General features: G+C 73.4%; 96 protein-coding genes, 1 tRNA gene, 4 pseudogenes and 1 riboswitch (1 of these 102 only partly in view). Of the genes and pseudogenes, 48 read left to right on the plus strand and 53 right to left on the minus strand.

Going from position 1 to position 113,880, the window contains the following annotated elements; translation table 11 throughout:
- From J1792_RS26655 to J1792_RS26685, 7 genes and pseudogenes are all read left to right on the plus strand, one after another.
- On the plus strand, window positions 1-268 hold the 3' portion of the coding sequence (locus J1792_RS26655) for an enoyl-CoA hydratase (protein ID WP_207248358.1). 584 nt of this gene lie to the left of the window's left edge; 268 of the gene's 852 nt are visible here — the last part of the coding sequence; its start codon lies beyond the left edge, outside the window; it ends in the stop codon at window positions 266-268.
- Window positions 268-1,431, plus strand: a pseudogene (locus J1792_RS26660) (acyl-CoA dehydrogenase family protein); the annotation flags it as partial. The gene J1792_RS26655 and the pseudogene J1792_RS26660, both read left to right, overlap by 1 nt.
- 123 nt (window positions 1,432-1,554) lie before the next feature.
- Window positions 1,555-2,523: an acyl-CoA dehydrogenase family protein gene (locus J1792_RS26665; protein ID WP_207248476.1), complete on the plus strand. Its 969-nt coding sequence runs from the start codon at window positions 1,555-1,557 to the stop codon at window positions 2,521-2,523.
- 22 nt (window positions 2,524-2,545) lie between these two features.
- Window positions 2,546-4,165 (plus strand): FUSC family protein, encoded by a 1,620-nt coding sequence (locus tag J1792_RS26670; RefSeq protein WP_207248359.1) that lies wholly within the window; start codon window positions 2,546-2,548, stop codon window positions 4,163-4,165.
- Window positions 4,166-4,201: 36 nt separating this feature from the next.
- Complete coding sequence (locus tag J1792_RS26675) at window positions 4,202-4,708, plus strand: MarR family winged helix-turn-helix transcriptional regulator (RefSeq protein WP_086570672.1); 507 nt, start codon at window positions 4,202-4,204, stop codon at window positions 4,706-4,708.
- 52 nt (window positions 4,709-4,760) lie between these two features.
- A pseudogene (locus tag J1792_RS26680) lies at window positions 4,761-5,258 on the plus strand (HAD-IC family P-type ATPase); the annotation flags it as partial.
- 113 nt (window positions 5,259-5,371) lie between these two features.
- A complete protein-coding gene (locus tag J1792_RS26685) occupies window positions 5,372-5,971 on the plus strand; it encodes a PIG-L deacetylase family protein (protein WP_086572482.1) in 600 nt (199 codons plus the stop codon).
- A 10-nt stretch (window positions 5,972-5,981) separates the two neighbouring features.
- Here J1792_RS26685 and J1792_RS26690 read toward each other — a convergent pair whose 3' ends face one another.
- The 4 genes from J1792_RS26690 to J1792_RS26705 all read right to left on the minus strand — a co-directional run bounded on the left by J1792_RS26690 (window position 5,982) and on the right by J1792_RS26705 (window position 9,649).
- Window positions 5,982-6,533: a hypothetical protein gene (locus J1792_RS26690; RefSeq protein ID WP_086572480.1), complete on the minus strand. Its 552-nt coding sequence runs from the start codon at window positions 6,531-6,533 to the stop codon at window positions 5,982-5,984.
- The gene (locus J1792_RS26695) at window positions 6,530-8,002 is read right to left on the minus strand and encodes an ATP-binding protein (protein ID WP_242646735.1); all 1,473 of its coding nucleotides are present in this window, start codon (window positions 8,000-8,002) and stop codon (window positions 6,530-6,532) included. Before J1792_RS26695 ends, J1792_RS26690 begins: the two co-directional genes overlap by 4 nt.
- Before the next feature lie 70 nt (window positions 8,003-8,072).
- On the minus strand, window positions 8,073-8,780 hold the full coding sequence (locus tag J1792_RS26700) for a response regulator (protein WP_086572478.1): 708 nt from the start codon (window positions 8,778-8,780) through the stop codon (window positions 8,073-8,075).
- Window positions 8,781-8,884: 104 nt separating this feature from the next.
- A complete protein-coding gene (locus J1792_RS26705) occupies window positions 8,885-9,649 on the minus strand; it encodes a PaaX family transcriptional regulator C-terminal domain-containing protein (RefSeq protein WP_086572476.1) in 765 nt (254 codons plus the stop codon).
- 95 nt (window positions 9,650-9,744) lie between these two features.
- Between J1792_RS26705 and J1792_RS26710 the strand changes: the two genes are divergently transcribed.
- A complete protein-coding gene (locus J1792_RS26710; RefSeq protein WP_207248360.1) occupies window positions 9,745-11,400 on the plus strand; it encodes an acyl-CoA dehydrogenase family protein in 1,656 nt (551 codons plus the stop codon).
- Between the two features lie 1,119 nt (window positions 11,401-12,519).
- Window positions 12,520-13,275 carry a bestrophin-like domain gene (locus tag J1792_RS26715; RefSeq protein ID WP_086573388.1) on the plus strand — a complete coding sequence of 252 codons (756 nt, stop codon included), beginning with the start codon at window positions 12,520-12,522 and terminating at the stop codon, window positions 13,273-13,275.
- Here the strand turns inward: J1792_RS26715 and J1792_RS26720 are convergent.
- Window positions 13,253-14,551: a cytochrome P450 gene (locus tag J1792_RS26720; RefSeq protein ID WP_307843103.1), complete on the minus strand. Its 1,299-nt coding sequence runs from the start codon at window positions 14,549-14,551 to the stop codon at window positions 13,253-13,255. The genes J1792_RS26715 and J1792_RS26720 overlap by 23 nt on opposite strands.
- A 210-nt stretch (window positions 14,552-14,761) precedes the next feature.
- Between J1792_RS26720 and egtA the strand changes: the two genes are divergently transcribed.
- From egtA to J1792_RS26755, 7 genes are all read left to right on the plus strand, one after another.
- Window positions 14,762-16,042 carry an ergothioneine biosynthesis glutamate--cysteine ligase EgtA gene (egtA, locus tag J1792_RS26725; RefSeq protein WP_086573385.1) on the plus strand — a complete coding sequence of 427 codons (1,281 nt, stop codon included), beginning with the start codon at window positions 14,762-14,764 and terminating at the stop codon, window positions 16,040-16,042.
- Window positions 16,039-17,373 (plus strand): ergothioneine biosynthesis protein EgtB, encoded by a 1,335-nt coding sequence (egtB, locus tag J1792_RS26730; protein WP_242646614.1) that lies wholly within the window; start codon window positions 16,039-16,041, stop codon window positions 17,371-17,373. Before egtA ends, egtB begins: the two co-directional genes overlap by 4 nt.
- Window positions 17,373-18,197 (plus strand): ergothioneine biosynthesis protein EgtC, encoded by an 825-nt coding sequence (egtC, locus tag J1792_RS26735; RefSeq protein WP_207248362.1) that lies wholly within the window; start codon window positions 17,373-17,375, stop codon window positions 18,195-18,197. The genes egtB and egtC overlap by 1 nt, the downstream gene beginning before the upstream one ends.
- Window positions 18,194-19,180 carry an L-histidine N(alpha)-methyltransferase gene (egtD, locus tag J1792_RS26740; protein ID WP_086569548.1) on the plus strand — a complete coding sequence of 329 codons (987 nt, stop codon included), beginning with the start codon at window positions 18,194-18,196 and terminating at the stop codon, window positions 19,178-19,180. The genes egtC and egtD overlap by 4 nt, the downstream gene beginning before the upstream one ends.
- A 9-nt stretch (window positions 19,181-19,189) precedes the next feature.
- A complete protein-coding gene (locus J1792_RS26745) occupies window positions 19,190-19,666 on the plus strand; it encodes a universal stress protein (RefSeq protein WP_242705297.1) in 477 nt (158 codons plus the stop codon).
- Window positions 19,667-19,722: 56 nt separating this feature from the next.
- Entirely contained in the window at window positions 19,723-19,938 is a 216-nt protein-coding gene (locus tag J1792_RS26750; protein WP_086569550.1) for a dodecin, read from the plus strand.
- Window positions 19,939-20,005: 67 nt separating this feature from the next.
- On the plus strand, window positions 20,006-20,344 hold the full coding sequence (locus J1792_RS26755) for a DUF6191 domain-containing protein (RefSeq protein ID WP_086569552.1): 339 nt from the start codon (window positions 20,006-20,008) through the stop codon (window positions 20,342-20,344).
- A gap of 19 nt (window positions 20,345-20,363) precedes the next feature.
- Here J1792_RS26755 and J1792_RS26760 read toward each other — a convergent pair whose 3' ends face one another.
- The 3 genes from J1792_RS26760 to J1792_RS26770 all read right to left on the minus strand — a co-directional run bounded on the left by J1792_RS26760 (window position 20,364) and on the right by J1792_RS26770 (window position 25,650).
- Entirely contained in the window at window positions 20,364-21,230 is an 867-nt protein-coding gene (locus J1792_RS26760; RefSeq protein WP_207248363.1) for an AraC family transcriptional regulator, read from the minus strand.
- 95 nt (window positions 21,231-21,325) lie between these two features.
- Window positions 21,326-22,339, minus strand: a complete 1,014-nt coding sequence (locus J1792_RS26765) for a phosphatidylinositol-specific phospholipase C domain-containing protein (protein WP_086569556.1) — start codon at window positions 22,337-22,339, stop codon at window positions 21,326-21,328.
- Between the two features lie 116 nt (window positions 22,340-22,455).
- Window positions 22,456-25,650, minus strand: a complete 3,195-nt coding sequence (locus J1792_RS26770) for a bifunctional cytochrome P450/NADPH--P450 reductase (protein WP_086569558.1) — start codon at window positions 25,648-25,650, stop codon at window positions 22,456-22,458.
- Window positions 25,651-25,772: 122 nt separating this feature from the next.
- Between J1792_RS26770 and J1792_RS26775 the strand changes: the two genes are divergently transcribed.
- Complete coding sequence (locus J1792_RS26775; protein ID WP_179198878.1) at window positions 25,773-26,423, plus strand: PAS domain-containing protein; 651 nt, start codon at window positions 25,773-25,775, stop codon at window positions 26,421-26,423.
- On the opposite strand, the gene J1792_RS26780 is transcribed toward J1792_RS26775, so the two are convergent.
- Window positions 26,402-27,142: a (2Fe-2S)-binding protein gene (locus J1792_RS26780; protein WP_207248364.1), complete on the minus strand. Its 741-nt coding sequence runs from the start codon at window positions 27,140-27,142 to the stop codon at window positions 26,402-26,404. The genes J1792_RS26775 and J1792_RS26780 overlap by 22 nt on opposite strands.
- A gap of 218 nt (window positions 27,143-27,360) precedes the next feature.
- Here J1792_RS26780 and J1792_RS26785 point away from each other — a divergent pair, with 218 nt between their 5' ends.
- Window positions 27,361-29,727, plus strand: coding sequence for a GH92 family glycosyl hydrolase (locus J1792_RS26785; protein WP_086569562.1), 2,367 nt, complete (start codon window positions 27,361-27,363; stop codon window positions 29,725-29,727).
- Window positions 29,728-29,848: 121 nt separating this feature from the next.
- Entirely contained in the window at window positions 29,849-31,291 is a 1,443-nt protein-coding gene (locus tag J1792_RS26790) for an amino acid permease (protein WP_086569564.1), read from the plus strand.
- Window positions 31,292-31,300: 9 nt separating this feature from the next.
- Here J1792_RS26790 and J1792_RS26795 read toward each other — a convergent pair whose 3' ends face one another.
- Window positions 31,301-32,020 (minus strand): response regulator transcription factor, encoded by a 720-nt coding sequence (locus tag J1792_RS26795; protein ID WP_242646615.1) that lies wholly within the window; start codon window positions 32,018-32,020, stop codon window positions 31,301-31,303.
- On the minus strand, window positions 32,017-33,282 hold the full coding sequence (locus tag J1792_RS26800) for a sensor histidine kinase (RefSeq protein WP_086569566.1): 1,266 nt from the start codon (window positions 33,280-33,282) through the stop codon (window positions 32,017-32,019). Before J1792_RS26800 ends, J1792_RS26795 begins: the two co-directional genes overlap by 4 nt.
- 161 nt (window positions 33,283-33,443) lie before the next feature.
- On the opposite strand from J1792_RS26800, the gene J1792_RS26805 reads away from it, so the two are divergent.
- Window positions 33,444-34,961 carry an alpha/beta hydrolase gene (locus J1792_RS26805; RefSeq protein WP_086569568.1) on the plus strand — a complete coding sequence of 506 codons (1,518 nt, stop codon included), beginning with the start codon at window positions 33,444-33,446 and terminating at the stop codon, window positions 34,959-34,961.
- Between the two features lie 31 nt (window positions 34,962-34,992).
- Here J1792_RS26805 and J1792_RS26810 read toward each other — a convergent pair whose 3' ends face one another.
- The 3 genes from J1792_RS26810 to J1792_RS26820 form a co-directional block, all read right to left on the minus strand.
- Window positions 34,993-35,856, minus strand: a complete 864-nt coding sequence (locus J1792_RS26810; protein ID WP_207248365.1) for an Fpg/Nei family DNA glycosylase — start codon at window positions 35,854-35,856, stop codon at window positions 34,993-34,995.
- Window positions 35,857-35,891: 35 nt separating this feature from the next.
- Complete coding sequence (locus J1792_RS26815) at window positions 35,892-37,085, minus strand: FAD-dependent monooxygenase (protein ID WP_207248366.1); 1,194 nt, start codon at window positions 37,083-37,085, stop codon at window positions 35,892-35,894.
- 146 nt (window positions 37,086-37,231) lie between these two features.
- On the minus strand, window positions 37,232-39,622 hold the full coding sequence (locus J1792_RS26820) for an excinuclease ABC subunit UvrA (protein WP_086569573.1): 2,391 nt from the start codon (window positions 39,620-39,622) through the stop codon (window positions 37,232-37,234).
- 128 nt (window positions 39,623-39,750) lie between these two features.
- Between J1792_RS26820 and J1792_RS26825 the strand changes: the two genes are divergently transcribed.
- The 3 genes from J1792_RS26825 (at window position 39,751) to J1792_RS26835 (ending at window position 42,341) form a co-directional block, all read left to right on the plus strand.
- On the plus strand, window positions 39,751-39,951 hold the full coding sequence (locus J1792_RS26825) for a hypothetical protein (RefSeq protein ID WP_143587631.1): 201 nt from the start codon (window positions 39,751-39,753) through the stop codon (window positions 39,949-39,951).
- A gap of 181 nt (window positions 39,952-40,132) precedes the next feature.
- Window positions 40,133-41,677 carry an APC family permease gene (locus tag J1792_RS26830; RefSeq protein WP_207248367.1) on the plus strand — a complete coding sequence of 515 codons (1,545 nt, stop codon included), beginning with the start codon at window positions 40,133-40,135 and terminating at the stop codon, window positions 41,675-41,677.
- 73 nt (window positions 41,678-41,750) lie between these two features.
- On the plus strand, window positions 41,751-42,341 hold the full coding sequence (locus J1792_RS26835) for a YIP1 family protein (protein ID WP_086569578.1): 591 nt from the start codon (window positions 41,751-41,753) through the stop codon (window positions 42,339-42,341).
- Window positions 42,342-42,471: 130 nt separating this feature from the next.
- Here the strand turns inward: J1792_RS26835 and J1792_RS26840 are convergent, their stop codons facing one another.
- The 5 genes from J1792_RS26840 to J1792_RS26860 form a co-directional block, all read right to left on the minus strand.
- Window positions 42,472-43,656 (minus strand): cytochrome P450 family protein, encoded by a 1,185-nt coding sequence (locus J1792_RS26840; RefSeq protein ID WP_207248368.1) that lies wholly within the window; start codon window positions 43,654-43,656, stop codon window positions 42,472-42,474.
- A gap of 185 nt (window positions 43,657-43,841) precedes the next feature.
- Window positions 43,842-45,053: an MAB_1171c family putative transporter gene (locus tag J1792_RS26845; RefSeq protein ID WP_086569582.1), complete on the minus strand. Its 1,212-nt coding sequence runs from the start codon at window positions 45,051-45,053 to the stop codon at window positions 43,842-43,844.
- A complete protein-coding gene (locus tag J1792_RS26850; protein WP_086569584.1) occupies window positions 45,046-45,684 on the minus strand; it encodes a hypothetical protein in 639 nt (212 codons plus the stop codon). Before J1792_RS26850 ends, J1792_RS26845 begins: the two co-directional genes overlap by 8 nt.
- Window positions 45,681-46,169 (minus strand): helix-turn-helix domain-containing protein, encoded by a 489-nt coding sequence (locus J1792_RS26855; protein WP_086569586.1) that lies wholly within the window; start codon window positions 46,167-46,169, stop codon window positions 45,681-45,683. Before J1792_RS26855 ends, J1792_RS26850 begins: the two co-directional genes overlap by 4 nt.
- A 191-nt stretch (window positions 46,170-46,360) precedes the next feature.
- Window positions 46,361-46,750: a hypothetical protein gene (locus J1792_RS26860; protein WP_207248369.1), complete on the minus strand. Its 390-nt coding sequence runs from the start codon at window positions 46,748-46,750 to the stop codon at window positions 46,361-46,363.
- Between the two features lie 118 nt (window positions 46,751-46,868).
- On the opposite strand from J1792_RS26860, the gene J1792_RS26865 reads away from it, so the two are divergent.
- Window positions 46,869-47,825: a trypsin-like serine peptidase gene (locus tag J1792_RS26865; RefSeq protein WP_207248370.1), complete on the plus strand. Its 957-nt coding sequence runs from the start codon at window positions 46,869-46,871 to the stop codon at window positions 47,823-47,825.
- An 82-nt stretch (window positions 47,826-47,907) separates the two neighbouring features.
- Here J1792_RS26865 and J1792_RS26870 read toward each other — a convergent pair whose 3' ends face one another.
- From J1792_RS26870 to cobN, 3 genes are all read right to left on the minus strand, one after another.
- Window positions 47,908-48,627 carry a hypothetical protein gene (locus J1792_RS26870; protein ID WP_086574700.1) on the minus strand — a complete coding sequence of 240 codons (720 nt, stop codon included), beginning with the start codon at window positions 48,625-48,627 and terminating at the stop codon, window positions 47,908-47,910.
- Complete coding sequence (locus J1792_RS26875; RefSeq protein WP_086574698.1) at window positions 48,627-49,883, minus strand: VWA domain-containing protein; 1,257 nt, start codon at window positions 49,881-49,883, stop codon at window positions 48,627-48,629. Before J1792_RS26875 ends, J1792_RS26870 begins: the two co-directional genes overlap by 1 nt.
- Before the next feature lie 77 nt (window positions 49,884-49,960).
- Complete coding sequence (cobN, locus tag J1792_RS26880; protein ID WP_086574696.1) at window positions 49,961-53,572, minus strand: cobaltochelatase subunit CobN; 3,612 nt, start codon at window positions 53,570-53,572, stop codon at window positions 49,961-49,963.
- A gap of 118 nt (window positions 53,573-53,690) precedes the next feature.
- Window positions 53,691-53,764: riboswitch (cobalamin riboswitch) on the minus strand.
- Window positions 53,765-53,936: 172 nt separating this feature from the next.
- Here cobN and J1792_RS26885 point away from each other — a divergent pair.
- From J1792_RS26885 to J1792_RS26895, 3 genes are read left to right on the plus strand one after another with little or no spacing between them, the layout of a single operon-like run.
- Window positions 53,937-55,286 carry a ferredoxin-like domain-containing protein gene (locus tag J1792_RS26885; RefSeq protein WP_242646616.1) on the plus strand — a complete coding sequence of 450 codons (1,350 nt, stop codon included), beginning with the start codon at window positions 53,937-53,939 and terminating at the stop codon, window positions 55,284-55,286.
- On the plus strand, window positions 55,283-55,924 hold the full coding sequence (locus J1792_RS26890) for a precorrin-8X methylmutase (protein WP_086574692.1): 642 nt from the start codon (window positions 55,283-55,285) through the stop codon (window positions 55,922-55,924). The genes J1792_RS26885 and J1792_RS26890 overlap by 4 nt, the downstream gene beginning before the upstream one ends.
- The gene (locus J1792_RS26895; RefSeq protein ID WP_207248372.1) at window positions 55,921-57,471 is read left to right on the plus strand and encodes a precorrin-2 C(20)-methyltransferase; all 1,551 of its coding nucleotides are present in this window, start codon (window positions 55,921-55,923) and stop codon (window positions 57,469-57,471) included. The genes J1792_RS26890 and J1792_RS26895 overlap by 4 nt, the downstream gene beginning before the upstream one ends.
- A 148-nt stretch (window positions 57,472-57,619) precedes the next feature.
- On the opposite strand, the gene J1792_RS26900 is transcribed toward J1792_RS26895, so the two are convergent.
- On the minus strand, window positions 57,620-58,141 hold the full coding sequence (locus J1792_RS26900; protein WP_086574247.1) for a GNAT family N-acetyltransferase: 522 nt from the start codon (window positions 58,139-58,141) through the stop codon (window positions 57,620-57,622).
- A 29-nt stretch (window positions 58,142-58,170) separates the two neighbouring features.
- Window positions 58,171-59,448: an NsdA family TPR-like regulatory protein gene (locus J1792_RS26905; protein ID WP_086574249.1), complete on the minus strand. Its 1,278-nt coding sequence runs from the start codon at window positions 59,446-59,448 to the stop codon at window positions 58,171-58,173.
- Between the two features lie 413 nt (window positions 59,449-59,861).
- Here J1792_RS26905 and J1792_RS26910 point away from each other — a divergent pair, with 413 nt between their 5' ends.
- The 3 genes from J1792_RS26910 to J1792_RS26920 are packed head-to-tail and all read left to right on the plus strand — an operon-like array spanning window position 59,862 to window position 60,840.
- A complete protein-coding gene (locus J1792_RS26910) occupies window positions 59,862-60,179 on the plus strand; it encodes a phytanoyl-CoA dioxygenase family protein (protein ID WP_086574250.1) in 318 nt (105 codons plus the stop codon).
- A gap of 19 nt (window positions 60,180-60,198) precedes the next feature.
- Window positions 60,199-60,348: a hypothetical protein gene (locus J1792_RS26915; RefSeq protein WP_179199087.1), complete on the plus strand. Its 150-nt coding sequence runs from the start codon at window positions 60,199-60,201 to the stop codon at window positions 60,346-60,348.
- A 39-nt stretch (window positions 60,349-60,387) separates the two neighbouring features.
- Window positions 60,388-60,840, plus strand: a complete 453-nt coding sequence (locus tag J1792_RS26920) for a hypothetical protein (RefSeq protein WP_242646617.1) — start codon at window positions 60,388-60,390, stop codon at window positions 60,838-60,840.
- A 96-nt stretch (window positions 60,841-60,936) separates the two neighbouring features.
- Here J1792_RS26920 and J1792_RS26925 read toward each other — a convergent pair whose 3' ends face one another.
- Window positions 60,937-62,196 (minus strand): MFS transporter, encoded by a 1,260-nt coding sequence (locus tag J1792_RS26925; RefSeq protein ID WP_086574252.1) that lies wholly within the window; start codon window positions 62,194-62,196, stop codon window positions 60,937-60,939.
- Window positions 62,197-62,527: 331 nt separating this feature from the next.
- On the opposite strand from J1792_RS26925, the gene J1792_RS26930 reads away from it, so the two are divergent.
- Window positions 62,528-63,004 (plus strand): hypothetical protein, encoded by a 477-nt coding sequence (locus J1792_RS26930; protein ID WP_143587843.1) that lies wholly within the window; start codon window positions 62,528-62,530, stop codon window positions 63,002-63,004.
- A 39-nt stretch (window positions 63,005-63,043) separates the two neighbouring features.
- Here the strand turns inward: J1792_RS26930 and J1792_RS26935 are convergent.
- Window positions 63,044-63,801: pseudogene (locus J1792_RS26935) on the minus strand (cobalt-precorrin-6A reductase).
- A 107-nt stretch (window positions 63,802-63,908) separates the two neighbouring features.
- Between J1792_RS26935 and J1792_RS26940 the strand changes: the two are divergent.
- Window positions 63,909-64,982, plus strand: coding sequence for a cobalt-precorrin-5B (C(1))-methyltransferase (locus J1792_RS26940; protein ID WP_086574263.1), 1,074 nt, complete (start codon window positions 63,909-63,911; stop codon window positions 64,980-64,982).
- A 3-nt stretch (window positions 64,983-64,985) separates the two neighbouring features.
- Here the strand turns inward: J1792_RS26940 and J1792_RS26945 are convergent, their stop codons facing one another.
- From J1792_RS26945 to cbiE, 3 genes are all read right to left on the minus strand, one after another.
- Window positions 64,986-66,203 (minus strand): serine hydrolase domain-containing protein, encoded by a 1,218-nt coding sequence (locus J1792_RS26945; RefSeq protein WP_207248373.1) that lies wholly within the window; start codon window positions 66,201-66,203, stop codon window positions 64,986-64,988.
- A gap of 122 nt (window positions 66,204-66,325) precedes the next feature.
- Window positions 66,326-67,093 (minus strand): precorrin-4 C(11)-methyltransferase, encoded by a 768-nt coding sequence (gene cobM, locus J1792_RS26950; RefSeq protein WP_207248374.1) that lies wholly within the window; start codon window positions 67,091-67,093, stop codon window positions 66,326-66,328.
- Between the two features lie 132 nt (window positions 67,094-67,225).
- Window positions 67,226-68,524, minus strand: coding sequence for a precorrin-6y C5,15-methyltransferase (decarboxylating) subunit CbiE (gene cbiE / locus J1792_RS26955; RefSeq protein ID WP_207248375.1), 1,299 nt, complete (start codon window positions 68,522-68,524; stop codon window positions 67,226-67,228).
- Between the two features lie 109 nt (window positions 68,525-68,633).
- Here cbiE and tsaD point away from each other — a divergent pair.
- Window positions 68,634-69,515: pseudogene (tsaD, locus tag J1792_RS35960) on the plus strand (tRNA (adenosine(37)-N6)-threonylcarbamoyltransferase complex transferase subunit TsaD); the annotation flags it as partial.
- A gap of 61 nt (window positions 69,516-69,576) precedes the next feature.
- Here tsaD and J1792_RS26965 read toward each other — a convergent pair.
- Window positions 69,577-69,671, minus strand: a tRNA-OTHER gene (locus J1792_RS26965).
- A gap of 27 nt (window positions 69,672-69,698) precedes the next feature.
- Here J1792_RS26965 and alaS point away from each other — a divergent pair.
- Window positions 69,699-72,344, plus strand: coding sequence for an alanine--tRNA ligase (gene alaS, locus J1792_RS26970; RefSeq protein ID WP_207248376.1), 2,646 nt, complete (start codon window positions 69,699-69,701; stop codon window positions 72,342-72,344).
- Window positions 72,345-72,387: 43 nt separating this feature from the next.
- Here alaS and J1792_RS26975 read toward each other — a convergent pair whose 3' ends face one another.
- Complete coding sequence (locus tag J1792_RS26975) at window positions 72,388-73,887, minus strand: SDR family NAD(P)-dependent oxidoreductase (protein WP_086570265.1); 1,500 nt, start codon at window positions 73,885-73,887, stop codon at window positions 72,388-72,390.
- Between the two features lie 322 nt (window positions 73,888-74,209).
- On the opposite strand from J1792_RS26975, the gene J1792_RS26980 reads away from it, so the two are divergent.
- Window positions 74,210-74,449: a chaplin gene (locus J1792_RS26980; RefSeq protein WP_086570267.1), complete on the plus strand. Its 240-nt coding sequence runs from the start codon at window positions 74,210-74,212 to the stop codon at window positions 74,447-74,449.
- A 67-nt stretch (window positions 74,450-74,516) separates the two neighbouring features.
- Here J1792_RS26980 and J1792_RS26985 read toward each other — a convergent pair whose 3' ends face one another.
- Window positions 74,517-74,717 carry a hypothetical protein gene (locus J1792_RS26985; protein ID WP_086570268.1) on the minus strand — a complete coding sequence of 67 codons (201 nt, stop codon included), beginning with the start codon at window positions 74,715-74,717 and terminating at the stop codon, window positions 74,517-74,519.
- A gap of 64 nt (window positions 74,718-74,781) precedes the next feature.
- On the minus strand, window positions 74,782-75,585 hold the full coding sequence (locus J1792_RS26990; protein ID WP_207248377.1) for a sigma-70 family RNA polymerase sigma factor: 804 nt from the start codon (window positions 75,583-75,585) through the stop codon (window positions 74,782-74,784).
- Window positions 75,586-75,933: 348 nt separating this feature from the next.
- Between J1792_RS26990 and rbsK the strand changes: the two genes are divergently transcribed.
- A complete protein-coding gene (gene rbsK / locus J1792_RS26995) occupies window positions 75,934-76,830 on the plus strand; it encodes a ribokinase (protein WP_207248378.1) in 897 nt (298 codons plus the stop codon).
- Between the two features lie 42 nt (window positions 76,831-76,872).
- Here the strand turns inward: rbsK and J1792_RS27000 are convergent, their stop codons facing one another.
- Window positions 76,873-77,685 (minus strand): AfsR/SARP family transcriptional regulator, encoded by an 813-nt coding sequence (locus J1792_RS27000; protein ID WP_242646748.1) that lies wholly within the window; start codon window positions 77,683-77,685, stop codon window positions 76,873-76,875.
- A 5-nt stretch (window positions 77,686-77,690) separates the two neighbouring features.
- Window positions 77,691-78,713, minus strand: coding sequence for a ParB/RepB/Spo0J family partition protein (locus J1792_RS27005; RefSeq protein ID WP_086575011.1), 1,023 nt, complete (start codon window positions 78,711-78,713; stop codon window positions 77,691-77,693).
- Between the two features lie 245 nt (window positions 78,714-78,958).
- Here J1792_RS27005 and J1792_RS27010 point away from each other — a divergent pair, with 245 nt between their 5' ends.
- From J1792_RS27010 to J1792_RS27025, 4 genes are read left to right on the plus strand one after another with little or no spacing between them, the layout of a single operon-like run.
- A complete protein-coding gene (locus J1792_RS27010) occupies window positions 78,959-79,408 on the plus strand; it encodes a helix-turn-helix domain-containing protein (RefSeq protein ID WP_086575009.1) in 450 nt (149 codons plus the stop codon).
- 16 nt (window positions 79,409-79,424) lie between these two features.
- Window positions 79,425-79,955 carry a M48 family metalloprotease gene (locus tag J1792_RS27015; protein ID WP_086575007.1) on the plus strand — a complete coding sequence of 177 codons (531 nt, stop codon included), beginning with the start codon at window positions 79,425-79,427 and terminating at the stop codon, window positions 79,953-79,955.
- On the plus strand, window positions 79,952-81,223 hold the full coding sequence (locus J1792_RS27020) for an MAB_1171c family putative transporter (protein WP_207248379.1): 1,272 nt from the start codon (window positions 79,952-79,954) through the stop codon (window positions 81,221-81,223). The genes J1792_RS27015 and J1792_RS27020 overlap by 4 nt, the downstream gene beginning before the upstream one ends.
- Before the next feature lie 42 nt (window positions 81,224-81,265).
- Window positions 81,266-82,012, plus strand: a complete 747-nt coding sequence (locus J1792_RS27025) for an alpha/beta hydrolase (protein WP_242646621.1) — start codon at window positions 81,266-81,268, stop codon at window positions 82,010-82,012.
- A gap of 24 nt (window positions 82,013-82,036) precedes the next feature.
- Here the strand turns inward: J1792_RS27025 and panD are convergent, their stop codons facing one another.
- The 6 genes from panD to J1792_RS27055 form a co-directional block, all read right to left on the minus strand.
- On the minus strand, window positions 82,037-82,453 hold the full coding sequence (gene panD / locus J1792_RS27030; protein WP_086575001.1) for an aspartate 1-decarboxylase: 417 nt from the start codon (window positions 82,451-82,453) through the stop codon (window positions 82,037-82,039).
- A gap of 63 nt (window positions 82,454-82,516) precedes the next feature.
- Window positions 82,517-84,595 carry a SpoIIE family protein phosphatase gene (locus tag J1792_RS27035; protein ID WP_207248380.1) on the minus strand — a complete coding sequence of 693 codons (2,079 nt, stop codon included), beginning with the start codon at window positions 84,593-84,595 and terminating at the stop codon, window positions 82,517-82,519.
- A 197-nt stretch (window positions 84,596-84,792) separates the two neighbouring features.
- The gene (locus J1792_RS27040) at window positions 84,793-85,359 is read right to left on the minus strand and encodes an ATP-binding protein (RefSeq protein ID WP_179198972.1); all 567 of its coding nucleotides are present in this window, start codon (window positions 85,357-85,359) and stop codon (window positions 84,793-84,795) included.
- Between the two features lie 324 nt (window positions 85,360-85,683).
- Window positions 85,684-86,334 (minus strand): DUF4360 domain-containing protein, encoded by a 651-nt coding sequence (locus J1792_RS27045; RefSeq protein ID WP_086571887.1) that lies wholly within the window; start codon window positions 86,332-86,334, stop codon window positions 85,684-85,686.
- Window positions 86,335-86,756: 422 nt separating this feature from the next.
- A complete protein-coding gene (locus J1792_RS27050; protein WP_207248381.1) occupies window positions 86,757-87,821 on the minus strand; it encodes a hypothetical protein in 1,065 nt (354 codons plus the stop codon).
- A gap of 19 nt (window positions 87,822-87,840) precedes the next feature.
- Entirely contained in the window at window positions 87,841-89,460 is a 1,620-nt protein-coding gene (locus tag J1792_RS27055; protein WP_207248382.1) for a M48 family metalloprotease, read from the minus strand.
- Between the two features lie 469 nt (window positions 89,461-89,929).
- Between J1792_RS27055 and J1792_RS27060 the strand changes: the two genes are divergently transcribed.
- Entirely contained in the window at window positions 89,930-90,730 is an 801-nt protein-coding gene (locus tag J1792_RS27060) for a trypsin-like serine peptidase (RefSeq protein ID WP_372446183.1), read from the plus strand.
- An 81-nt stretch (window positions 90,731-90,811) separates the two neighbouring features.
- Here the strand turns inward: J1792_RS27060 and J1792_RS27065 are convergent, their stop codons facing one another.
- Together J1792_RS27065 and J1792_RS27070 are read right to left on the minus strand one after the other, a co-directional pair.
- Window positions 90,812-91,966 carry a methyltransferase gene (locus J1792_RS27065; RefSeq protein ID WP_179198971.1) on the minus strand — a complete coding sequence of 385 codons (1,155 nt, stop codon included), beginning with the start codon at window positions 91,964-91,966 and terminating at the stop codon, window positions 90,812-90,814.
- Window positions 91,967-92,024: 58 nt separating this feature from the next.
- Window positions 92,025-92,858 carry an ATP-grasp domain-containing protein gene (locus tag J1792_RS27070; protein WP_207248383.1) on the minus strand — a complete coding sequence of 278 codons (834 nt, stop codon included), beginning with the start codon at window positions 92,856-92,858 and terminating at the stop codon, window positions 92,025-92,027.
- A gap of 137 nt (window positions 92,859-92,995) precedes the next feature.
- On the opposite strand from J1792_RS27070, the gene J1792_RS27075 reads away from it, so the two are divergent.
- Window positions 92,996-93,316, plus strand: a complete 321-nt coding sequence (locus J1792_RS27075) for a hypothetical protein (protein WP_242646622.1) — start codon at window positions 92,996-92,998, stop codon at window positions 93,314-93,316.
- Window positions 93,317-93,443: 127 nt separating this feature from the next.
- Here the strand turns inward: J1792_RS27075 and J1792_RS27080 are convergent, their stop codons facing one another.
- The 3 genes from J1792_RS27080 to J1792_RS27090 form a co-directional block, all read right to left on the minus strand.
- The gene (locus J1792_RS27080) at window positions 93,444-94,064 is read right to left on the minus strand and encodes a DsbA family protein (protein ID WP_086571875.1); all 621 of its coding nucleotides are present in this window, start codon (window positions 94,062-94,064) and stop codon (window positions 93,444-93,446) included.
- A 141-nt stretch (window positions 94,065-94,205) separates the two neighbouring features.
- The gene (locus J1792_RS27085) at window positions 94,206-94,682 is read right to left on the minus strand and encodes a hypothetical protein (protein ID WP_143587733.1); all 477 of its coding nucleotides are present in this window, start codon (window positions 94,680-94,682) and stop codon (window positions 94,206-94,208) included.
- Between the two features lie 184 nt (window positions 94,683-94,866).
- Window positions 94,867-96,519 carry an APC family permease gene (locus J1792_RS27090; protein ID WP_207248384.1) on the minus strand — a complete coding sequence of 551 codons (1,653 nt, stop codon included), beginning with the start codon at window positions 96,517-96,519 and terminating at the stop codon, window positions 94,867-94,869.
- 365 nt (window positions 96,520-96,884) lie between these two features.
- On the opposite strand from J1792_RS27090, the gene J1792_RS27095 reads away from it, so the two are divergent.
- Window positions 96,885-98,351: a flavin-containing monooxygenase gene (locus J1792_RS27095; RefSeq protein ID WP_207248385.1), complete on the plus strand. Its 1,467-nt coding sequence runs from the start codon at window positions 96,885-96,887 to the stop codon at window positions 98,349-98,351.
- 89 nt (window positions 98,352-98,440) lie between these two features.
- Here J1792_RS27095 and J1792_RS27100 read toward each other — a convergent pair whose 3' ends face one another.
- From J1792_RS27100 to J1792_RS27110, 3 genes are all read right to left on the minus strand, one after another.
- Window positions 98,441-100,009 carry a long-chain-fatty-acid--CoA ligase gene (locus tag J1792_RS27100; RefSeq protein ID WP_242646623.1) on the minus strand — a complete coding sequence of 523 codons (1,569 nt, stop codon included), beginning with the start codon at window positions 100,007-100,009 and terminating at the stop codon, window positions 98,441-98,443.
- Window positions 100,010-100,059: 50 nt separating this feature from the next.
- Complete coding sequence (locus J1792_RS27105; protein WP_207248386.1) at window positions 100,060-104,553, minus strand: type I polyketide synthase; 4,494 nt, start codon at window positions 104,551-104,553, stop codon at window positions 100,060-100,062.
- Between the two features lie 151 nt (window positions 104,554-104,704).
- Window positions 104,705-104,995 (minus strand): acyl carrier protein, encoded by a 291-nt coding sequence (locus J1792_RS27110; protein WP_207248387.1) that lies wholly within the window; start codon window positions 104,993-104,995, stop codon window positions 104,705-104,707.
- Window positions 104,996-105,271: 276 nt separating this feature from the next.
- Here J1792_RS27110 and J1792_RS27115 point away from each other — a divergent pair, with 276 nt between their 5' ends.
- Window positions 105,272-106,594, plus strand: coding sequence for a CoA transferase (locus tag J1792_RS27115; protein WP_179198970.1), 1,323 nt, complete (start codon window positions 105,272-105,274; stop codon window positions 106,592-106,594).
- A 61-nt stretch (window positions 106,595-106,655) separates the two neighbouring features.
- On the plus strand, window positions 106,656-107,204 hold the full coding sequence (locus J1792_RS27120) for a carboxymuconolactone decarboxylase family protein (protein WP_086571864.1): 549 nt from the start codon (window positions 106,656-106,658) through the stop codon (window positions 107,202-107,204).
- An 84-nt stretch (window positions 107,205-107,288) separates the two neighbouring features.
- Here J1792_RS27120 and J1792_RS27125 read toward each other — a convergent pair whose 3' ends face one another.
- On the minus strand, window positions 107,289-108,068 hold the full coding sequence (locus J1792_RS27125; RefSeq protein WP_086571862.1) for a thioesterase II family protein: 780 nt from the start codon (window positions 108,066-108,068) through the stop codon (window positions 107,289-107,291).
- A gap of 307 nt (window positions 108,069-108,375) precedes the next feature.
- Here J1792_RS27125 and J1792_RS27130 point away from each other — a divergent pair, with 307 nt between their 5' ends.
- Window positions 108,376-109,275, plus strand: a complete 900-nt coding sequence (locus J1792_RS27130; RefSeq protein ID WP_086571860.1) for an NAD(P)-dependent oxidoreductase — start codon at window positions 108,376-108,378, stop codon at window positions 109,273-109,275.
- A 73-nt stretch (window positions 109,276-109,348) separates the two neighbouring features.
- On the opposite strand, the gene J1792_RS27135 is transcribed toward J1792_RS27130, so the two are convergent.
- Window positions 109,349-109,723 carry a GvpU-like protein gene (locus J1792_RS27135; RefSeq protein WP_086571858.1) on the minus strand — a complete coding sequence of 125 codons (375 nt, stop codon included), beginning with the start codon at window positions 109,721-109,723 and terminating at the stop codon, window positions 109,349-109,351.
- A gap of 166 nt (window positions 109,724-109,889) precedes the next feature.
- On the opposite strand from J1792_RS27135, the gene J1792_RS27140 reads away from it, so the two are divergent.
- Window positions 109,890-110,993 (plus strand): PP2C family protein-serine/threonine phosphatase, encoded by a 1,104-nt coding sequence (locus J1792_RS27140; protein ID WP_086571893.1) that lies wholly within the window; start codon window positions 109,890-109,892, stop codon window positions 110,991-110,993.
- 55 nt (window positions 110,994-111,048) lie between these two features.
- Here J1792_RS27140 and J1792_RS27145 read toward each other — a convergent pair whose 3' ends face one another.
- Together J1792_RS27145 and J1792_RS27150 are read right to left on the minus strand one after the other, a co-directional pair.
- Window positions 111,049-112,101: a methyltransferase gene (locus J1792_RS27145; protein WP_242646624.1), complete on the minus strand. Its 1,053-nt coding sequence runs from the start codon at window positions 112,099-112,101 to the stop codon at window positions 111,049-111,051.
- A 66-nt stretch (window positions 112,102-112,167) separates the two neighbouring features.
- A complete protein-coding gene (locus J1792_RS27150) occupies window positions 112,168-112,851 on the minus strand; it encodes a hypothetical protein (protein ID WP_207248388.1) in 684 nt (227 codons plus the stop codon).
- Window positions 112,852-113,161: 310 nt separating this feature from the next.
- Here J1792_RS27150 and J1792_RS27155 point away from each other — a divergent pair, with 310 nt between their 5' ends.
- Window positions 113,162-113,803 (plus strand): TetR/AcrR family transcriptional regulator, encoded by a 642-nt coding sequence (locus J1792_RS27155; RefSeq protein WP_307843104.1) that lies wholly within the window; start codon window positions 113,162-113,164, stop codon window positions 113,801-113,803.
- Window positions 113,804-113,880 lie beyond the last annotated feature (77 nt).

Consider the following 113,880-nt stretch of genomic DNA (forward strand, 5'->3'; position numbering starts at 1 on the left):
CGCGTACGAGATCGGCATGGTCAACCGCCTGGTGCCGCGCGGCGAACTGGCGGAGCACACCGCCGCGTTGGCCGAGCGGGTGGCGCGCATGACGCGCATGGGTCTGGCCCTGGCGAAGCGGGCCGTGAACCAGGCCGAGGACCTGCAGGGGCTGCACGCCGGGCTGGACTCGGCGTTCGCCCTGCACCACCTGGCGCACGCGCACAACGCGGAGACCGCCGCCGACCCGCTCGGCGGAATGGACGTGCGCGCCATGAAGGACGCCTGATGGACCCCTGCCTCCCCCCGGGCACGGAAGCCTTCCGCGCCGAGGCCCGCGCCTGGCTGGCCGGGCACGTGCCCCGCGCGCCGCTCGCTTCGCTCGAGACGGAGCGGGGCTTCGACGAGCACCGGGAGTGGGAGCGGACACTGCACGCGGGCGGCTGGTCGGTGGTCTCCTGGCCCCGGCGCTTCGGCGGCCGGGACGGCTCGCCGGCGGAGTGGCTGGTCTTCGAGGAGGAGTACTGGGCGGCGGGCGCCCCGGCCCGGGTCTCGCAGAACGGCGTATGCCTCCTCGCCCCCACCCTCTTCGAGCACGGCACGGACGAGCAGCGCGAGCGGATCCTGCCGCCCATGGCGAGCGGGGAGACCGTCTGGGCGCAGGCGTGGTCCGAGCCCGGGGCGGGCTCGGACCTCGCCGCGCTGCGGTCGGCGGCCCGGCGCACCGCGGGCGGCTGGCTGCTGAGCGGGCACAAGACGTGGTCGTCGCGGGCGGCCTTCGCCGATTGGGCGTTCGGGCTGTTCCGCAGCCATCCCGCCGGCCCGCGGCCGCAGGACGGGCTGACGTACGCGATGTTCCCGCTGGACGCCGACGGCGTGACCGTGCGGCCGATCGGCCGCCTCGACGGCAAGCCGGCCTTCGCCGAGATCTTCCTCGACGACGTCTTCGTGCCGGACGCCGACGTGGTCGGCGAGCCGGGCCGGGGCTGGCACGTCGCGATGAGCACGGCGGGCAGCGAGCGCGGCCTGACCCTGCGCGCCCCCGGCCGCTTCGTCGCCGCCGCCCGGCGGCTCGTGGCGCTGTGGCGCACGGCCGCCGACCCCGGGGACACGGCCCTGCGCGACCGCGTCGCGGACGCGGTGATCCGCGCGCGGGCCTACCAGTTGTACGGCTACGCGCTGGCCGCCCGGCCGGCGGCGGGCGCGACCGCGGCGGAGGCGAGCCTGACCAAGGTCTTCTGGTCCGAGCTGGACCTCGCGCTCCACGAGACGGCCCTGGACCTGCTGGGCCCGCACGGGGAGCTCGCGGACACGGCGGACGAGGCCCCGCGGGGCGGCGGCTGGGCGGAGGGCTGGACCTTCGCCCTCGCCGGGCCGGTGTACGCCGGGACGAACGAGATCCAGCGCGACGTCATCGCGGAGCGGCTGCTGGGGCTGCCGAAGGGCCGCCGGGCCGGCACCGGGGACGCGGAAGCCGCCCCCCGGCGACGTGGCGCCCCGGGCGCCGGCTTCCGCGTCCCCGGAGGGTTCCCGCTGGACGCCGGCCAGGCGGACTTCGCGCGCACGCTGGACCGGATGTTCGCGGCGTCCGGCACGGCGGCCGCGGTACGGGCCTGGGCGCGCGGCGAACGGAAGCCGGGGCTCGCGCTGTGGGAACGGGCGGCCGAGGCCGGGGTGTTCGCCCTGACCGCGCCCGAGGCGTACGGCGGCGTCGGGCCGCTGCCGGTGGAACTGGGCGCGGCCTTCGTGGAGTTGGGCCGTCACTGCGTGCCGGGGCCGCTGGTGGAGACGGTCGCGGCCGCCGTCCTGCTGGGCAGGCTCGCGGAGTCGGGCGAGGCGGCGCCGGCGAAGCGGTGGCTGCCGCGCCTGTGCGCGGGCGACGCGATCACCACGCTGACGCCGCCGGGCGGGGGCCCGTACGCGCTGGACCCGGACGCGGCGCGGCTGGTGTTCACCGTCACCGGCGACGGGGACACGCTGCGCCTCGCCGATGGCCACGGCCCCCTGCAGCCCTCCCTCGACCCCGCCCGGCGGCTCGCCCGGCCGCACGGAGGCGGGGAGCTCGTCGCCGTGGGGCCCGCCGTGCGGGAGGCGGTGGAGCACGCCGCCGCGTGGGCGGCGTACGCGACGGCCGCCCAGGCTCTCGGGGTGGGGCTGGCGCTGCTGGAGAAGACGGTCTCCCACGCCGGTGAGCGCCGGCAGTTCGAGGTGGCGATCGGGTCGTTCCAGGCGGTCAAGCACCGGCTGGCGGACACGCTGATCGGCCTGGAGTTCGCGGGGCCGCTGCTGCACGGCGCCGCGCGGGCCCTCGCGGCGGGCGGCGACCGGCACGACGGGCCGTCCGGCACCCCGGCCGACGTGGCGGCCGCCAAGGCCGCCGCCTGTGACGCCGCGTACGCGGCCGCGCGCACCGCGCTGCAGGTCCACGGCGCGATCGGCTACACGAGCGAGCTCGATCTGTCGCTGTGGATCGGCAAGGCCAGGGCACTGAGGACGGCCTGGGGGACGCCGGCGGAGTGCCGGAGCAAACTGTTTCACGCATAAAACACCTGCTAACGTTCTGGGTATGCCGAAGCTGTCGAAGCCCTTGCCCGCCCGGCCCCTGCCCTTGCCCCTGCGCGGCCTCGTGCGCCTGCGGCCGGCCGCCGACATCTGGCACAAGGCGGCCTTCAGCGCGGCCGTGGCGATGGCGGTGCCCGACCTCGTCCTGCTCGCGCTCGGCCGCCTCGACCTGGTGCTCTACACCGCCGCCGGCGCCCTGTGCGCCCTGTACGGGCACGACCGGCCGTACGCCGCGCGCGCCCGTACCGTCGCCTGGGTGGTGCTGGCGACGGTCGCGGGCGTGGGCGCCGCCCTGACCGGCGCCGCGCTCCTCCCCTCCGCCCCGCTGCTGGTCCTGGGCGCCTCGCTGCTGGCCGCCGTGCACAAGGTGGTGTGCGACGCGACCCGGATCGGGCCGCCCGGCAACGTCGTGCTCACCTTCGTCACCTCGAGCGCCTTCTTCGTCCCCCAGCGGATCGGCGAGGTGCCGGGCCATCTCGGCCTCGTCCTGGCGGCCGGGGCGCTCGCCTGGCTGGTCTGCATGGCGCCCGCGCTGGTGCGGCCGTACGGGCCGGAGCGGATCGCCGCCGCCCGCGCGCTGGAGGCGGCGGCCGGCCTGCTGCGCGCGGAGGCCGCCGACACGGCGCCGGCCCGCCACGCCACGGCCGCCGCGGTGAGCGCGGCCCGGCGGGCGCTCGGCGGCGACACCACGTCGCGCGACGCGCTGCGGCGGGCGGTGGCCCGCGCGGACGCCGCCCTGGCCGCCGGCCCGGCCGACCCGGCCGAGGCCGAACGGCTGCTGGCCCACGCGCGCGTGCTGCGCGGCGGGGGCGCCCTCGGCGCCCGGCTGCGCGCCCACGCGCACCTGGCCCCCGCCGGCGTGCGCGTGGCCACGGGCGCGACGCTGGCCGGGTGGGCCTCGCTCGCCCTCGGCAGCCACCACCCCTACTGGGCCGTGGTGACGGCGGCCGCAGTGATCCAGGCGAACACCACCGCGACATGGCAGCGCGCGGTGCAGCGCGCGCTCGGCAACCTGCTCGGCCTGCTGCTCTTCACGGCGGTGCTCCCCCTCGCCCGGTCGGGTGAGGTCGCGCTGGTGTTCCTGACCCTCCTCCTGCAGATCGGCGCTGAGGCGTTCATCGCCCGGAACTACTGGCTGGGCAGCGTGTGCGTCACCCCGATGGCCCTGCTGCTGGGCGAGTTCGGCGGCCCGCACCCGGCCGGGGCGCTGGTCGCCGACCGCTGGACGGACACCCTGGTGGGGGTGGCGCTGGGGCTGACGGTGTGCGCGCTGGTCACCAACCGGCGGGCGGCCGGGCGGGTCCACGAGGCCCTCGGGCGGGCGAGGGCCGCACGGGTGGCCGCCGAGGCCGCGGCCGCCGGCCCGTGTTCCGCCGACGAGGCCCGGGCGACGCGGGACCGGCTGGGCGCCGCGCTGCTCGCACTGCGGGAGGCCGTGGACGTCGCGGCGGGCGAGTGGTGGCAGGCCGCGTGGCCGCGGCGGCGGGCGGCCGAGGAGGAACGGGAGGGCTACCGGGCGCTGGCGGCGCTCGGCGCCGGGGCCCGTCCGGCCGCGGACGACGCCGTGCCCCCGCACGGGCGGGGGGCCCGGCGGCCTCTTCACGCCGCGGACGGCAGAATCTGAGGCGGACCGTCGTACGAACCGGAGAGGACCGACACCGTGGCCGAGGACATCGTCGCGCGCGTGCTGCGCCAGTGGCAGCAGGTCCATCCCGGACTCGACACCGCGCCGATGGCCGTGATCGGCAGGCTCAACCGCTGCGCCGCGCTGCTGCAGCAGGCGGCCGACGCGCCGCTGGTGCGGGAGGGGCTCACACGGGCCGAGTTCGACATCCTGGGGACGCTGCGCCGCACCGGCCGTGAGCTGACGCCCGGCCAGATCGCGCGGGAGACCTTCGCGTCGGGGGCGGCGGTCACCAAACGGCTGCGGGTGCTGGAGGAGCGGGAGCTCGTCACCCGCCGCCCCGACGACCGCGACCGGCGGATGGCCCACCTCTCGCTCACGGACGCCGGCCGCGAAATGATCGACCGCCTCATCCCCGACCAGCTCGCCTACGAGCAGGCACTGCTCTCCGGCCTCGGCCAGGACCGCCAGGACGAGCTCGCGGGCACCCTCGCCGAGCTGCTGGTCCTCCTCGAGGGCCGGCTCGGCGGCCTCCAGCCCTGAGCCGCCCGCCCGTACGGGCACGACCCCGTCCAGAGAGCCGCATACCCCTGCCGGGTATGCGACTCTCGGCCGCCGCAAGCTGCTGGCGGAACAGGGCGTCATCTTTCCCCCCGCGCTCGGGCGCGCCCTGGACGACGCCGAGGCCCTCGGCCGCACCGCCGTCACCGTCGCCTGGGACGGCGGGGCCCGCGCGGTCCTCGAGGTCACCGACGCCGTCAAGCCCACCAGCGCCGAGGCGGTCCGGCGGCTGCGCGCCCTGGGCCTGACGCCCATCCTCCTCACCGGCGACAACGAGACGGTCGCCCGGGCGGTGGCGGCCGAGGTCGGCATCGACGAGGTCATGCCCGAGGACAAGGTCGACGTCGTCAAGCGTCTGCAGGCCGAGGGCCGGTCGGTGGCCATGGTCGGCGACGGCGTCAACGTCGCCGCCCTTCCCCTCGCCGCCGCCGGACTGCTCAACCCGATGATCGCCGGAGCCGCCATGGCGTTCTCCTCCGTCTTCGTCGTCGGCAACAGCCTCCGCCTGCGCCGCTACTCCCCCGCGCACTGAACCCCGCGCGCCCGGCCCGCACACAGCCCGGCCGTCGCTCAAGGGCCGTCGGTGGCACATTCCTGCCACCGACGGCCCTTGAGCGACGGCTTCCGCCGCAAGAGGCTGGGACCATGGATGATCTTCTTCGTACCGCTGTCGTGCTTCCCGCCACGGACCGCCGCCCGCCCCACAGCGTGCTGGTGATCGGCTCCCACCCCGCGGACATCGCCCTGCACGCCGGCGGCACCCTCGCGCGGTGGGTCGAGCGCGGCACCCGCGCGACCTACTGCGTCCTCACCGGCCCGGACGGCGAGGACGGCACGCCCGCGGAGTTCCGCCGGGCCGGGCAGCGCCTGGCCGCGAAGCTCTGCGGCGTCACGGACGTGCGCTTCCTCGGCCGCGGGGAGCTGGCCGCGGTGGTCCAGGACTCACGCCCCGGGCGGGTGCTCGCGCCGGGGACGGATCCGCTGGAGGAGTGGGCGGAGCTCGAGGCCGTCCCGGAGCTGTGGCTGACGGACGCCCCCGAACCCAACCAGTACGTGGACGTCACGGCCGTCCTGGAGCGCAAGCTGGACGCGCTGCGGTCGGACGCCGCGTGGGCCGCGTCCGGCGCGGACCCCGAGGAGCGGCTGCGCGAGCGGCTCGCCGCGCACGCCCGGGCCGGCGGGCTGCCGCAGGGGCGCCTCGCCGAGGCGTTCCAGGTCCTGCGGCCCGTACGGCGCAGGCCCTGACCCGGCGCGGTCAGGGCGCGGAGGTCGGCATGGCCGGGGCCACGGCGGGGGCGTTGTACTTCTTGTCGCACAGCAGGTCCGGGATCTTCTTCCCCGCGCCGACGAGGTCCACCCGGACCTGCTCCGGCCTCAGGCCGCCGGGCCCGGTGTTGTGGGCCGCCGTGCACACCAGCTGGACGCGGGCGACGGGCGAGAGCCGGGTCACATCCAGGGGCAGGGTGACGGTGACCCTGCCCACGGCGGAGACGACCTCGAAGCGGCCGCCGATCCGGGGCAGTTCGGAGTAGAGGCCGCGCATCTTCTCGGCCTCGTTGGGGCCGGCCAGCAGCAGCGGCACCGCCTCCTCGGCGCTGACCTCCGCGTCGGCCGGGCGGTTGACCATCTGGACGCCGCCCGGGAAGCCGAAGTAGAGCCGGACCTCCGGGGTCTTCACGCCCGGCCGCCTGACGCCCTGGGCCGGCTGCCCCACCTCCACGACCTCGGTCGGCTCGATGCCGCAGGCGGCCAGCGGCGCGGCGAGCGACCCCAGCAGCAGCGCGGCGGCCGCGCGTCGTGCCCTCACTTCTCGTCGCCTCCTCGCCGCAGCGGGAGGTCGACGGTGAACACCGCTCCGCCCCCGGCCATGTTGGCCGCCCGCACGGTGCCGTCGTGCAGGCGTACGTTCTCCATGGTGATGGCGAGGCCGAGGCCGCTGCCCTCGGAGCGGACGCGGGCGGCGTCCGCCTTGAAGAACCGTTCGAAGACGTGCGGCAGCACCTCGGGGTCGATGCCCTCGCCCCGGTCCGCGATCTCGATCAGCAGCCGCTCGCCCTCGCCGTGCGGCCTGACCCGGACCGCGACGCTCACCGGCTCCCCGCCGTGGCGCAGCGCGTTGCCGACGAGGTTGGCGACCACGACGTCGATGCGGCGCGGGTCCAGCCGGGCCCGTACGTCCTCGGGCAGGTCGGCCCGCACCTTGTTCTGCCAGCCGCGGGCCTGGAGGGTCTTGCGGACGGTCTCGGCGACGTCGACCTCGTCCAGGTGCAGGGCGGCGGCGCCCGCGTCGAAGCGGGAGATCTCCATCAGGTCCTCGACCATGCGGGCGAGCTTCCCGGTCTCCTGGCTGATGAGGCGGACGGCGTAGGCGGTGTCGGGGTCGAGGGTGGCGGCGTCCTCGTCGAGAACGTCGACGACGGCGGTCATGGCGGCGAGCGGGGTGCGCAGTTCGTGGGAGACGTCGGCGGCGAAGCGCCGGGAGTTGGCCTCCATGCGACGCAGTTCGGCCACGTTCTCCTCCAGGGCGGCCGCCATGTCGTTGAAGGTGCGCGAGAGGTCGGCGAGTTCGTCGCGCCCGGTCACCTTCAGCCGGGTGTCGAGCCGGCCGTCGGTGATCTGCTGGGTGGCGCGGCGCAGCTCGCGAACGGGCCGCAGCACGCCGCGCGCGGCCACCAGGGCGGGCACCACGGCCAGCGCGATGGCCGGCAGGGCCCCGCGCTGGGCGGCCTTCACCAGGGCCGAGACGTTGACCTCGTCCTCGCGCAGCGGCACATGGGCGTAGACCTCGAGGCCGGACATCTGCCCGCCGTCGCCGCTGAAGGCCACGGGCAGGCCGATGACGAGCCACGGCTTGCCGTCGCTGTCGACGCGCTGGAAGGACGCGATGCCGGCGCGCACCTTGGTGCGCACGCCGTCGGGAACGGTCCTGCCGACCGCCCGGGTGCCGGGGACGACGGGCTCGTCGCGGTAGCGGGCCTGGACGACCCAGTGCTGGGCCTGGCCGGCCCGGTCGAGGTTCTGGGTGAACCTGACCAGGTCGCCGGTGCGGGGTGGGAAGGTCAGTTCGGGGGCCTGGGAGTTGACCTGGGCGCGCAGCTGCTGCACGGCCGTGTCCTGGGTGCGCTTGAGGATCGCGGTGCGGGCCTCGCGGAAGGTCAGGGCGGCGGTGGTCAGCGCGCTGAGCGCGGCGACCAGCAGGAACGCCACGACGAGCCGGGCGCGCAGCCCGCGGGCGAGGGTGCGCAGGGCGGGCCGGCGCCAGGTGGGCCGGCGCAGGGCAGGGCGGCGCAGGGCGGGGCGGCGTATCGCCGGGCGGCGCAGGACCGGTCGTCTCACCGTCGTTCCGCTAGCTCTGGACGGGGCCGAAGCGGTAGCCGAAGCCGCGCACGGTCTGGATGTACTTGGGGGAGCGGGTGGACTCCTCGACCTTGGTGCGCAGCCGCATCACGCAGGCGTCGACCAGGCGGGCGTCGCCGTGGTAGCTGTGCTCCCAGACGTGCTCGAGGAGCTGCTGGCGGCTGAAGACCCGGCCGGGGGTGGCGGACAGGTAGAGCAGGAGCTTCATCTCGGAGGGGGCGAGCGCGAGGTCCTGGCCGTGCTTGGAGACGAGCAGGCCGGCGCGGTCGATGGTGAGGTCGCCGTGCGACTCGGCCGCGGCCGGGACGAGCGCCGGGTCCGGGCCGCCGTCGACCGGCGCCGCGCGGCGCAGCACGGCGCGGATGCGGGCCTCGAGGACCTCGCCGCGGGCGGGCTTGACGATGTAGTCGTCGGCCCCGGCCTCCAGGCCGAGGACGACGTCGATGTCGTCGCCGCGGGCGGTGAGCATGATGATCGGGATCTGCTGGGTGGCCCGGATGCGGCGGCAGACCTCGAAGCCGCTCAGGTCGGGCAGCATCAGGTCGAGCAGCACCAGGTCGGGCCGGAAGGCGTCCAGGGCCGCGAGCCCGGCTCCGCCGGTGGGCGCGGCCTCGACTTCGTGGCCGCGGCGGCGCAGGGTGAGGGTGACCCCATCCCGTACGGCCCGGTCGTCCTCGATCAGAAGCACGCGTGACATGCGGACATTATCGGTCGTTCGAACACACGAATGCGCCCTGGAGCGGTCGGACCGGGGGAACTGTCACCGACTTCTCATATTCCCCACCCGCCCCCAACGTTCCCTCAGCCACCGATGTGCCGCAGGAGCAGGGACCGGAAGTCCCGGTCGAAGGCCTCGTAGCGCAGGCGCAGCCGGTCGCCGGGCCAGTCGGCGGGCAGCAGGGCGGCGGGCAGGACGGGGTCGGACAGCAGGTGGCGCAGCACGGCGGCGGAGACGGTGAAGCGCCCCGCCAGGCCGCCGGGCCGGTCCGGCGGCGCCTCGAGCGCCGCCTCCAGGGCCCGGGCCCGGCGGGCCCATCCGGCCAGGTCCCACAGGGCGGCGGCGAGGGCCGCGGGGTCGCCCTCGGGGGCTCCGGCGAGCAGGGTGCACTGCTCGGTGACGACCGCGGGCCGCCCGTCGCGCACCAGGTTCGCGGGCCGCAGCCAGCAGCCCTCGCGCAGCTCGGCCAGGCGCAGCGCCGCCATGGCCTGGCGCAGCGCGGCGCGGTCGGGGGCGGCGCGCCGCTCGGGGGTGACGACGGCGATCTCCCAGGAGCCGTCCCAGGGGCGGGTGCGCGGCGCGCGGCTGTCGTCCTGGCGGGCCTGGCGGGCGAGGAGGCGGTCGGTGAGCCGGTACGCGCCGTCGCGCTGCTCCAGGTCCCCGGCGGCCACCATCCGGGTCAGGGCGGTGCGGACGGTGCCCTCGGCGGTGCCGAACAACTCGCCGACGCGCACGAGCGCACGGGCGGGCAGCGCGGGCGGGTGGTGGCCCAGCAGGGTCGAGAGCACGACCGAGCGCGCGGTCAGCGGCCGCAGGGTGAGCGGTTCGGGCGCTTGTGTGTCATCCATGGCTGACGAAACCCTATCTATTACAGTCTCGCATCACGCATCATGAATCTGTAATACCGACCGCATGCCCGCCGCCGTACCGCCCGGAGGTCGCCGTGAGCCCCACGCACGACGTGTTCAACCAGGCCCCGCCCCTGACCGGCTTCTCCACCGCCGACGACCCCGCCCTGCTCGAGGCCCTGCGGCGCGACGGCGGCGACTGGGGCGAAGCCGAGGTCCGCGAGCTGGGCGCGCTGGCCGGCTCGCCCGAGGTGCAGGACTGGGCCCGCATGGCGGAGGCCAACCCGCCCGTGCTCCACACCCACGACCGGTTCGGCCACCGCCTCGACGAGGTCGAGTTCCACCCGGCCTGGCACCAGCTGATGGCCGCCGCCGTGGAGAGCGGGCAGCACGCGGCCCCCTGGGCCGAGGCCCGCCCGGGCGGACACCTGGTGCGGGCGGCGAAGTTCTACGCCTGGGCGCAGGCGGAGGCCGGCCACGGCTGCCCCGTCTCCATGACCTACGCCGCCGTGCCCGCCCTGCGCGCCCAGCCGGAACTCGCCGCCGCCTACGAGCCGCTGCTGGCCTCCCGCACGTACGACTACGGCCTGCGCCCCCCGCTGGGGAAGCGCGGCCTGATCGCGGGCATGTCGATGACGGAGAAGCAGGGCGGCTCGGACGTACGGGCCAACACCACGACGGCCGTGCCGGCGGGCGACGGCTCGTACGTGATCACCGGGCACAAGTGGTTCACGTCCGCGCCGATGAGCGACGTCTTCCTGGTCCTGGCGCAGACCGAGCAGGGGCTGACGTGCTTCCTGATGCCGCGGGTGCTGCCCGACGGCACTCGCAACGCCATCCGGCTGCAGCGGCTGAAGGACAAGCTCGGCAACCGCTCCAACGCCTCGTCCGAGGTCGAGTACGAGCAGGCCGTGGCCTGGCCCGTCGGCGAACCGGGCCGCGGGGTGCGCACGATCGTCGAGATGGTCAACATGACCCGGCTCGACTGCGTGATCGGCTCGGCCGCGGGCATGCGCGCCGGGCTGCGGCAGGCGCTGCACCACACCGCGCACCGCCGGGCGTTCGGCGCCGAGCTGATCGACCAGCCGCTGATGCGCAACGTCCTGGCGGACCTGGCCGTCGAGTCGGAGGCCGCGACGGTGCTGGCGATGCGGCTCGCCGCCGCGCTGGACCGCTCGGAGGCGGGGGACGCCGCGGAGGCGGCGCTGCGCCGCCTCGGCCTGGCGGCGGGCAAGTACTGGGTGTGCAAGCGCGGCAGCGCGCACGCCGCCGAGGCCCTCGAGTGCCTGGGCGGCAACGGCTACGTGGAGGACTCCGGCATGCCCCGGCTCTACCGGGAGGCGCCCCTGCTGTCGATCTGGGAGGGCTCGGGCAACGTCGCCGCGCTGGACGTGCTCAGGGTGCTGGCCAAGGAACCGGACGCCCTGGAGGCCTACTTCGCCGAGGTCGGCCTGGCCGCCGGGGCGGACCCGCGCCTCGACGCCGCCGCCGCGCACCTGCGCGACCTGCTGGGCACGCTCTCCGACCCCCGCCAGGCCCAGCTCGCGGCCCGCCGCGTCGCCGAGCGGCTCACACTCGTGCTCCAGGGCAGCCTGTTGGTGCGCCACAGCACCCCGGCGGTCGCGGACGCCTTCTGCGCCTCGCGGCTCGGCGGGGACTGGGGACAGGCGTTCGGCACGCTGCCCGGCGGTACGGACCTGGGCGCGGTGCTGGAGCGGGCGCGGACCGAGGACGCCAAGGCCGGAGCGTGACGGGGACGTCCGCGTCCTGACGACAGGGCGGGCGTCAACGCGTGGCACATCTTCATCCCATCGAGGGAATTGGGCCGGATGGGTGAGTGAGGCGGCCGCGAGGATCGCAAGATCCCCCTCGTGACGGGATGGCTTCGGGCGGCAGGCACCGGTTTCGCGGCCTTGGCCGCCGTGCTGGCGACGGCGGGCGCGGCGCACGCCGCCCCGGCGCCGCCACTCCCCCTGCCGGGCGGCGTCCGGGCCTCGGCAAGCGCCGTGGTGCGCCTGAACCCCCTGTACGTGTGCGTGACCGCCGACGCGCGGGCGCTCGGCGGCGCGGTGACCGCGCACGCCCGTCTCCTCTGCCCGCCCGCCGGGGCCCCGCGCCGCCCGCGCCGGCACCACCCGCGCCCGCTCCTCCGGCTCCGGCACCGCCCGCGCCGGGTGCCCCACCGGCTCCCGCGCCGCCCGCTCCCGCGCCCCCGGCTCCCGCGCCGCCCGCACCCGCCCCGCCTGCACCTGGGGCGCCACCCGCCCCGGCACCACCGGCGCCCGCGCCCGGGGCGCCACCGGCCCCTCCTCCGGCCCCGCCCGCGCCTGCCCCGCCCGCTCCCGCACCACCGGCACCACCCGCCCCCGCGCCACCCGCGCCCGCGCCGCCGCCCGCCCCTGCCCCGCCGGCGCCCGCGCCCCCGGCGCCTCCCGCGCCACCCGCGCCACCCGCGCCCCGGCCCGTACCGCCGCCCGGCGCCCCCGCGCCGAACCCTCCGCCGGCCGCGCCTCCGGCCGCTCCCCCGCAGGCGCGCCCCGCGCCACCGGCAGAGGCACCGGCACCCGCGCCCGCACCCGCCCCGGCGCCGGGAGAGCGTTCCACGCCGCCATCGCCCTCGCCATCGCCGACCCCGCCCCGGGCGTCGTCCCCGCCTGTCCGTGTGCGCGCTGCCGCGCGCGTACCGCCAGTCGGTGTCCGAACCCGTCGTCCGTGGCACGTCCGTGGTCACGTTCACGCTCGTGATCACGGCGCCGGCCGTGCTGGCGGCCGCGTTGCTGCGGCCGCGCGGCAGCGGTCGTCGCGGCCGCTGACGCCCGCCGTCACCCCGCCCCTGTCACCCCACCCCGTGCTCGATCCCGGAGGTTCCCTTGTCCGAGTGGCTGGTTCTGGCCATCGCCATGGCCGCGGCCTGTGCCGTCGTCCTGACCATCACCGTGCTCAGGGAACGCAGGCTCGGCGATGACGAAGACCCGAGCGAGACGCCCGACGTCATCGAGTACATGACGATGATGGTCGGCGTGGTCTATGCCATCGTGCTGGGCCTGGCCATCGCCGGGGTGTGGGAGGCCCGCAACGCCGCGCAGGACACCGTGCGCGTCGAGGCGCAGGCCCTGCACGAGGTCACCGAGCGGGTGCGGGTCTACGCGCCCGAGGCCCGCGACCGCACGCGCAAGGACGTCAAGGCCTATGTGAACTATGTGCTCGACGAGGAATGGCCCGTGGTCCTCGAGGAGGGCGAACTGACCGACAAGGGCACCGAGCTGCTGGAGAAGGTGCGGGAGGACGTCAGCTCGTACCGGCCGCGCGACGACTTCGAGAGCCAGTCCTACCAGCCGCTGGTGGACCAGGTGGGCGCCGCGGACGCGGCCCGCACCGCGCGGGGCCTGGCGGCCGGGCCCACGATGCCGGGCGTGGTGTGGTTCGGGCTGATCGGCGGGGCGCTGGTGTGCGTGGGGCTGATCTTCACGCTGCAGATCAGGCGGTCACCGCGGGAGCTGCTGCTGGCGGGCGTCTACAGCGCCATGATCGCCTTCCTCCTCTTTCTGATCTGGGACTTCAACTCGCCGTTCGGGCACTCCGTGGCGGACGCCACGGGCCCGTTCAGCGATCTGTTCTCCACCTGACGGGCAGGTGGGTGAGCCCGTTCTGGAAGTTGGACGTCAGCCGGACCGGTTCGCCCGCCCGCTCCAGGCCGGGCAGCCGGTCCACGGCCGCGCGCAGCATGGCGCGCGTCTGCGTGCGCGCGAGGTGGGCGCCCAGGCAGAAGTGCGGCCCGAAGCCGAAGCTGAGGTGGTCGTTGGGGGTGCGGGTGATGTCGAAGCGGTCGGGGTCGGCGAAGACGCGCTCGTCGCGGTTGGCCGAGACGTGGTAGACGACGACCTTCTCGCCGCGCCGGACGTGCCGGCCGCCGAGCTCGGTGTCGCGGGTGGCGGTGCGCCGGAAGTTCATCACGGGCGGCCAGTAGCGCAGCGTCTCCTCCACCGCCGACGCGGTCAGCTCCGGCCGCCGGCGCAGCGTCTCGTACTGCCCGGGGTGGTCGAGGAGCGTCAGCAGGGCGCCGGGGACGCCGTTGCGCAGCGTCTCGTTCCCGGCCACCGCGAAGAGGAAGAACATGTTCTCGAACTCGGCTCGGCTCAGGCCGCCTTCGCGCATGCGGGCCATGACGCTGCCGGTGCGGGGCCGGTCGGCGAGCGCGTGGGCGTAGGCGAACATATCGGCCAGCGCCTCGCGTGAGCGCGGGTTGAGGGGCGTGCCGTCGGCCCTGACCAGCGACGCGGGCCGTTCGGCGAGGGCCGCGCGGCCCATGGGGGTGAGCTCCGCCGGGTCGGCGGTGTGCGAGGCGGCGTGCTCGGGGTCCTGGTAGCCGATGACGCGGTTCGACCAGTCGACGAGCAGCCGCCGGTCCTGCTCCGGCACGCCCATCACATGGGCGAGGGTCCATACGGGCAGGTCGGCGCCGAGCTCCACGAAGTCGGTGGCGCCTTGACGGGCGACGGCGCCGACGAGGGCGTGGGCGCGGGCCTCGACCACCGCCTCCAGCTCGCGCACGGCGCGCGGGGTGAAGGCGGCGGCCACGATGCGGCGCTGGCGGGCGTGGGCGGGCGGGTCCTGGTTGAGCATCATCGCCCGCACGAAGTCCAGGTCGCCGGGGGTGTCCGGGTCGCGGAGCTGGGTGGCGCCCAGGTGGGAGGAGAAGAGGTCGGGGGTGCGCAGGACGTGTTTGACGTCGGCGTGCCGGAAGACGGCCCAGTAGCCGGGGCCGGCGGGCCAGGGGCCGACCGCCGGTTCCGGGACGCGGCACACGGGGCTGGTTTCGCGCAGCTCGCGGAAGAGGGCGTGGGGGACGCCCCGGGCGTAGCCGGCGGGGTCGAACACGGCGGCGGGGTCGTGTGCGGTCACGGGCCGGACCGTACGTCCTCCCCTGGCGGGGGCGTCAAGGGCTGGCCACAATGTGTGCGTGACCAGGAGTCCGCTTCGTCCCCCTGCGGGGGACGCGTTCCGGCCTGGCCCGCGCATCCCGCGGATTGACCGGTTCCAGTCTGGCTCCGCGACGCTCCGACTGGGCTCGGTGTTTTGGGGGTACGGAGCAACGGACAGGAGGTAGCAAGCGTGACCGAATGCTTTGCTGACAAGGAAGGCCTCACCAGGCCGGTCGGCGAGTCGGAAGCCGACGCGTTCGTGCGGGGCATCTGCTTCAAGACCGGGCCGCCCCGCCTTCTGGGTGCCGAGCTCGAATGGCTCGTCCACGACGCGCACGACCCGACGCGCCCCGTCGCCCCGCACCGTCTGGCGACCGCCGCCGAGCGCGTGGGAGCGCTGCCGCTCCGCTCGGTGTTCACGGTCGAGCCCGGCGGCCAGCTGGAGTTCAGCTCCCAGCCCGCGCGGTCCCTCACCGAATGCGTCGAGGGCCTCTCCGCCGACCTCGCCCTGGCCCGCCCGGTCCTGCGGGAGCTGGACCTGGTCCTCGCGGGGTACGGCAAGGAGCCGTGGTGCGAACCCCCGCGCGTGCGGAGCAACTCCCGCTACAACGCCATGGAGATCTACTACGACCGGATCAACGGCGCCGGGCGCAACGTCATGTGCCGTACCGCGTCGGTGCAGGTCTGCGTGGACGCCGGGGAGGAGGATCCCGGGCCGCAGTGGTACCGGCGGCGGTGGCGGCTGGCCCACCAGCTGGGCGCGGTGCTCTCCGCGGCCTTCGCCAACTCCCCGCTGCATCTGGGCCGCCCCAGCGGCTGGCGCTCCAGCCGGCAGGCCTGCTACGCGCGCATGGATCCCGGCCGCACCCTGGCCCCGGTCGACGACCTCGACCCACGGGCGGCCTGGGCGGAGTACGCGCTCGACGCCAATGTGATGTTCATACGGTCCGAGGGTGAGCCATGGGCCGTACAGCGGGGGCTGGCCCTGCGCCAGTGGACCCGCACGGGCCTGCCCCGGCCGGCCACCACCGACGACGTGGCCTACCACCTGACCACGCTGTTCCCACCGATAAGGCCGCGCGGCCATCTCGAGCTGCGCATGATCGACGCGCAGCCCGGGGACGACGGCTGGATCGTCCCGCTCGCCGTGACCGCCGCGCTCTTCGACGACCCCTCGGCGGCGGAGACCGCCCTGCTGGCCGTCAAGGGCCTGGGGGACATGCCGAGCGCGCAGCCGCCGCCGCGCAACGCCCTGTGGCGCAGGGCGGCCCGGCACGGCATGAGCGACCCCGAGCTGCACGCCGCGGCCGCGGTGTGCTTCGCGGCGGCCCGCGAGGCGCTGCCCCGGCTCGGGGCGCGGCGGGCGGTGCTCGACGCCGTCGACGAGTTCACCGCCCGGTACGTCGACCGGGGCCGGTGCCCCGCGGACGATCTGCTCGACAAGGTCGCGGGCGGGGAGGTCCGTCCATGACCGCAGCCCCGATGCCGGACCCCGGCGGGCTTCGGGAGCGCGCCGCGAGCGCCCTGATCGGCGCTCGCGAGCGTACCCGCCTGCTGACCGGCTGCGTCGACGAGCGCGAGCTGACCGCCCAGCACTCGCCGCTGATGTCCCCCCTGGTGTGGGACCTCGGGCACATCGGCAACCAGGAGGAGCAGTGGCTGCTGCGCGCGGTGGCCGGGCAGGAGCCGCTGCGCCCCGCGATCGACTCCGTGTACGACGCCTTCGAGCATCCGCGCGCCGAGCGGCCGTCGTTGCCGCTGCTGACGCCGAAGGAGGCGCGGGCGTACGTAGCGGACGTCCGTAGCAGGGTCCTGGACGTCCTGGACGCCGCGCCGGCCGACGGCGGCGGCGGCCCGCTGATGGAGTCGAGCTTCGCGTTCGGCATGATCGCCCAGCACGAGCAGCAGCACGACGAGACCATGCTGATCACCCATCAGCTGCGCCGGGGCCCGGCCGCCCTCACCGCCCCCGAGCCGCCGCCCGCAGCGCCGGACACCGCCCTGCTGCCGGCGGAGGTCCTCGTCGAGGGCGGGCCGTTCACGATGGGGACGTCCACCGAGCCCTGGGCGCTGGACAACGAACGCCCCGCCCACCCCTGCTTCGTCCCCTCCTTCTTCATCGACACGCTGCCGGTCAGCAACGGCGCCTACCTGCGCTTCATCCAGGACGGCGGCTACGAGGACCCGCGCTGGTGGCACCCGGAGGGCTGGGAGCAGGTGCGCCGGCATTCCCTCGCCGCGCCGCTGTTCTGGCGGCGCGAGGGCAGCACGTGGACGCGCCGGCGGTTCGGCGTCGAGGAGCCCGTGCCCGAGGCCGAGCCGGTGCTGCACGTCAGCTGGTACGAGGCCGAGGCGTACGCGGCCTGGGCGGGGCGGCGGCTGCCCACGGAGGCGGAGTGGGAGAAGGCGGCACGCCACGACCCGGTCTCCGGCCGCTCGCTGCGCTACCCGTGGGGCGACGAGGACCCCACCCCCGAGCACGCCAACCTCGGCCAGCGGCACCTTCGCCCGGCGCCCGTCGGCGCCTACGCGCGCGGCGCCTCGCGGCGGGGGGTGCGACAGCTGATCGGGGACGTGTGGGAGTGGACGGCCAGCGACTTCCTGCCGTATCCGGGCTTTCGCGCCTTCCCCTACCGCGAGTACTCCGAGGTCTTCTTCGGCCCCGGCCACAAGGTCCTGCGCGGCGGGTCCTTCGCCGTGGACCCGGTGGCCTGCCGGGGGACGTTCCGCAACTGGGACCTGCCGGTCCGGCGGCAGATCTTCTCCGGCTTCCGCACCGCACGCGACGCGGAACCGGCCTGATGTGCCGTCATATCGCGGTCCTGGGGCCGGACACCCCGCTCGCCGAGACCCTGGTGGAACCCCCGCACTCCCTCGTCCACCAGTCCTGGGCGCCGCGCAGCATGGCGAGCGGCACGGTCAACGCGGACGGCTTCGGCGTCGGCTGGTACGCGCCGGGGGACCCGGTGCCCGCGCGGTACCGCCGGGCCGGGCCCATCTGGGGCGACGAGTCGTTCGCCGACATCGCCCGGGTCGTCAGGTCCCGGGCGCTGCTCGCGGCGGTCCGCGACGCCACCCTCGGCGGCGCGGACGGGGAGGCCGCCGCGGCCCCCTTCGCGAGCGGCCCCTGGCTGTTCAGCCACAACGGCGCGCTGGCGGGCTGGCCGGACTCGGCGGCACCGCTGGCCACCCTGCTGCCGCCCGAGGCGCTGCTGCGGCTGACGGCGCGCAGCGACTCCGCGTTCGTCTGGGCGCTGGTGGAGCGGCGGCTGCGGGGCGGCGAGGGGCTCGGCCCGGCGCTGGCCGGGGCCGTGACGACGCTGGCCCAGGCCGCGCCCGGCTCGCGCCTGAACCTGCTGCTGACCGACGGTGCCGCCATCGCCGCCACGACCTGGGGCGACTCCCTGTGGTACCTCGCGGGCGGCGGCCAGGGCCGCACGGTCGTGGCGTCCGAGCCGTACGACGACGACCCCCGCTGGAGACAGGTCCCCGACCGCAGCCTCTTGACCGCCGACCGCTCGGGCGTCGGCGTCCGTCCCCTGGCGCCGCCGCACGCCCCGCCGCCGCGACCGCGGCGCCGTGCCCCGCATCCCCCGGAATTCCCGCGCAAGGAGCCCGTTCAGTGAGCCCGTTCGTCCTCACCCGCACCCTTCCCCTCGACGCGACGGCCGCCGCGCTGCGCGCGGACGTCTCCGAGGGCCTGACCCGCTCGCCCAAGGTGCTCCCGCCGAAGTGGTTCTACGACGCCCGGGGCAGCGAGCTGTTCGACGACATCACCCTGCTGCCCGAGTACTACCCCACCCGCGCCGAGCGCGAGATCCTCATCGCGCGCGCCGACGACATCGCCGCCGCCACCCGCGCCCGCACGCTGGTGGAGCTGGGCTCGGGCTCCTCGGACAAGACCCGTCATCTGATCGAGGCCCTGGCCGGCCTGGAGTGCTACGTTCCGGTCGATGTCAGCGAGAGCGCCCTGCGCGGCGCCGCCGCGACGCTGCTGGCCGAGCACCCGGCGCTGACCGTGCACGCCCTCGTCGCCGACTTCCAGTACGGCCTCGCCCTGCCCGCGGACCTTCCCGGGCCGCGCCTGGTCGCCTTCCTCGGCGGCACCATCGGCAACCTCCTCCCACCCGAGCGGGCCACCTTCCTGGCCGGCCTGCGCTCCCGCCTCTCCCCCGGCGACGCGCTCCTGCTGGGCACCGACCTGGTCAAGGACCCGAGCGTGCTCGTACCGGCCTATGACGACGCGGCGGGCGTCACCGCCGCCTTCAACAAGAACGTCCTCTCCGTCATCAATCGCGAACTGGGCGCCGACTTCGACCCGGACGACTTCGACCACGTGGCGCTGTGGGACGCCCGGCGGGAGTGGATCGAGATGCGGCTGCGGGCCCGTGTGCCCGTGGTGGCGAAGATCCCCGCGCTGGACCTCGCGGCGCACTTCGAGGCGGGCGAGGAGCTGCGCACGGAGGTCTCCGCGAAGTTCCGCCACGAGGGCGTACGGCGCGAACTTGCCGCCGCCGGACTGGAGCTCACCCACTGGTGGACCGACGCGCAGGGCCGCTTCGCGCTGTCCCTGTCGGTGCCTTCTCCGCACCCGTTCCACGCCGGTTAGCCTCCCTGAGTGAACGAGGACACCCACAGCGGCAGCCTGCCGACCGGCTTCGAGCGCGGCACCGACGGCCCCAAGGTCATCGTCGTCGGTGTCGACGGCTCCGACACCTCCTGGCGGGCCACCGCCTACGCCGCGGGCCTGGCCCGCCGCCAGAACGCCCTGCTCGCGATCGTCTACGTCCAGCCGGTCCTCGCCGGCAGCGTCGCCCTGGGCGCCCCCGCGGCCGAGGTGACCGAGGAGGTCGCCGAGGAACTGCTGACCGAGATCCGCGAGACCGCCGAACAACTGCGCGGCATCTTCGAGGTGCGCTGGCGCTTCCACACCTTCCGGGGCGACCCCTACGCGGGCCTGGTCCGCGCGGCCGACGACCTCAAGGCCGACGCCGTCATCGTCGGCGCCTCCGAACAGGCGGGCCACCGCATCGTCGGCTCGGTGGCGGTACGGCTGGTGAAGGCGGGCCGCTGGCCGGTGACGGTGGTGCCGTAGCCCCCGCCCGGCCCACCCGCCTCGCGCACCCGCGGCGGGTGCGGCACGGTGGGCTCATGTCCAACCACACCTACCGTGTGACCGAGATCGTCGGCTCGTCCCCGGACAGCGTCGATCAAGCCATCCGCAACGGCATCGAGCGGGCCTCCCGTACGCTCCGCGAACTCGACTGGTTCGAGGTCACCCAGATCAGGGGGCACCTCGTCGACGGAGGGGTCGGCCACTACCAAGTAGGCCTGAAGGTCGGCTTCCGGCTGGAGGACGGCGACTAGGGTCCGCCGGGCGGCCCAACCGGGCCGTGCGGGGGAACAGTTGTGCCCTCACACACGTTCACGTCTCATGCTGAGTCTTCTGACAGGTCCGGCCCTTGCGCTCCTGATCGTCGTTCCGCTGTTCCTCCTGGCGGCCGCCCGCAAGAGCGCCCAGGTGGCGCAGCACCGGGGATGGCTGCCGGGCCGCCCGGCCGGGCGCGGGTCCGGCGCTCGCGGGGTCGGGGCGACGGCCACGGAGGAACTGCACGCCCTGATCTATCCGAGCAAGCGGGTCCAGCTGGAGCAACGCCGGATCGAGCTGGTCCTGCGGGACGACGAACAGGACGGCGCCCCGAAGAGGACCGGCATCGATCTCGACTCGGGAACCGCCCGCATCGGCAGACGGAGCGGTGGCAGCGGGGCGTGAACCGGCAGCGTGCCGTCCCTCAGAGCGCCGTCCGCTCCACGGGGATCCACAGCTCCGCGTCCGCCTGTGCCCCGTCCTGCGACAGCCTGGTGCGCAGGATCTCGGGGCCCGGGCGGCTGCGGTAGGGGTTGGACGGGAACCACTGGGTGAAGACGTCCCGCCACAGGTACTGCAGGGCCTGGGGGAACGGGCCGGAGCTCTCGAAGACGGCCCACATGCCGGCCGGAACGGTGAGCGTGTCCATGTCCTCGGGCGCGGCGGCGCGGGTCACCGCGCCGTGGTAGTAGTCGAGTTCGGTTCCCTCGGCGCGGCTTTCGTCCAGCTGGTCGCTGACCGAGACGATCCCCTCGGGCTCCTGGTCGGACAGGCTGTGGATGCGCCGCAGCGTCTCCTGCCCGAGGCCGCGGATGAAGTCGGCGATGGCCGGGTTGACGCCCTCGTGCACGAGGGGGACGCGCGCCTTCCTGCCGACCACACGGAACTCTTCCTTCTCCACGATCCGGTATCGCATGCTGCCGCTCCCTTCGACGGTGAGACGGAAGGACAGCCGTGGCTGGGAGCGCAGTGGCGCGCCGGAGCGCCTGGCCTCGCCGGGGCCGACCCCGTGCATGCCGCGGAACGCACGGGCGAAGGCCTCCCCCGAGGTGTAGCCGTAGCGCACCGCGACCTCCAGCAGCGTCCGCTCCCCGGCCAGCACCTCGGCCCCGGCGATGGTCAGCCGCCTGCGCCGGACGTACTCCGACAGCGGGATCCCCGCCAGCGCGGAGAACAGCCGCCGGAAGTGGTACTCCGACGTCGTCGCGATCCGCGCGAGGTCGGCCGCCTCGATCGGCTGATCGAGGCGGCCCTCGATGTGCTCCATGGCCTGGTTGAGCCGCTCCAGCACCGCGGCCTCCTTCCCTTTCGATCACTCACGTTAGGAGGGGGCCGCCCTGCCGGACCCGACATCCTGTGCCCGGTCCGGTCGGGTGCCGGTGGCCGTCAGCCGCGCGGGACCACCGTCGACAGCACCCGCGGCAGGGGGTACCAGTCGGCGGTGGCGAAGCTGGCGTGGGTGCGGGCCATGAGGGTGACGCGCTCGCGGGCCTGGGCCTCGGTCGGGTGGGTGATGTCGATGGCGGGCGGGACCTTGTGGGCGTCCGTCATGACGACGAGGTAGTGGCGGCTGTCGTACCAGCCAGTGTCGATGCCGCCCTTGGCGTACGTGGCCGCGTCGCCGTCGAAGAGGACGAACCAGGGACGGATGGTGGTGTCGGCGTAGCGCGTGCGGGGGTCGCCGGGGACGGCGCCGTGGACGGCGGGGAAGGCGGCGGCCTGGCGGAGCCGGCCGGCGGAGGCGAGGTCGCGCAGGTGGGTGGCGTATTCGCGGTCGGTCCACAGCCGGTCCGCCGGGTTGCGCTCCTCCACCGTGCCGGGGATGAGCTCGACGACGAACTTGCCGGCGAGCGCGGACCGGGCGGGCCAGCCGCCGGCCCGTACCGCCTCGTCCAGGGAGGCGTGTCCGCCCACGAGGTCGGCGGGGCGGTAGAGGGCGTCGCCGAGTTTCGCGGTGAGCAGGGCGTCCAGTTCGGCGGGGCCGCGTCCGCTGTCGGCGTTGAAGCCGTCCTTCATCTCGACCTTGAGCAGGACCGGCCGGTGGCCGGGGTTGGCGTCGTGCCAGGCCCGGATGTCGGCGAGGCAGCCGGACAGCGGCTGGTCGCGCGTCCCGGTGCGCAGCCGGGCGGGGGAGGTGGCGCCCTCGCAGTTGTTGTCGTTGCTCAGCGGCTTGGCGTGCGAGACGCGGAAGGCCCGGCCGCCGAAGCCGTTGGTCCACACGTCCAGTTCGAGCAGGCCGGCGCCGGAGTCGAGGGCGTCGGCGAGGTAGGGGTACTTGGCCCGGTCGTAGGCGTTGTGGACGCCGACCGAGGTCGTGGCGGCGTACGACGGCGAGGGTTCGGCCCCCGCCGGGCCCGCCGGTACCGCCAGGGCGGCGGCCGCCGCCACGACCGCTGTCATCGTTCTCCGTATGGCCGTACGCATGGCCCCCACCGCTCCCCTGTCACTGCTGTTACGAACGATGAGCAGGGTACGGGAGTTGATGGAGCGGCAGGGGCTTGGGGCAGGGGCAGGGATCAGCCCGCCGCGTACACGTCCTCGACGTAGCGGCCCGCGTCGGTCAGCTCGCGCAGCCAGGCGTCGGCCGCGCGGGCGTCGGCGCCGGTCCGGCGGGCGTACAGATCGCGCAGGGCGGCCCGTACGCCCGGGGCCATGCGGGCGCCGTCACCGCAGACGTACACCCGCGCCCCCGACTCCAGCAGGGACCACAGCTCGTCGCCCTCGGCCGCCATGCGGTGCTGGACGAAGGGGCCGCCGGGGCCGTCGGCGGTGCTGAACGCCGGGCGCAGCGAGAGGGCGCCGGCGTCCTGGGCCGCGTGCAGTTCGGCGGAGTGCAGGAAGTCGGCGTCGGGCGCGTCGCAGCCGAAGTACAGCAGGGCCGGCGCGAGGGCGGTGCCCGTCGCGGCGAGCGTGACGCGGTCGGCCACCGTGCCGCGGAAGGGGGCCAGTCCCGTGCCGGCGGCGACCATGACGACGGGGGTCCGCTCGTGGCCGGTGATGCGGAACGCCTCGCGGCACGGCTGGACGCGGGCGAGGACGGTGTCGCCCGGGCGCAGTCCGGCGAGGTGGTGCGAGGCGGTGCCCAGGAAGCGGCCGCGGCCGGAGCGGGCGGGGACGTCGAGGACGGAGACCATCAGGTCGGCGTGGCGCGGGCCGGTGGCCGGGGAGGAGGAGATGGAGTAGTGGCGGGGGCGCATCGGCGGCAGCAGCTCGAGCAGGGCGGCCGGTCCGAGCGCGCCGCGCAGGGCCGGGTGGTCCTCGATGAGCTCCAGCGTCGTGCGCGGGTCGTCGGCGCCCAGGGCGCGCAGGGCGGCCTGCTCGGGCGGGCAGGGGTTGCGGTCCGCCAGGGCGCGCAGCTGCCGGGCGGTGGGGCGGCGGTTCAGCTCCAGGTGGTGGGCGAGGAGTTCGCGGACGGTGAGGGGGCCGTCGACCGGTATGGCGTCGTGTCCGGCGCGGCGGGGGGCGACGGTGAGGACCGTGCCGGGGGCCGTCCCGAAGAGGCGGGCCGCGCGGTCGACGAGGGCGGGGTCGTTGACGGGCAGCACCGTCAGGTGGTCGGCGGTGCGGTAGTCGATGCCGTCGGGCAGCGCGAGGCGCAGGAAGCGCTTGGTGCGCGGGTGGCCGGGGGCGGTGAGGTCGTACGCCTCGGTGACCGTCATGGCCGTCAGGTCGTGGCGCGCGGCCAGGGCGGCGAGCGGGCCGCCGCCGGTGACCTCGGTGACGGTGTAGGCCGGGCCGTCGTCGGGGGCGTCGGTGTCGGCCGCGCCGGCGGTGGCCGGGTCGCCGTAGCGCTCCAGCAGGGCCCGGCGCAGGGCGCGGGTGAACTCCTCGACCGTGCCCGTGAGGTCGCCCGAGGCGTCGGCCTCGGCGCGGGGCAGCAGCCGGGTGCCGCCGAGGGCCTCGAGGCGCTCGTCGAGGAGGGTGGGGACGCGCTGGTAGGTGGCCGCCCAGTTGCGGTCGCCGATGCCGAGCACGGCGTAGGGGACGGCGTCGGCCGCGCCGGGCGGGGCGGTGTGCTCGGCCCAGTGCGCGAAGCGGGCGGCGTCGTCGGTGGGGCGGCCGTTGTAGGAGGCGGCGACCACGACGACGGGCGTGTCGGCGGGCAGCGCCCCGGCGCGTTCGTCCAGCGGCGCGACCGTGGTGTCGAAGCCGAGCCGCGCACCCTCGCCGGCGAGGGTGTGGGCGAGGTCGCGGCAGGTGCCGTAGTTGGAGCCGTGCAGGATCAGCAGGCCGGTGCCCTGGCGGGCGCGGGCGGGCAGCGCGGGCCCGGCCGTGGCCTCGGCGCTCGCGCGCGGGGCGCCCGGCAGCGCGGCGCGCAGGGTGAGCCGGTCGGCGGAGGTGCGGCGGGCCAGCGTGAGCGTGAAGCCGTCGGGCTTGAGGGTGAGGGTCTCCTTGATGCGCAGCCGGTAGTCGGCGCTGTCGACGAAGCGGTAGCGGTGGACCAGCAGGCCGAGGAGCATGGTGGCCTCGTGCAGGGCGAACTGCCGTCCGATGCAGGCGCGCTCGCCGGTGCCGAAGGGCTTGTAGGCGTGCGGGGAGCGGGCCGCCTCGGCCTCGGGCGCGAAGCGCATGGGGTCGAACAGCTCGGGGTTGTCGCCCCAGGCCGGGTCGCGGTGGAGCATCGGGGTGAGGACGGTGACGCCCTCGCCGGCGCGCAGCGGGTAGCGGCCGCCGAGCAGGGTGTCCTCGCGGGCCTCGCGGGCGAAGGCGGCCGCCGTGGGCCACAGCCGCAGCGCCTCGTTGAGGACCTGCCGGATCCAGCGCAGCCGCCCGATGTCCTCGAACGCCGGCTCGGGGTCGGGGTCGTCGCCCCACAGCTCGTCGGTCTCGCGCTGGGCGAGGCGGAGGGCGACGGGGTCCTTCAGCAGGTGGTGGAGGGCGAAGGACAGGGCGCCGGAGGTGGTCTCGTGCCCGGCGATGAGGAAGGTGATGACCTGGTTGCGGATGTTGGCGGCGTCGAGGGTGGTGCCGTCGGCCGGGTGGGGGGCGCCGAGCATGAGGCCGAGCAGGTCGTCGGTCCGGGTGTCGCCGGAGGCCGTACGGGCGCCCACGACGTCGTCCACGACGGTGGCGAGGAAGGCGGCGTCGGCGCGGAAGGCCTCGTCCTCGGCGGTGTGGTCGGCGTCGGGGTCGCGGCCCAGCTTGTTCATGCTCCAGTCCAGGCAGCGGACCATGGCGGCGACGAAGGGGTGGTGGTCGTCGCCGCGGGTGAACGACTCGAAGTCGTAGCCGAAGCCGGCGAGGCCGATGGTGTCGAGGGTCATGCGCGTCATGTCCTCGGGGACGTCGACGGCCGTGCCCCGGGCCAGGCGGGCGTCCCACGCGTCGATGAGGCGGCGGGCGACCGTGAGCATGGCCGGGTGGTAGGCACGCATCGAGGTCAGGGCGAAGGCGGGCAGCAGGATGTCGTGCGCTTTGGCCCAGTTGGCCTCGTGGTTGTAGGCGGTGAAGAGCCCGTCGGCGGTGAACTCGCGGACGTTCTCCAGGGCCGGGCCGACGTGCTTGGTGAAGCGTTCCTCGTCGGCGAGTTCGGTGACGAGGTCGAGGGAGGTGACGAAGAGCCGGTCCGTGCCGTGCAGCCGCCGCCGGAAGACGGGCCCGTGCCGGCGGGCCAGCCGCATCGCCTGCTGAAGGGGGGTGTCGGTGGCGCCGACGGCCGAGACGTCCACGAGGGGGACGGTCGCCATCTGTTCCGAAGTCGCGTGGGTCATGCGTCCAGCGTGGCCGCCCCGCGCCGGGCCGCCCGGCGGGATCACTGCATGATTGTGCAGTGGTGCGCGGCGCGTCGCTCTTGCGTCCGGGCCGCGCACTGTACGAGCGAGGGGGCGGCACCGTGACGAGCGAGGAGTACTTCGCGTGGCGCAACTACTTCCTGGTGCTCCTCGACCGGCTCCCCATCCCCGTCGCGGTCTGCACGGCCAACGGTGAGGTGACGGTGGCCAACCCCGCCATGGCGGCCGAGTGGGGCACGGTGCCGGGGCAGGTACGTGGCCGCAATCTGCTGGACCTCTTCCGGCCCAGCCACAGCGCCGCCGCCCAGCTCGGCCGGCTCACCGAGGCCCTGCGGCTGGGCCGGCGGTCCCGCTACACCATCGACGTCCGCTGGCAGGCGGGCGCGGGCGGGGCCGAGCGCGCGGGCGAGCTGCTGGTGGACCCGGTGGGAGAGGCGTCGCTGGCCTACCCCCTGCTGCTGGCCGTGCTGAGGGTGCGGGCCGAGGCGCCGCCCCCGGAGCCGGCGGTGGAGGTCAGCGAGGTGGAGGGCAGGATCCTGGCGCTGGCGGCGGCGGGGGCGACGACGGCGGCCATCGGCAAGGCGGTCGGGCTGACCGTGGACGGCGTCAACTACCACCTCGCGCGGCTCACCCGCCGCTGGCGGGTGCCCAACCGTACGGCGCTGGTGGCGAAGGCGTACGTGCTGGGGGTGCTCGTCCCCGGGCGGTGGCCGCCGGTGGCCGCCGCCGCTCAGCGGGAGCGGGGCGGGTGACGCAGGACGCAGTCGCCGCACAGGCCGCCGCCGGGCACCCGGTAGTACAGGCAGCAGGTGCCGCGCGCGAAGGAGACGCCGCCGGGGCCGGCGGTCAGCGTCCCGGTGTCGCGCAGCAGCGGGTCCTCGAACAGGGCCCGGGTCAGGGCGAGCGCGCGGGCGGCGTCCTGCGGCCGGCCCCGCTCGTGGCACCAGGTGTGCAGGACGCGCAGCGAGCCCGCGAGGGATGAGCCGGCGTTGCCCCACAGCAGCCGGGCGGAGACCGGGGTGGCCGCGCGGGTGGCCCGGTGCAGCGGGACGAGCAGCCCGTGCAGGACGCCGGCCGCGAGGGGCGCGGCCTGCGGTTCCGGTTCGTCCGCTTCCGCGGTGGCGGCGGGCGGGGCGTCGTCCGCCGTGGGCAGCCAGAGGTCGTCGGGGGCGCCGCGGGCGGGGTGCCAGCGCAGGCCCGGGCCGGCGGTCAGGTCGGGCACCCGTCCGGCGAGCACCGCCGAGCCGAGGCCGATGGACAGCAGGCGCCCGGCGATGCCCTGGAAGGCGATGGACGCCGCCACGCGCCGGTCCGCCGTTCCCAGCCGTTCGGCCACGGTCGCGACGCGCAGCCGCATGGCCTCCGCACCGAGCGGAAGATAGTCCTCCGCGGCGTCGGGGACGTCATCGGGGGCATCGCCGACGCGCAGGCCGAAGAACGGCCCGACGGCGGCGAGTTCTCGCAGGAGCATGGCCGGGCGGTTCCTTCGTCCAGGTGGCGTAGTGGCCCCCGACTCTACTCAGCCGGCGGCGGACCGGCCGGGGGCGGGCCGCTCCCCCGAACAGGTGACGCCGCCCGTTCCCCCGGCTGTCCGGAACACCACGCCCACCATCCGACGCATCCTTGACTCCCCTGACGCCCCGGGCGAGCCTCTGCGCTGACAGGACGTCAGCCGAGGGGCGTGGCCGCATGAGACGACGGACCGTACACCCACTGCCGCGCCGCACCGGCGCGGCCGCACTCGCCCTCCTGGCGGTGCTGGGCTCCACGGCGCTCGCGCCGCCGGCGCCCGCCGCGCCCACCGCGCCGGCCGCGCCCGCCGACGGCCTCACCCACCTGGTCAACCCCTTCATCGGCACCCAGAACGAGGGCAACACCTTCCCCGGCGCCGCCGTGCCCTTCGGCATGGTGCAGTTCTCCCCCGACACCGGCCACAACACCGGCTACGACTACAAGGACGACCGCATCCGCGGCTTCAGCACCGTGCACCTGTCCGGCGTGGGCTGCCGCATCGGCGGCGACCTGCCCGTGCTGCCCACCACGGGTGAGGTGGAGAGCACCGACAACGCCCGGTACGCCGCGGCCTTCAGCCACCGCGACGAGACCGCCCGGCCCGGCTACTACCGGGTGCGGCTCGGCTCGTACGGCGGGATCACCGCCGAGCTCAGCGCGACCGCCCGCACCGGCCGGCAGCGCTACACCTTCCCCGCCACCGAGCGGGCCAACGTCCTCTTCAACACCGGCCAGTCGCTGCACAAAACGGTCTCCAGCAGCGTCCAGATCGTCGACGACCGCACCGTCCGCACCACCATCACCGGCCGTGGCTTCTGCCAGGACACCCGCCCGTACACCCTGCACACCCTCACCCGCTTCGACCGGCCGTTCTCCTCCTTCGGCACCTGGAACGACGACGGCCTGAACCGGGGCTCGCGGTCCTCCACCTCGCTCACCCACAACGGCGCCTGGGTGCGCTTCGACACCACCCGCGACCGGGTCGTGGAGGCCAGCACCGCCATCAGCTACGTCGACGCGGCGGGCGCGGCCGCCAACCTGAGGGAGGAGGAGGCGGGCTTCGACCGTACGGCCGAGGCGGCGCGCGAGGCGTGGGAACGGCGGCTGGGCGACGTGGCGGTCCGCGGCGGCGGCCGGACGCTGCGCCGGACGTTCTACTCCTCCCTCTACCGCTCCTTCCTCGCCCCCAACGTCGGCAGCGACGTCGACGGCCGCTACACCGGCTGGGACCAGCGCATCCACCGCGCCAAGGGCTTCACGTACTACCAGAACTGGTCGCTGTGGGACACCTACCGCACCCAGGCGCAGCTGCTGGCCCTGCTGGCGCCGCGCGAGTCGCGGGACATGGCGCTGTCGGTGCTGAGGATCGACGCGGACGCCGGATGGCTGCCCAAGTGGGGCTACGGCCCGGTCGAGACCAACATCATGACCGGTGACCCGGTGACGCCGTACCTCACCAACGCCTTCCAGCACGGGCTGCTCACGGGCCACGAGGAGGAGGCCTACCGCGTGCTGAAGAGGAACGCGGACGGCGTGCCGCCGTCCGTCTCCCCCTTCGTCGGCCGGGAGGGCAACGCCGAGTACCTCCGCGACGGCTACGTCCCCTATCTGCCCGACCGGACCCGGCGCAAGCCCGGCGACTCCGACTTCCACGAGGGCGCCTCGGCCACCCTGGAGTACGCGCTGGCCGACGGGGTGCTCGCCCGGATGGCCCGGGATCTGGGCCACCGCGCCGACGCCGAGCGCTACACCGCCCGCTCCCGCAACTACCGGATGCTCTTCGACCGGAAGACGGGCTTCTTCCGGCCCCGGGGCGCCGACGGCGCGTTCGCCGGGCCGGCCGACCCCGCCCGCAGCCCGGGCTTCCACGAGGGCACCGCCTGGCAGTACCAGTGGCTGGTGCCCCAGGACCTGCCGGGCCTGGTACGGCTGCTGGGCGGCCGGGAGGCGACGGAGAAGCGGCTGGACTCCTTCTTCGCCTACGACAAGCTGCTCGACGACCCGGAGCGCACCGCGCGCCGGGTGTGGGTCAACGGCCCGTACGACTACTACAACGCCGACAAGTACAACCCGCAGAACGAGCCGGACCTCATCGCCCCGTACACCTATCTCTCCACCGGCCGCCCGTGGAAGACCACGGACGTGGTGCACGCCGCGCTCACGCTCTTCACGGACTCGCCGACCGGGATGACCGGCAACGACGACCTGGGCACGATGTCGGCGTGGATGGTGCTCTCGGCCATCGGCGTGTATCCCGTGCAGCCGGGCGCGGACGTGTGGGGCCTGAGCACGCCCGTCTTCGACCGGGTCGACCTGCGGCTGGACCGGCGGTGGTACCCCAAGGGCCACTTCACGGTCAGCGCCCCGGGCACCTCGGACCGGGACCGCTATGTGCGCTCGGTGCGCCTGGACGGGGCGGCGCACGAGCGTACGTACCTGACGACGGACGCCATCCGCCGGAGCGAGCGGCTTCAGTTCACGGTCGGGCCGAAGCCGTCCGAGTGGGGAACGGGCTCCCGGTCCGTGCCGCCCGCCATCGGCTGATCCACGCGGCCGAGCCGGGGCGGCGCCTTCCGTCGTCGCCCCCGCTCGGCCATGATGGGCAGGATTCGCGGCCATTTGTCCAGGGGGCGAGCCGCCCTCAGAGCCGACGAGAGGACACGCCATGGCAGAGCTCGGGACGGGGCACGGCGTATGGCGCCGCAAACCGATCGAGACGATCGAGGAGGCGGAGGAGACCGAGGCGCACGGCGAGCGCCTGACCCGCACCCTCGGTCTGTGGCAGCTGACCGCCATCGGTGTCGGCGGCATCATCGGCGCGGGCATCTTCAGTCTCGCGGGCACCATCGCCAACGGCGTGGCGGGGCCGGCCGTCCTCGTCTCCTTCCTCATCGCGGGCGTGGCGAGCGCGGCGGCGGCCTTCTCGTACGCGGAGTTCGCGGGCCTCATCCCCCGGGCGGGGTCGGCCTACACCTACGGCTACGCGGTGCTCGGCGAGCTGGGCGGCTGGTTCATCGGCTGGGACCTGCTGCTGGAGTACACGGCGATCGTGGCCGTCGTGGCCATCGGCATCTCCGGCTACATCAACTTCCTGCTCGGGGAGACGAACGCCCACCTGCCCGCCTGGATGCTGGGCGCGCCCGGGACGGGCGACGGGCACCGGGTCGACCTCTTCGCCGCGGTGCTGTGCCTGCTGATCGCCTATCTGCTGACCATGGGCATCAAGAACGCGGCCCGGTTCGAGACCGTGGTCGTGGCGCTGAAGATCCTGGTGGTGGGCCTGGTGGTCGTCGTGGGCTTCTTCCACATCGACACCGCCAACTACACCCCCTTCTTCCCCTTCGGCGTCAGCGGCGCCTTCACCGGAGCGGCGACGGTCTTCTTCGCGGTGTTCGGCTACGACGCCATGTCGACGGCGGCCGAGGAGTCCAAGGACGCCCAGCGGCACATGCCCCGCGCGATCATGTACTCGCTCGCCATCTCGATGGTGCTCTACGTCCTGGCCTGCCTGGTGCTGACGGGCATGCAGCCCTACACGGAGATCGACAAGGAGAGCGGCTTCTCCACCGCCTTCAAGTCGGTGGGCCTGAGCGGCATCGCGGACATCATCGCGGTCGGCGCCATCATCGGCATCCTCACCGTGATGTTCACGTTCATGCTGGGCGTGACCCGGGTGTGGTTCGCCATGAGCCGCGACGGGCTGCTGCCGAAGTGGTTCGCCCACACCCACCCCACGCGGCACGTGCCCACCCGGGTGACCTGGATCGTCGGCGTGGCGTCGGCGCTGATCGCGGGCTTCGTGCCGATCGGCGAGGCGGCGGAGCTGACCAACATCGGCATTCTGCTGGCCTTCGCCGTGGTGTGCAGCGCCGTGATCATGCTGCGCTACCGGCGGCCGGACCTGCCGCGCTCGTTCCGCTGCCCGGGCATGCCCGTCGTCCCCGCCATCGGGGTGGCCGCGTCGATCTGGCTGATCACATATCTGGCGTGGCAGACGTGGGTGCGGTTCGCGGTCTGGTTCGTGATCGGGCTGGTCGTGTACTTCGCCTACTCCTACAAGCACTCGGAGCTGGCCCACGCCGACGCCCGGGGCATCCCGCGGGACTAGCGCCCTGCGTCAGCCGGCGAACCGCGGCACCACCAGACCGGACTCGTACGCGATCACCACCGCGTGGGTCCGGTTCTGTGCGCCGAGCTTGGTCAGCACGTTCCCGACGTGCGTCTTGACCGTCTCCAGGCTCACCGTGAGCGTCTCCGCGATCTCCGGGTTGGACAGGCCGGTGGCCATCAGGCGCAGCACCTCCTCCTCCCGCCCCGTCAGCGCCGCCGCCGGCAACGCCTCGGTGGAGTCCAGCGGGCGGGCGGCGACCATCCGGCGCAGTGCCGCGGGGAAGAGGATCGTCTCCCCCTCCGCCACCACCCGCACCGCCTCCGCGATCCGCCGGACCGGGAACCGCTTGAGCACGAACCCGCTGGCCCCCGCGCCGAGCGCGGCGGTGACGTAGTCGTCGTTCTCGAAGGTGGTGATCACCACGACCTTCGGCGGTTCGGCCGACTCGGCCAACAGCTGCCGGGTGGCCTCGATCCCGTTGCGACGCGGCATCCGCACATCCATGAGGACCACGTCCGGCCGGAGCCGCCGCGCCTGTTCGACCGCCTCGATGCCGTCGGCGGCCTCCCCGACCACCGCGATCCCCGGCTGTGCCGCGAGCAGCGTGCGCAGACCGCTGCGGGTCACCTCGTCGTCGTCCGCGATCAGGAGTGTGACGGGGGTGCCGGTGGGGCTGGTGGGGCTGGTGCCGGTCGTCACGGCCGCGCTCGGGTCAGAGCCGATCATGCCGACAACCGTACCGGCAGCCGGACCGCCAACCGCCAGCGCCGCGGCCCGTCCGGACCGGCCTCCATCTCACCGTGCAGCAGCCGCACGCGCTCGGCCAGCCCCGGCAGGCCGTGCCCGGACGTCGGGAAGGCACCCCGGCCCGTACCCGTGCTCGTACCCGCGTCCGTCCCCGCGCTCGGCCCCGCCCCGGTCCGGTTGACCACGCCGATCTCCAGCCCGTCCGGCGCGGCCGCCACGCGGACCTCGATCGGACCGCCCGCCCCGTGCCGCAACGCGTTCGTCAACCCCTCCTGCAGAATCCGGTACGCCGCCCGGGAGAGCGTCCCCTGCACCTGCGTCAACTCGCCCGACAGCTCCTGCTCCACCACCGCGCCCGCGTGCCGCACCCGGTCCAGCAGCTCGGGCAGGTCGGCCAGGGTCCGGGTGGGCGCCGTCTCGGCCTTCTCCGACTCCTGCTCGCGCAGCACGCCCAGCACATAGTCCAGGTCCTCCAGCGCGGCCCGGGACGACTCCTCGATGCTGCGCAGGGTGGCCCGCGCCGCCACCGGGTCGGCGGAGAGCACCTCGCCCGCCACCGCCGCCTGGATCGTGGTCGCCGTCAGTGTGTGCCCGATCGAGTCGTGCAACTCGTGGGCCAGCCGGTTGCGTTCGGCCAGCGCCAGCTCCCGCTCGGCCGCCAGCGCGAGCCGCTCGGCCGACGAGGGCCCCAGCAGCCTGGGCGCCGCCCACCGCAGAACGTTCGTCACCGCCACGCACACCGTCGCCGCCGAGAGCAGGCAGCCGAACGCCGCCGCCCAGCTCCCCCAGCCGTCCTGCACCCGCACCGACCAGCCGAACAGGCTGAGCCCCGCCTCGGCACCGAGCGGGAGGGTCAGGCCCGCGAGGAACAGCACACCGCTCACCAGCGCCCCCGCCCACCCCAGCGCCACGTGCAGCAGCAGCCAGAGAGGAGTCCGCCAACGGTCGGCGCCCGCGGGCCGGCCTGCGGCCACGGGATCCGGCAACGGCACCCCCAGCATCCGGCGGGCGCACACGATCAGCACCCGCCGCGTGGTGCAGGCCAGCCCGACCAGGCCGATCAGCACGGCCCAGACCAGCAGGGTCGGAACGATCTGCACGTCATCGGTAGAGGGCGGCCCCGCCAGCGCCGGCAGGGCCGCGAAAGGCAGCAGCAGAAGGCTCGCCAGCGCACCGCAACAGGCGAACAGCGCACCCGAATACGAGGAGACGCGCAGCAGGGGCCGCATTCTCTTGATCATAATCGGCCAGTATGGCCGGGCAGCCCGCCTGTGACCTCCCTCGATCGGGGGAGCTATTTCTCCCGCCTTCCCGCGATGCGCAGCAGGGGCCCCGGAAATCAGAATCGTGTCCGACCGGTTGACCGACCGGCTGCCTCTCCCCGGTAAGGACGAGCATCATCGTGCGCACCAGACGAATCGCACCTCTTCTGACGGCCGGCATCGCGGCGGTGGCTTCCCTTTCGGCTCTGACCCCCGCGACAGCCTTTCCCACGTCCGGGGCATCCACCGCCGAGGACCCCCTGCGGGAGTACACGCAGCAGCAGCTGACGTGGCAGCGCTGCAACGCGATGGGACCCGCCGCCTTTCAGTGCGCGACGGTCAAGGTGCCGCTGGACTACGGCGATCCCGGCGGCAAGAAGCTCGACATCGCGATATCCCGGCTGAAGGCGGGCAGCGCCAAGGAGCGTCGCGGCGTTCTGCTGCTGAACCCCGGCGGCCCCGGCGCGCCGGGTCTGAATTTGCCCGTCGACCCGATGATGAAGTTGTCCGCGGAAGTGAAACGGCGGTACGACCTCATCGGGTTCGACGTGAGAGGTGCCGGGCAGAGCTCTCCCGTCAGCTGTGGTCTGACCCCCGAGGAACAGGACGAACACCCCTACAAGGCCGAGACCTTCACGAAGGACGTGGAGCGGGCACGCGCGTTCGCCGAGAAGTGCCAGGCCAAGGCCGGAGACAAGCTGCCGCATCTCACCACCCGCAACAACGCTCGCGACATGGACGTCATCCGTGCCGCTCTGGGCGAGAAGAAGATCTCCTACCTGGGGGTCTCCTACGGCACCTACCTCGGCGCCGTCTATCTGCAGATGTTCCCCCAGCAGGCCGACCGGTTCGTGCTGGACAGTGCGACCGACCCCACGCGGATCTACCGGGGAATGTTCCAGGACATGGCGAAGGCGGCCGAACAGGCTTTCACTCGATGGACCGAATGGACCGCCCGGCGACACACGACATACGGACTGGGCGACACCCCGGCCAAGGTCCGCGAGACCTTCCGGGATCTGATCGCGCAGGCGAACCGCAAGCCCATCCGTTTCGAGGGGCGGACCCTCACCGGTGACGGCATCCGCGCCGACAACCGCACGTTCTTCCACGTCCGGAAAGCCGCCGAATGGATCGCCGGGCTGAAGAGCGCGGCCGAGGGCAAGAACCCTGCTGAGGGCAGGAACCCGGACCCGTCCGGCACGCCCGCTCAGGCCCAGGAGCCCGACGACAACTACGCCTCGATCGCTTGGTCCGTCATGTGCGCCGACACCCGCACCTGGTCGCACGACCCCGAGCAGTACCGCCACGAGGCGATACGCGACACGGACCGGTACCCCCTGTACGGCGACTTCGCGGCCACCATCACGCCGTGTGCCTTCTGGAAGCAGGGCAGCGAGCCGCAGACCACGATAGACAACAAGGCCGGCGCACTGATCGTGCAGAACGAATGGGACTCCCAGACGCCGCTCTTCGCCGGCCAGGGCATGCACCGGGCCCTGCGCGGCTCCCGGATGGTCACCGTCGTCGGCGGGGAGGGCCACGGTGCCCTCGGCGCCGACACCGACTCCTGCGCGGACAAGAACGCCACGGCCTACCTGACCACGGGCAGGCTCCCGGCCGAGGACCTGACCTGCCGGGCGCCGGGCGGACAGTAGGCCTCGCCCCCGGTGGTGGACCCTGGCGGGCTCACTTCAGCAGGCGGGACAGCCGCCGGTCGGCCAGCGGCTTTCCGCCCGTCTGGCAGGTGGGGCAGTACTGGAGGGAGGAGTCGCTGAAGGACACCTCGCGGATGGTGTCGCCGCAGACCGGGCAGGGCTCCCCGGTGCGGCCGTGCACCCTGAGCCCGGTCTTCTTCTCGCCCTTCAGCTCGGCGGCCGCGTGCCCGCGCGAGCGCTCGACCGCCTCGCGCAGCGTCGTCTCCAGCGCCTCGTAAAGACCGGCGGCCTCGGCGTCGGTGAGGGTCGCGGCGAGCTTGAAGGGGGACATGCGGGCGGCGTGGAGGATCTCGTCGGAGTAGGCGTTGCCGATGCCGGCGATCACGCTCTGGTCGCACAGCACTCCCTTGATCTGGCGGCGTTCGCCGCGCAGCAGGCCGGTGAAGGCCTCGAGGGTGAAGCCGGGCGCGAGCGGGTCCGGGCCCAGCCGGGCGATGCCGGGCACCTCCGAGGGCTCGCGCACGCAGTACACGGCCAGCCGCTTGCGGGTGCCGGCCTCGGTGAGGTCGAAGCCCTCGCCGCCCACCAGCCGCACCCGCAGCGCCAGCGGCCCCTTGCCGGGGGCCGGGGGCGTCTCGGGCAGGCTCTCGCGCCAGCGCAGCCAGCCGGCGCGGGCGAGGTGGAAGACCAGGTGCGGGCCGTCGTCCGTGGCCAGGTCCAGGAACTTGCCGTGCCGCCGCACCGCGGTGACCGTGCGCCCTTCGAGGGCGGACGGCGGCGGGTCGTAGGTCTTGAGGACGCTCACGGCGGCGGGCAGGACGCGTTCGACCGTACGGCCGAGAAGGTGCTCGGTCAGGAATCCGGCGAGGGCCTCGACCTCCGGCAGCTCCGGCATGGCTCCAGTCTGCCGCAGCGGGCGGCGGCGGCAACTCAGTGGACGCGGGCGTCCCAGTCGATGCGGTAGCCGGCGAGCCAGTCGGCGGTGCCGGCGGTGCCGGCGGTGTCCCGCGCCATGCCGAGCGCGACGCCGGCGTCGCGCTCGCGCCGCTCCTCGGCGGTCCGGGCGACGCGTCCGGCCATGGCGGCGCTCAGGGCGACGACCCGTTCGACGCGCTCGCGCCGCAGTCGCTCGTACGCGGCGAAGGCCCGCCCGGTGTCGGGCAGGTCGCGCAGGCAGCGGGCGAGCACGACGCCGTCCTCGATGGCCATGGAGGCGCCCTGGGCGGCGTTGGGCGCGGTGGCGTGGGCGGCGTCTCCCACCAGGACCGTGTGGCGGTCGTGCCAGACGGGGACGGAGGGGATGTCGTAGACGTTCAGGCCGACGATGTCGTCGCCGGTGGCGGCGGCGAGAGCGGCGGCGGGCGTGCCGTCGTCGGCGAACGCCTCGACGACGTGGCGGCGCCACCGGGCGGGGGTGCGGGCGGCGAGCTCTGCCGCGGACAGCTCCGCGCCGGGGACGTTGGCGAACCAGTACGTGGTGCCGTCGGGTCCGGTGGTGCAGCCGAAGAAGCCCCGCCGCCCGTACATCATCCGGTAGGTGCCGGGCGGGACGCGGTGTCCGGTGTCGCGGGTGCGGCCGGAGACGGTGAGCTGTCCGGTGTGGCGGGGGCCGGGCGCGGCGGGATCGAGCAGGGCGCGGGTGCGGGAGTGGATGCCGTCGGCGCCGACGATCAGGTCGCCCTCGGCCCGGGTGCCGTCCGCGAAGAACGCCGTGACCGTCCCGTGCGAGCCGACGGCGGTGTCGACGAGGCGCTTGCCGTGGACGACGGGGATGCCGCGCCGGACGGCCTCCTCGCGCAGGGCGCGGTGGAGGGCGGCGCGCGGCAGGGTGCGCGGGGTCGGCCCGTCGGCGGGGCCGGCGATGGGCCGGGAGCCGAGCGCGGCGCCGGTGTCGCCGAGGAACTCGACGGCCTCGGAGGGGAAGGAGCAGGCGCGCACCGGCCGGTCGGCGTCGATGGCCGCCAGCGCCGACAGCCCGTTGGCGAACAGGATCAGGAACGCGCCGGCGTCGTCGGCGCCGCTCGGGTAGGCCTCGTGGACGGTGGCGTCGATGCCCGCCCGTCGGAGGGCCATCGCGGTGACGGGTCCGGCGATGCCACCGCCGATGATCAGGGCATGGGCCATGGCGTTCCGCTCCGTCCCGGCGCGTGGGAGGCGATCGGCCGGCCGACCGGTCGCCGAACCGTTCGATCGCACATCTGCCCATGACGTAACCAGAAGGAGTGCCGCCCGTCCAGAGTCGGGTACGGGCGACGCGGACCGGCCCCGCGCTAGCGGCCGTCGCGCAGCGCCCGCGCCAGGTACGGCGCCGTGGCGCTGCCGGCGGCCCGCGCCACCTCGTGGGGAGAGCCGGCCGCCACCACGCGCCCGCCCTCCGCTCCCCCGCCGGGCCCGAGGTCGACGACGTGGTCCGCACCGGCCACCACGGCCATGTCGTGCTCGACGACCACCACGGAGTTGCCCGCCTCGACCAGCCCGTGCAGCTGGCGCAGCAGCACCTCGGTGTCGGCCGGGTGCAGGCCGGTCGTGGGCTCGTCCAGGACGTAGAGGGTGTGGCCGCGGTGGGTGCGCTGGAGTTCGGCGGCGAGCTTGATGCGCTGCGCCTCTCCCCCGGACAGCTCGGTGGCCGGCTGCCCCAGGCGCAGATAGCCCAGGCCGACGTCCCGCAGGGTGCGCAGGCCGCGCGCGGCGGCGGGCACGTCGGCGAGGAAGCCGGCGGCCGCGTCCACGGTCAGGTCCAGGACGTCGGCGATGCTCGCGCCCCGGTAGGTCACCTCCAGCGTCTCGGGGTTGTAGCGGGCGCCGTGGCAGGCGGTGCACGGCGCGTACGTACCGGGCAGGAAGAGCAGCTCGAGGGCGACGAAGCCCTCGCCCTGGCAGACCTCGCACCGCCCGGCCGGCACGTTGAAGGAGAACCGGCCGGCGCCGTAGCCGCGGGCGCGGGCCTCGTCGGTGGCTGCGAAGACCTTGCGCACGGCGTCGAACAGGCCGGTGTAGGTGGCGAGGTTGGAGCGCGGCGTCCGGCCGATCGGCTTCTGGTCGACGCGCACGAGCCGGCCGACCGCCGCGAGGCCCTCCGCCCGCCACAGCGTCTCCCCACCGTCCAGGTGCGTCGCGACGGTGTCCGCGAGCACCTCGCCGACCAGCGTCGACTTGCCCGAGCCCGACACTCCCGTCACGGCGGTGAAGACGCCCAGCGGCAGGTCCAGGTCGAGGTCGCGGAGGTTGTGCCGGCTGACGCCGCGCAGCCGCAGCACCCCGGAGGGCTCGCGGGGCGTACGGGCGCGGGGTGCCTGTCCGCCGGGGAAGACGAAGCGGCGGGTCGCGGAGTCCGCCACGTGCTGCAGCCCGTCGACGGGACCGCTGTAGAGGACCCGCCCGCCGTGCTCCCCGGCCGCCGGCCCGACGTCGACGATCCAGTCGGCGCGGCGCACGACGTCCATGTGGTGCTCGACCACGAACAGCGAGTTGCCCGCCGCCTTGAGCCGGTCGAGGACGGTCAGCAGCGCGGCGCTGTCGGCCGGGTGCAGCCCGGCGGACGGCTCGTCCAGGACGTAGACCACGCCGAACAGCCCGGAGCGCAGCTGGGTGGCGAGCCGCAGCCGCTGCAGTTCGCCGGCGGACAGGGTGGGGGTGGGGCGGTCCACGCTGAGGTAGCCCAGGCCGAGTTCGGTGAGCACCTCGATGCGGGCCAGCAGGTCGCGTGCGAGCGGGGCGGCCGCGCCCTCGCCGCCGGTCTCCCGCAGCGTGGCGGCCAGCGCGGTCAGCGGCAGGGCGGTCAGCTCGGCGATGGTGCGCCCGGCGAACGTGACGGCCAGCGCCTCGTCCCGCAGCCGCCGCCCGCCGCAGCGCGGGCAGGGCCCGCTGACCAGGTGCCGCTCGGCCCGGGCCCGCAGCGCCGCGCTCTTGGAGTCGGCGAAGGTGTGCAGGACGTAGCGGCGGGCGCTCATGTACGTGCCTTTGTACGGCCGCTGGATGCGCACCGCCTCCCGCACCGGGTGCACGGTGACGACGGGCTGCTCGTCGGTGAACAGGATCCAGTCGCGCTCCTCCTGGGGCAGCTCGCGCCACGGCCGGTCGACGTCGTGGCCGAGCGCGTCGAGGATGTCGCGGAGGTTCTTGCCCTGCCAGGCGCCCGGCCAGGCGGCGATCGCACCCTCGCGGATGGACAGCGAGGGGTCGGGAACGAGCGATTCCTCCGTGACGCGGTACACCTGGCCCAGTCCGTGGCACTCGGGGCAGGCCCCGGCGGCGGTGTTGGGCGAGAAGGCGTCGGAGTCCAGCCGCGGCGCGCCCTCGGGGTAGGTGCCGGCCCGGGAGAAGAGCATGCGCAGGGAGTTGGAGAGCGTCGTGACCGTGCCCACGGAGGACCGCGAGGTCGGCGCCGACCGCCGCTGCTCGAGCGCCACGGCGGGCGGCAGCCCGGAGATCTCCTCGACCGTGGGCGCGCCGGCCTGGTGGATCAGCCGGCGCGCGTAGGGGGCGACGGACTCGAAGTACCGCCGCTGCGCCTCGGCGTAGACGGTGCCGAAGGCCAGCGAGCTCTTGCCGGAGCCGGACACTCCGGTGAAGACGACGAGCGCGTCGCGGGGAATGTCGACGTCGACGGCCTGGAGGTTGTGCGTCCGTGCTCCGCGCACGCGGACGTAGGGGTCGTGCATGCGCACGATCCTAAGGACCACCGCCACGGACGGGTGATCACGACCCGACGCGCTGACGTGATCAGGGGGTGTGCGCCACGATGCCCCCTCTGGCAGAGCGAGACACCGCGGAAGTGGACGGGATGCCCATGTCCGACACCGACACCGGCGCCGACCCCCTCCTGCGGATCGCCGCCGCGATCGACCGTGAGCGCGATCCGTCCTCCCGGCCCTGCCTGACCTGCGGCGGCCCGACCCGGGTGGTGGTCAGGGAGCAGCCGTCCCGCGCCGGCGCGCCCGTCATCAGCGTGGGCAAGGAGTGCGCGATCGGGGGCTGCGCGCGTCCATGAGCGGGTACGCGGCCGCTTGACCGGGCGTCAGCCCGCCGCGCCGTGGCTTTTCCTTTCCCTGCAGAGATCTTGACGGGCCGTCGGCCGGGCGACGAGAGTCTGGCGACACCCCGCGGGTGATGGACGCGTCGGGCAAGGCGGTGCTACGAGTGCAGGGGACGACGAGAGAGGGCTGACCGCCATGGGAGATCCGGCAGCAGACGCACAGCACGGCCCCCAGAAGCCGGAACCGGTGGTACCGGGCCAACGGGTGGCGTTCGTACGCCGCATCGGCCTGTTCCAGGCCACGGCCATCAACATGAGCCAGATGTGCGGCATCGGCCCGTTCATCACCATCCCTCTGATGGTCGAGGTGTTCGGCGGCCCGCAGGCCGTCATCGGTTTCCTCGCGGGAGCCCTCGTGGCGCTGGCCGACGGGCTGGTCTGGGCCGAGCTCGGGGCGGCGATGCCGGGCGCGGGCGGCAGCTACGTCTACCTGAGACAGGCCTTCCAGTACCGCACCGGGAAGCTGATGCCCTTCCTGTTCGTCTGGACCGCCATGCTGTTCATCCCCCTCGCCATGGCCAGCGGCGTGTACGGCTTCGTCCAGTACCTCGGCTTCCTCTGGCCGGACATGACGCCGACTCAGGGCGACATGACGGGGCTGGCCCTGATCGTGCTGGTCGTCGCCCTGCTGTGGCGCCGGGTGGAGAACATCGCGCGCATCACCGCCGTGCTCTGGGGCGTGATGATCGTCTGCACCGCGCTGGTCATCATCGCCGCCTTCACCCACTTCGACGCGGACCTGGCCTTCACCTACCCCGACGGCGCCTTCGACCTCTCGAAGTCCACCTTCTGGATCGGCTTCGCCGCGGGCCTGACCATCGGCGTCTACGACTACGGCGGCTACGGGACCGCCGCCTACCTGGGAGCCGAGATCAAGAACCCCGGGCGCACCCTGCCCCGGGCCATCGTCTTCTCGATCCTCGGCATCATGGCCATCTACCTGCTGCTCCAGATCGGCATCCTGGGCGTGGTCGACTGGCACGAGATGCTGAAGACGGACTCGACGGCCTACACCGCGGTCGTCTCCGTCATGCTGGAGCGGACCTGGGGCGGCACGGCGGCCCGGATCATCACCGGGCTGATCCTCGTCACCACCTTCGCCTCGCTCTTCACCGGCCTCCTCGGCGGCTCCCGCGTGCCCCACGACGCCGCCCGGGAGAAAGTGTTCTTCCGCTCCTTCGCCACCCTCCACCCCCGGCACCGCTTCCCGGTGTGGCCCCTGCTGGCGATGGGGGTCATCGCCTGCGTCGGCTTCCTGATCGGCCGTCACAGCAGCCTGGCCGCGATCATCCAGCTGCTGATGGCGGTCATGGTGATCGTGCAGGCGCTGGCCCAGATCGCGGCCGTGACCGTGCTGCGCCGCCGCCAGCCGGGGCTGCGGCGCCCGTACCGCATGTGGCTGTACCCGCTGCCCAGCCTGGTGGCGCTGGCGGGCTGGCTCGTCATCTACGGCTACGCGGACGAGAGCTCACCGGGGCAGCACCCCATCGAGTGGTCGCTGGCCTGGGTCGGCGCGGGCTGTGTGGCGTTCGTGCTGTGGGCGGCGTACGAGAAGGTGTGGCCGTTCGGGCCGCGTGAGATCAGTGAGGAATACCTGCACGGCGCGGGGCGCGACGAACCGTCGGACATCGATCCCGACGGCGAGGCGGACCCCGGAGCCCGGGAGGCCACGCCCGCCTGACGGGGCGTCGGCCGCCCGGCCGCCTCCGGCCCGGGCTCCGCGGGCGGGTCCGAACGGTGATAAAACGGCACCCATGCCCTTGACCAGTGCCGCTCCACCGCCCACCCCCGCCGCCAAGCCGCGCAAGCTGCTGTGGCACCGCCTGATATTCGGGCTCTGGTACCGGCCCGTCGAGGTCCTCGACGAGGCCCGGGACCGGGGCGTGTGGGGCGCCGCCGCGTTCCTGTCCCTGCTGTGCGGGGCGCTGGGGACGCTGGCGAAGGACTCCTTCTGGGGGCAGTGGGACGTCAGTCCCGTGCTCGCGCTGGAGGCGATGGCGATCTGGTCGGTGGTGATGATGCTCGCCAGCCTGCTGCTGGGGACCGTCACCCACGCCATCGCGCGCCGGCTGGGCGGCAATGGTCGGTTCTCGCCGACCGCGAGCCTGTTCGTCGTCCTGTTCTGGACGAGCGACCTGCCCCGGCTGGCCCTCGACACCTGCCTGCCCGCGGGGTCGGTGCCGGTGCGGGCCGCGGCGTCGGTGACGGCGGCCTTCGGGTGCGCGCTCGCGGTCCTGCTGATACGCGGTCAGCACCATCTGCCGACCCACAGGGCCGTGGCGGCGGTGAGCATCCAGATGCTGGCGGCCGTCGCCCTGCTGAAGTTCCCGCCCGGCAGCGGCTGAGCCCGCGCGCACGGCGCCGGGATGGCGAAGGCCCGCCCGGTGCGACGGGGGATGCACACCGGGCGGGCTCGAGGACAGTTCTACCTCATCAACGGTGGGTTATGCACCAAAAACCTGTTCGGACCCGCGATTACCACCGGACGGGGAGCGAAATCAGGCCACGTGCACGAATCGCCGGACGCCACCTCAGCGCGTCCCTCGGAACGTCGAGTTCCATATTTTTGAAGCGCTCGAGCAGCGCCGCGAGGGCCGTCTCCGTCTCCATCCGGGCCAGCGGAGCACCCAGGCAGTAGTGGATGCCGTGGCCCAGCGCCAGGTGTCCCGAACGCTCCCGCCGCAGGTCGAGGCGGTCGGGGTCGGGGAAATGCCGGGGGTCGCGGTTGGCCGAGGCGATCGACAGCAGCACCGTCTCACCGGCCGGGACGCGCACGCCGCCGATCTCCATGTCCTCCAGCGGGAAGCGGCGGATCGCCAGCGGACTCGGCCCGTCCCACCGGCCGAGCTCCTCCACGGCCGCTCCGAGTCCGTCCGGATTCGCTCGCAGCTCGCTCAGCAGCCGGGGGTGGTCCAGCAGGGCGAGCACCGCGTTGGCGATGAGGTGGACGGTGTTCTCGTAGCCGGCGAACAGGATGAGGAACGCCAGCGACGTCAGCTCGTCCTCGGACAGCGCGTCCTCGCCGTCCCGCACCGCGATCAGGTCGGAGAGCAGGTCGTCGCCGGGCTCGGCGCGCTTGGCGCGGATCAGGCCGGTGAAGTAGCCCATCAGCCCGGCGACCGCCTCCTTCATCAGGTGCGGCCGCTCGCGGTCGGGAGTGATCAGCGCGTCCGTCCAGGCCCGGAAGTCCTGCCGGGCGTCGGGCGGGACGCCCAGGAGGTCGCAGATGACGATGATCGGCAGCGGCCCCGCGTAGCTCTCGAGCAGGTCCGTACGGCGCTCGTCGCCCGCCTCGACGGCGTCCAGCAGCTCGTCGGCGACCCGGCGCACCGGCACCCGGAGCCTGTCGACGCGGCCGGGGGTGAACGCCTTCACCACCAGGCCGCGCACCCGGGTGTGGTCGGGCGGGTCCATGTTGAGCAGGTTGGCGTCCAGCGCGGGCGGCAGCGAGAAGCCGCTGTAGTTGCCGGGCAGGGCGTGGCGCCGGTCCAGCGAGAGCCGGGGGTCGGCCAGCGCGCGGCGTACGTCGTCGTAGCGGGTCACCAGCCAGGCGGGCCGGCCGTCGGGGCCGGTGACGCGGTGCACGGGGCCGGCCTCGCGGAGCCGGGCGTAGGTGCCGTGCGGGTCTTCTATCAGCGCGGTGACGTCGATGGGCTGCATGGCATCCGACTCTAGAGGGCGGGCGGGTGACGGGGCGTTCGCACCGGTGTCGCCCGCGCGGGGTGTCCGCACTGGCGGCGCCGGAGCCGGGCAGATCCTCGATCTGTCCGGCTCCGGCGCCGGCCGGTGTCGCAGGCGGCCTTGACCCCCGTCCAGGGCCGCCTCGTCCGGTCCGCCGCGCGCCGTCAGGGACGGCGCGCCGCGGTGATCTCGCGTAGTTCGGTGAGCACGGCGTCGACCAGCGGGTGGTGGTAGACGTCCGCGACGCGTGCCAGGTGCTCGTGCTCCTCGGCCGGGTCGGCGCTGACGGTCATCACCACGTTGTCGGCGTGCGGTGCGGCCAGATGGCCGGTCTGCTGGTTGGCCAGGCCCCGGCGCAGGGCGGCGGCCTCGACCACGGCGGCCGTCCGGCGCTCGTCGAGCGCGGCGGCGGCCGCCTTCTCGCGGGCGATGTCCAGGGCGGAGGCCTCCACATGGCGCCGGACGCCGCGCTGGATGTCGCGGATCTCGGCCATCTGCCGGTTGGCCCGCCACTCCAGGTCGGCCAGGGGCCAGCGGGACGTCCAGCGGGAGGTCTCGATGGTGACCTCGGGGGCGTGGGCGGTGACCTCCTGCCACAGCGGGTCGAGGCGGCGCAGCCGGCGCCAGGCGGCCGCCCGGGGGCCGACGGCGGGCAGTGAGAACCCGAGCAGGACCAGCAGTGCGGCCACCGAGGCGCTCATCGGCGCCACGCCGTTGGAGAGCCAGTACACGTCCGTCCCGGACCAGCTCAGGACGAAGCCCACCAGCTTGCAGGCGCAGTAGACCAGGCCCAGCCAACAGCCCGCGGCGAGCGTGCGCAGGCCCTTGGCGAGCCAGGAGCGGCCCAGCTGGGCGGCGTAGCGCGGGCAGAGGTAGCCCAGGCCCGCGAGGCTGGTGCCGAAGATGGCCAGATACAGCACCAGGAAGGCGACGACTCCGGGCGCGTGGGCGTAGGCGGTGCTGAAGTCGCGGGGGTGTTCCACGGCGTCGGGGCGGCCGACGGCGAAGCACACGATCGCGGTGGTCCAGGCCACCGCCACGGCGGCCATCGCGTACCGCGAGCGCGCGGCCGCCCGGGCGCGGGCCGCCTCGTCGCCGTGGCTGGTCCAGCGCAGCAGCAGGACGGTCGCGCCGGAGGCGAACAGCACCACGGCGGAGTAGAGGAAGACCATGGCGAGGTTCGCCACACCCGTCAGCCGGTCGAACGCGCGGTAGACGCTGGGCGCGGAGAACAGGAAGACGACCGGGACGCCCGAGGTCATCAGGGCGGTCAGGCCCAGGTCGACGTTGTCGCGGTCGCGGAACCAGGCGCGGGCCTTGTAGCCCACGATGGCCCAGGTGACGGCGGAGAAGGTCAGGTAGAGGACGTCAAACACCGGTGGCGCCCCCTTCCCTCAGCCGCTGGCGTACGTGCTGCAGCGCGGGGCCCAGGGAGGCGGCGAGCTCGGCGGCCTGGCCCTCGAGCTCGGCCTCCTGGCCGGGCGGCGGCGGGACCACCTTCGCCATCAGCAGGGTGCCGAGGATCTCCGTCTCGCGCTCGGTGAGGTTGTCGTAGCAGTGGTGCCGGGCCAGGCCCATGGTCAGGCCCATGCGGCGCATGGCGGTCGCCACGTCGACGGAGGGCGTCCACACCTTGAGGGCGTCCTCGGTGACCGTGGGGTCCTGGTCGTGCCCCAGCAGCAGATGGCCGATCTCGTGCAGCACGATGTGCACCTGGTGCCAGGGGGAGGTCTTCTGCTCGTAGACGACCCAGTAGGCGTCGTCGGTGGTGGCGGTCATGCCGGAGACGACGCCGTCCAGGCTCATCGGCACCAGGTGGATGGGCCGGCCCACGCGGGCCGCGACGGCGTCGCACATGCCCTGCAGATCGGTGGACGCGGGCAGTGCGAGCTCCTGGATGAGCTGCTTGCACCGGCGCCGTATCCGCCCCACGCGCATGCTTGCACCGTCCTCGTCCTCGGTACGCCGCCAGTAAGTGAAGAGCCGGTCCTCCGCCGCGACGGTCACGGGCGCTCCTCACCTCCCGCACCGGGCGGGTCGGACGGAAGGTTCATCTGCTGCCGGAACTGCGAAATGATCGTGGTGAGGCTGTCCTGCACCTCCGGCGGGAGGCCCACCGAGCGCAGCGCGATGGCCCGCACGCGCTGGTCCCGCATGGCGACGAGGAAACGGACCTCCTCCTCCACCCGTTCCGCCTGCGAGTCCGACAGATCGCCCATCAGATAGCCGACGGGCACGGCGAAGAACTTCGCCAGCGCCCGCAGCACGTCCGGGCTGGGGTTCGCGCGCTTGCCGTTGCGCAGCATCGACAGGTACTGCTCGGTGAGGCCGACCTCGCCGTACTCCGCGCCGTTGCTGATCTCCTCGGCCACGTGCCCGTTGGTGTACGGCGCGCCCGGCGGGTGCATGTTCGCGAACAGGTAGTTGAGCCGCTGCGCGAGCGGGCTGCCCGCGTCACCTGCCGAACCCGGCCTGTCCCCCCCGACTGCCATCTGCCCCGTCCTTCGAGCGCGCCCTGTGGTGTCACACGGCTTAACGAACTCTCACGGCCAGTTAAGCTCGAATCCGGCCGCGAAGGCATCCTGTCATGGAGAAAGGCCGAGCACTAGTCCGTTGCTGGTAACAAGCACATGAAGGACTTAACCACCGGTTGAGCCGGCTGAGTCGGTCGAGCCGGTGGGCCTCAGTGCGGGCGCACGGTGATGTCCCGGCCCTGGTACAGGGTCCGCACCCGGGCCTCGCCGGAGACGCTGTTGACGACCGTGCTGTTGTCGACGCTCGTGTACACCGCCCTCGCCGACTCCTCCCACCGGCGGTACTCCGCCGCGAACGCCTCGTCCTGGAAGGCGCGCCCGAACAACAGCGCGGCCAGCGCCTGGTTCTGCGGCCCGCTGGCCGGGTCGAGCGGCAGCGCGGCCGCCGCGCCGTCCGCCTCCTGGCGGCCGCGCCCGAAGGCGCGCCGCGCGAGGTCGGCGAGCGACCCCCACGCCTGCCGTCCCGCTTCCGTACCCACCGACCCGGCGGCCGCCGTGACCGCCGTCGTGATCGCCTCGAGAGACAACGGATCGACCATCTGCCAACTCCCCACCCATGGACCGCACGGCCCGGACGCCACACTGCCGCCTCAGGCTATGGCACGCTCACCTCGTACGTCCCTGTCATGTCGTCCGCGCACCAGGGAGGAACCGTTCATGTGGTTCAAGAGGCTCAAGTGGTTCGCGCACAGATGGTTCGCGCACAGACCCACCGTCCTGCGCGGCGGTGTCCTCGTCCTTCTCGCCGGGCTCCTCACGGCGACCACCGTGGTCCCGGCCGCCTCGGCGGTGCCGGCCGCCGTGTCCGCCGACGCGTACTGGACCGCCGAGCGCATGCGGGCCGCGCTGCCCGCCGCCGGAACGATGCGGCGGAGCGCCTCCAAGCCGTCGTCCGATCCGGTGCCGCCCAGCCACCCCTTCGACGGCCTGCCCCAAGTGGGCACGTTCTTCTGGACCGACGGCCAGAACTCCGGCCGCTTCTGCGGCGGCTCGGTGGTCCGCAGCCCGCACCGCGACCTCGTCGTCAGCGCCGCGCACTGCCTGCGCTCGCCCGACCCGAAGAAGCACCTGTCGTTCGTGCCGCAGTACCACGACGGCCTCAAGCCCCACGGCGTCTTCCCCGTCGAGCTCATCTACATCGACCAGCGCTACTACGACCTCGGCACCGACGGCGGCGCGCGCTGGGACTTCGCCGTGGTCCGGCTCGGTGACCGCGCCGACGGAACGCCCGTGCAGCGCGCGGTCGGCGGCTTCGACCTGGCGGTCCGCCCGGGCTACGACCACGGGGACGTACGCCTGATCGGCTACCCGGGCAGCAGCGACGCCACCCACCCCAAGCCGCTCGACTGCCGCTCCTCCACCCACCGTTACACCAGCACCGACCCCAAGGCGCCGGGCGACTTCCTGGAGATCGCCTGCGCGGGCTACATCGGGGGCACCTCGGGCGGCCCGTTCCTGGTGCGCGGCCTGACCGGCTACCTGGTGATCGGCGTCATCGGCGGCTACCACACCGGCGGTGACACCCCGGACATCTCCTACAGCTCGTACTTCAACGACGACCTGCTCGACCTGTACCTGAGCGCCGTCGACGGCGACGACCCGGCCGGCCGCTGACACGGACACCGGCAGGACGAAGGCCGCATCCCGCGGTGCGGGATGCGGCCTTCTACGTCCTGTTACGTCCTGATGGGGCCGGCTAGCGGCGGTGCGGGTGCCGCGTCAGGGTGTAGCCGCCGACCGCCGCCAGCGCGCAGAGCACCGCGCCGCCCACGGTCCAGCCCCAGCGGCCCGACCACCAGCCGCCGTTCCAGCCGCCGTCCGGCTCGGCGACGGCCGCCGCGTGCAGCGGCGCGCCGAGCGCGCCGCCCTCGGCACGGGCCCCGCCCGCGTCCTCGGCGCCCACCCGCACCTCCGCCTTCACCGGAAGCCCGAGGTCCCGGTCGGGGACGTCGACGACGGTGAGACGGATGTAGTACGCCCCGGGGAGCGGGTCGTTGGCCCAGCGCTCGGACCACGGCCGTACGGTCCGCAGCGTGCAGCTGAGGGCCACCGTGGTGTCCTGCTCGGACGCCCGCGCGGTCCGGTCCCCGGTGGTGCACGCCTGGCGACGGCGCAGCCCGTCGAAGACGTCGAGCTGCCAGGTGGCGGCGCCGTGCCGCGCCGAGGCCTCGGGCAGGTTCACCGTCGCCTTGACGGTCGCCCGCTGCCCGGCGCCGGCCGGGAACTGCCAGTACAGGTAGTCACCCGTGGACGCGTCGGCCGTGGCCTTCTCGTCCTGCTTGATCGCCACCGCGGTACGGAAGGCGGTGCCGGCCTCGGTGGGCGCCTCGTCGTCGGCCGTGGCGGCCGACGCGGAGCCCATCAGGGCGGCGGCCGCCAGCGCGAGCGCGGTCAGCGCACGTGTCGTGCGTCGCATCAGTTCTCCCTCCACACCGCGACCCGCCAGCGGGCCAGCCAGCCCCACAGCAGTCCGGCGAGCAGCCCGGTCACACCCAGCACGGCCAGCAGGATCCAGCCCCGGCCCAGGCCGAACGCGGCCAGGTCGGAGGGGTTGTCGGGAGCCTTCACCACATCGACGGCCAGCTCGAGGGGAAGCCCCGGGTCGCGCTTGACGGAGGCGGGAGCCGAGAAGGAGTGGGAGACCTCGAGACAGACGGTCCTGGGCTCCTTGTCGTCCTCCTTCGCCTTCCACACCGGAAGCCTCAGCCCGGACGCCATCACGTCGGTACGCCCGCTGCCCGCGTCCGAACCGCGCACCAGCTCCTGCCCGCTCTCGCCCACCGCGCGCACCAGGACCCCGTAGTCCCGGTCCACCGCGCGGTCGGCGCCCACGCTCACGGACGCCCGCAGCTCCTGGCCCGGCTTCACCGTGACCCGGTACCAGCGGTGCTCGCCGAACGTCGCACGGTCCGTCCAGATCCCCGCGCCGATCCCGGGCGCCGTCGAGCACGCGTTCGCGCCCTGGACGGGCCTGGGCGTCTCGACGGGCGTGTCCGCCCGGCGCACCAGCTGCTTGATGCGGCCGGAGAGCTCCTTGGTGTGCCGCACGGTGGTGTACGTGCCACCGGTGGCCTCGGCGATGCAGCTGAGCTGCTCACGCGTCTTGTCGTCCTGGGTCAGGCCCAGCGTGTCGACCGTCAGGTGCGTGCCCTTGGCGGCCAGTTCCCGCGCCACGTCGCACGGGTCGGGCATCCCGCAGGAGTCCTCACCGTCGGTGATGAGCACGATCCGGCGCGTACCGCCGTCCGTCCCCAGGTCCTGGTCCGCGCCGCGCAGGGCGTACCCGATCGGCGTCCAGCCGGTCGGCCGCAGCGTGGCCACGGCCGTCTTGGCCTCGGTCCGGTCGACCTTCCCGACGGGGTAGAGCTGCTTGCTGTCCCGGCAGCCGGTCTCCTTGTCGTCGCCCGCGTAATTGGCGCCGAGGGTACGGATGCCGAGCCGGACGTTGTCCGGCACCGCGTCGATGACCTCGTTGAACGCCTGCTGCGCGGCCGCCATCCGCGACTGCCCGTCCACGTCCCGGGCCCGCATCGACCCGCTGACGTCCAGCACCAGCTCGACTTTCGGGGATTCCTTCGCCGGCCCGTCGGCGGCACCCGCCGGCACGACACCCGCGGCCAGGGCGGCGAGCAGGGCACAGGCCCCCACCGCCAGCCGTTTTGTGATGATCATCCGAGGATCCTAGTGATCCCGGGTGACGGACCCAAATGGCCGGAGCGGGCCTGCCCCGCTCCGGCCGGGCGTCCTGCCTACTCCCCGCCCTCCAGGTCGCCCTCCGTCTCGAGGAAGACCTGCCGCAGCGCCTCGAGGGTCTCGGCGTCCGGCTTGGCCCACATGCCGCGGCTCTCGGCCTCGAGGAGGCGTTCGGCGATGCCGTGCAGGGCCCAGGGGTTGGCCTCCTGGAGGAAGGCGCGGTTCTCCGGGTCCAGGGCGTAGGTCTGGGCGAGCTTGTCGTACATCCAGTCGGGGACGACGCCGGTGGTGGCGTCGTAGCCGAACAAGTAGTCCACGGTCGCCGCGAGTTCGAAGGCGCCCTTGTAGCCGTGGCGGCGCATGGCCTCGATCCAGCGCGGGTTGACCACGCGGGCGCGGAAGACGCGGGAGGTCTCCTCGACCAGGGTGCGGGTGCGGATCGTCTCGGGGCGGGTGGAGTCGCCGATGTACGCGGCGGGGGCGGTGCCCTTGAGGGCCTTGACGGTGGCGACCATGCCGCCGTGGTACTGGAAGTAGTCGTCGGAGTCGGCGATGTCGTGTTCGCGGGTGTCGGTGTTCTTGGCCGCGACCGCGATGCGCTTGTAGGCCGTCTCCATGTCCTCGCGGGCCGGGCGGCCCTCGAGGCCGCGGCCGTAGGCGTAGCCGCCCCAGACGGTGTAGACCTCGGCGAGGTCGGCGTCGGTGCGCCAGTCGCGGCTGTCGATGAGCTGGAGCAGGCCGGCGCCGTAGGTGCCGGGGCGGGAGCCGAAGATTCGGGTGGTGGCGCGGCGTTCGTCGCCGTGGGCGGCGAGGTCGGCCTGGGCGTGGGCCCGGACGTAGTTCTGCTCGGCGGGCTCGTCGAGCGAGGCCACCAGGCGCACGGCGTCGTCCAGGAGGCCGATGACGTGCGGGAACGCGTCGCGGAAGAAGCCGCTGATGCGCAGGGTGACGTCGATGCGGGGGCGGCCCAGTTCCTGGAGGGCGACGGGCTCGAGGCCCGTCACACGCCGCGACGCCTCGTCCCACACCGGGCGGACGCCCAGCAGGGCCAGCGCCTCCGCCACGTCGTCGCCGGCCGTACGCATGGCGCTGGTGCCCCACAGGGACAGGCCCACCGACTCGGGCCAGCCGCCCTCGTCGGTGCGGTAGCGCTCGAGCAGCGAGTCGGCGAGGGCCTGGCCGGTCTCCCAGGCGAGGCGGCTGGGGACGGCCTTGGGGTCGACGGAGTAGAAGTTGCGGCCCGTCGGAAGGACGTTGACCAGGCCGCGCAGCGGTGAGCCCGAAGGGCCTGCCGGGACGAAGCCGCCGGACAGGGCGTGGACGGCGTGGTCGAGTTCGGCCGTGGTGCCGGCCAGGCGGGGGACGACCTCGCGGGCGGCGAAGTCGAGGATCGCGGCGACCCCTTCGGGCTGCCCCTCGGCGACCTCGTTCACCGCCGCCGGGTCCCAGCCCGCCGCCTCCATGGCCTCCACCAGGGCGCGGGCCTCGGCCTCCGCCCCGTCCGCCGTCGTGCGCGTGGCCGCGGACTCGTCCAGGCCGAGTGCCTCGCGCAGGCCCGGCAGGGCCGTCGTGCCGCCCCAGATCTGGCGGGCGCGCAGGATCGACAGGACGAGGTTCACCCGCGCCTCGCCGGTGGGGGCGTCGCCCAGGACGTGCAGGCCGTCGCGGATCTGGGCGTCCTTGACCTCGCACAGCCAGCCGTCGACGTGCAGGAGGAAGTCGTCGAAGCCGTCGTCGTCCGGGCGCTCCTCCAGGCCGAGGTCGTGGTCGAGGCGGGCGGCCTGGATCAGGGTCCAGATCTGGGCGCGGATCGCCGGCAGCTTGGCCGGGTCCATGGCGGAGATCTGGGCGTACTCGTCGAGGTGCTGTTCCAGGCGCGTGATATCGCCGTAGGACTCGGCGCGGGCCATGGGCGGCACGAGGTGGTCGACGAGGGTGGCGTGGGCGCGGCGCTTGGCCTGGGTGCCCTCGCCGGGGTCGTTGACGAGGAAGGGGTAGACCAGCGGCAGGTCGCCGAGGGCGGCATCGGGGCCGCAGGCGGCGGACAGGCCGGCGTTCTTGCCGGGCAGCCACTCGAGGTTGCCGTGCTTGCCCAGGTGCACCATCGCGTCGGCGCCGAAGCCGCCGTCCTCGCGGGAGGCGGCGATCCAGCGGTATGCGGCGAGGTAGTGGTGGGAGGGCGGCAGGTCGGGGTCGTGGTAGATGGCGATGGGGTTCTCGCCGAAGCCGCGCGGCGGCTGGATGAGGATCAGCAGGTTGCCGCGACGGAGGGCCGCGAGGACGATGTCGCCGTCCGGGTCGCCCTCGGCAGTGCGGCTGCGGTCGAGGAACATCTCGCCGGGCGCCGGGCCCCAGTGCTCCTCGACGGCCTCGCGCAGCTCGGCGGGCAACTGGGCGTACCAGCGCTTGTAGTCGGCGGCCGGGATACGGACGGGGTTGCGGGCGAGCTGCTCCTCGGTGAGCCAGTCCTGGTCGTGGCCGCCGGCCTCGATGAGGGCGTAGATCAGCTCGTCGCCGTCGCCGGAGGCGAGGCCGGGCACGGCCTCGTCGCCGAAGTCGTAGCCCTCCTCGCGCAGTCGGCGCAGCAGGGCGACGGCACTGGCGGGGGTGTCGAGGCCGACGGCGTTGCCGATGCGGGAGTGCTTGGTGGGGTAGGCGGACAGGACGAGGGCGATCCGCTTGTCGGCCGCCGGGATGTGGCGCAGCCGGGCGTGGCGGACGGCGATGCCCGCCACGCGGGCGGCGCGCTCCATGTCGGCGACGTAGGCGGGCAGGCCGTCCTCGTCGACCTCCTTGAAGGAGAAGGGGACGGTGATGATGCGGCCGTCGAACTCGGGCACGGCGACCTGGGTGGCGGCGTCGAGCGGCGAGAGCCCCTCGTCGTTCTCCTCCCACGCGCTGCGCGGCCCGGTCAGGCACAGCGCCTGCAGGATCGGTACGTCGAGCGCGGCGAGGGCGCCGGCGTCCCAGGACTCGTCGTCGCCGCCGGCGGAGGCCTCGGCGGGGCGGGTGCCGCCGGCGGCGAGGACGGTGGTGACGATGGCGTCGGCGCCGCGCAGGGCGTCGATCAGTTCGGGTTCGGGGGCACGCAGGGAGGCGACGTACAGCGGCAGCGCGCGGCCTCCGGCGTCCTCGATCGCCCCGCACAGGGCCTCGACGAAGGCGGTGTTGCCGCTCATGTGGTGCGCACGGTAGTAGAGCACCGCGACGAGCGGGCCGCTCGCGCCAGGCTTGGGGGTGCGCTCCAGCTCGCCCCAGGCGGGGGCGGCGGCCGGGGGCTCGAAGCCGTGGCCCGTGAGCAGCACGGTGTCGGAGAGGAAACGGGCGAGCTGCTCGAGGTTGGCCGGGCCGCCGTGGGCGAGGTAGGCGTGCGCCTCGGCGGCGATGCCGACGGGGACGGTGGAGGCCTCCATCAGCTGGGCGTCGGGTGCCTGTTCGCCGGTGAGGACGACGACGGGCCGCGGGCCGGCGAGCAGCAGGTCCAGGCCCTCCTGCCAGGCGCGGAGGCCGCCGAGGAGGCGTACGACGACGAGGTCGGTGCCCTCCAGGAGCGCCGGGAGCTCGTCCAGCGCGAGCCGGGCGGGGTTGGCGAGCCGGTAGGACACCGGGCCGCCGGCCGCGCGGGCGCTGAGCAGGTCGGTGTCGGAGGTCGACAGGAGAAGGATCACGCGGCGCTCCCGAGTGCGAGTGCTTCGAGGGTCGCCCGGGGTGCGCGGCACCGGAACGTGCGCATGCTGCGGCTGGCCTTCCTCGGGGTCCGCGCCCCGGGCGGTGGGAAGACGGCGGGAGTTCCTGACTCGCCCGGCATCGCTGCCGTGCTCACAGTGGCGGGACCGTGCCGGAGTCTCACCGGCTTCCTCCCCTGTCGCCGTCTCTGGCGTCCGGCGGACCCATGGCTCCGCCGATGAGCCATAGTAGCGAGCGAAACCCCGATGACCAGCGCGTGTTCCGTTCTCCCGCCCCCGCCGCCCGGAGCCGGCGAACCGGGGCGGGCGGGGCCGCGGAAAGGCACCCCTCGGTATGCTCGCGGCCATGTCCGCCACCCCCACGTCCGGCCGCGAGAGCGGTGACCGCTGCCCCGGCGCGCTGCGACTGCACGCCGCGGACGACGGGGCGCTGGCGCGCGTCCGGCTGCCCGGCGGCCTGCTGACGTCCGTTCAGGCCGAGGTGCTGGCCGACCTGGCCGAGGAGCTGGGCGACGGCCGTCTCGACATCACCTCGCGCGGCAACGTCCAGCTGCGCGGCCTGCCGGACGCCTGCGGCGCGGCCCTGGGCGGGCGACTGCGGGCAGCCGGGCTGCTGCCGTCGGACCGTCACGAGCGGATCCGCAACGTGGTGGCCTCGCCGCTGTGCGGGCTGGACGGGCGGGATGACGGGCGGACCGACGCGCGCGTGGATGTGCAGGCCTGGGCGCGCGCCCTGGACGCGCTTCTGTGCGCCGGAGAAGACGCAGAAGAAGACGAAGCAGGAACAAGCGACTTGTCGGGATTGTCGGGCCGTTTCCTCTTCGGTCTCGACGACGGCCGCGGCGACGTCGTGGCCCTGGCGCCCGATGTGACGTTGATCGCAGAGCGGGACGGCCGGCACGCCCTGCTGTGCTTCGGCACCACCGGCCCCGCCCTGCGCCTCGCCGCCGGCGACGCCCCTCGCGCGGCCCTCCTCTCCGCGCGGGCGTTCCTCGCGGCACAGCGCGCGAGCGGCGTCGGGGCCTGGCGCGTACGCGACCTGGCCCCCGAACAGCGGCCGTCCCCCGAGCGGTTGGCCGAGCGGCTCGCCGCCGCCGGGATCGCCTGCTCGCTCGTACCGCGCCTCACGCTCCCCCACGGCCCGGCGCCCCCACCGGGCGCGGTGCACGGCCGGGACGGGCGGTGGGCGCTGTCGCTGGCGGCGCCCCTGGGACGGCTGACCGTAGGCCAGTGGCGCCTGGTCGCCCGTGCCGCCGCCCGGGACGGCGACGGCGAACTGCGTGTGACACCCTGGCGCGGCATCGTCGTGCCGGGGCTGACGGCCGTGGCGGGCGCCGCCCACCGCACGGCGTTCGCCGACGCGGGCCTGGTCGTCTCCCCCGACTCCCCCTGGCACGGGGCCGGCGCCTGCGCGGGCCGCCCCGGGTGCGCGAAGTCCCTCGCGGACGTACGGGCCGACGCGGCCGCCTGCCTCGCCGGGACGCTCCCTGGCGGGGCGGACGCCCTGCCGGTGTACTGGTCCGGGTGCGAGCGGCGCTGCGGGCATCCCGGCGGCCGGTGGGTCGACGTGCTCGCCACGGACGAGGGCTACCGGCTCGCCGTGCGGGACGATGCGGCGCGAGGACCGGCGACGGCGAGGACGGTGCCGGCGCGAGAGATGGCCGACGCGGTGGCGGCGGCCCGTACCACGACATGAACGAGGGCCAAGTGTTCGACTACGACAAGGACGGCGCGTCCATCTACCGCCAGTCCTTCGCCACCATCCGGGCCGAGGCCGACCTCGGCGGGCTGCCCGCCGACGTCAGCCGGGTCGCGGTCCGCATGATCCACGCCTGTGGGATGACGGACCTCGCCAAGGACCTGGCGTACTCCCCCGGCGTGGTGGCGAAGGCGCGCGCCGCGCTGCTCGCCGGCGCGCCGATCCTCTGCGACGCGAACATGGTCGCCTCGGGAGTCACCCGCAAGCGGCTGCCCGCGGACAACGAGGTGCTGTGCACGCTCGCCGACCCGGCGGTGCCGGAGCTGGCGGCGCGCATGGGCACGACCCGCAGCGCCGCCGCGCTGGAACTGTGGCGCGAGAAGCTGGACGGCGCCGTCGTCGCGGTGGGCAACGCGCCGACCGCGCTGTTCCGTCTGCTGGAGATGGTGGCGGAGGGCGCGCCCCGCCCGGCGGCCGTGCTCGGCATCCCGGTCGGCTTCATCGGCGCCGCCGAGTCCAAGGACGCGCTGGCCGACAGCCCCCTGGGGCTGGAGTACCTGGTGGTGCGGGGGCGGCGGGGCGGCAGCGCCATGGCCGCGGCCGCGATCAACGCGATAGCGAGCGAGGAAGAGTGAGCGAGCAGCATCCGCGGACCGAACAGCGTCCGCAGACCGAGCAGCACCCGCGGACGACGGGCCGGCTGTACGGGGTGGGGCTCGGCCCCGGCGACCCGTCGCTGATGACCCTGCGGGCCGTCGAGACCATCGCCGCGGCCGACGTCGTCGCCTACCACAGCGCCCGGCACGGCCGCAGCATCGCGCGCTCGATCGCCGAACGCCACCTGCGCCCGGAGCACATCGAGGAGCGGCTGGTCTATCCGGTCACCACGGAGACCACCGACCACCCCGGCGGCTACCGGGCCGCGATGGAGGAGTTCTACGAGGAGGCCGCGGCCCGGCTGGCCGCGCACCTGGACGCCGGGCGCACCGTGGCCGTCCTCGCCGAGGGCGACCCGCTCTTCTACAGCTCGTACATGCACATGCACAAGCGGCTCGCCCACCGCTACCCCACGGAGGTCGTACCCGGGGTCACCTCGGTGAGCGCCGCGGCCGCCCGCCTCGGGGAACCGCTCGTCGAGGCCGAGGAGGTGCTGACCATCCTGCCGGGCACCCTGCCCGAGGAGGAGCTCGCGGCCCGGCTCGCCGCCACCGACTCGGCGGTCGTGATGAAGCTCGGCCGCACCTTCCCGGCGGTGCGGGGCGCGCTGGAACGGGCGGGCCGGCTGGAGGAGGCGCGGTACGTCGAACGCGCCACGATGAGCGGTGAGCGCACGGGCCGGCTGGCGGACATCGACCCGGAGTCGGTGCCGTACTTCTCCGTGGCGGTGCTGCCGAGCCGCGTCGGCACCGAGCCGGAGCCCGCGGCCTCCGGCGAGGTCGTGGTCGTCGGGCTCGGCCCGGCGGGCCCGCTGTGGCTCACCCCGGAGGCGCGCGGTGCGCTGGCGTCGGCGCAGGACGTCGTCGGCTACAGCACCTACGTGGACCGGGTGCCCGTACGCCCCGGCCAGCGCCGCCACCCCTCCGACAACAAAGTGGAGTCCGAGCGCGCCGAGTTCGCCCTCGACCTCGCCCGTCAGGGCCGCCGGGTCGCGGTGGTCTCCTCGGGCGACCCGGGCGTCTTCGCCATGGCCACGGCCGTCCTGGAGGTCGCCTCCGAGGACCCCTACCGCGAGATCCCGGTGCGCGTGGTCCCCGGCATGACGGCCGCCCACGCGGCCGCCGCCCGGGCGGGCGCCCCCCTCGGCCACGACTACGCCGTCGTCTCCCTCTCCGACCGCCTCAAGCCCTGGGAGGTCATCGCCGAACGGCTGCGCGCCGCGGCGGCCGCGGACCTGGTCCTCGCCCTCTACAACCCCGGCTCCCGCTCCCGCCTCTGGCAGGTCGGCAAGGCCCGCGAGCTCCTCCTCGAGCACCGCACCCCGGAAACCCCCGTGGTCCTTGCCCGCGACGTGGGCGGCCCCGAGGAGTCCGTACGCGTCATCCGCCTCGGCGAACTCGACCCCGCACAGGTCGACATGCGCACCCTGCTGATCGTGGGCTCCACACAGACCCGGGCCGTACGACGAGGCGCGGCCGGCACGGAAGAGATCGCCTGGACGCCCCGCCGCTACCCCGAGCACTGACGCGCGGTCCCCGCCCCCTTCGGCACGGCGCCCGCCGTGCCCCGTCCCCGTCCCCGTCCCCGGCCCCGGCCCCGGCAAGCGCATCCGCCCGGGGGCGGGGCATCGCGCGGGGGGCGACCTGGCCCTACGCGAGCGAGGGGCGTGCGTATCAGCGCAGACCGAGCAGCATCACGTCATGGAGGTCCGCGCCCTCCCACGGGCGCGCCTCGCCGATCTTGCAGTATCCCCACGCCCGGTAGGCGGCCGATGCCGCCTTGCTGTCCGGGTGGACGTTGAGCAGCACGCGCTCCGCCTCGATGCCGTCGACCAGTGCCTCGTACAAGCGGCGCGCGACGCCCTGCCGGCGCCACGGCCCGCGCACAGCGAGCTCCATGAGCCCGAAGGTGCGGTGCCCGTCTTCCCGCCGCATGTCGTCGGACACGGGGTCGGTCAGTTGGTCCCACCACCCCGTGTCGGGCCCGAGCGGGTAGCCGTACGCCATGCCGACCGGCTCGCCGCCCTCGGCGCGGGCCAGGGCAGCACGGAAGGTGCTTTTGCGGGTCTGAGAGCGGAAGCGCCGGAAGGTGGTTGCCACGTCGTCCGCGGTCTCGTTGTACGGCGGTTCCGCGAACGCCTCGGCGTATACCAGCCTGAACGCCTCCTCGACCCGAGCGGCGGCAGAGCCGTCCATGCGTTCTACCGTGATGGCCCCTTGCTGCGTCACGTAGTGCCTCCTCGGACGGTCTCACGGATGCGCTCGCCGCACTCACGGGCCGCGATGCTGTCGACCCGGGCCACGGCCCGCTGGAACCCTCGGATCTTGCCCAGCAGCCGCGGAGAGGCGATACCGCCGGACGCGTCGAGAGCAGCGCCCATCTCCACGCACGCTTCGTCGACCTCCCCGGCGGCGAGAAGTACATCTGCGAGCTTCACGCGGTACGAGGCGCTGTTGCGAGCCAGGTCGCCGCCGATGCCGCGCACGGCGGCGCGCAGGAACGGCACGGCCTGTTTCGGCTGCTCGGCCCGTACGTACATGTCCGCCGTCGCGTAGTCGACCTCGAACGGGCCGACGAACCGGGCCCACTTCGGCACCTCGGCATCCGTGTCCGCGCGCCCCTGGTGTCTGACGGCCCGACTCAGTGCGCGGCGCGCCCCGGACAGGTCTCCCGCGTGGGTCGCGACGTTCGCATCACGCAGCGCGATCACAAGGTGCACCGTGTGACCGGCGCCCGCGCGCGTGGCGAGCCGGTACGCGTTCTCGACCGCGCTCGCCGCCTCCCATGCTCGCTCCGCCTTGATCGCGAGAAGCACCAGCGTCTCGAGCACGGAAATCTGTAGCACCGGATTATCGACAAGTTGCGCCGCGGCGAGCGCTTCCATGCAGGCGGCGCGCCCCTGATCAATGCGACCACCGTCGTAGCCATACCAAGCCCGGTGGCCATGCAGCTCGGCAAGCATCGTCTGCAACTCGCGACCAATGCGGCTGGTGCACGAGGCAGCGCCGAGAGCGTCCGTAATCTCACCATCGATACGGCCCGCCTGCGCCATAGCCGGCACGCTGCCCGCCGTATGGTCCGTCTGGTACAGGCCGTCGAGCCTCGACCGCAGGCGGGTGATATCGGACATACCGATCCGCGGCCCCGGTCGAACAGGAACAAGGGTCGCTGCGGCGAGTGCCCCAGCGTCGGCGACGAACGTTCTCCGCTTCACCTCTCCAGCGTCGCTGATCGGCATAGCAACCGTCACACGGTGCTTCGGGACGTCGAACCCCATCTCGGCCAACGGCACGCCGAACATGGCTTCCAGCACAGCCTGCTGACCCGGGTGCGGCAGAGGCGGCGGCGTTTCTCGTTCCCACCGGCGCAGCTGTCGCTCACTGAGAGAAGCAGCGACCCCGAGGCGCGCCGCCTCCTCGATGAGCGCCGCCACGAACGACGCTTGTGTGTACCCGGCGGCCCGGCGTAACCGGGTCAGTTTGCTGATCGTCTTGCCCGCCATGCGCTCTCCTCGCGACCGCGGATTTCCTCCACACCGTACTTACTTGGATTAGTGCCGAGCATGAAAACGTCCGCCTAAACGTCCGGTCCCTCGACGCCCACAGCGCCCGCTCGAGCAGTGAACTGGTGGTGCACCACTTCGAGCTACGCAGAGAGGGGGCAAGACCTGAGCAAGTCCGTACGAGCGCACGCCGGACGGCCGGCGCAGGCTATCGGTGACCACATGAAGGGTCTGCCGCAGTGGCACCGGCGGGGTGAGCACGACATCACCGCGCACTCGCCGTCGCTTCAGCTGTTGAGGCGGGAGAGGACACCGAATCGTGAATACTCGTGTCGCTGCGCCCTGGTTCGCCGGACCGAGTCCGCTCGGAGAAAGCGGCTTCCGTACCGGCGTCGGCTGGCACCTGAAATGAGGTGGCCCGCGGCTGCGGCGCCGAGGTCACAACCGCGCACCTCGACAGCCGCACCGAGGTCATCCCCGAGGCTCACCTGCCTATCGAGTGGGCCGCGTACGCCGTGCGTAGCCCCGGGCTGCTCCGCGCCGTACAGGACGTCATCGGCAACGCCGTGGCCGTTGAGAACACCTTTCTCATGGTCAAGTGGCCGGGACGCGAGTTCCTGGTGCCCTGGCACCAGGACGGCACGAATGAGCACATGGACCTCGACCCCGAACGGTCGGTCGCCGCATGGCCCGGACGGCCCGCACGAGCACGGGGTGTGGCTGCCTCTTGATGCCGGTCAAGCCTGCTTGATGGACGTCCGTCTCATCCACCGCTCGGACAGCAACACCGCCGATGAGCCCCGCGTCGGTCTGAACGTTCGCTACGTCGCGCCCGGCGCCGTCCGGGCGCGCGGCGACTACAGCCCCAGCCTGTACCCGCTCACCGGATCGGGCTGGTAGCCCAACAAGGCTCCAATGGGAAAGAGAGGAGCACCAACCGTGACCATCCTCGAGACCGGCGCACCGCCGATCACCCGTGTGCGCGTCCTCACCGGCGACGACGCCGACCCCGCCCGCAGGGGCAGCAAGACGGTCATCGCGTTCAGTGACTGTCGCTACTACTGCCCCGACGCCGCCACTGTCGAACGGTGTGTCGAGCACCTGCGCGCCAGCGACGAGCGGCTTCGTTCCCGTCCTGAAGAGCAGATGCTGTGGGACTGGCAGTGCACCTACTTCGAAGCCGACACCGACAACACCAACGGCGGTGGGACAGTCATCCTCGGCGTCTCCTGGTACGACCGGGCGTTCTTCGACGACCGCCGCGACGCCTGGTTCGGCGCCATGCACACCCGCATCTACACGGAGATCGGCGTGCCCATGGAGGACGTCACCGTGGAGCACTGGCTCGCCCTCGAGGTGGCCCAGTGGAAGGCCGAGCCGCAGTCCGCGTAGCGGCTCGGCGCCAGCCTCCTGAACGGCCAGCCTCCCCGTAAGGCCCTCGGTCCCGCCGCGTCTGCACCCCGTGGCGGGACCGAGGCACGTACCCCGCTACTCCGCGACCACCGTGCGCCCACGGGCCGCCGTTTGCGCAGGCAGAGCCGAGTCCGGACGCAACACCTGAGAGGCGACGAGCAGCGCACCGAGCGCCGAGCCGGCCACGATGACCCCGCCCACCACGAATGCCCCGCGTGGCGAGGCGTCGACCAGGAACGGCAGCAGCAGCATTCCGGCCGTGCCACCGGCACGGATCAGGGTCTGATCCACGGACATGAGTCGCAGGCGCTCGGCGGGGGCGAATGCGCCAAGGCGCGCCCGCAAGGTGACGCTTGTAGCGGGGGTGACCAGACCGGTCACCCCGGCGAGCAGCACCAGCACGGGCAGACTCCGCACCAGCCCCATGCACCCCGTCGCTACGCCTTGAACCACCCACGCCGCGCAGTAGATGCCCATCCAGCCGCTCGAGCGCCGATTACTGGCAAGAGGATTACCCAGCAGCGCCCCGACACCCACAGCCGCGGTCACAAGCCCGTAAACGGCCGCCCCGGCGCCGTACCGGTCGGCAAGCAGCGCCGGCATGCCGACTGCCGTCACGGCCGAGCAGAACAGCGCGACGCCGTGCAGCCCGATCGCAAGTCCGACGCGGGGATGCGCGCGAATCGTCGGCCACGCTCGGGCCGACGGTCGCGCCCCGCCGGGCCGGTCCGCCTCCTCACCACCGGCCGTCATGGCGTAGCGCCGTGCCAGCCAGCCGAGCGCCACCGCGGACACCGCGAATGTCACCCCGTTCAGTGCGAAGAGCTGCACCTCGGAGACAACGAGCAGCAGCAGACCGATACTCGCCGGGCCCGCGATCCGGGCAATGCGTCCCGTGAGGTCGAACAGTCCCGTGACCTGTTGCACCCGCGCTGGCTCGACGAGATCCGGCACCAGGGCGCCGAGGTTCGGATCGAACAGCGCCCCGAGGGTGCCGAGCAGCAACACCCCGACGAGTAGGAGCGCTACGCCCGGCGCATCCGGTGACCACAGGAAGGGCAACGTGACCGCGACCAGCGCCCGCGCCGCGTCGACCCACGCCAGCCGCCCGAATGTCGAGAACCGTGCGACCGCATGGCGCCCGGCGGTGCCGAGCACGACGTATGGAAGCGACTCGACGACCGCGACCAGCCCCATGAGCGAGGCCGATCCGGTCGCGGCATAGACGACCCACATCACTGAGAGCGCGTACAGCCGATCCCCGAGCACGGAGAGGCTCTGCGCGAGCCACAGCACCAGTACAGACCGCTGCCGAAGCAGCCGCAGGTAGCTCACGTACCCTCCGAGCCGAGGCGTAGAGACCGGAAGCGCTCGCCCCGGTGGAACCGGCGCCCACCCTAGGCACCCCTGGGCGCATCGGGCCCGCTGTTCCCCGACACCTCACACGAATGCGGCAGGGCCCGCGCGACACAGATCGGCCCCGCCGTACGACCGATGCCGCAGGGCAGGAACGAGGGCCATCCCCTGTGCCCCGAGGGCACACCCAGGGCACAACAACCCGATCATCCGATCTTCACTCATTCGTGGGCTGCTCATCCGGCTCGAACTGCCGCGGCTACTCCTGGTGGGATGCTCCCTGCCACCTGTTCGATCACTGGGGGGCATCTTGTCGCAGCAACCGCTCGCCGAGCCAAAGGGCGGCAAAAAATGGAAGAAGGGCTGTGGTGGCTGCGCGGTCGCCGCAGCACTGATCGCGGTCATCCTCGTTGTCGCCGCGATCGCGTCGTCGGGGGGCGGCAAGGAATCTGCCGGAAAAACGGGCTCCGATTCCCGCGGTAGTGCCTCCGACGCCCCGGCGGCCACCAAGCCGCGGACGGTCTTGTCCGAGTCGGGCAACGGGATCAAATCGACTGCGAAGTTCACCGTCTCCGGCGACTGGGACCTTCGCTACACATTCGACTGCTCGTCATTCGGCAACTCGGGAAACTTCATTGTGTCGGAGGGCCAAGCGCTGGGCGCCGTGCTGGTGAATGCGCTGGCGGCGAAGGGCGACGATGTGACCCACCTGCACGACGGCGGCACCAAGCACTTGGAGATCAACTCAGAGTGCTCCTGGACCGTGCAGGTCGTCGACCTTCCCTGATGGGGAACGGGAGCGGATGGCGGGCTCCGCGGCCCGTCCTCAGCCCAGGGTCCGGGTCAGCCACTCCACCGCCTCCGCCGGCCCGGTGGCCACGGGTATCCCGGAGGGGGTGGGCGGGCGCTGGACGACGACCACCGGGATGCCCGCCTCGCGGGCGGCCGTCAGCTTTGCCGACGTCGCGGCCGCTCCGCTGTCCTTCGTCACCAGGACGTCGATGCGGTGGCGGCGCAGCAGGTCCGCTTCTCCTTCGGGGGTGAAGGGGCCGCGGTCGAGCAGGATTTCCGTGCGGGGCGGCATCGGGGTTCGGGGGCGTCGACGGAGCGGACCAGGAACCACCTATCCTCGAGGTGCGCGAAGGCCGCCAGGCCCATCCTGCCCGTGGTCAGGAAGACGCGTTCCCCCAGTGCGGGCAGCGCGTCCGCCGCCTCGGCCAGGGAACCGACCGGGTGCCAGTCGTCGCCCGGGCCCGCGACCCAGCCGGGCCTGCGGACGGCCAGCAGGGGAACGCGGACGGCGGCGGCCGCCCGCGCCGCGTTGAAACTGATCGTGCCGGCGAAAGGATGGGTGGCGTCGATGAGCGCGTCCACCTGCTGCTCGCGCAGCCACCGGGCGAGGCCCTCGGGCCCCCCGAACCCTCCGATCCGCACCCGCCCCGCCGGCAGCCGCGGCTCGGCGACGCGTCCGGCGAGCGAGCTGGTCACGCGCAGCGCGGGGTCGGCCGCCAGGTCGGCCGCGAGGCGGCGCGCCTCGGTCGTGCCGCCCAGGATCAGGATGTGGCGCACGGCGCCGTTCACGATCTGCCGCCCTTCCGTCGTCGTCCGGTCGGCCCAGCCTACGGTCGGGGGCGGCCGTGACTGACGCCGAGGCCGTCGGCGGGCGCACCGCCCAGCTCAAGCACACCGGGATGCGCCACGGCTGGACCACGGGCGCCTGCGCGACCGCCGCCACCACGGCCGCCTACACCGCGCTGCTGACCGGCGAGTTCCCCGACCCGGTGACGATCACGCTGCCCAAGGGGCAGACCCCGGCCTTCGCGCTCGCCGCCGAGGAGAAGAGCGCCGGGCGGGCCATGGCCGCCATCGTCAAGGACGCCGGGGACGACCCGGACGTCACCCACGGCGCGCTGATCCGCGCCTCGCTGCGGATCCTGCCGGCCGGTTCCGGCGTGGTCTTCCGGGCGGGCCCCGGGGTGGGCACGGTCACCCGGCCGGGGCTGCCGCTGGACGTCGGCGAGCCCGCGATCAATCCGGTGCCGCGGCAGATGATGCGCGACCACGTGGCCGAGGTCGCCGCCCGGCACGGCGGCACCGGCGACGTCGAGATCGAGGTCTCGGTCGACCACGGCGAGGAGATCGCCCGCTCCACCTGGAACCCGCGCCTGGGCATCCTGGGCGGCATCTCCATCCTGGGCACGACGGGCATCGTGGTGCCCTACTCCTGCTCGGCGTGGATCGACAGCATCCGCCGCGGCGTGGACGTCGCCCGGGCGGCCGGGCGCCGCCATGTCGCGGGCTGTACGGGCTCGACGTCCGAGAAGGTCGCGGTCGCCGTGCACGGGCTGCCCGAGGACGCGCTGCTGGACATGGGGGACTTCGCGGGGGCGGTGCTGAAGTACATCCGCCGGCACCCGGTGGACCGGCTCACCATCGCCGGCGGCTTCGCCAAGCTCTCCAAGCTGGCGGCCGGCCATCTTGATCTGCACTCGGCCCGTTCGCAGGTGGACAAGGCGTTCCTCGCCTCCCTGGCCCGCCGGGGCGGGGGTGACGACGGCCTCGCGGCCGCCGTCACCGACGCCAACACGGGTCTGGAGGCCCTGCGCCTGTGCGAGGCGGCGGGCGTCCCGCTCGGCGATCTCGTCGCCGCCACCGCCCGGGACGAGGCCCTGGCGGTGCTGCGCGGCGCGCCCGTCGCGGTCGACGTCATCTGCATCGACCGCGCGGGCGTGATCGTGGGTCGCGCGGACCCACGGGGGCGGTGACCCCTACCGGTTCACCGGGCCGAGCGAGGCCCGGGCCGCCGTCGGCGCCGTCGTGCCGCAGAACGCCCCCTCGAAGACGTTCTCGAAGGGTGCGCTCTGCTGGAGCCAGTCACCGTTGATGTTGAAGGCGAGCGCGGTGTTGCCGTCGCGGGTGGTGGCGGCCCCTGACAGCGAGCCCCACACGACGCCGTCGTGGCCCCAGACGGTCGTCCCGCAGGACAGCGCGCGGGACATGATGCCGAGGCCGTAACCGAAGTGCTGGCCGGTCGGCACCGTCGTGAGCATCTCGTTCAACTGCGCGGCCGGCAGCACCCTGCCCTGCATCAGCGCGGCGTAGAAACGGTTGAGGTCGCCGGAGGTGCTGACGATCTCGCCCGTGGCGCCGGACCAGGAGGGACGGTAGTAGGTGGCGTCGTAGATCTCCTTCACGGGGGTGGAGAAGAAGAGCTTCGAGTAACCCACCGGATGCGTGCCCGGCAGGGCCGGGTCGGTGCCGGGGAAACGGGTCTCCGTCAGGCCCAGCGGCTTGACGATGCGGCGGTCGATCTCGCTCGCGTAGGAGTTCCCGGTGACCTTTTCGATGACCATGCCGGCCAGGACGAAGCCCGTGTTGGAGTAGCTCCAGCCCTTGCCCGGTTCGAAGTCGGGCTTCTGGCTGAGCCCGATGGCCACGATGTCCTGCGGGGTCATGACGTCGTAACGGTGCCGGTAGAAACCGGAGCCGTTCATCGCCGTGTCCCACTCCTCGGTCGACACCATGTCGTGAATGCCGCTGGTGTGGTTGAGGAGTTGACGGACCGATATTTTGTTTCCGTCGTAGCCGTTGCCCTGCACCACTCCGGGCAGCCAGCGCTCGACCGAGTCGTCCAGGCGCAGCCTGCCCTCGGACTCCAGCTGCAGCAGCGTGGTGGCGACGAAGGTCTTGGTGATGCTGCCGGCCCTGAAGTGGTCGGCGGTGGTGCGTCGTTGCTTGGTGTACGTGTCCGCGTAGCCCGATTTGCCGAACCAACTGGAGGCCGACGTACGGATTTCCGCGCCCACACCCGGCATCCCGGCGGCGACGAGGCCGTCGAGAGCCTGCTGCGTCGCGGTACGGGAAGCCGTTTCCCCCGCCGGCGTCGCGGCCGAGGCCGGACCCGCCGCGAGGACACCGCCGGCGACGGCCAACGCCGCCGTTAACGCGACAAGCCTGCCACGCATCCGCGATGTGTACTTCGACATGAACATCCCCTTAGGAAATGTGCGGCCCTGGCCCTGCCACGGCTACATGATCTTCCGAGGGAACCCTCACGACAAGGGGTCGGCGGCATGACCAGGCACACATCCGCGGGCCGTTTACCGCCCTAATTCCGCACTGTCCGACCGCAGTTGTCCCGGTCCCGGGTCGCCGAGTACAGGAAGCTGTCGGGGAACTGCCCGGCCGCCAGCGTGCGGCCGACGAGGATCACCGCGGTGCGCACCACGCCCGCCGTCCGCATCTGTTCCGCAATGTCGGCGAGGGTGCCGCGCAGGACGATCTCGTCGGGGCGGCTGGCCATCGCGACGACCGCCGCCGGGCAGTCGGGCCCGTAGTGCGGGAGCAGTTCGGCGACGACGCGGTCCGCGTGGCGGGCGGCCAGGTGGAGGACGATCAGGGCGCCGCTGCGGCCGAGGGTGGCCAGGTCCTCGCCGGGGGGCATGGGGGTGGCCCGCTGGGCCACGCGGGTGAGGATGACCGTCTGGCCGACGGTGGGGACGGTCAGCTCACGGCCGAGCGCGGCGGCCGCGGCCGCGAAGGCGGGGACGCCGGGCACGATCTCGTACGGGATGCCGTGCTCGTCCAGGCGGCGCATCTGCTCGGCCACGGCGCTGTACACCGAGGGGTCGCCGGAGTGCAGGCGGGCGACGTCCTGGCCGGACGCGTGGGCCCGGACGAACTCGGCGGTGATCTCGTCGAGGTTCAGGTGGGCGGTGTCGACGAGGCGGGCGTCCGGCGGGCACTCGGCGAGGAGTTCGGCCGGTACGAGGCTGCCGGCGTAGAGGCAGACGCCGCAGCGGGCCAGGGTCCGGGCGCCGCGGACCGTGATGAGGTCGGCCGCGCCGGGGCCGGCGCCGATGAAGTACACGGTCATGGGTGCCTCCTGGGGTCGGGGTGGGGTGGTTGTGGGGGCGGGGCCGGGGCGGGACGGGCCCTTCCGGGGCTGGAATATTTACGGCCCCTGCCAACCGGGTCAGCTTGCCCGGCCGGCAGCCGCAAATATCCCTTACGCCCTCCTCCAGGGCCCGTCCCGCCCCGGCCCCTCCTGTCCGTCCGTCGGCTTGGCCACCGACCACTGCGTCACCGGCATGGCCTGCCGCCAGCCCGTGAAGCCTCCGACGGGCACCGCGTGCGCGACGGCCAGGCGCGTCAGGTCGCCGCCGTGGCGGCGGTACCAGTCCGTCAGCAGGGCCTCGGACTCGAGCGTGACCGTGTTCGCCACCAGGCGCCCCCCGGGCCGGAGCCCGTCCCAGCAGGCCTCCAGCAGGCCGGGGGCCGTCAGGCCGCCGCCGATGAACACCGCGTCGGGAGCGGGCAGGCCGGCCAGGGCCGCGGGGGCGGCGCCGGTGACCACGCGCAGCGCCGGCACGCCCAGGGCGTCGGCGTTACGGGCGATGCGCCCGGCCCGTACGGGGTCGCGTTCCACGGTGACGGCCCGGCAGGAGGGGTGGGCGCGCATCCACTCGATGCCGATGGAGCCGGAGCCGCCGCCCACGTCCCACAGCAGTTCGCCGGGCGCGGGAGCGAGGGCGGCGAGTGTCGCCGCTCGTACGTGCCGCTTCGTCAGCTGGCCGTCGTGCTCGAACGCCTCGTCCGGCAGGCCGGGGGTGAGGGGGATGCGCAGCGCGCTCGGGTCGCGACGGCAGTCGACCGCTATGACGTTGAGCGGGGCGCCGGGTGGGTGGTGCCAGTCGTGCGCCGTGTCCGTGAGGTGGCGTTCCCGGTTCCCGCCCAGGTGTTCCAGTACCGTCATCCGGCTTGGGCCGTAGCCGCGTTCGCGCAGCAGTCCTGCCACCTCGGCCGGGGTGTCCTCGCCCGCGCTGAGCACGAGGAGGCGCCTGCCGTCGTGCAGGGCCGCGGACAGCGCGCCCAGGGGGCGGCCCACCAGGCTGATCACGTCGGTGTCGTGGAGGGGCCAGCCCAGGCGGGCGCAGGCGTACGAGACGGACGAGGGGTGCGGCAGGACGCGCAGCCGGTCGGCGCCGAGGATCTCGGCGAGGGTGCGGCCGATGCCGTAGAACATGGGGTCGCCGCTGGCCAGGACGCAGACGCGGCGTCCGGCGTGCTCCGACAGCAGGCCCGGGACCGCCGGGCGCAGCGGGGACGGCCAGGCGACGCGCTCGGCCGGGCAGTCGGTGGGCAGCAGGTCCAGCTGGCGGGGGCCGCCGATGATCACTTCGGCCGCGCGCAGCGCCTCCCGGGAGGTGGGGGCCAGGCCGGGCCAGCCGTCGGCGCCGATGCCTACGACCGTCACGGGGACAGGGCTCACGGGGCGTACCTCGGAATTCGCGGTGTATGGGGGCATCGGAACTCTACTGACCTGCGGAGACGGCATCACTCCCGGGACCTTGTTGCATAAGATGTGCAATTACTAGAGGAAGGCAGGAGGCGCGCTCGTGAGGCGTTCACCGGTGGTGCTGGGTATCGAGTCGTCCTGCGACGAGACCGGCGCGGGTCTCGTCCGGGACGGGAAACTGCTGGGCCACGCCGTGGCCTCGAGCATGGACGAGCACGCCCGGTACGGGGGTGTCGTGCCGGAGATCGCCGCTCGGGCGCATGTCCACGCTGCCGCCCCCGTGGTGCGGGCCGCGTTGGACGATGCGGGGTTGGAGATGGGGGACATTGACGCCGTCGCCGTCACCACCGGGCCCGGGCTTTCCAGTGCTCTGCAGGTCGGTGTCGCCGCGGCGAAGGGGGTGGCCTACTCGTTGGGTGTCCCTCTTTATGGCGTGCACCATCTCGCCGGGCACGTGGCCGCCGACACCCTCGAGCACGGGCCGTTGCCGAATCCCTGCATGGTGCTGATCGTCTCCGGTGGGCACACCTCGCTGCTGCTCGTGCGGGATCTGGCGCGGGATCCGATCGTCCATCTCGGGGACACCCTCGACGACGCCGCCGGTGAGTGCTTCGACAAGGTGGCCCGCGTCTTCGGGCTGCCCTATCCCGGCGGTCCTGCCGTCGACCGGGCGGCTCGTGAAGGGAATCCGCGGGCGGTGGCCTTCCCGCGGCCGCTGACCGGGCCGCGGGACGATCCTTATGCCTTCTCCTTCTCGGGGCTGAAGACGGCCGCCGCCCGGTGGGCCGAGGGGCATCGCGCGGCCGGGCGTGAGCTGCCCGTCGCGGACGGGGCCGCGTCGCTGCAGGAGGCCGTGGCCGATGTGCTGACGCGCAAGGCCGTCGGCGCGTGCCGGGAGCACGGCGTGGGCACGCTGGTCGTGGTCGGCGGCGTGGCCGCGAACTCGCGGGTGCGGGCGCTGGCGCAGGAGCGCTGCGATGCTGCGGGCATCGAGCTGCGCGTCCCGCCGCTGCGGCTGTGCACCGACAACGGCGCGATGATCGCCGCCGTCGGCGACCTGCTGGTGCGGGCGGGAGTCGAACCCGCGCCGCTCGACGTGTCCATCGATCCGTCCGCGCCCCTGGAATTCGCGACGCTTCACCCCGTGGCCCGCACCGTCCGCGTCGCCTGATCGGAGTCCCCTGTGCGTACCGCCGACATCCGCAGCCGCTTCCTCGACTTCTTCGCCGCGCGCGGTCACACCGTGGTGCCCAGCGCGCCGCTGCCCACGCCCGACCCGACGCTGCTGTTCGTCAACGCGGGCATGGTCCCCTTCAAGCCGTACCTGACGGGCGAGGCGTCCCCGCCGTGGCCGCGCGCGACCAGCGTGCAGAAGTGCGTACGGACGCTGGACATCGAGGAGGTCGGCAGGACCACCCGGCACGGCTCGTTCTTCCAGATGAACGGGAATTTCTCGTTCGGGGACTACTTCAAGGAGGAGGCCATCGCCTTCGCCTGGGAGTTGTCCGTCTCCGCTGTCGAGGACGGTGGGTACGGGCTCGATCCCGAGCGGATCTGGGCCACCGTCCATCATTCCGACGACGAGGCCGCCGTGCTGTGGCGGCGCATCGCGGGGCTGCCCGAGGAGCGGATCGTCCGCCGGGGCGACGAGGACAACTTCTGGTCCATGGGCGTTCCGGGGCCGTGCGGTCCCTGCTCGGAGCTGTACTACGACCGGGGGCCGGCCCTCGGCCGCGCGGGCGGGCCGGCCGTGGACGAGGACCGGTACATGGAGTTCTGGAACCTCGTCTTCATGCAGTACGAGCGGGGCGAGGGCGCCGGCAAGAGCGGCTATCCGATCCTGGGCGAGCTGCCGCGCCGCAACATCGACACCGGCATGGGCCTGGAGCGCATGGCCACCCTGCTGCAGGGTGTCGACAATCTGTACGAGATCGACGAGACGCGGCCCGTGCTCGACCGGGCAGCGGAACTGACGGGTGTGCGGTACGGGGCCGATCACCTGGCGGACGTGCGGCTGCGGGTCGTCGCCGACCATGTGCGCACCGCCCTGATGCTGCTCGCCGACGGCACGGCGCCCGGCAACGAGGGGCGCGGGTATGTGCTGCGACGCGTGCTGCGCCGGGCCGTGCGGTCGGTGCGGCTGCTGGGGTACCAGGACCCGGCCCTTCCGGAGCTGCTGCCCGCCGCCCGGGACTGTATGAAGCACAGCTATCCGGAGGTGGCCGAGGAGTTCGACCGCATCTCCCAGCAGGCCTACGCCGAGGAGGACGCCTTCCGGTCGACGCTGCGGCAGGGGACAACCGTGCTGGACACGGCCGTGGCCGAGGTCAAGGCACGCGGCGGTCACCTGCTGCCGGGCAGGCAGGCGTTCCTGCTGCACGACACCTACGGCTTCCCCATCGACCTGACCCTGGAGATGGCCGAGGAGCAGGGCGTCGAGGTCGACCGTGAGGGTTTCACCTCCCTGATGACCGAGCAGCGCGAGCGGGCCCGCGCGGACGCCCGGGCCCGTAAGTCGGGCGGCGCGCTCGACACGTCCGTGCTGCGGCCGGTGCTGGACGCCCACGGGCCGACGGACTGGCGGGCCTACGACGCGCTGGAGACGGAGTCGCGGGTGCTGGCCCTGCTGGGGACGGGCGGGCCGGTGACGTCCGTACGCACAGGCGGGATCGCCACCGCTGTCCTGGACCGCACGCCCTTCTACGCCGAGTCGGGCGGCCAGGACAGCGACGCGGGTGCGCTGACCGGCGCGTCGGTGGAGGCTGAGGTGCTGGACGTGCAGCGGCCCCTGCCGGGGCTGGTGGTCCATCAGGTCCGGGTGACAGCAGGCGAGTTGGCGGTGGGCGACGCCGTACGGGCGGCCGTCGACCCGGAGTGGCGGCTGGGCGCCCGCCAGGCGCACTCGGGCACCCATGTGCTGCACGCCGCGCTGCGGCAGGTCCTCGGCCCGACGGCCCTGCAGGCCGGTTCGTACAACCGGCCCGGCTATCTGCGGCTGGACTTCCCCTGGCGCGGCCCGCTCGGGCCGGTCGCGCGCGGCGAGGTCGAGGAGGCGGCGAACCGCGCGCTGCGGCGGGACCTGCCGGTGGACGTGCGGTGGATGTCGCTGCCCGAGGCCAAGGAGCTGGGCGCGCTGGCGCTGTTCGGCGAGACGTACGGCGAGCGGGTGCGGGTGGTCGAGATCGGCGGGGCGTGGTCGCGCGAGCTGTGCGGCGGCACGCACGTCGCGCACGCGGCCCAGGTGGGCGTGGTGGCGCTGACGGCGGAGTCGTCGGTGGGGGCCGGGATGCGGCGGCTGGAGGCCGCGACGGGCTTCGAGGGCTTCGGCTACCTGGCGCGCGAGCGCGACCTGGTCTCCCGGCTGGCGGAACAGCTCCAGGCGCCGCGCACGGGGCTGCCGGAGCGGGTGGCCGGCCTGCTGGAGCGGCTGAAGGCCGCGGATCAGCGGGCGGAGGAGCTGCGCGGGCGCGCGGCGCTCGCCCGGGCGGCGGAGCTGGCCGCGGCGGCGACGGACGTGGGCGGCACGCTGATGGTGACGGCGACCACGGACGCGGACGCGCGTGCTCTGGCGCTGGCCGTGCGGGACCGTCTGCCGGAGGCCCGGCCGGGCGTGGCAGCGATCGGGGCGACGGCGGGCGACGGCGGCAAGGCGGTCGTGACCATCGCCTTGAACGGGGCGGCCGTCACGGCGGGCCTGTCGGCCGCCGCGCTGGTGAAGTCCCTGCTGGGCGGCCGCGGCGGCGGCACGGCCGAGGTGGCCCAGGGCGGCGGGCTCGCGGCGGGCGCGCTCGCGGCGACGCTGGACGCCCTGCGGGGGATGCTGCCCTGATCGTTCCTCCGGACGGGCCGGTACGGCCCGTCCGGAGTCGCTGCTACCAGTTGGACTTGCGGTAGTCCTTCAGGAAGCAGCCGAAGAGGTCCTCGCCCTGCTCGCCGCGGACGATCGGGTCGTAGACCCGCGCCGCGCCGTCCACCAGGTCGAGCGGGGCGTGGAAGCCCTCCTGGGCCAGCCGCAGCTTGTCGTAGTGCGGGCGCTCGTCGGTGATCCAACCGGTGTCGACCGAGGTCATGAGGATCTTGTCGGTCTGGAACATCTCCTGGCCGCTGGTCCGGGTCACCATGTTCATCGCGGCCTTGGCGGCGTTGGTGTTCGGGTGCCCCGCGCCCTTGTAGCCGCGGCTGAACACGCCCTCCATGGCAGAGACGTTGACGACGTACGCGCGACCGCTGGCCGCCCGCCGGGCCGCCTCGGCCATCGCCGGGCGCAGCGCGCTGATCAGGATGAACGGCGAGGTGTAGTTGCACAGCTGGGTTTCGAGCAGCTCGACCGGGGAGATCTGGTCGATGGTCTGCACCCAGGTGTTGGTCTCGACGACGTCCGGCAGCAGGCCGCCGGCGTCGATGGCGGTGCCGTCGAGGTGCCGTTCGAGGCTGGCGTTGCCCGCGACCAGGGCGAGGTCGGCGACCTTCTGAGCGTCCAGGCCGCTCGCGCCCAGCGGCAGCGCCGCCAGGCCGTCGACCGCGCCGGAGTTGAAGGCGCCGATGACGTGGTGGGCGGGCAGCTCGCCGACGGGCAGCGGGGCGCCCTCGCCCTCGACCAGTGCGGCGTACGCGCTGGGCAGCCGGCGCACGGTCTGGGTGGCGTTGTTGATCAGGATGTCCAGCGGGCCGGCCTCGGCGACCTGCTCGGCGAGCGCGACGGCCTGGGCCGGGTCGCGCAGGTCGATGCCCACGACCTCCAGGCGGTGCATCCAGTCCGCCGAGTCCTCCATCGCCTTGAAGCGGCGGATGGCGTCCTTGGGGAAGCGGGTGGTGATCGTGGTGTGGGCGCCGTCACGCAGCAGCCGCAGCGCGATGTACATGCCGATCTTGGCCCGGCCGCCGGTGAGCAGCGCACGCTTGCCCGTGAGGTCGGCGCGGGCGTCGCGCCTGGCGCGGTTCTCGGTCGCGCAGCCCGGGCAGAGCTGGTGGTAGAAGTAGTCGACCTCGACGTACCGCGTCTTGCAGACGTAGCAGGAGCGCGGGCGCTGGAGTATCCCGGCGATCCGGCCGGCCTCGGTGATCGAGGACGGCAGGATGCCCTCGGTCTCGTCGTCGATGCGCTCGGCGGAGCCGGTGGCGGTGGCCTCGGTGACCTGCTTGTCGTTGGCGGTCTTGGCGGCGCGGCGCTCCTGGCGGCGGCGCTGCTTCACCGTCCGGTAGATCCCGGCGGTGGCGCGCCGGACCGCGATCGCGTCGGGGTGGTCGACCGGAAGCCGGTCGAGTTCCTCGAGGACGCTCAGGCACATCGCCATGCGATCCGGGGCTATGCCCGGGGTGTCCGTGTCCGACGGGTGGCCTGCACCGTCGAGGTGTTCTTCAGTGACGGTCATGACCGCTGTCGTTTCCCAGTCCGCTTGTGAGACAAATGTTCCAGGAAACTGTACGTAGGCGAACCCGGCAGCGCCAAACCCGTGATCGTTCCGGGCCGGAGGGCGACCGCCCCGGCGGGCTGGGCCGGTCTTCCGCGGCGGTCGGCCGGAACCGCGTGAAGCGGTGCGGAAGTGCCGGAATCCGATTTTTCAACCACCATACATTACATCCGACTTATTGGCCTTTCCGGGTTAATTACGTGTCATGAGGCCCATATTGGCCCATCTCTTACTGAAACGGCGGCCACAATTGCCTCTCAACACCCCTTAGAAAGGTTTAGCCATGTCGCGTATCGCCAAGGCAGCCGTCCTGACCGCCGCCGTCGGCACGACCCTCACCGGTGCCACCGGTCTCGCCGTCGCCGACTCCGGCGCGCAGGGTGCGGCTGTGGGCTCCCCCGGCGTCATCTCCGGCAACGTCATCCAGGTCCCGATCCACATCCCGATCAACCTCTGCGGGAACACGATCGACATCGTCGCCCTGCTGAACCCGACGTTCGGCAACACCTGCGTCAACACCTGACCTTCGCCCTACCCTGAGCGCGCGCGTCAACAGCCGGACCGCGCGCCGCGTGGGAAAGGGGTCACAGTCAGCCGCCGGATCCCTCTCCCGTGCGTTCGTGGCGCCCACCGACCTCCTGGTGGGCGCCACTGCCGTGTCCGCCCCCGGCCGCCGGGTCGGCCTCGCCGCCCTCGGGGCCGGAGCGCTGGTCGTGCTGGGCGCCCGGCAGGTCGGGGATCTCGACGATCGGCGGCAGGTCGGGGGTCAGGTGCGAGTGGTTGGACTCCATGGTTCGGCCCTGCCTTGCTGTGGGAGGTGGCGCGGGCGCCGTGATGCCGCCCGTGAGGGGGGAATCAGGCAGCCGCGAGCAGCTGCCGGCGCAGCCGGGCGCAGGTGCGGCTGAGGATGCGGGAGATCTGCATCTGGGAGACGCCGAGGCGGGCGCCGATCTGCTGCTGGGTGAGGTTGCCGAAGAAACGCCAGTACAGGACGTACTTCTCCCGCTCCGGCAGCGCGTCCAGGAGCGGCTTGAGGGACTGCCGGTCGATCACCAGCTCCAGCGCCCGGTCGCAGCGGCCGAGGGTGTCGGCGAGCGGGAGCTCGTCCGAGCCGGCCACCGTGTGGTCGAGGGAGAGGGTGTGGTGCACGCCGTCGGCGTCCAGTCCGCGCCGCACCTCCTCCTCCGACAGGCCCGTCTCCGCCGCCAGCTCGGCCACGGTGACGTCGGAGCCCGCGCCGAGCTGCTCCAGGCGGGCCGCCGCGGCGCGCACGGCGGCCCGCAGCTCCTGGTCCCTGCGGGGGATGTGCAGGGACCACACATGATCGCGGACGTGCCGTTTGAGCTCGCCGTTGATGGTGGGGATGGCGAACGACTCGAAGGCGTGGCCGAGCCGTGGGTCGTAGCGGTCCACGGCGTGCACCAGGGCCAGCGCGGCCACCTGGCGCAGGTCCGCCGGGCTCTCGCCGCATTTGCGGAAGCGCATGCTGACCCGCTCGGCCATCGGCAGCCAGGCGGCGATCACGTCCTGCCGCAGCCGGTCGCGCTCCGGTCCGGGGGGAAGGGCCGCGAGGCGGGTGAAGACTTCCGCGGTGTCGGCCGTCTCGCCGTCGTGGCCTCGGGCGTCGCGGGCGGATGGGCGGGGCGTCGGCTCAGCCATGGTCACGGTGGTCCCCTCGCTCGTGCGTCAAGGAGTCGCCTGCCGGCCGGAGGACCTTCCGGGGCGTGCGGGTGCCCTCGCGTCCCGTCCGCGAACGGGGGAAGGGGCGCCGCTGGGCCGGGGGCCGGCCGGGGTCGGCCACGGTGGTCTCAGCATGCCTCCGGCCTGCGCTTCCCGCGACTCGGAGCGGCCGCGCGGTGACGTGGCGTGATGCCCGGCGGAACGTCCCGGTGGGGCGGGGCCGGGGCGGTCGGGGCCGTCCGGGGTGAGAAGCTGCCGGAGCGGGGAAGGGGCCGGTGGTCCTGGTGAGCGAGGACGACGCGGCGACGTTCTGACGGGTGAGGGCATATGTACGACGTACTGGTGGTGGGCTCGGCCAACGCCGATCTGACGGTCCGGGTGGACCGTCGGCCGGGGCCGGGCGAGACCGTGCTCGGCACGGACCTGGTGGAGTCGGCCGGCGGCAAGGGCGCCAACCAGGCCGCGGCGGCGGCCCGCCTCGGGGCCCGTACGGCCCTGCTGGCCCGGGTCGGTGACGACGCGTTCGGCGAGCTGCTGCTGGACGCCCAGCGGGACGCGGGCACCGAGCTGCGGCACGTCCTGGTGGAGAAGGGGGCCCGCACGGGCACCGCGATGATCGTGGTCGGCCCGGACGGCGACAACTCCATCGTCGTCTCCCCCGGCGCCAACGCGGCCCTCTCCCCCGCCGACGTCACGGCCGCCCGCGAGGTGATCGCCGCCTCGGCCGTCCTCTCGCTCCAGCTCGAGGTGCCCGAGCGGACCGTACGGGCGGCGGTCGCCGTCGCCGCGGAGACGGGCACCCGCGTCGTCCTCAACCCCTCGCCGGCGCCGGAGGTGCTCGATCCGGCGCTGCTGGCCGCGGCCGACCCGCTCGTCGTCAACGAGCACGAGGCCCGGCGGCTGTCGGGCCTCCCGGACGGCGACCCGGGGCGGCGGGCCGCCGCGCTGCGGGACCTCGGCGCCCGGTCGGTCGTGGTCACCCTCGGCGCGCAGGGCGCGCTCGCGCTGGACGCGGACGCCGCCGAGCCGGCGTCGGTGCCGGGCGTCGAGGTCGAGGTGGTGGACACCACCGGCGCCGGGGACGCCTTCACGGGCGCGCTGGCCGCCCGGCTGGCCCGGGGCGCCTCCCTGGCGGAGGCGGCCCGCTTCGCGGTGCGGGTGGGGGCGGCGTCGGTGACGCGGGAGGGCGCGCAGCCGTCGTACCCGACGGCCGAGGAGCTGTGACCGGCCCTAGGGCGTATCCGATGGGTCGGTGACCGGCCGCCCTCAGCGCACCGTCTGCCGTGGGACGAGGTCCAGCGCCTCCTTGGCGCCGGAGCCCCGCTCGGCGAGCGCCGCGAGCTCGCCGACGGCCCGCTCCTCGCCCAGGGTCGCGGCGGCCCGCAGATGGCGCCGGGCCTGCCCGAGGCGGTGCAGCGTCAGATGGAGGCGGCCCAGGGCCAGATGGGCCTCGGCCGCCGGTCCCGTGGCGCCCGCTCCCTCGGCCGCGCGCAGCGCGTCCCGCAGCGCCTGCTCCGCCTCATCGAAGAAGCCGTCGTCCGCCAGGCCGCGGCCCACCGTCAGCAGGGCCTCGCACACCGTCCGGCGCCGTGCCTCGAGGCGGGCCGCCGCGGTCTCGGTCAGCCGCCCGCCCACGCCCTCCAGGGCGGGCCCGCTCCACAGGTCCAGCGCGCCGCCGTAGAGGACGCCGGCCCGCCGGGCCTCGCCGCGCGCGGCGGCGCGGTCGGCTGCGGCGACCAGGTCGTCGAACTCGCGGACGTCGAAGCCGGCCCGCTCGGTGCACAGCCGGTAGCCCGAACGCGTGCCGGCGATGAGCGTGCCGCTGTGCCCGGCGGCCCGGAAGGCCTTGCGCAGGGCCACGACGTCCAGCGCGACCCTCGCCCGCGCGGAGAGCGGGGCCCGCTCGCCCCAGACCGCGTCGACCAGGGTGGCGACGGGCACCATGCGGCCCCGGGCCAGGACGAGCAGCGAGAGGATGACGCGCTGTCTGCGGCCGGTGACGGTGACGCGTTCGTCGCCGACACTCGCCGAGACCGGTCCGAGGAGGCTGAAGGAGACCGCGTCGGGGTGGACGCCCATGATGGTCACGGCATTCCCCCGGCCCGGCGGTCGAGCTCGCTCGCGAAGCGCAGCCAGGCCTCGGCGCTGTGCCGGGCCGCCTGGGCCACGGCGGCGTGGCGGTGCGGTGGCACGGCGTCGACGAGCCGGCGCCATCGCTCGCCGCCCATGCCGTGGACGCTGAGCAGGTTGAGCAGGGCCCGGCCGCCCTCGGTGAAGCGGAGCGAGGGGTCGGAGCGCAGGGTCCGCAGGAGCGGTTCGGTGCTCACCGCGGCGGCAGCGGCAGCCGCCACGGGCCCGGGAACGCCGGCCCGCTGGGTGGTGTTGGCGGCTTTCGCGGCCACTGCGACGGTTCGTACGGCGGGCTCGGCGGGCGTGCCCCGGCTCTCGGCGTCGCGCAGCTTCTTCGGCACCGGGTCGAGTCCCTGGAGCAGCCGCATGCGGACGTCGCGGGCGGTGCCGACGGCGATGCCGGCCATGCCCGCGATCTCGCGGAGGCTGGCCTGCGGCCTGGCGGCGATGAGGGCGCCGGCCCGGCGGCGGCCCTCGGCGGCGTTGAGCGGCCGGACGCGGCCGTCGCGGCCGGTGCGGGCGGGCGGCTGCGGGCCGGTGTCGGCCGACCGCCGGCGCACGGCGGCCACCGTGCTGGCGGCGAGGCCCGTCGCCGAGGCGATCAGGCGGTCCGACCAGTGCGGATGGCTGCGGATGATGCGCTCGGCGGCGGCCGACCGGTCGGCCTGCGAGAGCGGCAGCCCGTGCAGGATGTTCGCCCTGACCGCGTAGACGAACGCGTCGTCGGGACTGCCGTCGAAGAACCGGACCGCGATCCGCTCATCCCCCCGTAGACGAGCGGCTCGCAGCCGGTGCATGCCGTCGACGACCCGCAGGGTGGTGCGGTGCACGACGATGGCAGGCAGGGGTACGTCCAGCGCGGCGAGCGTCTGGACGTGCCGGAGGTCCTCGCCTGCCACCCGTGGGGAGTCCGCGGGTAACAGCGCGTCGGGAGAAAGCAAGGCGAACTGCTGCTGCTTCGGTTCCGGAACCGTCACGGCACCCCCTCCAGATGGACCTCCGGCCACGGCGGATCGCGCACTCGGGGGAGGCGGGCGTCTGGAACCCTCCTCCTCCAACTGGTGACTGATCGCCCTCGCGGGCCATCCAACACCAGTCGATCCGCCGACAGACAGGAAGCTAAGTACCGACCCCCGCCTCTGTCAACCGCATTGGATGCGCTGGCACATGGGCCCGTGCGGGGCCCCTTAAGCTAGATTGACGGCAGGAGGGAGGTGCGATCATGAACGACCCCGACGCTTCGGCGGAGCCCACGCTGGCCGACAAACTCAACCACCTGTTCCGCACGGTGGTTCCGGCCGGCCGGGAGCCGTACAGCACGGAAGAAGTGGCACGCGCGATCACCGCGGGAGGCGTCCCGATCTCCGGCAGCTACATCTGGCTGCTGCGCAAGGGTCAGCGAAACAATCCGACACTGCGGCATGTGGAGGCGCTGGCGAAGTTCTTCGGCGTGCCTCCGGCCTATTTCTTCGACGACCAGGTGACGGCGGCGGTCAATGCCGACCTGCGTCTCCTGGTGGCTCTCAAGGACACCCAGGTGCAGCGCGTCGCACTCCGCGCGGCCGGACTGTCCCCCGAGAGCCTGCACTCGATCAACGAAGTGATCGAGCGGGTCCGCGAGTTGGAAGGACTTCCCACGAACCGGACCCGTCCGCCCGACAGAAACCCCTAGCCACTACGGGGGACCCGTGAAATTCAAGAGGTTGCACCAGCGAAGTCTGGAGCTGGTTCGCGGCCTGGACATTCCATCGCCGTTCGACGTCTGGGAGCTTTCCCGGAGGGTGGCCGAACGGCATGGCCGACCGATTCATCTGGAGCCCGTCCGACTTCCCGTGGACGGGCCCTGCGGATTATGGATATCCGCACCGGATGTAGATTACATCTTTTACGAACACGACACCAGTCCGCTGCATCAGGAACACATCATCGCCCACGAGTTGGGTCACGTCGTCTGCGGCCACAAGGAAAACGCGGTCCTGGGTGAGGAAACGTCACGCCTCCTGCTGCCCACGCTGGATCCGGCCATGGTCCAGGGCGTGCTGCAGCGCACGTACTACACCTCGGCCGAAGAACAGGAGGCCGAGATGGTCGCTTCGCTGATCCTCCAGGAGGCCAACCGGCAACCGCTGGAACGCAACTGGTCCGTCCCCCGCGAGGCCGCGGAGACGGTCGAGCGGCTGGACCGGTCCCTGCGCGGCGCCTTTTCGGACGAGACGTGATCACTTTCCTGCACTCCCTCGGAGTCGTCGTCGCCTGGGCGGGCCTTTTCTACAAGCTGCGCGCGCTGCGGCAGAACCCCAGGGATCCCGCCCTGGCCGCGCTGTGCGCCGTCTTCGCGCTCTCGGGGATGAGCTTCTTCGTCTCCCTGCCCCCGGTGTGGGCACGCCTGGACGAACTCACCGGCATCCCGAACATCGCGGCACTCGTCGCGCAGAGCTGTGTGCTGTCACTGGTCGTCGGACAGCAGGTGGTCCTGACGTACTGGGCGCGCCCGCCCGAGCGGGCGCGCCGGCTGGTGCGCTGGCAGCTGACGTTCTGCGCCCTGTCCCTGGCCGCGCTCATCGCGCTCTTCTGTCTGCTCACCCCCACCGTGCAGCGGCTGAAGGGATTCACCCTCTACTACGTCCACGACCCCTACTACATCGCTTATCTCTCCCTGTACATCGGCGTCTATCTCATCGGCGAGGCCAATGTCTTCCGCGTCTGCTGGGGCTATTCCCGGGTGGCGGGGCGGACCTGGCTCCGCCGGGGGCTGCGGGTCATCGCCGTCGGCGCGTTCGTCACCCTCGGCTACGGCGCGGTCAGGGCCGGGAACATCCTGGGCACGGTCTTCGACTTCGACCTGAGCGCCTGGGAGGACGTGGCCTGGCTGTGCGGCGACCTCGGCTCCGCGGTCACCCTGGTGGGCTGGACGCTGCCGGGCTGGGGGCCGCGCGTGGCCGCCGCCGGCCACTGGATGACGGCCTACCGCCGCCACCGCCGGCTGTATCCGCTGTGGGCCGCCCTGCACGCGGCGGTGCCCACGATCGCCCTGGCCCCGGCCCGCGGCGCCTTCGCCGACCGGCTGGTGCTGCGGCAGATGGAGTTCCGCCTCTACCGCCGGGTCATCGAGATCCGGGACGGGCAGCTCGCCCTGCGCGCCCACCACGACCCGGCGGCGGCGGAACGGGCCCGGCACGAGGCCCTCGCCGCCGGAATGCCGGAGGACGACGTGCGCGCCCACGTCGAGGCGGTCCGCATCAGGTCGGCCCTGGCGAGCAAGGCCGAGGGCCGGGCGGCGGCCGCCGACGGCACGACGCCGGCCGACCCTCCCGTCGCCCGCAACGACCTGTCCGACGAGGCGGTGTGGCTGGTGCGCGTCGCCACCGCATTCGCCGCCCTGCCCGCGTCCGCGGCGCACAACGGCGGCGACGGAGCCGGAGCCGGCAGCGGCGACGACGGCGTTCAAGTGGAGGTGATGCGACGTCAGTCGGCCGACGGCGGTTGATAGCGTCCTGCGGTAAGCAGCAGTCGATACGGAAGGGCCACCGTGCCAGTACCAGTTGATGTGCACCACGAACTCGCCACCGCGCCCAACGGCAAGTTCATCGATGTCTACCGGCCCGGCACGCACCCGACGCCGCTGGCGACGGTGCTGCTCTGGCACGGCATCGGCCCCGACGAGCGGGACGTCCTGGAGCCGCTGGCACGGACGGTAGCCGGCCTGGGGGCGCTCGTCTTCGTCCCCGACTGGCGCTCCGACGCCCCCGACGGCGGCCGGGCGCACCTGCTGGCCTCGCTGGAGTACGCCCGTACGCACGCGGCCGCGCTGGGCGGCGACGCCGGGCGCATGGTCCTGGCCGGCTGGTCGGCGGGGGCCTCCGCGGCGATGGGCGTGGCCCTCAACCCGGCGGTGGCGGACGGCTGGCGGCCGGCGGCGGTCGTGGGCATCGCCTCGCGCTACGACCGCCCGGCGCGCACCACGGGCACTCCCCCGCTGGCCGACCTGGCGGTCGGCGGACCCTCCGATCCGCTGCCGGTCCCGGTCAGCCTGGTGCACGGCACGGCGGACGAGCTGATGGACACCACGTGCTCACGTGAGTTGCTGGAGTCCCTCATCGCGCACCGCTGGCCGGCGCGGCTGGAGGAGGTGCGGGCGAACCATGCGGGCGCCATCGGCGCGGAGTACGACCCGGCGCTGGACCGCTGCCGGGCGAGCGAGGACGAGCTGATCCGGGCGGCCGCCGAGCTGACGGCCCGTACGATCGCCGAGGCCGCCGGGGTCCCGGCGGCCTGAGGCGAAGGCCTTGAGCGGCGGGCGTCAGCCCGCCACGCGGTCCCCGCGCGAGAGGCCGGAGCCCTCGGGGACCGCGGCCGGGTCGCCGCCGAGGTGGGCCACGGCGTTGTGCTCGTCGACGAAGACGACGCGGGGCTCGAAGGTGCGGGCCTCGGCGTCGTCCATCGAGCCGTAGGCGATGACGATGACCAGGTCACCGGGGCTGATCAGGCGGGCGGCGGCGCCGTTGATGCCGATCACGCCGGTGCCCCGGGGGCCTTCGATGACGTAGGTCGACAGCCGGGCGCCGTTGTTGATGTCGACGATGTCGACCTTCTCGCCGGGCAGCAGGTCGGCGGCTTCCATCAGGTCCGCGTCGACGGTCAGCGATCCCACGTAGTGCAGGTCGGCCTGGGTCACGGTGGCGCGATGGATCTTGGACTTCATCATGGTGCGATACATGGTGTGGTCATTTTATGTGCCCGGCAGGGGTGAGCCCAGGGCGGTGCCCGGTGAGGTCGGGCACTACCGCCCGCCGGGCGACACCCGCGCGATGAGCAGGGCGACGTCGTCCTGGTCGTTGTCCGCGCGCAGCTCGCCCAGCAGCAGGTCGCAGGTGGACTCGAGGTCCAGGTCCCGCCCGTCGAGCAGGCGGAGGAGTTCCTCGAGGCGGGCGTCGATGGCCTCGTCGCGGGTCTCGACCAGGCCGTCGGTGTAGAGGACCAGCCGATCGCCCGGGGTGAGCGGCACCGCGACGCTCTCGAAGGGCACGCCGCCGACCCCCAGCGGGGCACCGGTGGGCAGGTCGACCAGCGCCGGGCGCGCTCCGGGACGTACCAGGACGGGCGGGAGGTGGCCGGCATTGGCGAAGCAGCAGCGGTCGCTGCCGGGGTCGTAGACGCCGTAGAGGCAGGTGGCGATCGTCTGGTCCAGGCCACTGGCGGTGCGGTCGAGGTGGCGCAGCACCTGGGCGGGGTCGAGGTCCAGGCCGGAGAGCGTGCGGGCGGCGGTGCGCAGCTGGCCCATGGCCGCGGCGGCGTTGATGCCGCTGCCCATGACGTCACCGACGACCAGGGCGCTGGTGTCGCCGGCCTGGGGGATGACGTCGAACCAGTCGCCGCCGACCTGGACGGCGGCGCCCGCGGGCTGGTAGCGGTAGGCGACTTCCAGCCCCACCAGGTTCTGGGGCGGCTTGGGCAGCAGGTCGCGCTGGAGGGTGAGGGCGGTGGCGCGCTCGCGCTGGTACCACCGGGCGTTGTCGATGCAGACCGCGGCGCGGGCGGCGAGCTCCCCGGCGAGGACGACGTCGTCCTCGCCGAAGGGCTCGGGGTTGCGGGTGCGCTTGAGGTCCAGGGCGCCCAGCACCTCGCCGCGGGCGATCAGCGGCACGGCCATGTAGGAGTGCAGCCCGGCGCGGCCCAGGAGCTCGGCCGCCGCCGCGTCGCGGGCGATGCGCGGCAGGTCCTCGGGGGTGACATGGGGCAGGTGGACGGGGTGGCCGGTGGTCACGCAGCGGGAGACGAGCCGGTCCGCGTCGTATTTGGCGATCTCCCCCGGCGGGTCGGCGGCGCGCACGGCGTCGGTGGCGTCGGCCGAGGCGACGGCCAGCGCCCGGAAGACGGCGGCGTGGTCGCCGGCCGGGGCGGAGTTGCCCTGCAGGGCGGTGTCGAGGACGTCGACGGCGGCCACGTCGGCGAGGACCGGGACGACGACCTCGGCCAGTTCCCGGGCGGTCTGGTCGAGGTCGAGGGTGGTGCCGATGAGTACGGAGGCGTCGGCGATCAGGGCCAGTCTGCGGCGTGCCTCGGTGACCGTGCGGTGCCGGTCGGTGACGTCGACGTCGGAGGTGGCCAGGCCCATGGGGCGGCCGGCGGGGTCCTCCAGCCGGTAGAAGGAGACCAGGCGGGCGCGCTCGCCGGCGGCCGGGTCGGCCGTGGGGCCGACGACGAACTGGTCCACCAGCGGGACACCGGTGGCCATGACCTCCCGCATGGAGTCCTCCATGGCCCGGGCGTCGCGGTCGCCCAGGAAGGACAGCGCCTCCCGGACCGGGCGCCTGAGGTAGGAGTGGGCGGGCCGGCCGTGGATGCGCTCGAGCGCGGGGTTGACCATGACGTAGCGCAGGCCGGCGTCCAGGACAGCCAGCCCGATCGGGGACTGGGCCACCAGGCGGAGGGAGAGGGCCAGGTCGCGCTCGACGTCGCGCACGATCTGCTGGTCGGTGGCCATGCCGAGGGCGTAGACGTCGCCGTCCTTGTCCTCCAGGCGCATGTTGCGGAACTCCAGCGGCCGCAGGCTGCCGTCCTTGTGCCGGGCGGGGAAGACCCCGGCCCACATGCCGCCGCCGCCCATGACCTTGGCGAAGAGCTCCAGGACCTCCTGCTGGTTGTCCTCGTCCACCAGCAGCCGGGCCGCGTAGTGGCCCAGCGCCTCGGGGGCGGTCCAGCCGAACAACTCCTCCGCCTGCGGGCTCCACAGCACGATCCGGCCGTCCTGGTCCAGCACCACGGCGGCCACCCTGAGCACGTCGAGCAGCCCGCCGGCCTCGTACGGGGCCGCCCTGACCCGGCCCGGGTCCGGCCGGAATGCGTCCGTGGTGCCCATTCGAGGTCCTCCCGCTCGGGGTGGTGCGGCGGCCTCGCGCCGGAACGTGCCGGTCCGGCTCCTCAGTGCCTTTCTCGCCCGTTACGCCGCAGCGTCTTCCATGTTCCCTCCGAACCCGCCCGGTGCGCAGCCCGCGGCGACGGTCCGAACGCCATTGGTGGTGTGATGCCGCCTCCCGCGCGCCCCCGAGGCGCGGGTCACTCGACCGGCGTGGCAGGGGGGAGGGACAGGGCGAACCAGACGGTCTTGCCGGTGCCGCCGCCCGTGGCGTGGTGACCCCACCGGGCGGCGATCTGCTCGACGAGCCACATGCCGCGGCCCCCCTCGCTGTCCGGGCCGGCCTCGGCGCACGCCGGCAGGCAGCCGCCGGCGTCGCTCACCTGGGCGACGAGCTGGTCCGCCGTCCGGCGCAGGACCAGCTCCACCTCGCCCGCGCCCTCCGGCACGTGCACCACGGCGTTGGTGACCAGCTCGGACAGCAGGAGGACGGCGTCTGCCACCAGGTCGTGGAGCCCCCATTCGGCCAGGAGGGCGCCGGCGAACCTGCGGGCGGCCGCCACGGAACGCGGCGAGGAGGGCAGCGTCACCGTCCCGGCGGCCGGGGGCGGACCCGGCGTCCGGGCCGGCCAGAGGCCGGGAGCGCTGTGCGAGCAGGAGAGCAGCCCCTGGCCCCATGGGCCGGGGAGCCGCCGTGGACCGGGGGCCCGGTCCGCGAGGGCATCGGAGGCGCTGGTGATGGCGTCGGCCGTATGCGTGGGACTCACGATGTCATGACTGAATGCAGGCATGTGGCTCTGGTGCGCTCGAGGGGGTGCGAAGGAATTCCGGCCGATCTCTCGTCCGGTCCGCCGGTGCGGTCGGCTCTCGTGCTGCCCGGTCCGCCGGTCTTCGCAAGGAATTCCCCCCACATTCGCTCGGTTTCCGCCACAGGTCTATACCCTATGAGTGACCCTTGATGCGCGCAGTGCGATATCCGCAGGTGACCGGGGGTGTGCTCGGCATAAAGTCGCTGTGAGCGACGCCACGATCCGGCCATGTCGCGGTGCGCGGGGGCGGCCCGCCGACCGCCCCCGCCCGGAGCCTCGCCGTCAGGTCTTCGGGCACTCCTTCCAGGCCAGGTGGTAGATGGTGTTGAGGCTGCCGTCGGTGGAGTCCATGGTCATGAAGCTGGTGGTTCTGTTGGGGTCGGAGGTGCCGGCGTTGACCCGCAGCTCGGTGTTGATGTTGAAGTTCCGCAGCTCGCCGCAGGGGTGCCAGACCAGCGCGGCGATCGGGACGCTGTCGGTGGCCTGCCAGTTGTCCGCGTAGTTGCCTCTGAAGGTGTGGCTGCTGGGGGTGGTGACCGGCGAGCCCTGGAAGTAGTACGACGCCTTCTCGGTGCCCGAGGCGCCGGGCTCGAGCTTGGCGTAGCCGCGGTAGTCGGCCGCGGCGATCGCGTAGGTGAAGCCCTGCGGCACGTGCACGTTCAGGTTCAGCTGGCAGTTCTTGCGGAAGTCGGTGGGCTTGGAGCCGACGCCCACCTGGGCGAGGTAGTCGCTGTAGGTGACGGTGAAGGCCGTGTTGTCGGGCGAGACCGCGACGGCGGCGGTCCCGGCCCGACAGCCCGAGCCGTTGACGGTGGCGACCTCGATGACGATCTTGTCCGGCGGCGGGTTGGTGATGACCGACGGGTTGTGCGTGGACAGCGGCGCGGCGAGCAACGCGGTGATCGCGCCTGCGGTGAGCAGTCCGGCGGGCATGGTGCTCCAATCGGTTGTCTACGGGCCTCGAGACCCGCGGGGAAAGACAAGGACACGTGGTCCCGCGCCCGTTGGCGACGGCTGTTCCCCCGAGCGGAAGGGGAGGGCGGCGGAACCGGCGGTGCCGGGCGAGCCGGGAGGGTCCGCGGGCGGCGGCCGTGGCCGCCGGCGACATGGTCATAGAGGGTCATGCCCATGCCAACCCAGGGGCTCCCCGCAGCCCGTGGGACTGGGAGCGTTCGCATGGTAGGCGGCGCGAGGGGGGTTGGCCAGACTGCGCGCCACGGGCCGCCGCGGGGGCCGTCGGCGGGCCTGGCCGGAACCCGCCGCCGGAACGTCAGGTTCAGTCGCGGCGCAGCAGGGCCTCGAACACCGGGTCCGGACGGTCCTCCCGCTCCCCGCCGCCGGGAAGGGCCCCGCCCTCAGCGGGCCTTGCGGACCGCCGTGTCGCGGAAGGCGCAGTAGGCGGCCGCCGGGTCCGTGTAGCGCCGCCAGGGCAGCGCCTCCACATGGCCGTCGACCATGCGGAACTGCTCGAGCGCCTCCGCGTGGCGCTTCTGCCGCACCAGGAAGTACGCCAGCAGATGGCGGACCTCCGCCAGCCGCAGGTGTGTGGGCGGCGCCATGGCGATGTCGGCGAGGACCGCGTCGACGTACGACGTCAGTCCCGCCTCGCGGTAGTCGGCCTCCGACGCGTCGTCGTCGTGGTGCTCGTACCACAGCACCAGCCGCAGCGCGGGCAGCAGCGTCCCGGGCGGGGCGGCGGCGATCGCGGGCTCCACGAACTCCCACGCCAGCGCCTCCGAGCCGCGCCACTTCTCGCACCAGTACTGCAGGGCGCTGTAGTGGGCCGCGTAGTGGTGGGGCGCCCGGGCGGTGAGCTCGGCCCACAGCTCGCGCATCGCCTCGTGCGAGTAGCCGAGGCCGAGCGCCGCCCAGACCTCGGTGATCCAGGGGGTCGGGTCCTCGGGGTTGAGGGCCTTGGCGCGTTCGATCTCGGCGCGGGAGCGCCGGAGCACCCGGTCGAAGCCCTCGAACTGCTCACGGCTGGTGCTGTCCGCCCGGGCGCCGCCGCGCACCTCCCAGGCGAGGAAGACGGTGGACTTCGCGCGCACGACCGCGGCGTCGGGGTCGTCGGGGCGCGCGGTCTCCCAGGCCGTCAGCCAGGCGTCGTCCTTGGCCGCCACGCCCGCGACCTCGCCGACGATCTCGGAGCGGCGCTCCCAGTTCCGGCCGGCGGCCGCGACGGCACGCGCGGCGGGTTCCCACTCGCCGGCCCGTACCGAGGCGCTCAGGGCGTCCAGTTCGGCGTCGCGCCGGGCGCGCTCGGTGTTCTGAGCGCTCTCCGGCAGGAAGCCGAGGGCGAAGGCGCCCTCGGAGAGCGCGGAGGGCGAGGCCGACCGGGTCCCGGCGGACGCGCCGCGGCGGGATCTGAACCAGAGGTACACGAGGAAGGCGATGACGAAGAGGGGCAGCAGGCGTCCCACAGGTGTTCCGTTCGTTTCTTCAGAAGGTGGCGGGGTGGAGCGCCCGGGGCAGCAGCAGCCGCAGCGGCCGCGTGTCCGGCGTGTCGGCGACCGCGGCCTCCAGGGCCTCGTTCAGCCGGTCCCCGTAGTCGTCCGACAGGTCGAGCCGGGCGCCGTCGGACCAGGACATCTCCCAGCGGGCCAGCCCGGCGTCGACGAGCTCCAGGATCACCAGCTCCGCCAGGCCGGACCGCAGCAGGGGGCGCAGGAACTCGCGTGCCGCCCGGCCGCTCGCCCGGCTCGCCTCCTCGGACTTGGGCAGCGCGTCGGCGACGCGCCACAGCGCCCCGCCGTCGGCCGCGTCCAGCAGCGCGCGCAGGGTGGCGTCGCCGCCGAGGACCTGCCGTACGGCCTCCCGCAGCGGTTCGGCGCCGGCGGCGCACTCGGCCCGCCGGCCCAGGTGGAGCAGTTCCGGCCAGTCCACGCGGCGCATGGCCAGCGACTCCGCGGTGAGCGTGACGTCCTCCAGCTCGCCGAGCACGCGCTCGGGCTCGCGCAGCAGCGCCATCGCCGGGCCGGAGGACGCCGGGTCGCCGCGCCCGTCGTCGGGCAGCGCCTCGATCAGGCGGATCCGTTCGGCGGTCGGCGGGTGGGCGTCGTAGGGGGAGGTCTCCTCCCGCGGCGGCTCGGCGCGCAGCCCGGCCAGTTCCTCCTGCCGTCCCGGCTCGGCGAGCAGCCGGGCCAGGCCGCCGTAGAACTGCCCGCGCGGCGGCATCAGTCCGGCCGCGAGGCCCGCCGTGGCGTAGGTGCGCAGGTAGAAGGCGTGCGCGGCGTCCAGGGCGGCGGTCTCGCGGAGGGCGGAGGCCGCGGCGTCGCGGCCGGCGATCCGCACGGACACGCGGTCGGCGGCCAGTTCCTGCCGCCGGGCGACGCTCTGGCTGGAGCGCAGGTAGAACTTCGCGTAGGCGACGAACACCTTGGCCGTCCGGCGGTGGCCGAACCCCGCGCCGGATGTGTCCACGGCCTTGGCCTTCCTGCCCTTGGCCACGGCCTTGACGGCCTTCTTCTCCTGCCGGGTCCGCTCCTTGTCCACCCGCCGGTCGGCCTGCTCGTGGTAGGCGCGCACGGTACGGGTGACGGCGAGCCGGCCGCGCCAGGTGATGGCGGACAGCCGGGTGTCGGCGTTGCCGTAGTGGCCGAACTCGTGGCCGAGGACGGCCATCAGCTGCGCCCGGGTGAGTCCGGCCAGGAGCGGGACGCCGAGACGGAGCCGGCGGCGGCCCGGCGTCAGGCCGAGCATCCGGGCGTCCTCGCTTACGGCGGCGTTGACGGCGCCGGTGAGCCGGATCTCGTCCGGGGCCCTCGTCCCGGCCGCCTCGGCCGCCTGCCGCACCACGGCCCACAGCTCCGGCTGGCTCGCCTTGCTGACCCGCAGTCCGTCCTGGCCGTCGTCCTGCGGGGGGCGGAGGAAGAACGACGCCCTGACGACCGGGAGCGCGAGCAGCGCAAGGATGAAGTCGATCTTCAGCGCGGCGACCCCGGGCGCCCAGTGGTGGACGGCGAGCGCGGTCCCGGCGAACACGCCGAGCACGAGGAGGCACAGCAGGTAGAAGCCGGCGAGCAGAAGAAGAGCGCGCGACGCACGCAGGAAAACGCCCATGGGGCAGGGGCCCTCGCAGGGTGAGGAGATGGGTCAAACAGGCAGTGAGCCGGGCAATCATGCAGTACGGGCGTTCGAGCCAGCAAGCTGATTACCTGTCGGACCGACGGGCCGTCACCCCGCCACAGAGTTGACACGCCCCTGTCAATATGTCGCGTCCCGTGGCACCCTGCTCACCGCACCCTCGCATCCGCTCCACTCGTCTGCCCGGACCGCCGCCACCGCGCGGTCCGGCCCCCACACGGCCGCGTGCGGTCCGCGCGGCCTCGGCAGAAGGAGTACGCGTGAGACGAACCCGCCGTACGATCGCCGGCGTCCTGCTGGCAGCCGGCGCCCTGGTCGCCGCGGGCGCCCAGGCCGTCCCGGCCGGCGCCGCCCCGGCCCCTCCCCCTCCCTCCTCACGGCCCACACCGCCGCCGCCTCGGCGACGGCCCAGCAGCGGGTCAGGGACTTCTGGACGCCCGAGCGGATGCGCTCGGCCACCCCGCTGGACCTCGTCACCGTCTCCGCCGGCGCGCCGTCGGCCCCCCGGTCCGCCGGCCGGGCGACGACCGTCGCGCCCACCGCGCCGAGCGCGCACGTCAGGTCCTTCCCCCAGGCGGGCGGGCCGTGGACCGGCGGCGGCGCGGTGGTGAAGACCTCGGGCCGGGTGTTCTTCAGCTTCCAGGGCCGCACCGCCTCCTGCTCGGCCGACGCGGTCACCAGCCGCAACGCCAGCACCGTCGTCACCGCCGGACACTGCGTCAAGTACCAGGGCAACTGGCACACCGACTGGACGTTCGCCCCCGGCTACCACGACGGTCAGGCGCCCTACGGCACCTGGTCCGCGACCAAGACCCTGTCCACGCCCCAGTGGGTGGCCAGCGAGGACATGAACTTCGACGTCGGCTTCGCCGTCGTCGGCCGGCTGGACGGCAAGAGCCTGACCGACGTGACCGGGGCGCAGGGCCTGTCCTTCAACGGCGGCTACAACAAGGCCATGTACGCCTTCGGCTTCCCCGCCGCCGCGCCGTACGACGGCACCAGGCTCATCCACTGCAGCGGGAACTCCTCCAAGGACTTCCTGCTCACCAAGGACCACGGCCTGGGCTGCAACATGACGGGCGGCTCCAGCGGCGGCCCGTGGTTCACCTCGTTCGACGAGGCCACCGGCACCGGCCTGCAGGCCTCGGTGAACAGCTTCGGCTACACCTTCCTGCCCAACAGGATGTTCGGCCCGTACTTCGGAGACGAGGTCAAGAGCGTCTACGACCAGGCGCAGGTCGCCTGACGACGCCCACCGCACGGCGATGCGGGACCCCGGGACGCCTCACGCCTCCGCGCGTCCCGGGGGCACGACCGCCGGGGAACTTCAGGTCCTGACGGACCGCAGGATGACGAACTTCGGGTCGGAGGCGACCACGTCGCAGTTGCCGAACAGCCGGCGCAGCTTGACGTGGTAGCCGAGGTGACGGTTGCCGATGACCCACAGCTCGCCGCCCGCGCGCAGCGCCCTGCGCGAGCCGGTGAACATCCGCCAGGCGGTGGCGTCCGTCGTGGCCTGGTGGGAGTGGAAGGGCGGGTTGTTCAGCACCAGGTCGACGCTGCCGGGCTCGACGGCCGACAGGGCGTCGCCCACCAGGAACTCGGCCGTCCGCTCAGGGCCGGCGTTCGCCCGGAACGTGGCCTCCGCGGAGGCCACCGCCTGGTAGGACTCGTCGATGAACACCGGCACGGCGGCGGGGTTGGCGAGGGCCGCGGCCGTGCCGACGACGCCGTTGCCGCAGCCCAGGTCGACGATCCGCTCGGCGCCCCGGCGGTGCGGGAGGTTGCGCAGGAGGAAGCGGGTGCCGATGTCCAGGCGCTCGGCGCAGAAGATGCCGGCGTGGTTGGTGACGGTCAGGCCCGAGCCGGCCCCGGCGTCGTCGGGCAGCCGGTAGGTGCGCGGCCAGGGGCTCGCCTCCCGCGCGAGGCCTGGGTCGGGCGTGCAGAAGATGAGCCGGGCCTTCTTCTTCGCCAGCGAGGTGCGGGTCGGGCCGAGGAGGCGCTCGAAGAGCCGCAGCGTCGAGGTGTGGATCTCGGTGACCCTGCCGGTGCCGATGACGACGGTGCCGGCGTGCACGGAGGGCGCCAGGCGGTGCAGCTGGTCCTCGAGGAGGGCCAGGCTCTTGGGCACGTGGACCAGCAGCACGTCGATGCGGGGCGGCGGGGTGTCGCGGGTGGACAGCAGCCGCACCGCCTCCGGGTCGGCGCCGTTGCGGGCCAGGTTGGCCCGGGTGGCCTCGCGGGCGAGGTAGGAGTCGGTGATCTGCGTGGGCCGGTGCGCGGCGAGCGCGGTGACGAGCGCCCCCCACCGGTCGCCCAGCACGACCACGGTGCCCGACAGGTCCACCGGTTCGCCGTCGGTCCCGGCGAGGTGCGCGAGCAGGTATTCGTCGGCGGCGTCCCAGGCGCGCAGCTGGTCGCGGGGGTCCTCGGGGAAGCGGGTGAGGGCGATCTCGCCGAAGGGCGTCGTCAGGCAGTTCATCGTGCCCTCAGGCTAACCGAGCCCCCCGCGCCCCTCGCACATCGCCGGGCGCCGCGGATCAGGCCGCGCCGCGGACCGCCCGGTGCACCGACGTCTTCATCGTCGTGACGAAGGCGTCGCGGGCGGCGGGGGCGAGGGCCTCCAGCGACAGGTAGGGGTTGAGGTCCTCGAGCTCGACCAGCAGCAGGGCGCCCTCCGGGGTGCGGCAGGCGTCCACGCGCTGGATGCCGTGCTCGATGTCGTTCCAGTCGACGAACCGCTGGGCGAAGGCCAGGTCCTGGGCGGTGGGCTCGTACGGCGCCAGCTCCCAGCGCCGGTCCGGGCGGGGGGCGTGGAGCGCGTACTGGAACGCGTGGTCGACGAAGTAGAACGACACCTCGTACCGGAAGTCGATGCGCGGCTGCACCAGGACGTCGTCGTACACCAGGTCCGCGAGCCGGTCACGGGAGACGAATTCCAGGCCGATGGAGTCCGCGCCGAGCCGGGGCTTGACGACGTACTCGGCCGCCTCCGGCAGCCTCTCGAGGTCCTGCGGGCGGCCGGCGGTCGGGATCACGGGGAAGCCGGCGGCGGTCAGGTCGAGGAGGTACTGCTTGCCGGCCATGTCGGCCTTGCCCGACAGCTGGTTGTACACCAGCACGCCGCGCTCGGCGGCGCGCTCGCGGAAGGCGTCGTAGGCGGCCTGGTAGTGCAGCACAGGGCCGCTGTTGCGGACCACGACGACGTCGAAGTCCTCCATCAGGGCCACGGCGTCCAGGGGGTGACAGAGCGCCACGTCGAAGTCCTCGCGGAGCCGGGAGCTCAGGTATATGTCCTCGTCGCAGTACCGGCGCCCCTTGGCCTCGAAGGCCAGGTCAGTGACGTACAGGACGCGGGACCGGGCGGTGCTCATGACTCTCTCCGGTGGATCGGTGGTCCCCCAAAACTACCTGCACCCGTCACGCACCGTGTCGTCGGGGCGTCCGGCGTCGTTGACCGCTGCGAGGGCCGCCGGCCCCGTCCGTTCGACGTCGAGACCAAGGATCCGTGATGCGACTGTTCCGCAACGCCGTTGTCACCGCCCTCGGGGGACTCCTCCTCGCCACCGCGCTGCCCACGGGCAGCGCGGCCGCCATGGACGGCGGATTCGCCTGGGTGGGCCCCAAGGGCAAGCCCTACTTCGTCCAGCAGCTGCCGCCGAACAAGTGCATGTCCATGGAGCAGGAGGCCCGCGGCGCGCAGAACTACATGAGCAAGCCGCTCGCCGTCTACTCGGAGAAGAACTGCAAGGGCAAGGAGCTGCGCCTCGGCCCCCGCAGGGAGGCCCCGAAGAACTTCCCCTTCAAGAGCCTGAGGTACGACCCGCGTTGACGCGGGACCGTTCGGCGGCCCGGCCCGGCGCGATGGGTTACGTGCCGGGCCGGGCCGCGTCCGGGCCTCGTACGACCGGGACTCACGCGGCCGGGACTCACGCGGCCGGGCCGGGGAGGCCGCCGGGTCAGGAGGCCGCGAGGGCGGCCAGACGCTGGTCGATCATGTCGGCGGTGGCGTGGCCGACGGCCAGGACGGCCGGCCCGCGCCGGGCGTCGACGGCGAGCAGGGTGGGGAAGCCCTCGACGCCCAGCCCGCGGGAGTGCCGGAAGTCCGCCGCGGCGGCGGCCCGGGCGGCCGGGGACGGGAAGGCGGTGACGACGGCGTCGGCGTCCAGCCCGGCCCGCTCGGCGATCACGCGGTACGTGGCGGGGTCCGACAGGCTCAGCCCGTCGCGGTAGAACGCCGTCTGCAGCGCCTCGGCCAGCTCCGCGGCCCGGGCGGGGGCGGCCTGCCGCAGGGCGGCCATGCCACGGGCGGCGGCCTCGGAGTCCATGACGAAGGAGCCGTCCGCGATCAGCCGGTCGTAGGCCGCGCCGAACTCCACGCCCGTCATCGCGGCGATCTTGGCGTTGGCGCCCTGGACGTAGCCGAACTCGCGGATCGGCACGCGGCGCGCCCCGGTGAAGAGGCCGCCGGAGACGACCTCCACGGGAAGGCCGGGGTGCCGGCGGGCGGTCTCGGCCAGCGTGGGGGCGAACCCGTACGACCAGCCGCAGTAGGCATCGAAGACGTAGACGAGCTTCATGGGGGGCGTCTCCTCCGGGAGCGGGGCGGTGCCCGCGGGGACGCGAGCAGTACATCTGACACAACAGTGTCTGCGGTGTCAGATATTTCCGGCGTCCGAAAGTTTTTCCTCCCGGAGGTCGCCGCCCCGGCCCGCGGGGTCCTACTTCAGCGTGTACTCGCAGGGCTTCGGCAGCGCGCCGTCCTGGTTGTCCGCGACCTTCTTCCCGTCGACGGTGATGACGCACGACGCGGCCTTGAGCATGCCGTCGGAGCCCTTGACGGAGCCGGGCGCCACGGAGACCAGGCTGCCGACCTTGATCTCGGCGCCCTTCAGGGTGACCTTGGCGGTCTTCTTCCACGGCAGGGACACCTGCTCGGCGCCGTTGTCGTCGCCCAGGTTGTAGTAGACCTGCGTCGAGCCCTCGCCGCCCGCCACCTCGATGGTGACCTCGCGCGTCGGGCCCACGGCCGGGCCGTCCGCCTTCGCGTCGCCCTTCGGCTTCGCGGACGGCGCGCCGGTGGCGGCGTTCTTCGCGCCGCCGTCCCCACCACCATCCCCGCTCTCGGCACCCCCGCCGCAGCCGGCGAGTAGGACGGCGGTCACGGCCAGGGCCATCGCGGTGGCTGACTTGCGCATGTTTCCCCTCACGAACGACAACCGGCCCGGATGATCGCCCGGGCCGACCGGGATCATAACGAGCCCGGGCCGTGCCCTCCCCATCCGGCACCGGCCGCCCCGCTCGGGCCCGGCGAACGGCGAGGGGTCGCGGCTCGTACGAGCCGCGACCCCTTTATGCCTTATCTCTCCGCGCTACGGACGGTCAGGCGGCGACCGCTCCGGCGGTCTCGGACCGGCGCGGTGCGGGGACCGGACGGTCCGCGGCCCCGGTCACGGGGTCCGGGCCCGGCAGCCCGTCCCGGTGGGCCCGGACGCCGGCGCGTACCGCCCAGAAGTAGAAGCCGACGGCCGACAGGGCGACCAGGGCGATGTCCACTCCGCCCGGGATCACGCCGTGGCCGCCGAACTCGGTGCTGCCGAGCGCGGACAGCAGCGCCAGCCACAGCAGGAAGGCGGGCATCCACCAGGCCGGGGCGAACTGCCGGCGCAGGCTCCCCGCGCCCCGGCGGCGCAGCACGAGCGCGGCGATGGGCACGGAGACCAGGGTGAGCAGGGCGACCTTGCCGGTGTTGGGCCACTTCGACCAGTACAGGGCGCAGGCGGCGAAGGCGAAGGTGATGGGGCAGAGGACCTTTGCGGCGGGCAGCCGGAAGGGGCGGGGCAGGTCCGGCTTGGTCCGGCGGAAGACGCCGACCGCGATCGGGCCCATGAGGTAGGAGACGACCATCGCGGCGGAGACGACGCTCGCCAGGGCCTCCCAGCTGTGGCCGACGGTCAGCAGCAGCAGGACGGAGAAGCCGAGGTTGAGCCACATGGCGGGGCGGGCGACGCCGTAGCGGGGGTGGACCTCGGCGATCTTCTTGGGGAAGAAGCCGGTCTCGGCGAGGTTCTGGGCCAGGTAGGCGGCCGAGGCGACGTTGCCGATGTTGGCGCCGTTCGGCGAGATGAAGGCGCCGAACTGGAGCATGGTGACGACCCAGTGCAGCATCAGCAGCTTGGCGAGGTCGGCGAAGGGCGAGGCGAAGTTCACTCCGCTCCAGCCGCCGGCCTCGGCGAGCCGCTCCGGCGGCACGGCGCCCAGGAAGGCGACCTGCAGAGCGAGGTAGATGACCAAGCCGAGGGAGAGCGCGCCGACGAGGGCGAGCGGGATGGCGCGGCCGGGGTTCTTGGCGGCGCCGCCGAGGTTGACGACGGCCTGGAAGCCGTTGAAGGCGAAGACGACGCCCGAGGCGCTGACGGCGGTGAGCACGGCGGACCAGCCGTTGGGGGCGAAGCCGCCGTGGGCGGTGAAGTTGCCGGTGTGGAAGCCGGAGGCGATGAGCGCGCCGACCGCGAGCACCGGGATGGCGAACTTGACCAGCGTCAGCAGGTTGTTGGCGCGCGCCAGCAGCTCGACCGACCGGTAGCAGGCCAGCCACAGGGCGACGGTCAGGAGCAGGGCCATGCCCATGCCGGTGCCGGTCAGCCGGCCGTCGGAGACCAGGTCGCGGGCCCAGCCGAAGCTCCACGAGGACATGTACTGCGTGCCGGCGATGGCCTCGATGGGGATCAGCGAGGCGGTCGCGATCCACACCGCCCAGCCGGTGATGAAGCCCAGCACCGGGCCGTGCGAGAGGGAACCGAAGCGGGCCATGGCCCCCGGCAGCGGGTAGGCGGCGCCGACCTCCGCGTACGACATGGCGATCATGCCGATGAAGACGGCGCCGATCACCCAGGCGACCAGCGCGGCGGGGCCGGCGACCTGGGCGGCCTGTCCCGCGCCGAACAGCCAGCCGGAGCCGAATATGGACCCCAGGCCGATCATGATCAAGGCGAAGAGGCTGAGGCCCTTCCGAGGGGCCGCGCTCAGATCCACGAGGTGTTTTCCGTTCTGTCTGGAGACCAAGACGGGAAGCCGTCGCCTGCCGGGCCGGGCGGAGGTCGACCGCCCGCAGGGCGCACCGGCACCGAACGCGTGGGTTTCGCCGGAAACGGCCGCCGGGAACGGACACCGGGCACGGCCGAGGACACAGGAGCGACGCCCGACATACTACGACAACCGCAGGTAACCCCCTGAACGGAGCCCTCCGTGACCGCCCGCCGCGCCCCGTGGCCCGCCGCGTCTTCCGGTATCAGCCGCGGGTCAGAGCGGTGTCAGAACAGGCTGGCAAGTTATCCCTTGTCAACGGCATGGGAGACCGAGCCGATGCCTCGGTCCACCATCGAGGCAGGGAGTTCCACTTGCGCACCGATTACAAGATCGTGATCATAGGCGCCGGCATGGCGGGGCTCGCCATGGCGGCACGTCTGAAGCTGTCCGGCGAGACCTCGTTCGTCGTCCTGGAGAAGGCCGACTCCATCGGAGGCACCTGGCGCGACAACACCTATCCCGGAGCCGCGTGCGACGTTCAGTCGCACCTGTACTGGTTCTCCTTCGGCGAGCAGCCGGACTGGAGCCGCGTCTATGCCACGCAGCCGGAGATCCTCCACAACATCGAGCTGTTCGCCGAGCACCACCACCTGCACGAGGACATCCGCTTCGGCACGGAGGTCACCACCGCCTCCTGGAGGGAGGAGGACCGCACCTGGGTGGTGCGCACCGGCACGGGGAGCGAGATCACCGCCGAGGTCCTGGTGACCGCCTGGGGGCAGCTCAACCAGCCCTCGTACGGCGAGATGGAGGGACGGGAGACCTTCACGGGCCTGTCCGTCCACACCGCCCGCTGGCCCGAGGACCTCGACCTGACGGGCAAGCGCGTCGCCTGCGTCGGCAGCGGCGCCAGCGCCGTGCAGCTCGTCCCCGCGATCGCCGGGCAGACGGAGCACCTGACCGTCTTCCAGCGGTCGCCCAACTACCTGCTGCCCCGGATGGACCGCGCCCTCGGCGACGAGGAGCGGCAGGACCTGCTGAACGACCCGGCCGGCTACACCTCGCTGCGCGACTCGCTCTACCACGAGCGCGACCGGTGGGCGGACGGGCTGTCCCTGGACAGCAACCCCGTCCGCGACGAGTTCCAGCAGATCTCGCTGAACCACCTCGAGCAGCAGGTCCCCGACCCGGAGCTGCGCGAACGCCTGCGGCCCACCTACGAGTTCGGCTGCAAGCGGGTCCTCATCACGGACGACTACTACCCCGCCCTGCTGCGCGACAACGTCGACCTGGTCGACACGGCCGTCGAGCGGATCGAGCCGGAGGGCGTACGGACCGCGGACGGGCGCCTGCACGAGGTCGACGTGATCGCCTACGCCACCGGCTTCAAGTCGCTGCTGGTGGCCGGCGGGGTGGAGATCGCCGGGCGCGGCGGTCGTTCGCTGCGCGACGCCTGGCAGCAAGGGCCGGAGGCGTACCTCGGCACGACCGTCAGCGGGTTCCCCAACATGTTCATGCTCTACGGGCCCAACACCAACCTCGGGCACCACTCCATCCTCTTCATGGTCGAGTCGCAGATCGACTACGCGGTCCGGGCGATCGAGGCGCTGGCGGAGCACTCCGCCGCCGCCTTCGACGTCCGCCCCGAGGTGATGGCGGAGCACAACGACAGGCTGCAGGAGCAGCTCACGCGGACGGCGTTCGCGGGCAGCTGCACCAGCTGGTACAAGACGCCCATGGGCAAGATCGTCAACAACTGGCCGGGCAGTATCGAGGACTACCGGCAGGCGACCAAGGACTTCACCGTCGCCGACTACGAGATCCTGCGCACGCCGTAGCGCGTACGGCGCCGACTCCCGCCCGGCGCACACGCGAAAGGCCCGGCCGCACCGAGGAGGTGCGGCCGGGCCTTTGTCGTGCGGGCCGGTCAGCCGGTCGCGGCCGCCCGGGCGAGCAGCTCCTCCCGTACGCCGCGCCGCAGGATCTTCCCGCTGGGGTTGCGCGGCAGCAGCTCCGCGAAGTCGTACGTCGTCGGGATCTTGAAGTCCGCGATCTGGCCCTTGAGGAAGACCAGCAGCTCCCGGACGGTCACCCGGGACTCGGGCGCGAGCACCAGCCGCGCGTGCACCGACTCGCCCCAGCGCTCGTGGGGCAGGCCGATCACCGCCGCCTCGGCCACGGCCGGGTGCCGGGTGAGGGCGTTCTCGATCTCGGTCGGATAGACGTTCTCGCCGGCCACGATGATCATGTCGTTGACGCGGTCGTTGACGTAGAGGTAGCCGTCCTCGTCGAGGTACCCGGCGTCGCCCATGTGGATCCAGCCGTCCACCACGGTCTTCGCGGTGGCCTCCGGCAGGCCCCAGTAGTCCACCATCCGGGCGGGCGTGCTGACGCAGATCTCCCCGGTCTCCCCGGGCGGCAGCTCCCGCCCCTCCCGGTCGACGATCTTCACCTTGATGCCCGGGTACGGCCGGCCCGCCGCCCGGAGCCGGGGGCTGCCGGGGACGTGGTCGGCGGGCGGCAGGCAGACCGCGAAGTTGCCGGTCTCGCTGCTTCCGTAGATCTGCAGGAAGTCGCAGTTCATCCGCTCCAGGCAGCGCGCCAGGAGGGTCTCGGTGATCGGCGAGCCGCCGTAGACCACCTTGCGCAGGGAGTTCAGGGCGCCCCGGGCCGCGGACGGCTCGGCGAGCATCATCTGCAGCATGGCCGGCGCCACGATGGCGGTGGTGATGGCCAGGCCCTCGATCAGGCGGACCGCGTCGGAGCTGATGAACATAGGCATGGAGACCACGGTGACGCCGGCGTTGAAGCCCTGCATGGCGTACGAGAGCCCGCCGATATGGAAGCCGGGCAGGCCGAGGAGGCTCTTGTCGCCCTCCTTCCAGTCGAGCCAGTCCAGGCCGTGGGAGTCCATGGCCTCGGCCACGTTGAAGAAGCTGCGGTGGGGCAGCACCACGCCCTTGGGCAGGCCGCTGGTGCCGCTGGTGTAGATCTGCGCGACGGGCGTCTCGTCGTCGCCGAAGGGGGCCAGGTCGTCGTCGGGGCACTCCGCCTTCCGGGCGGTCAGCCCGCCGGCGGCGGCCCCCGCCGGGCCGAACGGCACCAGGGCAGTCAGCCGGGGCAGCCGGTCCCTGACCTTCTCGGCGACCGGCAGGTGCTCCTCGTCGACCAGGAGCAGCTCGGTGCCGGAGTCGCGCAGGATGTGGTCGACCTCCTCCGCGGTCAGCCGCCAGTTGACCGGGACGAGCACCGCACCGATCTTGGCGCAGGCGAAGGCCGCCTCCCAGTACTCCTCCGACTCCTTGCCGAGGTAGGCCACGCGGGAGCCGGGGCCGATCCCGGCGGCGCGGAACGCGCGGGCCGTACGGTTGCTCTCCCGGTGCAGCCGCGCGTAGCTGACGACGCGGCCCTCGCAGATGACGGCCGCCTGGTCGGGCCGCACACCGGCCTGGTGCGCGATGACGCCGTCCAGCGTCCGCGGACGGGCTGGGTCCATGGGCATGTCCTTGTCCGTTCCGTTCGGTGGGGTGGCAGGGCCGGCGCCGCTCACGCCGCTTCCTCGAGGCCGGGGCCGAGCAGCCGGTCGATGTAGTCGGCCAGCAGGTTCACGCTGGGCTGGTCGAAGGCGATCGACACGGGCAGGGTGACCCGGAAGGTGGACTCCAGGGCGTTCTTCAGCTCCACCGCGTTGAGGGAGTCCAGGCCGAGGTCGGCGAGCTCGGCGTCGGGCTCCACGTCCTCGGCGGCGAACTGCAGCACGTCGGAGATCCGGCCGCGCACCGTCGCGTTGATGGCGTTCAGCCGCTCCTGTCCCGAGGCGGCCAGCAGCGTCGCCAGGTCGAGGGCCGCGTCGCCGCCCTCGGTGCCGGCGCCGTTCGTCCTCAGCTCGGTGTACAGGGCGTTCTCCGGCCTACGGGCGATGAAGCGCTCCCAGTCGCAGGCCCCGGCCATGATGTGGGCGCCCTCGCGCTCGAGCAGGGTGGGCAGCGCCTCCATGGCCTCGGCGGGCTCGAGGAACGTGATGCCCTGGCCCTCCCAGCTCCTGACCAGCGAGCTGCTGAGCTTGCGCGCCGGGTCCACGGCGGCCCAGGGGCCCCATCCGACGCTCAGCGAGGGCAGGCCCCGGGCGTCGCGCCAGGCCATCAGGTGGTCGAGGAAGGCGTTGCCGGCGCAGGAGTTGGTCTGCGTGGTGGCGCCCAGGACCGATGCCGCGGTGGAGTAGCCGACGAAGAAGTCCAGCTCCGGCATCGAGACGGTGGCCTCGTGCAGCAGCCAGGCGCCGAAGACCTTGGTCCGGAAGACGGTGTCGATGCTCTCCCAGGTCTGGTCCGCGACGGGGATGTCGGCGACCGTGCCGGCCGCGTGGACGATGCCGCCCACCGGGTGGCCGCCCTCGGCGAGCGCGGCGGTGACCCGTACGACGTCCTCGGCCGAGCCGATGTCGCAGCGCGGTGCCGTCACATGGACCCCCTCCCCCAGGTTCAGGGCGGCCAGTTCCTCGGCCGAGGCCCCGGTGCGGGTGAGGAGCGCCAGATGGCGGGCGCCGAGGCCGACGAGCCGCCGGGCCGTGGTCAGGCCCAGGGCGCCGAGGCCGCCGACGATGACGTAGGTGCGGTCGGGGCGGATGGTGACCGGCTTGTCGCGGCGCGGCCGTTCGCCCGGTTCGGCGCGGCGCAGGCGCCGTACCCAGCGCTCCTGGCCGCGGTGGGCGAGCTGGGCCTCGGCGTCGCCGGCCGACAGCCACTCGCCGACGAGCGCCTCGTGGCCGGTGCCGTCGGCCGGGAGGTCGACCAGGGTCACCTGGTAGCCCGGGCACTCGACCGCGAGCGCCCGTCCGAAGCCCCAGAGGGTGGACGCGGCGGGCACCCGGTCGCCGGGCGCGTCGCCGGGCAGCTGCTGGGCGCCCTCGGTGATCAGCCACAGGCGCTGGTTGCGGCCGAAGCGCACCTCGCCGAGCGTGCCCAGGACGTCCAGCAGCTCACGGTAGTTGGCCTCGCTCTCGACGCGCAGCCGCTCGGCCTCCGTGCCGCCGGGGCCGTCCGGGGCGCCGAGGTCGCCGCGCCAGAACCAGCAGAGGTCGGTGGGCGGTTCGTCGCGGAGCAGAGCGGCCAGGTCGCCGGCCGAGGCCGCGAAGGTCAGGCGCACGCCGGCGTCGGCGGCGCTCGCCACGAGGTGGGGGTACCGCTCGGCGGTGCCACCGAGCGCCAGCACGTGGCGCGGTCCGCGGCGGGTCTCCGGCAGCGGCTGCCGGTCCCAGTGCGCCTCGTAGAAGAGGTGGCGGTCCTTCTCCCGCTCGGCCTCCGGGGTGCGTTCGGCCCGCCAGGCCTCCTCGGCCTGCCGGCGCTGCGGCGTCGGCAGCCAGTACGGCTTGCGGTCGAAGGCGTACGCGGGCAGGTCGGCCTTACGGCCCGGGCGGCCCCGGTGGTAGCCGGTCCAGGAGACGGGCAGGCCCGCGGAGTACAGCTGGGCCAGCGACCGGCGGACGCGCTCCGCGTCCTGGTCGCCCCGGTAGGTGCTGCTCAGCCACAGGTGGCCCGGGTCGGCGGCGCAGTTGCGGGCGAGCGACGTCAGGGCGCCGGAGGGCCCGACCTCCACGAAGGCGTGGCGGCCGCGCTTCTCCACGGCCGCGATCCCGGCCTCGAAGTCGACCGGGGCGACCAGGTGGCGGACCCAGTAGTCGGGGGTGGCGATCTCCGCCGCCTTGGCGACCTGGCCGGTGACGTTGGAGACCAGCGTCATGTTCGGGGTCCGGAAGCTGATGGTCTCCAGGACCGCCCGGAAGTCGTCGAGGATCCCGGACAGCAGCGGCGAGTGGTACGGCACGGCCGACGGCAGGACGGTGAACTTGACGCCCTTCTCCGCGAGCACCTCGCCGAGCGCGGTGAGCGCGTCGCGGCCGCCGGACACCAGGCACTGGGTGGGGCCGTTGATCGCGCCGATGCCCAGGTCCGGGTACGGCTCGAGGAGCGGGGCGATGTCCCGGGCCGGGGCGCCCACGGCCGCCATTCCGCCGGGGACCGTCACCGACTGGCTCAGCCGTCCCCGCTCGGCCACCAGCCGGGCGGCGTCCTCGAGCGAGAACAGTCCGGCTACGGCTGCCGCGGCGACCTCGCCGAGGCTGTGGCCGATGAGCACGGAGGGCCGCAGTCCCCAGGAGAGCCACAGCTGGGCCAGGGCGTACTCCAGGCTGAACACGGCGGGCTGGGCGTAGCGGGCCTGGTCGATCAGGCCGGGCGCCTCGCCCTCGCCCTGGCTCTCGCCCCGACTCTCGCTCTCGCCGAGCATGAGGTCCTTGAGCGAGAGGCCGAGGAGGGGGGCGAAGAGGCGGTCGCACTCGTCCAGGGCGTCGCGGAAGACGGGGTACTGGCGGTAGAGGGCGGCGCCCATGCCGGCGTACTGCGAGCCCATGCCGGTGAACAGCAGCGCCACCTTGGGAACGCCGGTGGTCGCCTGGGCGTCCGCCTGCTCCAGGTGCTTGTCGAGCAGGCGGGTGATGTCGCGGTGCTCGCGGACGGGCGCGGCGATCCGGTACTTGAAGTGGGCGCGGCCGGTGTTGGCCGTGCGGCAGAGGTCGGCGACCGGCTGTCCCGGATCGAGCTCCAGGAACTCCTTGTAGCGTTCCGCCTGCGCGCGCAGCGACTTGCGGTTCTTGGCCGAGAGGGTGAAGACGCCGCCCTGGGGCTGCGTCGCGTCGGTCCCGGTGAGGGCCGGCGTCCCGGTGACCGCGGGGGCCTCGGCAGCGGCAGGGGTCTCGGCCGGGGCCTGCTCCACGACGACGCTCGCGAGCGTGCCCGTGACGCCGAAGCCGTTGACGAGCGCGCGCCGGGTCGTGGCGGCGGGCCAGGGGCGGGCCTCGGTGGGGATGGTGACCGGGGCGGTGGCCCAGGCGATGCGCCGCGAGGGGTTGACGAAGTTCAGGTGCGGGAAGATCGTGCCCTCGCGCAGCTGGAGGGCCGCCTTGATGATCCCGCCGACGCCGGCGGCGCCTTCCATGTGGCCGATGTTCGTCTTGAGGGAGCCGACCACCACAGGGGCGGACGGGCTGTGCGACTCGGCGAAGACGTCGCTGATGGCGCCCATCTCGGTCGGGTCGCCCAGGGCCGTGCCGGTGCCGTGGGCCTCGACGTACTGGATGTCGGCCGGCTCCAGGCGGGCGCTGGCGAGCGAGGCGCGCAGCACGGCCTCCTGGGCGGCGCCGTTGGGCGCGGCCAGTCCGGCGCTCTCGCCGTCCTGGCCCACCGCCGAACCGCTGATCACCGCGTGCACGGTGTCGCCGTCCCGGCGGGCGTCGGACAGCCGCTTGAGCACCAGCACGCCGCAGCCCTCGGCGCGGCCGTAGCCGTCGGCGCTGTCGTCGAACGACTTGCACTGCCCGTCGGGGGCGAGCATGTTGCCCGCCTGCAGGACGCTGTTGCCCAGGGCGTTGTGGATGACGTTCACGCCACCGCACAGGGCCAGACCGCACTCGCCGTTGCGCAGCGCCTGGACGGCCAGGTGGGCGGCCGCCAGCGACGAGGAGCAGGTGGTGTCGACGGTGAGGCAGGGGCCGCGCAGGCCGAGGAAGTACGACAGCCGGCCCGAGACGCCGCTGTGGCTCAGGCCCGGCGCGAGATAGCCGTCCACGTCGGCGGGGTCGAGGTCGGTGGCCTCGAAGATGTAGTCCAGCGTGGTCACGCCCATGAACACGCCGCTGGTGCTGTGGCGCAGGGCGGCCGGGTCCATGCCGGCGTGCTCCAGCGCCTCCCAGGCCGTCTCCAGGGCCAGGCGCTGGTGGGGGTCGATGTAGACGGCTTCCTTGGGCGAGATGTTGAAGAAGGCGGCGTCGAACCGGTCGATGCCGTCGAGGAAGCCGCCGACCGGCCGGTCACGGTCCGAGGCGCCGCCGGGGTCCGGGTCGAGGTGCCTGCGGTCGTCGGGCAACGGCCGGATGCCGGACTTCCCCGCGCGCAGGAATTCGGTGAAACCGGGGACGTCGGTGTTTCCCCCAGGAAAGCGCAAGCCCATCCCCACAATGGCGATGGGCTCGTACTTCTCGCGCATCAGTTCACCGATGAGCTCATCTTTCCTGTGAATCTCCTCGAGGGCCTTCCGAAGCTCTTCCCGGGTTGATTCATTGATGCTTGACACTATTGTTCTCCAGTCCTGGGACGTCCGCCGCAGGCGGCCCTTCCGGCTCGACGATGCCGCATCGTCAGGAGGTCTCGGCGAGATAGTCGATCAACTGCCCGACCGTGGGCCTGCGGAAGAGGACCGCGATGTCGATCTCCTGCCCGACCCTCGTCTCCAAGGTCTGCTTGATATCGCTCAGGCGCAGCGAGGTGAGGCCGAGGTCGAAGAACCCCACGTCCAGCGGCAGATCCTCGTCCTCCTCCATGTACAGCGCCGACTTGAACTCCTCGGCCACCAGGACCTCAAGGGCCTTCCTGAATTCATGCGGAGGCAATTCGCGCAACTCCTCGAGAGATACACCCTGATACTCCACGGAAACTCCTCCACATCGTCAGATGAAGCACTCGCCGTTAAATTCAATCACCTGTTGCTGACACCCACCTGACGCCCAGCTGACGCGAACTCACAGCCCCTTCATCCCATTTCGCGGACTAGGTTCTGGTGCTACCGTTGCAGCATGAAAGAAGATGGCTTCGACACACTCGAAGAACTTGACAACGTACTTGAATTACTGGGGATTTCCCGTGATCCCGCAGTAAGTGAGTTGACGATCACAGGCAGCGATCCGATACTTCCGTCCACGATCCGAATGGGATCGGCGATAGGAATTTCCCTGCTTTCGGTCTCCGTCGCGGCGGCGCAGATCTGGCACGAGCGGACCGGCCGTGCGCAGAGCCTCGGCATCGACCTCCCCCAGTCGCTGCACCAGATCACGCCCTACCTCGGTGGTGGGAACCGGCTGGGCGGCTACGGATCCAACATGGGCTCGATCCTGGGCGGCGACGGGCAGACCGGTCCCCTCGTCTGGGACTTCTACCGGACGGCGGACGACCGCTGGGTCATCATCATCGCCTGTTACCCCCGGACCCGCGACGAGATGCTGGACCTCCTCGGCACCCCCCACACCAGGGAGCGCATCGCCGAGGCCGTGGCAACCTGGAACTCCTGGGAACTGGAGGAGGCCGCGGCCGCCCGGGGCGTGCCGCTCGCCGTGGTGCGCACCCGCGAGGAGTTCCTGGCCCACCCGCAGGGCAAGACGATCCTGTCCGAGCCCGTGGTGTCCGTCGAACGGGTCGGCGATGCCCCGCCGCGGCCGCTGCCGTCCGGCCCCCGGCCGCTGTCCGGGCTGCGCTGCCTGCAGTTCACCCACATCTTCGCGGGCACCGCGGCGGGCCGGGCGCTCGCCGAGTACGGTGCCGACGCCCTGCATGTGTGCGAACCCAACGCCTTCGACCACGAGCTGTGCTGGAACGAGTGCGGCGTCGGCCTGCGCTCGACCCGCCTCGACCTCAAGGACAAGGACGGGGGCCGGCGGATCTTCGACGACCTGCTGCGCACCGCCGACGTCTTCGTGCACAACCACAGGGCGTCGAAGATGGCCCGGCTCGGCCTCACTCCTGAGGAGTGCATCGAGATGGCGCCGGGCCTCATCCACCTGTCCGTCAGCGCGTACGGGGAGAACGGGCCCTGGCGCGACCGGGGCGGGTTCGACCACCAGGGCCAGGCGCTGGTGGGCATCAACTGGAACGAGCGCGAGGGCGACGAGCCGAGGATGCCGCCCGGGCGGATGCTGAACGACTACCTCGCCGCCAACTTCGCCGCGGCGGGCGTCATGGCCGCGGCCGTCCGCCGGGCCCGCGAGGGCGGCAGCTACCGGGTGCGCGTCTCGCTGGCCGGCGTCGCCAACTGGGCGTGGGAACTGGGCGTCCTGTCCCGGGAGTCCATCGCGCACCTGGGCGCCGACACCCTCCCGCCCGAGCCCGAGTGGCTCGTCCACGACACCCCGATGGGCGAGTTCCGGCACGTCGCCCCGGCTGTACGGCTGAGCGAGACCCCGGCTGGCTGGGACGACACGGTCCTGGTGCCGCGCGGCTCCTCCCGGCCCGAGTGGCGGGCCCCTCACGCGGCCTGAGCCGCCCCACGCTCCGCGACCCCGAACACCTCACCGTTTCCAAGGAGTCACGATGCCTCGCATGCCCTACAAGGATGCCGACGCCCTGCCCGAGTCGATGCGGCCCCTGGCCCAAGGCAAGATCATCAATGTCTACCGGATGCTCCTCCACTCCACCCACACGGTGGAGCAGGTGGCCCGGCTCGGTTCCGCGCTGTTCGCCGGGGCCTCGCTGGACGCGGTGGACCGCGAGCTGCTCATCCTGAACTTCGGCCTGCACTACGAGGCCGAGTACGAGTGGGCCCAGCACGTGTCCATCTCGGCGGCGGTCGGCGTCACCGACGCCCAGCGGGTGGCGCTGCGGCGGGGCGACACCGACGCCGACGTCTTCACGCCGGCGCAGCGGGCCCTGCTCCGGTTCTCCGGCGCCGTCGCCGACGGGCCGACTGTCAAGGACGACGTCTACGCGGCGGTCCGTGAGCACTACAGCGAGGAGCAGGTCGTCGAGACGCTGGTGCTGGCGGGCTTCTACTTCCTCCTCGGCCGCGTCTGCACCGTGCTGGACGTCGACATCGACGCGTCGGACGGCGACGAGGTCGTCCGCCAGGCGCTGCGCCTCCAGGGGCAGTAGCACCCGCCGGGTTCCGGACAGCCCTGCGCCCCGGGGCCGGGAGGCCGAACGCCTCCCGGCCCCGGGGCGTACCCGCGGGGGTGCTCAGGCCCTTGCGGCCAGCCGCCGGCGCAGATGGCGGTCCAGGCTGTTCTGGACGGCGAGGGCGTGCTCGAAGAGATAGAAGTGGTCCCCCGGGAACTCGGTGGCGCCGAGGAATTCCGGGGTCAGCCCGGCCCAGGCCTCCAGGGCGCCGGGCTCGAGGGTGGGGTCGGACGTCCCTCCGTAGGCCGCGATGGGGCAGGAGACGGCGGCGCCGTCCTCGGTGTAGTCCGCGGCGACGACGAAGTCCCCGCGCAGGGAGGGCATCACCGCGGCCAGCATGTCCCGGCTGACCGGCACCTCGTCCGGGATGAGCCCGAACTCGGCGACGCGATCGAGGATCTGCTGGTCCGTCATGTCCGCGACGCCCTCCAGCTCCTTGGACGCGACGAGGCCGGGAGCCCAGCCGGAGACGCCCAGCAGCTCGGGGCCCTGCCCGCCGTTCCGCTCGATCTCCACCGTCAGCCGGTAGGCGAGCAGCGCGCCGAAGCTGTGGCCGAAGACGACGTACGGCCTGCCGTCGAGCTCCGCCTCCAGCGCCTCCTGGAGTTCGGCGAGGAGCGGCTCGATCCGGGTGAACACCGGCTCGTCCAGCCGTTCCTGCCGGCCGGGCAGCTGCAGGGCCCGGCATTCGATCCCCGAGGAGACGGTGGCCGCCCACATCCGGTAGGTCAGCGAGGTGCCGCCCGCGTGCGGAAAGAGGAACAGCTGCGCCTCGGCGTCCAGCGAGGGGTCGGGTGACGAGAACCAAGGGGCCCGCCGCGGCCCCGTGCCCGTGGTCATGTGATCTCCGTTCAGTCGATGGCACGCGTCACGGCAGCGGCGCCTCGGGGATCCCCGCGACCGAGCCGTCGGGCCGGCCGCCCCCGGGCACGCTCCCGCACGCCCCGCCTGACGGCCGAGTCAACCAGCCCCCGCTGACATGCCGCTGATCGGCGGGCCTCCCCTCCGCCCGCACACTCTGAGACACCATTAGGTGGTTTTTACACCTCTTCTCCTTGAATGAGTGGATGAGTGCCGTGAGGGAAGAATCCCGTATAGGCGCCATCCAGGGGGAAGTCGCCTGATTTATGTGAATCCAGGGGGACATGTGAATACCGATGTGACCGTTCTCGGCCTCGGGCCGATGGGGTCGGCGCTGGCCGGCGCCTTCGTCGCCGCGGGACACCGCACGACGGTGTGGAACCGCACGCCCGGCAAGGCGGAACCGCTGGTACGGCAGGGCGCGAGGGAGGCGGGGTCGGCCGGTGAGGCCCTCGCGGCGAGCCCGCTGACCGTGGTGAGCCTGTCGACGTACGAGGCCGTCCGGGAGGTGCTGCACCCCGCGGCCTGCGGCCTCGCGGGCCGGACGCTGGTCAACCTCACCTCGGGGCCGCCCGTGTGCGCACGGGAGATGGACGCCTGGGCCGGACGGGCCGGCGCCGCCTACCTCGACGGCGTGGTCATGACGACCCCGTCCGGCATCGGCAGCCGGGACTTCCTGCAGCTCTACGCCGGCTCGGCGGCGGCCTTCGAGCGGCATCGCGAGACGCTCACCGCGCTGGGCGACGCCACGTACGTGGGCGCCGACACGGCCCTGTCGTCCGTGTACGACACCACACTGCTGTGCCAGATGTGGTCCACGCTCACCGGCTGGCTGCACAGCGTGGTGCTCATCGGCGCCGACGGCCCCGGCGGCAACGTGACCGCGACGGAATACACCGAGGTGGCCAACCGCTGGATGGACACCGTGCGCTCCTTCATGAACACCTACGCCCCCCAGGTGGACTCGGGCGAGTACCCCAGCGGCGACTTCCCGCTGGATCTCCACCGCTCGACGATGCGGATCCTCGCCCACGCCTGCGAGCTCCGCGGGGCCGACACCGGCATGCCGGAGCTCTTCAGCACGCTGACCGAGCGGGCGATCGCGGCCGGGCACGGCGGCGACAGCTACGCCCGCCTGGTGGAGTTCGTACGACGGGAGGGCAGGCCGGAAGCGACCCTGTCCTGACCCGGCGAGGGAGGACATTCCCTCGGGCGTACGTTCGAACCGGCGCCGCCCGCCGGGTGCGGGCGGCCGCGGTTCAGTGGTCGGAGTAGCTGAAGTCGCCCACGGTCCAGGCGCTGACGTCCTCGATCGCGACGCGGTACATCCCGCCCGTCTCGGGGATCCCGATGCTGCCCTGCAGGATCCGGGCGACATGGAAGTGCAGATGCGTGGGCGGCTCGCCGCGCTCGGCCCGGTCCTGGGGCCGGTCGGCGGTGAAGATCCCGGAGAACGGACCCAGGCGGTCGGAGTCCGTCAGGACCTCCGACACCCGCTCCTTCCACACGGATTCCGGGGCCAGCCGCCCGGTGATGACGGTGCCACCGGTGACCACGGTCAGGGACATCTGATTGCTTTGCTCGGACTCCACTTTGGTGGCTACGTCAACGAGCAGTGCGTCAGGGCTCGACATGAGAGCCGATTCTATTCGCCGACCCGGCCGACCGGGTGGCCCGGCCCCGACCTCCTGCCCTCAGCCGCACGAAGGAGACCCCGGGTCACACATCCACAGGCCAGGATTCCCACTATAAGGGACAACGAAAACCATACATCCACATTATGCAGATATGATATGCGTCATGGTCAAGCTTGGACAGTCGCGACTCCGCCGCCCCCGTGGCCGGTGGTCCCTCGTGCAGATGTCCCCGGTGATCCTGACCGTGGTCATCGCCGGCCTGGCCTACTCCACACCCCCGGACATGGCCTTCAGCCGCATCCTGCCCGCGGCCCCCGCCCTGGCGGCCGCCATGTGGCCGGTACTGCCCACCGTGCTGCTGGGGACGGTCTGCTTCCTGCTCATGATCGGCCTGAGCCTCGTGTTCCCCGGCCTGGGCGCGTGGTACACCGTGGCGGGCATCGTGGCGGTCACCGTGGCGGCCGCGTACGGAAGTCATGTGCGGCTCCAGCGGGAGCAGTCCCTCTTCCAGGTCCGGCTCGTCGCCGACGCGGCGCAGATGGTGGTCCTGAGCCCGATGCCGCGCCGCTTCGGGGGCATCGAGATCGAGTCGCTGTACCTCGCGGCCGCGGCGGAGGCCCGTATCGGCGGCGACTTCTACGAGGCGGTCGACACCCCCTACGGGGTCCGGTTGATCATCGGCGATGTGCGGGGCAAGGGCCTGCCGGCGGTGGGCACGGCGGCGGCGGTGGTCAACGCCTTCCGGGAGGCGGCCTACGACGAACCCGACCTGGGCGGCATCGCGCGCCGCCTGGAGGCCAGCAGCACCCGCTACAGCGCCGCGTTCTCCACCGAGGACCTGATGGAGAGCTTCACCACCGCCGTACTCGTGGAGATCCCGCACGACAGGTGCCACATCAGAATCCTCAACTGCGGGCATCCCCCGCCGCTGCTCCTGAACCGTGAGGGACTGCGCGTCCTGAGTCCCACCGCTCCCTCGCCGCTGCTCAACCTCGCCGGGCTGATCGGCGACCACTACAGCATCGACACCTTCGACTGCGCCCCCGACGACCAGCTGCTCCTCTACACCGACGGCGTCACCGAGGCCCGCGACCGCGGCGGCCAGTTCTTCCCGCTGACGGACTGGATGCGCCGGCAGCAGCCCCCGGTGCGGCCCCGGGAACTGCTCGACGGCCTCCACCGCGACCTCCTGCGCTACAGCAGCGGAGGCCTCGACGACGACCTCGCCGCCCTCGCCGTACGCCTGCGGGACGCCCCGGACGCGTGAGGGGCCGCCGCCTCCCCGGCCGGCCCCACCGGCCGGGGACGCGCGCGGGTGCCGCTCAGCTGTCCTTGTGGGCGACGACCAGCACCTCGTTGACCCCGTCCGGAAGCGCGACCGTCTCGGGGCGGAAGCCGGTCTCCTTCAGCCAGGCGTGGCACTCGTCCACGGAGTACTCCCGGCCGCCGTTGGACCACACGAGCATGCTCAGGCTCGCCAGCGTCGCGTACAGCGAGGGCACGGCGTCGCCGACCATGGGGTCGTAGACGATCACCGCGCCTCCGGGCCGCACGGCCCGGTGGGCACTGCGCAGCAGCCTGAGCCGGTCCTCCGGGCCCCAGTTGTGGAGGACGTGGCCGAAGACCAGCACATCGGCCTCGGGAGGTGGGTCGGCGAAGAAGTCGCCCCCGTGGAAGGAGACCGCCGCCGTGCCGCCGAGGCCGGCCATGTGCGCGGCGAAGGACGGCTCGAGCGGCGGCAGGTCGAAGACCGTGCCGGTCAGGTGCGGGTGGCGGGAGACGAGTTCATGGGCGATGTTGCCGCGGGCGCCGCCCACGTCCACGAACGACGTCCAGCGGCTCCAGTCGAGGTCGGCGAGGTGCGCGGCGATGCCCGAGTTGAACATGTCCATGCTGTCGAGGAAGAGGTCGGTGGCGGGCTTGTCCTCGTAGAGCGAGTGGTAGGGGTTGCCCTCGCGGGCCGCCCGGTTCTGCGGCTCCCCGGTGCGCAGCGCCTCGCCCAGGCCGTCCCAGGCGGGGTTCAGCTCCCGCTGGCAGAACTGCAGGTAGCCGCCCATGAAGCCGGGCCGGCCCCGCACGAGGTGCTGCTCGGCGGCGGGGCCGTTGGCGTACCGCCCGCCGTCGGTCTCCAGCAGCCCCAGGCCCACGAGCCCGACGAAGAAGGACTCCGCGCCCGGCATGCGGTACCCCAGGCGCGCGGCCAGCTCGTCGGCCGTGGCGGGCGAGCCCGACAGGTGGGTGAAGAGGTCGGCGTCCATGGCGGTCAGCAGGAGCTTGGTCTGCCAGTGACCGAACAGGATGCCCATGACCTGGCCGGCGCCGGCGCCGTCGGCGGGCTGGGCGGACTGCTCGGGCCGGCTGGAGTGGGAGTTCATGTGCGGAGGCCCTCCTCGGGGCGGAACGGAGTGAGCTGTGGGCGGAAGCGGGTGACGCCGGGCCGGTCAGGCGACCGGGCCGGCGAGGCTGAGGTGATGGCGGTAGCGGGCCCCCGCGTCACCGCCGCCGGCGTGCGCCAGCAGCGGCTCGATCACCGCGTCGATGTGCGCGACGGCCTCCTTCTCGGAGGCCCACTCGGAGAGGACGAGCACGCTCGCGTCGTCGGTGCCGACGTGGAAGTTGGCGGCGATCGCACCGGGGTACGCCCGCTCCTCCCCCTCGGTCTCCTCCTCCGAGGACAGCAGACAGTCGGTCCACTCCCGGACCGAGACGCCGTCGGCCATCGTGAAGAAGGCCCCGGGGAAGCACTCGGCGACCACGCCCGGGTCCGGGGCGGCCACCGGCCGTACGACGCGGTAGAGGTGGAAGACGGCGGGCTCGGGCACGGCGGTGTCGAGCACTCCCCAGCCGGGTTTGCCACGGGAGACGCTCGTCTCGTCCCGCAGCGACTCCCGCAGGGCCTCCTCGGACGACCACTGCGCGTAGGTCAGGAGGGAACGGCCGTCCGTGCTCGTGTAGCAGTTGAGGGAGACGAGCTCTTCGGGCCATGCGCCGGCGCGCCAGTGCGCGACGACGGCGTCCGCCGCGGCGCGCTGCCGTGCGGGGCCGTCCACGGGCACGATGGCGACGAGTACGGCGGCGACGTCGGAACGTTCGAATACCGGTCGCGGCCCGGCTGCAATGGACATCCTCGGCTCCTCTAGACGGTGGCCCACACACGTGCTCGCCCATCTTCGGCAGCGCTCCGAAAAGATCCGACAACCGCTTTTCAAGAAGTCCGTGAACTCGTGTCAGTTTTTCCCGGCCGGGCGCGGGCACTGTCAATTCACTGTCAGCGGAGTCATAAATGAAGTCATAAATACCGTCGCGCCACGGCGAACGGGCCGGCGCCGGCGCGGCGGTGGGCCGTCGGCGGCGGGGCCGGGAGGGCGGGCGTCGAAGGGCCTCCCGGCTGAACGCACCCGTACAATTCGGCGTCCCTGACGGTAGGATGTGCGGGTGACGACCCGAGGGCGCATCGACAAACGGCACGCGATCCTGAACGCCGCGTTCACCGTCTTCTCCCGCAAGGGCTACTCCCAGTCCTGCGTGAACGAGATCGCGGCCGAGGCGGGCGTCGCCAAGCCGACGGTCTACAACCACCTGGACAGCAAGGAGAACCTGTTCCGGCACGCCATGACCGCCGCGGCCGAGGGCGCCATGGCCCGCAACCTCGCCGCGATCGAGGGGCTGCGGGATGCGGGCGGCGAGCTGCGCGGCGCGCTGGAGGAGCTGGGCCTCCAGCTCCTGCTGTGCTACGCCAACGAGCAGTCCTGGGCCCTGCGGAGGCTGCTGTACGCCGAGGTCACCCAGTTCCCCGACCTCCTCGACATCGTCCTCGGCAACGGCACCAACCGCCTCGCCGAGGCCCTGGCCGACCGCCTCGCCCGGCTGACGCTCACCGGCCGGCTGCGGGTGACCGACCCGGCCGCGGCCGCCGAGCAGTTCCTCGCCCTGCTCACCGGCCCCGTCGACATCCGCTCGCGTCTGGGCACCCGGCTGCTGACCGAGCCGGAACTGCGGGACGTGGCCGGGAACGCGGTCAGCACATTCCTGCTGGCATTCGCCGCCGAGGACGCCCGGGCAACGGCCGCCACCTGAATTTGACGGCGAATTGGTCGACTTCACGCGTTCTTGTAAGGAGAGCGATTGAAGCCCCTGTGAGTCTCCTCCTAGCT

The sequence above is a fragment of the Streptomyces triculaminicus genome (assembly GCF_017349075.1).
Taxonomy (GTDB): Bacteria; Actinomycetota; Actinomycetes; order Streptomycetales; family Streptomycetaceae; genus Streptomyces; species Streptomyces triculaminicus.

Excerpts from the sequence above, each read along its gene's own strand:
- J1792_RS26665 (WP_207248476.1), top strand. The coding sequence starts at position 1,555 with ATGTTCGCGGCGTCCGGCACGGCGGCCGCGGTACGGGCCTGGGCGCGC.
- J1792_RS26670 (WP_207248359.1), top strand. The coding sequence starts at position 2,546 with ATGCCGAAGCTGTCGAAGCCCTTGCCCGCCCGGCCCCTGCCCTTGCCC.
- J1792_RS26685 (WP_086572482.1), top strand. The coding sequence starts at position 5,372 with ATGGATGATCTTCTTCGTACCGCTGTCGTGCTTCCCGCCACGGACCGC.
- J1792_RS26700 (WP_086572478.1), bottom strand. The coding sequence starts at position 8,780 with ATGTCACGCGTGCTTCTGATCGAGGACGACCGGGCCGTACGGGATGGG.
- J1792_RS26705 (WP_086572476.1), bottom strand. The coding sequence starts at position 9,649 with ATGGATGACACACAAGCGCCCGAACCGCTCACCCTGCGGCCGCTGACC.
- egtB (WP_242646614.1), top strand. The coding sequence starts at position 16,039 with ATGACCGCAGCCCCGATGCCGGACCCCGGCGGGCTTCGGGAGCGCGCC.
- egtC (WP_207248362.1), top strand. The coding sequence starts at position 17,373 with ATGTGCCGTCATATCGCGGTCCTGGGGCCGGACACCCCGCTCGCCGAG.
- J1792_RS26750 (WP_086569550.1), top strand. The coding sequence starts at position 19,723 with ATGTCCAACCACACCTACCGTGTGACCGAGATCGTCGGCTCGTCCCCG.
- J1792_RS26755 (WP_086569552.1), top strand. The coding sequence starts at position 20,006 with ATGCTGAGTCTTCTGACAGGTCCGGCCCTTGCGCTCCTGATCGTCGTT.
- J1792_RS26765 (WP_086569556.1), bottom strand. The coding sequence starts at position 22,339 with ATGACAGCGGTCGTGGCGGCGGCCGCCGCCCTGGCGGTACCGGCGGGC.
- J1792_RS26770 (WP_086569558.1), bottom strand. The coding sequence starts at position 25,650 with ATGACCCACGCGACTTCGGAACAGATGGCGACCGTCCCCCTCGTGGAC.
- J1792_RS26780 (WP_207248364.1), bottom strand. The coding sequence starts at position 27,142 with ATGCTCCTGCGAGAACTCGCCGCCGTCGGGCCGTTCTTCGGCCTGCGC.
- J1792_RS26785 (WP_086569562.1), top strand. The coding sequence starts at position 27,361 with ATGAGACGACGGACCGTACACCCACTGCCGCGCCGCACCGGCGCGGCC.
- J1792_RS26790 (WP_086569564.1), top strand. The coding sequence starts at position 29,849 with ATGGCAGAGCTCGGGACGGGGCACGGCGTATGGCGCCGCAAACCGATC.
- J1792_RS26795 (WP_242646615.1), bottom strand. The coding sequence starts at position 32,020 with ATGATCGGCTCTGACCCGAGCGCGGCCGTGACGACCGGCACCAGCCCC.
- J1792_RS26800 (WP_086569566.1), bottom strand. The coding sequence starts at position 33,282 with ATGATCAAGAGAATGCGGCCCCTGCTGCGCGTCTCCTCGTATTCGGGT.
- J1792_RS26810 (WP_207248365.1), bottom strand. The coding sequence starts at position 35,856 with ATGCCGGAGCTGCCGGAGGTCGAGGCCCTCGCCGGATTCCTGACCGAG.
- J1792_RS26815 (WP_207248366.1), bottom strand. The coding sequence starts at position 37,085 with ATGGCCCATGCCCTGATCATCGGCGGTGGCATCGCCGGACCCGTCACC.
- J1792_RS26820 (WP_086569573.1), bottom strand. The coding sequence starts at position 39,622 with ATGCACGACCCCTACGTCCGCGTGCGCGGAGCACGGACGCACAACCTC.
- J1792_RS26825 (WP_143587631.1), top strand. The coding sequence starts at position 39,751 with ATGTCCGACACCGACACCGGCGCCGACCCCCTCCTGCGGATCGCCGCC.
- J1792_RS26830 (WP_207248367.1), top strand. The coding sequence starts at position 40,133 with ATGGGAGATCCGGCAGCAGACGCACAGCACGGCCCCCAGAAGCCGGAA.
- J1792_RS26835 (WP_086569578.1), top strand. The coding sequence starts at position 41,751 with ATGCCCTTGACCAGTGCCGCTCCACCGCCCACCCCCGCCGCCAAGCCG.
- J1792_RS26840 (WP_207248368.1), bottom strand. The coding sequence starts at position 43,656 with ATGCAGCCCATCGACGTCACCGCGCTGATAGAAGACCCGCACGGCACC.
- J1792_RS26855 (WP_086569586.1), bottom strand. The coding sequence starts at position 46,169 with ATGGCAGTCGGGGGGGACAGGCCGGGTTCGGCAGGTGACGCGGGCAGC.
- J1792_RS26860 (WP_207248369.1), bottom strand. The coding sequence starts at position 46,750 with ATGGTCGATCCGTTGTCTCTCGAGGCGATCACGACGGCGGTCACGGCG.
- J1792_RS26865 (WP_207248370.1), top strand. The coding sequence starts at position 46,869 with ATGTGGTTCAAGAGGCTCAAGTGGTTCGCGCACAGATGGTTCGCGCAC.
- J1792_RS26870 (WP_086574700.1), bottom strand. The coding sequence starts at position 48,627 with ATGCGACGCACGACACGTGCGCTGACCGCGCTCGCGCTGGCGGCCGCC.
- J1792_RS26875 (WP_086574698.1), bottom strand. The coding sequence starts at position 49,883 with ATGATCATCACAAAACGGCTGGCGGTGGGGGCCTGTGCCCTGCTCGCC.
- J1792_RS26885 (WP_242646616.1), top strand. The coding sequence starts at position 53,937 with ATGTCCGCCACCCCCACGTCCGGCCGCGAGAGCGGTGACCGCTGCCCC.
- J1792_RS26890 (WP_086574692.1), top strand. The coding sequence starts at position 55,283 with ATGAACGAGGGCCAAGTGTTCGACTACGACAAGGACGGCGCGTCCATC.
- J1792_RS26900 (WP_086574247.1), bottom strand. The coding sequence starts at position 58,141 with ATGGACGGCTCTGCCGCCGCTCGGGTCGAGGAGGCGTTCAGGCTGGTA.
- J1792_RS26905 (WP_086574249.1), bottom strand. The coding sequence starts at position 59,448 with ATGGCGGGCAAGACGATCAGCAAACTGACCCGGTTACGCCGGGCCGCC.
- J1792_RS26915 (WP_179199087.1), top strand. The coding sequence starts at position 60,199 with ATGGACGTCCGTCTCATCCACCGCTCGGACAGCAACACCGCCGATGAG.
- J1792_RS26940 (WP_086574263.1), top strand. The coding sequence starts at position 63,909 with ATGCGCCACGGCTGGACCACGGGCGCCTGCGCGACCGCCGCCACCACG.
- J1792_RS26945 (WP_207248373.1), bottom strand. The coding sequence starts at position 66,203 with ATGTCGAAGTACACATCGCGGATGCGTGGCAGGCTTGTCGCGTTAACG.
- cobM (WP_207248374.1), bottom strand. The coding sequence starts at position 67,093 with ATGACCGTGTACTTCATCGGCGCCGGCCCCGGCGCGGCCGACCTCATC.
- cbiE (WP_207248375.1), bottom strand. The coding sequence starts at position 68,524 with ATGCCCCCATACACCGCGAATTCCGAGGTACGCCCCGTGAGCCCTGTC.
- J1792_RS26975 (WP_086570265.1), bottom strand. The coding sequence starts at position 73,887 with ATGACCGTCACTGAAGAACACCTCGACGGTGCAGGCCACCCGTCGGAC.
- J1792_RS26980 (WP_086570267.1), top strand. The coding sequence starts at position 74,210 with ATGTCGCGTATCGCCAAGGCAGCCGTCCTGACCGCCGCCGTCGGCACG.
- J1792_RS26985 (WP_086570268.1), bottom strand. The coding sequence starts at position 74,717 with ATGGAGTCCAACCACTCGCACCTGACCCCCGACCTGCCGCCGATCGTC.
- J1792_RS26990 (WP_207248377.1), bottom strand. The coding sequence starts at position 75,585 with ATGGCTGAGCCGACGCCCCGCCCATCCGCCCGCGACGCCCGAGGCCAC.
- rbsK (WP_207248378.1), top strand. The coding sequence starts at position 75,934 with ATGTACGACGTACTGGTGGTGGGCTCGGCCAACGCCGATCTGACGGTC.
- J1792_RS27000 (WP_242646748.1), bottom strand. The coding sequence starts at position 77,685 with ATGGGCGTCCACCCCGACGCGGTCTCCTTCAGCCTCCTCGGACCGGTC.
- J1792_RS27010 (WP_086575009.1), top strand. The coding sequence starts at position 78,959 with ATGAACGACCCCGACGCTTCGGCGGAGCCCACGCTGGCCGACAAACTC.
- panD (WP_086575001.1), bottom strand. The coding sequence starts at position 82,453 with ATGTATCGCACCATGATGAAGTCCAAGATCCATCGCGCCACCGTGACC.
- J1792_RS27035 (WP_207248380.1), bottom strand. The coding sequence starts at position 84,595 with ATGGGCACCACGGACGCATTCCGGCCGGACCCGGGCCGGGTCAGGGCG.
- J1792_RS27045 (WP_086571887.1), bottom strand. The coding sequence starts at position 86,334 with ATGCCCGCCGGACTGCTCACCGCAGGCGCGATCACCGCGTTGCTCGCC.
- J1792_RS27055 (WP_207248382.1), bottom strand. The coding sequence starts at position 89,460 with ATGGGCGTTTTCCTGCGTGCGTCGCGCGCTCTTCTTCTGCTCGCCGGC.
- J1792_RS27060 (WP_372446183.1), top strand. The coding sequence starts at position 89,930 with ATGCGCTCGGCCACCCCGCTGGACCTCGTCACCGTCTCCGCCGGCGCG.
- J1792_RS27065 (WP_179198971.1), bottom strand. The coding sequence starts at position 91,966 with ATGAACTGCCTGACGACGCCCTTCGGCGAGATCGCCCTCACCCGCTTC.
- J1792_RS27070 (WP_207248383.1), bottom strand. The coding sequence starts at position 92,858 with ATGAGCACCGCCCGGTCCCGCGTCCTGTACGTCACTGACCTGGCCTTC.
- J1792_RS27075 (WP_242646622.1), top strand. The coding sequence starts at position 92,996 with ATGCGACTGTTCCGCAACGCCGTTGTCACCGCCCTCGGGGGACTCCTC.
- J1792_RS27080 (WP_086571875.1), bottom strand. The coding sequence starts at position 94,064 with ATGAAGCTCGTCTACGTCTTCGATGCCTACTGCGGCTGGTCGTACGGG.
- J1792_RS27085 (WP_143587733.1), bottom strand. The coding sequence starts at position 94,682 with ATGCGCAAGTCAGCCACCGCGATGGCCCTGGCCGTGACCGCCGTCCTA.
- J1792_RS27100 (WP_242646623.1), bottom strand. The coding sequence starts at position 100,009 with ATGGACCCAGCCCGTCCGCGGACGCTGGACGGCGTCATCGCGCACCAG.
- J1792_RS27105 (WP_207248386.1), bottom strand. The coding sequence starts at position 104,553 with ATGCGCGAGAAGTACGAGCCCATCGCCATTGTGGGGATGGGCTTGCGC.
- J1792_RS27115 (WP_179198970.1), top strand. The coding sequence starts at position 105,272 with ATGGGATCGGCGATAGGAATTTCCCTGCTTTCGGTCTCCGTCGCGGCG.
- J1792_RS27120 (WP_086571864.1), top strand. The coding sequence starts at position 106,656 with ATGCCCTACAAGGATGCCGACGCCCTGCCCGAGTCGATGCGGCCCCTG.
- J1792_RS27125 (WP_086571862.1), bottom strand. The coding sequence starts at position 108,068 with ATGACCACGGGCACGGGGCCGCGGCGGGCCCCTTGGTTCTCGTCACCC.
- J1792_RS27135 (WP_086571858.1), bottom strand. The coding sequence starts at position 109,723 with ATGTCGAGCCCTGACGCACTGCTCGTTGACGTAGCCACCAAAGTGGAG.
- J1792_RS27140 (WP_086571893.1), top strand. The coding sequence starts at position 109,890 with ATGGTCAAGCTTGGACAGTCGCGACTCCGCCGCCCCCGTGGCCGGTGG.
- J1792_RS27145 (WP_242646624.1), bottom strand. The coding sequence starts at position 112,101 with ATGAACTCCCACTCCAGCCGGCCCGAGCAGTCCGCCCAGCCCGCCGAC.
- J1792_RS27150 (WP_207248388.1), bottom strand. The coding sequence starts at position 112,851 with ATGTCCATTGCAGCCGGGCCGCGACCGGTATTCGAACGTTCCGACGTC.